The organism is Streptomyces sp. NPDC005752 (assembly GCF_040630715.1).
Taxonomy (GTDB): domain Bacteria; phylum Actinomycetota; class Actinomycetes; order Streptomycetales; family Streptomycetaceae; genus Streptomyces.
Map to the genome: position 1 here is coordinate 167,758 of NZ_JBEXYB010000002.1, position 113,860 is coordinate 281,617.

109 protein-coding genes, 1 tRNA gene and 1 pseudogene (1 of these 111 cut by a window edge) are annotated in these 113,860 nt (G+C 70.8%); 69 read left to right on the forward strand and 42 right to left on the reverse strand.

Going from position 1 to position 113,860, the window contains the following annotated elements; translation table 11 throughout:
• Nucleotides 1-307, reverse strand: partial view of a hypothetical protein gene (locus tag ABZ441_RS02450; RefSeq protein ID WP_358967196.1) — the 5' portion only. It extends 38 nt beyond the left edge of the window; the window shows 307 of its 345 coding nt (coding positions 1-307); its start codon is at nt 305-307; the stop codon falls past the left edge of the window.
• 5 nt (nt 308-312) lie between these two features.
• Nucleotides 313-528 carry a hypothetical protein gene (locus ABZ441_RS02455; protein ID WP_358967198.1) on the reverse strand — a complete coding sequence of 72 codons (216 nt, stop codon included), beginning with the start codon at nt 526-528 and terminating at the stop codon, nt 313-315.
• A gap of 197 nt (nt 529-725) precedes the next feature.
• On the opposite strand from ABZ441_RS02455, the gene ABZ441_RS02460 reads away from it, so the two are divergent.
• Nucleotides 726-1,238, forward strand: coding sequence for a hypothetical protein (locus ABZ441_RS02460; RefSeq protein ID WP_358967201.1), 513 nt, complete (start codon nt 726-728; stop codon nt 1,236-1,238).
• Nucleotides 1,239-1,335: 97 nt separating this feature from the next.
• Nucleotides 1,336-1,899 (forward strand): flavoprotein, encoded by a 564-nt coding sequence (locus ABZ441_RS02465; RefSeq protein ID WP_358967203.1) that lies wholly within the window; start codon nt 1,336-1,338, stop codon nt 1,897-1,899.
• Nucleotides 1,900-2,025: 126 nt separating this feature from the next.
• Here ABZ441_RS02465 and ABZ441_RS02470 read toward each other — a convergent pair whose 3' ends face one another.
• The 6 genes from ABZ441_RS02470 to ABZ441_RS02495 are packed head-to-tail and all read right to left on the reverse strand — an operon-like array spanning nt 2,026 to nt 7,141.
• Nucleotides 2,026-3,276 carry a cytochrome P450 gene (locus tag ABZ441_RS02470; RefSeq protein WP_205019920.1) on the reverse strand — a complete coding sequence of 417 codons (1,251 nt, stop codon included), beginning with the start codon at nt 3,274-3,276 and terminating at the stop codon, nt 2,026-2,028.
• Between the two features lie 7 nt (nt 3,277-3,283).
• Entirely contained in the window at nt 3,284-4,474 is a 1,191-nt protein-coding gene (locus tag ABZ441_RS02475; RefSeq protein WP_358967205.1) for a cytochrome P450, read from the reverse strand.
• Nucleotides 4,471-5,067, reverse strand: a complete 597-nt coding sequence (locus tag ABZ441_RS02480) for an ATP/GTP-binding protein (protein WP_307792661.1) — start codon at nt 5,065-5,067, stop codon at nt 4,471-4,473. The genes ABZ441_RS02475 and ABZ441_RS02480 overlap by 4 nt, the downstream gene beginning before the upstream one ends.
• The gene (locus ABZ441_RS02485) at nt 5,045-5,398 is read right to left on the reverse strand and encodes a DUF742 domain-containing protein (protein WP_358967209.1); all 354 of its coding nucleotides are present in this window, start codon (nt 5,396-5,398) and stop codon (nt 5,045-5,047) included. Before ABZ441_RS02485 ends, ABZ441_RS02480 begins: the two co-directional genes overlap by 23 nt.
• A complete protein-coding gene (locus tag ABZ441_RS02490) occupies nt 5,395-5,826 on the reverse strand; it encodes a roadblock/LC7 domain-containing protein (protein ID WP_358967212.1) in 432 nt (143 codons plus the stop codon). The genes ABZ441_RS02485 and ABZ441_RS02490 overlap by 4 nt, the downstream gene beginning before the upstream one ends.
• 19 nt (nt 5,827-5,845) lie before the next feature.
• Nucleotides 5,846-7,141 (reverse strand): ATP-binding protein, encoded by a 1,296-nt coding sequence (locus ABZ441_RS02495; RefSeq protein WP_358967214.1) that lies wholly within the window; start codon nt 7,139-7,141, stop codon nt 5,846-5,848.
• 676 nt (nt 7,142-7,817) lie between these two features.
• Here ABZ441_RS02495 and ABZ441_RS02500 point away from each other — a divergent pair.
• Nucleotides 7,818-8,486, forward strand: a complete 669-nt coding sequence (locus tag ABZ441_RS02500; protein ID WP_358967216.1) for a TetR/AcrR family transcriptional regulator — start codon at nt 7,818-7,820, stop codon at nt 8,484-8,486.
• A gap of 116 nt (nt 8,487-8,602) precedes the next feature.
• On the opposite strand, the gene ABZ441_RS02505 is transcribed toward ABZ441_RS02500, so the two are convergent.
• Nucleotides 8,603-9,073 (reverse strand): DUF6194 family protein, encoded by a 471-nt coding sequence (locus ABZ441_RS02505; RefSeq protein WP_358967218.1) that lies wholly within the window; start codon nt 9,071-9,073, stop codon nt 8,603-8,605.
• A 63-nt stretch (nt 9,074-9,136) separates the two neighbouring features.
• On the opposite strand from ABZ441_RS02505, the gene ABZ441_RS02510 reads away from it, so the two are divergent.
• Complete coding sequence (locus ABZ441_RS02510; RefSeq protein ID WP_358967221.1) at nt 9,137-9,853, forward strand: MerR family transcriptional regulator; 717 nt, start codon at nt 9,137-9,139, stop codon at nt 9,851-9,853.
• 161 nt (nt 9,854-10,014) lie between these two features.
• On the opposite strand, the gene ABZ441_RS02515 is transcribed toward ABZ441_RS02510, so the two are convergent.
• Nucleotides 10,015-11,298, reverse strand: a complete 1,284-nt coding sequence (locus ABZ441_RS02515) for an LPXTG cell wall anchor domain-containing protein (RefSeq protein ID WP_358967224.1) — start codon at nt 11,296-11,298, stop codon at nt 10,015-10,017.
• A gap of 367 nt (nt 11,299-11,665) precedes the next feature.
• Between ABZ441_RS02515 and ABZ441_RS02520 the strand changes: the two genes are divergently transcribed.
• Complete coding sequence (locus ABZ441_RS02520; RefSeq protein WP_358967226.1) at nt 11,666-12,346, forward strand: hypothetical protein; 681 nt, start codon at nt 11,666-11,668, stop codon at nt 12,344-12,346.
• Between the two features lie 73 nt (nt 12,347-12,419).
• Here the strand turns inward: ABZ441_RS02520 and ABZ441_RS02525 are convergent, their stop codons facing one another.
• The 4 genes from ABZ441_RS02525 to ABZ441_RS02540 all read right to left on the reverse strand — a co-directional run bounded on the left by ABZ441_RS02525 (nt 12,420) and on the right by ABZ441_RS02540 (nt 15,559).
• Entirely contained in the window at nt 12,420-13,124 is a 705-nt protein-coding gene (locus ABZ441_RS02525) for a pyridoxamine 5'-phosphate oxidase family protein (protein WP_358967229.1), read from the reverse strand.
• Nucleotides 13,121-14,305, reverse strand: a complete 1,185-nt coding sequence (locus ABZ441_RS02530; protein ID WP_358967232.1) for a globin domain-containing protein — start codon at nt 14,303-14,305, stop codon at nt 13,121-13,123. Before ABZ441_RS02530 ends, ABZ441_RS02525 begins: the two co-directional genes overlap by 4 nt.
• Nucleotides 14,306-15,024: 719 nt before the next feature.
• On the reverse strand, nt 15,025-15,243 hold the full coding sequence (locus ABZ441_RS02535; RefSeq protein WP_358967235.1) for a DUF6243 family protein: 219 nt from the start codon (nt 15,241-15,243) through the stop codon (nt 15,025-15,027).
• 241 nt (nt 15,244-15,484) lie between these two features.
• Nucleotides 15,485-15,559: transfer RNA gene (locus ABZ441_RS02540), tRNA-Val, on the reverse strand.
• 200 nt (nt 15,560-15,759) lie between these two features.
• Here ABZ441_RS02540 and ABZ441_RS02545 point away from each other — a divergent pair.
• The 4 genes from ABZ441_RS02545 to ABZ441_RS02560 all read left to right on the forward strand — a co-directional run bounded on the left by ABZ441_RS02545 (nt 15,760) and on the right by ABZ441_RS02560 (nt 18,919).
• Nucleotides 15,760-16,533, forward strand: coding sequence for a DUF4097 family beta strand repeat-containing protein (locus ABZ441_RS02545; RefSeq protein ID WP_358967238.1), 774 nt, complete (start codon nt 15,760-15,762; stop codon nt 16,531-16,533).
• A gap of 70 nt (nt 16,534-16,603) precedes the next feature.
• On the forward strand, nt 16,604-17,971 hold the full coding sequence (locus ABZ441_RS02550; RefSeq protein ID WP_358967241.1) for a hypothetical protein: 1,368 nt from the start codon (nt 16,604-16,606) through the stop codon (nt 17,969-17,971).
• Between the two features lie 135 nt (nt 17,972-18,106).
• The gene (locus ABZ441_RS02555; RefSeq protein WP_358967243.1) at nt 18,107-18,694 is read left to right on the forward strand and encodes a DUF4383 domain-containing protein; all 588 of its coding nucleotides are present in this window, start codon (nt 18,107-18,109) and stop codon (nt 18,692-18,694) included.
• A 9-nt stretch (nt 18,695-18,703) separates the two neighbouring features.
• Complete coding sequence (locus tag ABZ441_RS02560) at nt 18,704-18,919, forward strand: zinc ribbon domain-containing protein (RefSeq protein ID WP_358967245.1); 216 nt, start codon at nt 18,704-18,706, stop codon at nt 18,917-18,919.
• 47 nt (nt 18,920-18,966) lie between these two features.
• Here the strand turns inward: ABZ441_RS02560 and ABZ441_RS02565 are convergent, their stop codons facing one another.
• From ABZ441_RS02565 to ABZ441_RS02580, 4 genes are all read right to left on the reverse strand, one after another.
• Entirely contained in the window at nt 18,967-19,626 is a 660-nt protein-coding gene (locus ABZ441_RS02565; RefSeq protein WP_358967247.1) for an O-methyltransferase, read from the reverse strand.
• Between the two features lie 61 nt (nt 19,627-19,687).
• Nucleotides 19,688-20,578, reverse strand: coding sequence for an HAD family hydrolase (locus ABZ441_RS02570; RefSeq protein WP_358967249.1), 891 nt, complete (start codon nt 20,576-20,578; stop codon nt 19,688-19,690).
• Between the two features lie 20 nt (nt 20,579-20,598).
• Complete coding sequence (locus tag ABZ441_RS02575; protein ID WP_358967252.1) at nt 20,599-23,124, reverse strand: phosphoribosyltransferase; 2,526 nt, start codon at nt 23,122-23,124, stop codon at nt 20,599-20,601.
• Between the two features lie 8 nt (nt 23,125-23,132).
• Nucleotides 23,133-24,293, reverse strand: coding sequence for an HpcH/HpaI aldolase/citrate lyase family protein (locus ABZ441_RS02580; protein WP_358967254.1), 1,161 nt, complete (start codon nt 24,291-24,293; stop codon nt 23,133-23,135).
• A gap of 211 nt (nt 24,294-24,504) precedes the next feature.
• Between ABZ441_RS02580 and ABZ441_RS02585 the strand changes: the two genes are divergently transcribed.
• Nucleotides 24,505-25,389: a TerD family protein gene (locus ABZ441_RS02585; RefSeq protein ID WP_358967257.1), complete on the forward strand. Its 885-nt coding sequence runs from the start codon at nt 24,505-24,507 to the stop codon at nt 25,387-25,389.
• A 33-nt stretch (nt 25,390-25,422) separates the two neighbouring features.
• Here the strand turns inward: ABZ441_RS02585 and ABZ441_RS02590 are convergent, their stop codons facing one another.
• The 6 genes from ABZ441_RS02590 to ABZ441_RS02615 all read right to left on the reverse strand — a co-directional run bounded on the left by ABZ441_RS02590 (nt 25,423) and on the right by ABZ441_RS02615 (nt 30,156).
• A complete protein-coding gene (locus ABZ441_RS02590; protein WP_205019939.1) occupies nt 25,423-26,157 on the reverse strand; it encodes a Tellurium resistance in 735 nt (244 codons plus the stop codon).
• A gap of 151 nt (nt 26,158-26,308) precedes the next feature.
• Entirely contained in the window at nt 26,309-27,460 is a 1,152-nt protein-coding gene (locus ABZ441_RS02595) for a DUF475 domain-containing protein (RefSeq protein ID WP_358967260.1), read from the reverse strand.
• Nucleotides 27,461-27,529: 69 nt separating this feature from the next.
• Entirely contained in the window at nt 27,530-28,105 is a 576-nt protein-coding gene (locus ABZ441_RS02600; protein WP_358967263.1) for a TerD family protein, read from the reverse strand.
• 151 nt (nt 28,106-28,256) lie between these two features.
• Nucleotides 28,257-28,832: a TerD family protein gene (locus tag ABZ441_RS02605; RefSeq protein ID WP_031092601.1), complete on the reverse strand. Its 576-nt coding sequence runs from the start codon at nt 28,830-28,832 to the stop codon at nt 28,257-28,259.
• A 250-nt stretch (nt 28,833-29,082) separates the two neighbouring features.
• Nucleotides 29,083-29,550: a peroxiredoxin gene (locus ABZ441_RS02610; protein ID WP_358967267.1), complete on the reverse strand. Its 468-nt coding sequence runs from the start codon at nt 29,548-29,550 to the stop codon at nt 29,083-29,085.
• Nucleotides 29,551-29,718: 168 nt separating this feature from the next.
• Nucleotides 29,719-30,156: a DUF3052 domain-containing protein gene (locus ABZ441_RS02615; protein WP_031092598.1), complete on the reverse strand. Its 438-nt coding sequence runs from the start codon at nt 30,154-30,156 to the stop codon at nt 29,719-29,721.
• A 482-nt stretch (nt 30,157-30,638) separates the two neighbouring features.
• Here ABZ441_RS02615 and aceE point away from each other — a divergent pair, with 482 nt between their 5' ends.
• Nucleotides 30,639-33,371 (forward strand): pyruvate dehydrogenase (acetyl-transferring), homodimeric type, encoded by a 2,733-nt coding sequence (gene aceE / locus ABZ441_RS02620; RefSeq protein WP_358967271.1) that lies wholly within the window; start codon nt 30,639-30,641, stop codon nt 33,369-33,371.
• Nucleotides 33,372-33,451: 80 nt separating this feature from the next.
• Here aceE and ABZ441_RS02625 read toward each other — a convergent pair whose 3' ends face one another.
• Nucleotides 33,452-33,883, reverse strand: coding sequence for a peptidase inhibitor family I36 protein (locus tag ABZ441_RS02625; protein ID WP_358967273.1), 432 nt, complete (start codon nt 33,881-33,883; stop codon nt 33,452-33,454).
• Between the two features lie 1,033 nt (nt 33,884-34,916).
• Between ABZ441_RS02625 and ABZ441_RS02630 the strand changes: the two genes are divergently transcribed.
• The 6 genes from ABZ441_RS02630 to ABZ441_RS02655 all read left to right on the forward strand — a co-directional run bounded on the left by ABZ441_RS02630 (nt 34,917) and on the right by ABZ441_RS02655 (nt 41,726).
• A complete protein-coding gene (locus tag ABZ441_RS02630; protein WP_358967276.1) occupies nt 34,917-36,128 on the forward strand; it encodes an alpha/beta hydrolase in 1,212 nt (403 codons plus the stop codon).
• Between the two features lie 107 nt (nt 36,129-36,235).
• Nucleotides 36,236-37,150, forward strand: coding sequence for a DUF4429 domain-containing protein (locus tag ABZ441_RS02635; RefSeq protein ID WP_358967279.1), 915 nt, complete (start codon nt 36,236-36,238; stop codon nt 37,148-37,150).
• Nucleotides 37,151-37,285: 135 nt separating this feature from the next.
• On the forward strand, nt 37,286-38,635 hold the full coding sequence (locus tag ABZ441_RS02640) for a sensor histidine kinase (RefSeq protein ID WP_358967282.1): 1,350 nt from the start codon (nt 37,286-37,288) through the stop codon (nt 38,633-38,635).
• Entirely contained in the window at nt 38,632-39,312 is a 681-nt protein-coding gene (locus tag ABZ441_RS02645) for a response regulator transcription factor (protein ID WP_358967285.1), read from the forward strand. The genes ABZ441_RS02640 and ABZ441_RS02645 overlap by 4 nt, the downstream gene beginning before the upstream one ends.
• A gap of 165 nt (nt 39,313-39,477) precedes the next feature.
• Nucleotides 39,478-40,521, forward strand: a complete 1,044-nt coding sequence (locus tag ABZ441_RS02650; protein ID WP_358967286.1) for an alpha/beta hydrolase — start codon at nt 39,478-39,480, stop codon at nt 40,519-40,521.
• Nucleotides 40,522-40,523: 2 nt separating this feature from the next.
• Entirely contained in the window at nt 40,524-41,726 is a 1,203-nt protein-coding gene (locus tag ABZ441_RS02655) for an acyltransferase (RefSeq protein WP_358967538.1), read from the forward strand.
• Between the two features lie 41 nt (nt 41,727-41,767).
• Here the strand turns inward: ABZ441_RS02655 and ABZ441_RS02660 are convergent, their stop codons facing one another.
• Both ABZ441_RS02660 and ABZ441_RS02665 read right to left on the reverse strand, forming a co-directional pair.
• A complete protein-coding gene (locus tag ABZ441_RS02660; protein ID WP_358967289.1) occupies nt 41,768-42,424 on the reverse strand; it encodes a response regulator transcription factor in 657 nt (218 codons plus the stop codon).
• Nucleotides 42,421-43,638 (reverse strand): histidine kinase, encoded by a 1,218-nt coding sequence (locus ABZ441_RS02665; RefSeq protein ID WP_358967292.1) that lies wholly within the window; start codon nt 43,636-43,638, stop codon nt 42,421-42,423. Before ABZ441_RS02665 ends, ABZ441_RS02660 begins: the two co-directional genes overlap by 4 nt.
• 205 nt (nt 43,639-43,843) lie before the next feature.
• Here ABZ441_RS02665 and ABZ441_RS02670 point away from each other — a divergent pair, with 205 nt between their 5' ends.
• Nucleotides 43,844-44,830 (forward strand): ABC transporter ATP-binding protein, encoded by a 987-nt coding sequence (locus ABZ441_RS02670; RefSeq protein ID WP_358967294.1) that lies wholly within the window; start codon nt 43,844-43,846, stop codon nt 44,828-44,830.
• Nucleotides 44,827-45,849, forward strand: a complete 1,023-nt coding sequence (locus tag ABZ441_RS02675; protein WP_358967297.1) for an ABC transporter permease subunit — start codon at nt 44,827-44,829, stop codon at nt 45,847-45,849. Before ABZ441_RS02670 ends, ABZ441_RS02675 begins: the two co-directional genes overlap by 4 nt.
• A gap of 85 nt (nt 45,850-45,934) precedes the next feature.
• Here the strand turns inward: ABZ441_RS02675 and ABZ441_RS02680 are convergent, their stop codons facing one another.
• Nucleotides 45,935-46,954, reverse strand: a complete 1,020-nt coding sequence (locus ABZ441_RS02680) for an aldo/keto reductase (RefSeq protein WP_358967300.1) — start codon at nt 46,952-46,954, stop codon at nt 45,935-45,937.
• Between the two features lie 4 nt (nt 46,955-46,958).
• Complete coding sequence (locus ABZ441_RS02685; RefSeq protein WP_358967303.1) at nt 46,959-47,414, reverse strand: MerR family transcriptional regulator; 456 nt, start codon at nt 47,412-47,414, stop codon at nt 46,959-46,961.
• Nucleotides 47,415-47,501: 87 nt separating this feature from the next.
• On the opposite strand from ABZ441_RS02685, the gene ABZ441_RS02690 reads away from it, so the two are divergent.
• Nucleotides 47,502-48,323 carry a serine hydrolase domain-containing protein gene (locus ABZ441_RS02690; RefSeq protein WP_358967305.1) on the forward strand — a complete coding sequence of 274 codons (822 nt, stop codon included), beginning with the start codon at nt 47,502-47,504 and terminating at the stop codon, nt 48,321-48,323.
• On the opposite strand, the pseudogene ABZ441_RS02695 reads toward ABZ441_RS02690, so the two are convergent.
• Nucleotides 48,323-48,736 (reverse strand): annotated as a pseudogene (locus tag ABZ441_RS02695) (ATP-binding protein); the annotation flags it as partial. The gene ABZ441_RS02690 and the pseudogene ABZ441_RS02695 overlap by 1 nt on opposite strands.
• Before the next feature lie 84 nt (nt 48,737-48,820).
• Between ABZ441_RS02695 and ABZ441_RS02700 the strand changes: the two are divergent.
• From ABZ441_RS02700 to ABZ441_RS02720, 5 genes are all read left to right on the forward strand, one after another.
• Nucleotides 48,821-49,669, forward strand: coding sequence for a helix-turn-helix transcriptional regulator (locus ABZ441_RS02700; protein ID WP_033248668.1), 849 nt, complete (start codon nt 48,821-48,823; stop codon nt 49,667-49,669).
• A complete protein-coding gene (locus ABZ441_RS02705; protein WP_358967308.1) occupies nt 49,629-49,895 on the forward strand; it encodes a DUF397 domain-containing protein in 267 nt (88 codons plus the stop codon). The genes ABZ441_RS02700 and ABZ441_RS02705 overlap by 41 nt, the downstream gene beginning before the upstream one ends.
• 335 nt (nt 49,896-50,230) lie before the next feature.
• A complete protein-coding gene (locus tag ABZ441_RS02710; RefSeq protein ID WP_358967311.1) occupies nt 50,231-50,755 on the forward strand; it encodes a hypothetical protein in 525 nt (174 codons plus the stop codon).
• Nucleotides 50,756-50,805: 50 nt separating this feature from the next.
• Nucleotides 50,806-51,207 carry a hypothetical protein gene (locus ABZ441_RS02715; protein ID WP_358967314.1) on the forward strand — a complete coding sequence of 134 codons (402 nt, stop codon included), beginning with the start codon at nt 50,806-50,808 and terminating at the stop codon, nt 51,205-51,207.
• Nucleotides 51,208-51,658: 451 nt separating this feature from the next.
• A complete protein-coding gene (locus tag ABZ441_RS02720) occupies nt 51,659-52,294 on the forward strand; it encodes a DUF4232 domain-containing protein (protein WP_358967317.1) in 636 nt (211 codons plus the stop codon).
• Nucleotides 52,295-52,309: 15 nt separating this feature from the next.
• Here the strand turns inward: ABZ441_RS02720 and ABZ441_RS02725 are convergent, their stop codons facing one another.
• Nucleotides 52,310-52,981, reverse strand: a complete 672-nt coding sequence (locus tag ABZ441_RS02725) for a pirin family protein (protein ID WP_358967320.1) — start codon at nt 52,979-52,981, stop codon at nt 52,310-52,312.
• A gap of 78 nt (nt 52,982-53,059) precedes the next feature.
• Here ABZ441_RS02725 and ABZ441_RS02730 point away from each other — a divergent pair, with 78 nt between their 5' ends.
• The 9 genes from ABZ441_RS02730 to ABZ441_RS02770 all read left to right on the forward strand — a co-directional run bounded on the left by ABZ441_RS02730 (nt 53,060) and on the right by ABZ441_RS02770 (nt 61,724).
• Nucleotides 53,060-54,259, forward strand: a complete 1,200-nt coding sequence (locus tag ABZ441_RS02730) for a helix-turn-helix domain-containing protein (protein ID WP_358967323.1) — start codon at nt 53,060-53,062, stop codon at nt 54,257-54,259.
• 89 nt (nt 54,260-54,348) lie between these two features.
• Nucleotides 54,349-55,263, forward strand: a complete 915-nt coding sequence (locus ABZ441_RS02735; protein ID WP_358967325.1) for an ACP S-malonyltransferase — start codon at nt 54,349-54,351, stop codon at nt 55,261-55,263.
• A 13-nt stretch (nt 55,264-55,276) separates the two neighbouring features.
• On the forward strand, nt 55,277-56,308 hold the full coding sequence (locus tag ABZ441_RS02740) for a ketoacyl-ACP synthase III (protein ID WP_358967328.1): 1,032 nt from the start codon (nt 55,277-55,279) through the stop codon (nt 56,306-56,308).
• A gap of 63 nt (nt 56,309-56,371) precedes the next feature.
• Nucleotides 56,372-56,620 (forward strand): acyl carrier protein, encoded by a 249-nt coding sequence (locus tag ABZ441_RS02745; protein ID WP_014045780.1) that lies wholly within the window; start codon nt 56,372-56,374, stop codon nt 56,618-56,620.
• 79 nt (nt 56,621-56,699) lie between these two features.
• Nucleotides 56,700-57,962 carry a beta-ketoacyl-ACP synthase II gene (gene fabF, locus ABZ441_RS02750; protein ID WP_358967335.1) on the forward strand — a complete coding sequence of 421 codons (1,263 nt, stop codon included), beginning with the start codon at nt 56,700-56,702 and terminating at the stop codon, nt 57,960-57,962.
• 302 nt (nt 57,963-58,264) lie between these two features.
• Nucleotides 58,265-58,723, forward strand: a complete 459-nt coding sequence (locus ABZ441_RS02755) for a hypothetical protein (protein ID WP_358967338.1) — start codon at nt 58,265-58,267, stop codon at nt 58,721-58,723.
• 71 nt (nt 58,724-58,794) lie between these two features.
• Nucleotides 58,795-60,225: a hypothetical protein gene (locus ABZ441_RS02760; protein ID WP_358967341.1), complete on the forward strand. Its 1,431-nt coding sequence runs from the start codon at nt 58,795-58,797 to the stop codon at nt 60,223-60,225.
• An 11-nt stretch (nt 60,226-60,236) separates the two neighbouring features.
• Nucleotides 60,237-60,848 carry a hypothetical protein gene (locus ABZ441_RS02765; RefSeq protein WP_358967344.1) on the forward strand — a complete coding sequence of 204 codons (612 nt, stop codon included), beginning with the start codon at nt 60,237-60,239 and terminating at the stop codon, nt 60,846-60,848.
• A 21-nt stretch (nt 60,849-60,869) separates the two neighbouring features.
• Complete coding sequence (locus ABZ441_RS02770; RefSeq protein WP_358967347.1) at nt 60,870-61,724, forward strand: histidine kinase; 855 nt, start codon at nt 60,870-60,872, stop codon at nt 61,722-61,724.
• Between the two features lie 88 nt (nt 61,725-61,812).
• Here the strand turns inward: ABZ441_RS02770 and ABZ441_RS02775 are convergent, their stop codons facing one another.
• Nucleotides 61,813-62,307, reverse strand: coding sequence for a DUF3145 domain-containing protein (locus ABZ441_RS02775; protein ID WP_358967351.1), 495 nt, complete (start codon nt 62,305-62,307; stop codon nt 61,813-61,815).
• Nucleotides 62,308-62,669: 362 nt separating this feature from the next.
• Here ABZ441_RS02775 and ABZ441_RS02780 point away from each other — a divergent pair, with 362 nt between their 5' ends.
• On the forward strand, nt 62,670-63,584 hold the full coding sequence (locus tag ABZ441_RS02780) for an SGNH/GDSL hydrolase family protein (RefSeq protein WP_358967353.1): 915 nt from the start codon (nt 62,670-62,672) through the stop codon (nt 63,582-63,584).
• Nucleotides 63,585-63,595: 11 nt separating this feature from the next.
• Nucleotides 63,596-64,588: an aldose epimerase family protein gene (locus ABZ441_RS02785; RefSeq protein ID WP_358967355.1), complete on the forward strand. Its 993-nt coding sequence runs from the start codon at nt 63,596-63,598 to the stop codon at nt 64,586-64,588.
• Between the two features lie 28 nt (nt 64,589-64,616).
• Here the strand turns inward: ABZ441_RS02785 and ABZ441_RS02790 are convergent, their stop codons facing one another.
• A complete protein-coding gene (locus ABZ441_RS02790) occupies nt 64,617-65,408 on the reverse strand; it encodes an EI24 domain-containing protein (RefSeq protein ID WP_358967358.1) in 792 nt (263 codons plus the stop codon).
• Nucleotides 65,409-65,520: 112 nt separating this feature from the next.
• On the opposite strand from ABZ441_RS02790, the gene ABZ441_RS02795 reads away from it, so the two are divergent.
• The 7 genes from ABZ441_RS02795 to ABZ441_RS02825 all read left to right on the forward strand — a co-directional run bounded on the left by ABZ441_RS02795 (nt 65,521) and on the right by ABZ441_RS02825 (nt 74,045).
• Complete coding sequence (locus ABZ441_RS02795; protein WP_147963275.1) at nt 65,521-66,675, forward strand: mandelate racemase/muconate lactonizing enzyme family protein; 1,155 nt, start codon at nt 65,521-65,523, stop codon at nt 66,673-66,675.
• Entirely contained in the window at nt 66,672-67,691 is a 1,020-nt protein-coding gene (locus ABZ441_RS02800; RefSeq protein ID WP_358967361.1) for an alcohol dehydrogenase catalytic domain-containing protein, read from the forward strand. Before ABZ441_RS02795 ends, ABZ441_RS02800 begins: the two co-directional genes overlap by 4 nt.
• A 111-nt stretch (nt 67,692-67,802) precedes the next feature.
• Nucleotides 67,803-68,786, forward strand: coding sequence for a hypothetical protein (locus ABZ441_RS02805; protein ID WP_358967364.1), 984 nt, complete (start codon nt 67,803-67,805; stop codon nt 68,784-68,786).
• A gap of 130 nt (nt 68,787-68,916) precedes the next feature.
• Nucleotides 68,917-70,026, forward strand: coding sequence for a multiple monosaccharide ABC transporter substrate-binding protein (gene chvE / locus ABZ441_RS02810; RefSeq protein WP_358967366.1), 1,110 nt, complete (start codon nt 68,917-68,919; stop codon nt 70,024-70,026).
• Nucleotides 70,027-70,058: 32 nt separating this feature from the next.
• Nucleotides 70,059-71,609 carry a multiple monosaccharide ABC transporter ATP-binding protein gene (gene mmsA / locus ABZ441_RS02815; protein ID WP_358967368.1) on the forward strand — a complete coding sequence of 517 codons (1,551 nt, stop codon included), beginning with the start codon at nt 70,059-70,061 and terminating at the stop codon, nt 71,607-71,609.
• Nucleotides 71,606-72,850, forward strand: coding sequence for a multiple monosaccharide ABC transporter permease (gene mmsB, locus ABZ441_RS02820; protein ID WP_358967370.1), 1,245 nt, complete (start codon nt 71,606-71,608; stop codon nt 72,848-72,850). Before mmsA ends, mmsB begins: the two co-directional genes overlap by 4 nt.
• A 28-nt stretch (nt 72,851-72,878) precedes the next feature.
• Nucleotides 72,879-74,045 (forward strand): aldose epimerase family protein, encoded by a 1,167-nt coding sequence (locus ABZ441_RS02825; RefSeq protein WP_358967373.1) that lies wholly within the window; start codon nt 72,879-72,881, stop codon nt 74,043-74,045.
• Nucleotides 74,046-74,134: 89 nt separating this feature from the next.
• Here ABZ441_RS02825 and ABZ441_RS02830 read toward each other — a convergent pair whose 3' ends face one another.
• From ABZ441_RS02830 to ABZ441_RS02840, 3 genes are all read right to left on the reverse strand, one after another.
• Complete coding sequence (locus tag ABZ441_RS02830; protein WP_358967376.1) at nt 74,135-74,626, reverse strand: hypothetical protein; 492 nt, start codon at nt 74,624-74,626, stop codon at nt 74,135-74,137.
• Nucleotides 74,627-74,746: 120 nt separating this feature from the next.
• Complete coding sequence (locus ABZ441_RS02835) at nt 74,747-76,264, reverse strand: alpha-N-arabinofuranosidase (RefSeq protein ID WP_358967378.1); 1,518 nt, start codon at nt 76,262-76,264, stop codon at nt 74,747-74,749.
• 183 nt (nt 76,265-76,447) lie between these two features.
• Nucleotides 76,448-76,876, reverse strand: a complete 429-nt coding sequence (locus ABZ441_RS02840; RefSeq protein WP_358967380.1) for an organic hydroperoxide resistance protein — start codon at nt 76,874-76,876, stop codon at nt 76,448-76,450.
• 126 nt (nt 76,877-77,002) lie between these two features.
• On the opposite strand from ABZ441_RS02840, the gene ABZ441_RS02845 reads away from it, so the two are divergent.
• Nucleotides 77,003-77,473: an MSMEG_6728 family protein gene (locus ABZ441_RS02845; RefSeq protein WP_358967382.1), complete on the forward strand. Its 471-nt coding sequence runs from the start codon at nt 77,003-77,005 to the stop codon at nt 77,471-77,473.
• A gap of 54 nt (nt 77,474-77,527) precedes the next feature.
• Here the strand turns inward: ABZ441_RS02845 and ABZ441_RS02850 are convergent, their stop codons facing one another.
• A complete protein-coding gene (locus ABZ441_RS02850) occupies nt 77,528-78,547 on the reverse strand; it encodes an NADP-dependent oxidoreductase (protein WP_358967385.1) in 1,020 nt (339 codons plus the stop codon).
• A 115-nt stretch (nt 78,548-78,662) separates the two neighbouring features.
• On the opposite strand from ABZ441_RS02850, the gene ABZ441_RS02855 reads away from it, so the two are divergent.
• On the forward strand, nt 78,663-79,097 hold the full coding sequence (locus tag ABZ441_RS02855) for a MarR family transcriptional regulator (RefSeq protein WP_358967387.1): 435 nt from the start codon (nt 78,663-78,665) through the stop codon (nt 79,095-79,097).
• A 40-nt stretch (nt 79,098-79,137) separates the two neighbouring features.
• On the opposite strand, the gene ABZ441_RS02860 is transcribed toward ABZ441_RS02855, so the two are convergent.
• The gene (locus ABZ441_RS02860; protein WP_358967389.1) at nt 79,138-79,830 is read right to left on the reverse strand and encodes a hypothetical protein; all 693 of its coding nucleotides are present in this window, start codon (nt 79,828-79,830) and stop codon (nt 79,138-79,140) included.
• Nucleotides 79,831-79,953: 123 nt separating this feature from the next.
• Between ABZ441_RS02860 and ABZ441_RS02865 the strand changes: the two genes are divergently transcribed.
• From ABZ441_RS02865 to ABZ441_RS02875, 3 genes are all read left to right on the forward strand, one after another.
• A complete protein-coding gene (locus ABZ441_RS02865) occupies nt 79,954-80,526 on the forward strand; it encodes a hypothetical protein (protein ID WP_358967391.1) in 573 nt (190 codons plus the stop codon).
• Between the two features lie 150 nt (nt 80,527-80,676).
• Nucleotides 80,677-81,714, forward strand: a complete 1,038-nt coding sequence (locus ABZ441_RS02870; protein ID WP_358967393.1) for a rod shape-determining protein — start codon at nt 80,677-80,679, stop codon at nt 81,712-81,714.
• Between the two features lie 12 nt (nt 81,715-81,726).
• A complete protein-coding gene (locus tag ABZ441_RS02875; protein WP_358967395.1) occupies nt 81,727-83,226 on the forward strand; it encodes a GAF domain-containing protein in 1,500 nt (499 codons plus the stop codon).
• On the opposite strand, the gene ABZ441_RS02880 is transcribed toward ABZ441_RS02875, so the two are convergent.
• The gene (locus ABZ441_RS02880) at nt 83,204-83,635 is read right to left on the reverse strand and encodes an Lrp/AsnC family transcriptional regulator (protein ID WP_014156425.1); all 432 of its coding nucleotides are present in this window, start codon (nt 83,633-83,635) and stop codon (nt 83,204-83,206) included. The genes ABZ441_RS02875 and ABZ441_RS02880 overlap by 23 nt on opposite strands.
• Nucleotides 83,636-83,886: 251 nt before the next feature.
• Here ABZ441_RS02880 and ABZ441_RS02885 point away from each other — a divergent pair, with 251 nt between their 5' ends.
• The 4 genes from ABZ441_RS02885 to ABZ441_RS02900 all read left to right on the forward strand — a co-directional run bounded on the left by ABZ441_RS02885 (nt 83,887) and on the right by ABZ441_RS02900 (nt 88,876).
• On the forward strand, nt 83,887-85,026 hold the full coding sequence (locus ABZ441_RS02885; RefSeq protein WP_358967541.1) for an MFS transporter: 1,140 nt from the start codon (nt 83,887-83,889) through the stop codon (nt 85,024-85,026).
• Nucleotides 85,027-85,159: 133 nt separating this feature from the next.
• Nucleotides 85,160-86,623 (forward strand): acyl-CoA synthetase, encoded by a 1,464-nt coding sequence (locus ABZ441_RS02890; RefSeq protein ID WP_358967398.1) that lies wholly within the window; start codon nt 85,160-85,162, stop codon nt 86,621-86,623.
• A gap of 16 nt (nt 86,624-86,639) precedes the next feature.
• Entirely contained in the window at nt 86,640-87,986 is a 1,347-nt protein-coding gene (locus ABZ441_RS02895; protein ID WP_358967544.1) for a carboxyl transferase domain-containing protein, read from the forward strand.
• A gap of 92 nt (nt 87,987-88,078) precedes the next feature.
• Nucleotides 88,079-88,876, forward strand: coding sequence for a VOC family protein (locus tag ABZ441_RS02900; RefSeq protein WP_358967400.1), 798 nt, complete (start codon nt 88,079-88,081; stop codon nt 88,874-88,876).
• Between the two features lie 24 nt (nt 88,877-88,900).
• Here the strand turns inward: ABZ441_RS02900 and ABZ441_RS02905 are convergent, their stop codons facing one another.
• Nucleotides 88,901-90,169, reverse strand: coding sequence for an MFS transporter (locus tag ABZ441_RS02905; RefSeq protein WP_358967401.1), 1,269 nt, complete (start codon nt 90,167-90,169; stop codon nt 88,901-88,903).
• Nucleotides 90,170-90,432: 263 nt separating this feature from the next.
• Between ABZ441_RS02905 and ABZ441_RS02910 the strand changes: the two genes are divergently transcribed.
• From ABZ441_RS02910 to ABZ441_RS02935, 6 genes are all read left to right on the forward strand, one after another.
• Nucleotides 90,433-91,425 (forward strand): LacI family DNA-binding transcriptional regulator, encoded by a 993-nt coding sequence (locus ABZ441_RS02910; protein WP_358967402.1) that lies wholly within the window; start codon nt 90,433-90,435, stop codon nt 91,423-91,425.
• A gap of 370 nt (nt 91,426-91,795) precedes the next feature.
• Nucleotides 91,796-93,178, forward strand: coding sequence for an extracellular solute-binding protein (locus ABZ441_RS02915; protein WP_358967404.1), 1,383 nt, complete (start codon nt 91,796-91,798; stop codon nt 93,176-93,178).
• A 61-nt stretch (nt 93,179-93,239) separates the two neighbouring features.
• The gene (locus ABZ441_RS02920) at nt 93,240-94,151 is read left to right on the forward strand and encodes a sugar ABC transporter permease (protein WP_358967406.1); all 912 of its coding nucleotides are present in this window, start codon (nt 93,240-93,242) and stop codon (nt 94,149-94,151) included.
• The gene (locus tag ABZ441_RS02925; protein ID WP_358967409.1) at nt 94,148-95,038 is read left to right on the forward strand and encodes a carbohydrate ABC transporter permease; all 891 of its coding nucleotides are present in this window, start codon (nt 94,148-94,150) and stop codon (nt 95,036-95,038) included. Before ABZ441_RS02920 ends, ABZ441_RS02925 begins: the two co-directional genes overlap by 4 nt.
• A gap of 8 nt (nt 95,039-95,046) precedes the next feature.
• Nucleotides 95,047-97,092, forward strand: coding sequence for a beta-galactosidase (locus ABZ441_RS02930; RefSeq protein WP_358967546.1), 2,046 nt, complete (start codon nt 95,047-95,049; stop codon nt 97,090-97,092).
• The gene (locus tag ABZ441_RS02935; protein ID WP_358967412.1) at nt 97,092-99,236 is read left to right on the forward strand and encodes an alpha-galactosidase; all 2,145 of its coding nucleotides are present in this window, start codon (nt 97,092-97,094) and stop codon (nt 99,234-99,236) included. The genes ABZ441_RS02930 and ABZ441_RS02935 overlap by 1 nt, the downstream gene beginning before the upstream one ends.
• 99 nt (nt 99,237-99,335) lie before the next feature.
• On the opposite strand, the gene ABZ441_RS02940 is transcribed toward ABZ441_RS02935, so the two are convergent.
• On the reverse strand, nt 99,336-99,797 hold the full coding sequence (locus tag ABZ441_RS02940) for a MarR family transcriptional regulator (RefSeq protein ID WP_358967415.1): 462 nt from the start codon (nt 99,795-99,797) through the stop codon (nt 99,336-99,338).
• 142 nt (nt 99,798-99,939) lie between these two features.
• On the opposite strand from ABZ441_RS02940, the gene gap reads away from it, so the two are divergent.
• The 10 genes from gap (at nt 99,940) to ptlI (ending at nt 112,148) form a co-directional block, all read left to right on the forward strand.
• Nucleotides 99,940-100,944, forward strand: a complete 1,005-nt coding sequence (gap, locus tag ABZ441_RS02945) for a type I glyceraldehyde-3-phosphate dehydrogenase (RefSeq protein ID WP_358967417.1) — start codon at nt 99,940-99,942, stop codon at nt 100,942-100,944.
• Between the two features lie 175 nt (nt 100,945-101,119).
• Entirely contained in the window at nt 101,120-102,316 is a 1,197-nt protein-coding gene (penM, locus tag ABZ441_RS02950; protein ID WP_358967420.1) for a pentalenolactone synthase, read from the forward strand.
• A 162-nt stretch (nt 102,317-102,478) separates the two neighbouring features.
• Nucleotides 102,479-103,330: a 1-deoxypentalenic acid 11-beta-hydroxylase gene (ptlH, locus tag ABZ441_RS02955; RefSeq protein ID WP_358967423.1), complete on the forward strand. Its 852-nt coding sequence runs from the start codon at nt 102,479-102,481 to the stop codon at nt 103,328-103,330.
• Nucleotides 103,331-103,388: 58 nt separating this feature from the next.
• The gene (locus tag ABZ441_RS02960; protein ID WP_358967425.1) at nt 103,389-104,843 is read left to right on the forward strand and encodes an MFS transporter; all 1,455 of its coding nucleotides are present in this window, start codon (nt 103,389-103,391) and stop codon (nt 104,841-104,843) included.
• A 128-nt stretch (nt 104,844-104,971) separates the two neighbouring features.
• Nucleotides 104,972-105,784, forward strand: coding sequence for a 1-deoxy-11-beta-hydroxypentalenate dehydrogenase (gene ptlF / locus ABZ441_RS02965; RefSeq protein ID WP_358967428.1), 813 nt, complete (start codon nt 104,972-104,974; stop codon nt 105,782-105,784).
• Nucleotides 105,785-105,789: 5 nt separating this feature from the next.
• Nucleotides 105,790-107,544 (forward strand): neopentalenolactone/pentalenolactone D synthase, encoded by a 1,755-nt coding sequence (gene ptlE / locus ABZ441_RS02970; protein ID WP_358967549.1) that lies wholly within the window; start codon nt 105,790-105,792, stop codon nt 107,542-107,544.
• A gap of 48 nt (nt 107,545-107,592) precedes the next feature.
• On the forward strand, nt 107,593-108,492 hold the full coding sequence (gene ptlD / locus ABZ441_RS02975) for a neopentalenolactone/pentalenolactone F synthase (protein ID WP_358967431.1): 900 nt from the start codon (nt 107,593-107,595) through the stop codon (nt 108,490-108,492).
• The gene (locus ABZ441_RS02980; protein ID WP_358967434.1) at nt 108,489-109,502 is read left to right on the forward strand and encodes a polyprenyl synthetase family protein; all 1,014 of its coding nucleotides are present in this window, start codon (nt 108,489-108,491) and stop codon (nt 109,500-109,502) included. Before ptlD ends, ABZ441_RS02980 begins: the two co-directional genes overlap by 4 nt.
• A gap of 125 nt (nt 109,503-109,627) precedes the next feature.
• Nucleotides 109,628-110,641: a pentalenene synthase gene (ptlA, locus tag ABZ441_RS02985; protein WP_358967436.1), complete on the forward strand. Its 1,014-nt coding sequence runs from the start codon at nt 109,628-109,630 to the stop codon at nt 110,639-110,641.
• A gap of 112 nt (nt 110,642-110,753) precedes the next feature.
• Entirely contained in the window at nt 110,754-112,148 is a 1,395-nt protein-coding gene (gene ptlI, locus ABZ441_RS02990; protein WP_358967439.1) for a pentalenene oxygenase, read from the forward strand.
• Between the two features lie 246 nt (nt 112,149-112,394).
• Here the strand turns inward: ptlI and ABZ441_RS02995 are convergent, their stop codons facing one another.
• The gene (locus tag ABZ441_RS02995; RefSeq protein WP_358967442.1) at nt 112,395-112,784 is read right to left on the reverse strand and encodes a DUF6281 family protein; all 390 of its coding nucleotides are present in this window, start codon (nt 112,782-112,784) and stop codon (nt 112,395-112,397) included.
• Nucleotides 112,785-113,322: 538 nt separating this feature from the next.
• Between ABZ441_RS02995 and ABZ441_RS03000 the strand changes: the two genes are divergently transcribed.
• On the forward strand, nt 113,323-113,706 hold the full coding sequence (locus tag ABZ441_RS03000) for a hypothetical protein (protein WP_358967445.1): 384 nt from the start codon (nt 113,323-113,325) through the stop codon (nt 113,704-113,706).
• The last annotated feature ends 154 nt before the right edge of the window (nt 113,707-113,860 follow it).

Here is a 113,860-nt window from a genome sequence, read left to right on the forward strand (position 1 = left end):
CGACGGTGAGCACCACCCTCTCGACCTTGCCGGTCAGTGTCAGGGCCGCCCACACCACGCCCCACACGAAGCAGGAGAAGGCCGTCAGAAGGGCGTGCAGCACATGATTGACCGGCTGCCCGCGCACCAGCACGGCCTGGCTTGCGGACCGGGACTCCACCCGCCACCCCGCCGCGACGCGTCGGCCCACCACCCAGTCGAGGATGAGGCCCCGCTGCGTGGCACCGGGAGCACCGTCGTCCGCCCCGTAGTAACCGGGGGGAGGTTCGAGTGAGGCGTCAGGCCGGTGTGCTCCACGGAATCTCACGGGGCTCACCTCCAGGTGTCGAGGTCTCCGCCGCGCCACTCGATCAACTCCGGCTGCTCCAGATCGATCTCGTCGGCCCCCCGGGCGAGCCCGGCGCGCCGCAGGAACGAGGCGACTTCCCCGCGCCCGTGCGCCAGCCCGACGATCTGCCCCCGCACGGTCACCCGCCGCCCACCGGTCGACGAGGGCGGGTACACGATCACGGGGGGATGCTCGGACATGCCTCCACGGTCCCCTGCGCCTCGCCCGCTCGCATCCCGGGGGCCGCCCCGAGCGTCGCGGGCACCGGCGGACCGGCGCCGGGGCCCCGCACATCGACGCTTCCCGTGCCGGACGCGGATACCCGCCGGGCTCCCCGTCCGGCACCGGTCCCTCGACCACCGCAACGGTCCGGGGCGCGCGGGCTAGGGTCATCGGCATGAGTGCAGCCATAGCCGCCATGGTCACCGCGGTCGTCGGAGTGCTCGGCACGCTCTTCGCACCGGTGATCACGAGCTGGGTGACGAGGCGCCAGCGCGCGGCGGAGGGGCAGGTCGAGGAGCGGCGGCGGCTGCTCGACGACCGGCGTACCGCGTACACCTCGATGAACCGCGCGACCGGTCACTTCCACACGCTCCTCAAGGACGCCCTCCACCGCATGCGCGACGGTGTCTACACCGACGACGACCGAGCCCAGCTGGAGGAAGGCCGACGCGACTACCGCGACCGGTACGCCGAGGCCCAGATGATGGTTCCCGACGCCGTCCTCGCCGCCTCCCGTGAACTCAACGTGGTCCTGGCGGGGGTGGACGCCGCGCTCAAGCGCATCGACCGCGGCCTGCCCCGCGAGGGCGAGACAGCCGTACGGCTGCTCCTGGACCTCAAGGCCGCGGACCCGAAACTCGGCGCCATGCACCGCATCATGCGCGAGGACCTCGGTGTCGCCGGCTGAGTCACCGCCAGGCACCGGCGGCGACCGGCCGCCGGTGCCTGGTCCGCGTCTCTGATGTACTACCGGCCGGGTGACGGACCGGGACGGGGGAGGAACGGTGGGTGCGGACAGCCGCGGAGTGCTGGGCGTCGTGGGTACGGCGACCGACGGGCTCGAGACGCTTCGCACCGGGCTGGTGGAACCGGCCCTCGCACTCGGCTGGCAGGTGGCCGTGACCCTCACACCGACTGCCGGCCGTTGGCTGAGGGCGAACGGTGAACTGGACCGACTCGAGTCACTGACCGGCCTGCCGGTGCGGGACACGCCCCGCCTGCCGGCCGAGCCCCGTCCGCACCCCGTCGCCGACCGCTACGTCGTCGCACCGGCGAGCGCGAACTACGTCACCAAGCTCGCGACGGGCATCGCGGACAACCAGGCACTGACACAGGTGGGCGAAGCACTGGGCACCCTCGACGTACCCGTGGTGGTGTTCCCCAGGATCAACGCGGCACACGCACGGCACCCGGCGTGGGAGGGACACCTCGCTACGCTGCGCAGGGCCGGCGTGTCACTGGTGTACGGGGCGGATGTCTGGCCCCTGTACGAACCGCGTCAGGGGCCGGCCGACAGGGAGCTTCCGTGGGCGGCGATCCTGGCGAGCACGGACTTGCGGGCCGGCTGACGCGGGGGCACCTGTCGCTCGTGACGTCACGCAACATCTCCTCGAGCGGACGACCTCGCCGAACGCGTCACGGACGGGACCGCGTCGCCCGGCGAGGCACCCACTTGGGACACGAGGGGATCTCCCTCAATCCGACGGCGTCCCGGGCAGACGGAGCCGGACGGGCAGGGCGGTGTGGCCGTTGCTGATCAGGGAGCCCAGAGGTGCCAGATCGCCACGATCGGGAGCGAGGGCGATCTGGGGGAACCGCTCGAACAGGCGGCGCAGGACGGTGGCGACCTCCAGGCGAGCCAGAGGGGCCCCCAGGCAGAAGTGCATGCCGTAGCCGAAGGCGAGATGGTCGTGGTTCGCGCGCTGAACATTGAAGTCGCCTGCGGTGGGACCGTGCCAGTCGGGATGGACGTTGGCGGCGCCGATGGAGACGAGGATTGCCTCACCACGGGCGATCGTCCGCCCGTTGTCGAGGGGGACGTCGGTGACCGCGTAACGCAGGGGCACGTGGGTGACGGGCGGTTCCAGACGGAGGGTCTCCTCGACGGCGTCGGACCAGTTCGCCTGGCCCGACCGGAGGTGGTCGAGCTGCTCGGGGTGGGTCAGCAGAAGGCTGATCGCCTGGTCGATGACGTTGACGGTGGTCTCGTACCCGGCGCTGATCATCAGCAGGAGCGTGCCCTGGAGTTCGGCTTCGGTCAGGCCCTTGCCGTCGCCGTCACCGTCCCGAACGGCGATGAGGTGGGAGGTGAGGTCCTCGCCCGGCTCCGCGCGCTTGGTGTCCACGAGCTGTCCGATGATCTCGTACAGGGCCTTGGTGTTCGCGGCCGCGGCTTCGGTGGTGAGGGTGGTGTCGAACACGCCGTCGATCACGGTGCGGAATCGGGCCAGGTCACCGGCGGGGATACCGAGAAGGTTACCGATGACGGCGATCGGGACCGGATAGGCGAGGCGCTCGCGCAGGTCGACGGTCTCGCCGGCGGCGTAAGTGGAGTCGAGCTCGTCGAGGACGCCGTCGACCACGTCCTCCACGACATCGGTCAGCGCCTTGATCCGGCGGGCCGAGAAGGCCGGGGCGACCATCCGGCGCAATCTGCGGTGGTCCTGCCCGTAGGCGGTGAACATGTTCTCCACCGCGATCCACAGCGCGGCCGGCCAGGTCTGGACGACCTCCGCGAACATCGGCCAGTGCGCACGCCCGTCCTTGGATACGGCGGGGCTGGTCAACATCTCCTTGAGCAGGTCCGGATCGGAGACGGCGTGGGCCTTGACGCCGAGGATGTCGACCGGGGTGGCGGGCCCGCGGGCGTGGAGCTGCCTGTGCTCGGCGTGCCGGTCGGCGCCGGCGGGGTCGAGAACGAGGGGCTCTTCGCTGAAGGGGGTCATGGAGTCCTCAGTGGCTGGTGACGGCAGGGAAGGTCACGGGCAGGTGGGTGAGCGCACGGTGGAAGGGGCCGGGCCGCCAGGTGAGGTCCTGCGCCGGGCGGGCGAGCACCATCGTGGGCAGGGCGTCCAGGAGGTGGGTGATGGCGGTCTCGGCGATGAGGTGGGCGATCGGGCGGGCGGGGCAGGCGTGCGGTCCAGCACCCCAGGCGAGATGGGCACGGCTGCCGGAAGAAGGGGCACCCACGGCGGGGTCGTTGTTGCAGCCGGCCATGGAGATGACGACCGGCTGGTGGGCGGGAAGCAGGTATCCGTCGATCTCCACGGGATGGGGCGGATAGGAGGCGCAGTAGTTGGCCATCGGCGGGTCCCGGTACAGGACGAGGTCCAGGGCCTCACGGACGGAGGCGCCACCGGCGTGGACGTCCCCCGAGACCACCGGGTCGGTGAGCAACTGCAGAAGCGTGTTGGTGATCAGGTTGACCACGGGCTCGATCCCCGCCCCGTAGAGGGTGACGACCTGGTGGCTCATCTCCGTGTCGGTCAGCTGCGCCGGGTGTGCGAGCAGGTGGGAGGTGACGTCGTTGCCGGGCCGTAGCCGCTTGAGCGTGACGAGGTCGGCCACCGCCTGTCCGAGGATCTCGTTGCCGCGGATGGCGTTCACTCCGTCGAAGAGCTCGATGATTCCGTTGGCGATGCGGTTCCCTATGCCGTCGGGGCAGCCGAGGAGTTCGGACAGGACATCGAAGGCGACCTTCCAGGCGAACTGATTCAGCAGGTCGGCCTGACCGTGGCCCTGGAACCCGCCGATGGCCTGCTCGCAGACCTGCTCGACCAGTCCGCGCAGCCGATGCTGGTCGGCGCCATGGAGGGCGGCCCTGTTCGCCTCCCGGTACCGGGCGTGCTCGCGGCCACTGGAGCGGATCGCGTTGGGCCGCCACTCCAGCATCGGTTTGACCGGGCAGGTGTCGGGCACCGAGGTCTGCCACTGCCGCGGGTCCGCGGGGAAGCGCGGCTCGTCGTGCAGGATGCGTACGGCCTGGGCGTAGCCGATGACGAGTGTGGCGGGCACTCCGGGGGCGAGTTCGACAGGGACCAGGGGCCCGTACCTGGCTCGCATCTGCCTGTAGGCACCGTGCGGGTCCGCGGCGAACGCCTCGTCCCACAGGGGGACATGGGAGGCAGGCGTGTGAGGGGTCACGGCTGAAGCTCCAGGGGGTGGGACGCGGTCAGGTGCTCGATCAGGTCGATCAGAGCATTCAGGGAAGAGACCCGTTCACGGGCGTCGCAGACAGTGAGCAGCACGTCCTCCGCCAGCGCGAGGGCTTGGCGGACCTCGTCCGTCGGGTATCGGGACGCGCCGTCGAACGTGTTCACGGCGACTCCGTAGGGCACGCCGAGGTCCTCCACCAGATCCAGTACCTCGTGGGACTCATCCAGGCTGCGGGTGTCGACCAGGACCAGTGCACACAGCGCGCCTTCGGCGAGGCTCTTCCAGAGCCACCGCCACCGTGTCTGGCCCGGGGTGCCGAACACGTACACCACCAGGTCCTCGTTGATCGCGACGCGCCCGAAGTCCATCGCGACGGTGGTGGTGGTCTTCGCCGGGGTACGGCGCAGGTCGTCCACGCCTGTACTGGCCTCGGTGATCGGCTCGTCCATACGCAGCGGCTCCACCTGGGAGACGGAGCCCACCAACGTCGTCTTGCCCACGCCGAAGCTGCCCGCCACCACGATCTTCGCCGACCGGGTGGCCGTGGTCGGAGCGGGGTCATACCTGTGCGCGGAGACCACGCAGCACCTCCTGCAGAACACTGATGTCGGGCTGATGTGAGCGGGTACTGATCGGGGTGGCCAGGCTGCGGCAGTCGAGCAGGTCGGCCACGAGGATGCGGGCCGTGGCGATGGGCAGGTCCAGGGCGGCTGCTATGTCGGCGACCGCGAGCGCACCCCGCGCCCCGCCGACCAGGTCCATCACCCGGTGGGCGTCCGGCGGCAGCGTGCCGCACGCGGCGCCGGCGGCACGCACCAGGGTTTCCAGCCGCACCGATGCCGGCGGCCGGTCCCGCCCGCCGGCGCGGACGAAGGGACGTACGAGGTCGGGGTCCGGCCGCGGACCGGTCACTGGCGCGGGGCGTGCTCGGATGGCAGCCGGTCCGCGACCCTCATGTGCTGGCCGACGCGCCGGGCGAGCAGTTCCATCTGCCCCGCGATGACAGCGATGTCGGCGTCAGGTCCGGTCGTCTCCACCAGCAGCAGCATGTTCGTCCCGGCCTGTCCGATCAGGCACAGGCGCTCCTCCAGCTCCATCAGTACCTGACGGCACCCGCCGCCCTCGGACACGGCGCCGTACTCCCTCGCTATACCGAGCAGTCCCGAACCCATCGCCGCCCGTTTTTCCGCCGCGTCCTGCGGCAGATACGCCGTACGGGAGTGCAGCAGGCCGTCGGAACTGATCAGTACGGCGCACCGCACGGAGCTGAGGCTGCCCAGGCTCTCGTCGAGGAGCCAGCCCAATGCGTTGGCGTGGGTGTTCGCGAAGGTCATCCCCATGGTCACTTTCCCTTGTCAGTCAGTCGTCGTTGACGGAGTCCTGGCGTCCCCGGCCGATCCCGTGCGCCCAGGCCATGGCCACACTCGCCCGGCCGGGCTGAGCCGAGGCGAGGTCCTCCTGTCCGGCCGCGGCGGTCGTGCGCCGCGGTGCCGCGCGGCGGGGCCGGCGAACCGTCAGGCCGTTCTCGGTGGTGGCGGATGCCACCGGCGGCACAACATCCGGGGCGGGCAGCGACGGTACGGGCTCCGCCACCGTTGTCAGAAGTGACTTCGGCAGGAACAGCAGCGCACGGGTGCCCTGGAAGGCAAGTGCCTGCACGTCGGCCTGGAACCCATAGGCCCGGCCCAGCGCCGCGACCACTCGGAAGCCGACGCGGGGCTGCGCCTCCAGCGCGATGTCGTTCACCAGCGCCCCCGACAACACCTCCCGGGCCTCGGCGACCTGTTCGGGGCTCATGCCCATCCCCGCGTCGTCGATGGTTACCGTCACCCCGTGGTACCCCTCGGTCAGGCGGACCTCCACGTGCGCGGTGGGCGGTGAGTAGCGCAGTGCGTTGTCGAGCAGCAGCGCGAAGGCGTGGATGACAGGGCCCACGGCCCGGGCCGTCACGGCGGTCCCCGGGGTCCCTGACTCCTTGTGCTCGATCCGCTCGAAACCCTCCAGGTAACCCATGGCCGCCCGCACCACGTCGACCACCGTGCAGTCGGGCCATCTCCGCGACAACTTCCCGCCGCTGAGCACCAGGTAGTTCTGCGCCGCGAGCAGCAGCTGCTGGCCGTGCCGGTCGATCGCCATCAGTGACGCGTACGCCTGGTCGTCGGCGTGTTCGCGCGCACCCATGCTGACCTGCCGGCTCAGTCGGGACGCGATGGCGACCATGGAGGTGGCGACACCACGCACCACCGCCCAGGTCGCCTCCTCGGCCGCCCTCTGCGTCTCGGCCAGCCGGTCGGCGGCCCCCGTGGCCTCCTCGGCGCGAACCTGTTGGACGGCGTGTCCCAGTGACTGTGCGAGCGCGGTCAACCGTTCGCCGACGGCGGAGCCCTCGATCGATGTCGGCAGCAGGCCGGGAAAGCGCATGCGCGCCTCCGGGTCGGCCTGCACCATGGCCGGCACGACCTCGTAGGCCAGCCGGTCGAGCGCGACCGCGACGGCCTCGAGGTCGGCGGCTTCGGCGTTCCGTTCCCGTGCCAGCCGGGTCGCACGGTGCTCCAGCTTCCTCGCGCGGCGCCGGTAGTACATCGCTGCGCTCCCGCCCGCCAGGGCTGCGGCGAGGGGCGCTCCTGTGGCACCTGCCTGTATCAGAAAATCCATCCACGTCTCCCTCGGGCCCACGTCGTCACGTCGACCGCCCCGGACCCGGACCGGCTCGAACACGTGGAACGCGGCCCACCTGGTCCATCAAGCCGGGGCCATCGGCGAGCGAGAAGCGTTGCCATGTCCGGCAGCCCCGCTACGCATCGGAGTCCAGACCAGCAGCCTCTGCGGGTAATCCGCATACGCCCCAACTACCGCTGCGCGCAACGTTCTTGCGACATCGCCCCCAGAGGCCACCCCCCAGGAGACCACCTGGTCTGTTCTCGCGGGCCACAGTGTGCGACGTCACTCGGCGCACGGTCAAGTCAGGTAACTCACAGGCACCGTGGGCCCCATGACAGCCCGCGACACCGAGGAGGCGCGCAGCGTGAGGAGCAGGACGACGAAGGCCGTCGAGTACGCCGGTGAGGGACCACGAGGCAGCCCCCGGCCCAGGGCGCTCGCCCCCGCCTGCGTCGGGTCCTGCCCGCCGCCCTGGGCCGGCGAGGGCGAACTGTGCGTTCCGGCGCCCTGCCTGGAAGAATGCGGAAGTGATCTTGAGTGGGTCGCGCAGTGCGCGCTCCGGCTCTGATCCAGCCGTCCCCTCGGCCCTGCCGCGACGAGGGCAGCGGCAGGAGCATCGCGCACGACCGTGCCACGACACCGCGACAGACGAACGAAGGGCGGGGCGGCAATGGCAGACCGCGCAAGGCCTGGACAACCGACCAAGGGTCGCGCCGGACTGACCCGGCAAAAGATTCTCGACGCGGCCGGACAGGAATTCGAGGCCAGAGGCTACGGCGGGGCATCGGTCAACCGCATCATCGCCGCCGCCGGAGCGACCAAGGGCGCTTTCTACTACCACTTCACGTCGAAGCAGGACCTGGCGAAGAAACTGCTGCAGAGCACGCTGGAAATAGACTTGGCCCCTCAGAGCATCAAGCTCCAGGAAATCGTCGACACAGGCATGCTCATGATTTACCGCACCACCAGGGAACCCGGCCTGCGGGCCGCCCTGCGCCTGTCCATCGCTCGCGACGCGCCCACCACCTACGGCACCCCGTGGCCCGACTGGATCACACTGAGCATCCAGCAGCTGACCGAGGCGAAGGCGCAGGGCGAGCTGGGACCGGATGTGGACATCCCGATGACAGCGCATCAGTTGGCCGGAGCATGGGCCGGTCTCACCCTCATCACCCAGGTCGTCGACCAGAACCTCGACGAGATCGAGGACCGCATGTGCACCATGTACAAGAACCTGCTGACAGCTGTCGGGAACCCCCGCCACGTCATGCTCGTCGACTTCTCACGCGACCGCGGCCGTCAGGTACACGAGGCTTCCGTGACAACACCACACACGTGACTTCCGCTCCCCGCCCTGAAGGACGGGGAGCCTGCCCGGACGTCGGTTCGCCCTCCGCCGCCTCGGCTTCGGAGAGTTCCTCGAGGAAGGCTGTTCGGGAAAGCCGGCGGAGGCCGCTACCGACCCGGTCCCGTCCGTCGCTCATGCCGCGCGCGGGCGCGCTGATGGGCCGCGCGGAGCAGCCCACGAACCGCCTCGTCCGTCCGCCGGCCCGGGTTCACCACCGCGAGCCAGGCGGCGGGACCGTGGACGGGGTGGGCGATGACGGCGTCCGTGACACCGGGGTCGGCGTCGACGGCCTGCTCGCGCGGTGCGTGGCCCGTCCGGTCGATGAACTCCTTCTTGCCCGCGGCGACGTTGACGCGGAAGGTGTCGGGGCGGTCCAGGCGCGAACTCTCGTCGCCCGGGTAGTTCTTCGTCACGATCGTCGCGAACGGTTGGGTCGCTTCCGGCACGACACCGTCGGGAGCGTAGTAGAAGAAGACGTCCCCCCAGCTGATCTCCGGTGAGCCGTCGCCGGGTTCCGGCCTGAAGGCCAGGCCCCCGCCGAGCCCTTCCACGAAGTCGATGATCTCGTCGATGGTCATGTGCTCAAGCGTTTCATTAAGGTGCTTGTGGAGACTTCGAACCGGAGACCTGCGAGGTGGTGGGTGCCAACCCTCAAATCGGTCATGCGGACGGTCGATGTGGCACGTCGCGTCGGGTGCTCCGTCCAACAGGTCCGCAACCTCGAACGCGACGGTGTCCTGCCGCCCGCGACGCGCACGGCCGCGGGTTACCGGATCTACGGGGAGACCCACCTGCAGTCCGCACTGGCCTACCGCGCGCTCGCGAACTGCACGGGTCCGGTCGAGGCAAAACGGATCGTCCGTGCCGTGCACGAGCGCCCGGCCGCGGAGGCACTCGCCTTGCTGGACGCGGCACACGCCCGGCTCGACCGGGAGCGTACGGACCTGGCACTCGCCAGGGAGGCCTTGGCGGCGATCGCCTCCGAGCCGGTCGAGGACGTACGCGCATCGGACTCGATGAGCGTCTCCGAACTCGCCGCCGCGCTCGGAGTACGCCCGTCGACACTGCGGCACTGGGACGCCGAAGGCATCGCCGTGCCCGACCGGTTGCCCCCGCGAGGGACGAGACGGTACTCACCGGCGCAGGCCCGCGACGCCCGGATCGTGCACCAGCTGCGCAGCGCGGGCTACCGGATCGGCCCGCTCCGGGCGTTGATGCCGCGCTTGCGGCGCGGGCACGCGCAAGAAGACGTCGAAGCCGCGCTGACCGCCCGGGACGCCGGCATCACCGCGCGCTCCCGTGCCCTGCTCGACGCCACCGTCCCACTCGGCGCGGTCCTCGCCGCCGCCGAGAAGTGACCGCCCCTCCGGCAACGCCCGTCCGAGGCGCGCTCGGGCCCGTACTCCGCCTGCCTGTCGGGCCGGGTACGACGACGGGCCCGACACCGTGCCTGCGGTGTCGGGCCCGTCGGGCGGTCAGCGTGTGGGCCGGGGTTCCGGCCCACACCCCGCCTCACGCGTCAGGCGTGCGAACCGGACTTGCGGCGGCGTACGACGAACACCGCGCCCGCACCGATCGCCAGGGCCGCGCCGCTCGCGAGGGCGAGCTGCGACGTCGAGGACGCGCCCGTCGCGGCGAGGCTGCCACTGACGGGACTGGCGGACGTGCCGCTCTGGGGCTTGAGGTCCGAGGTGTTCGGCTTGGTCGTGCCCGGCTTGGCGTCGTCGACCTTGCCGGGCTTGCTGCCCGCGGCGGCGATCAGGAACTCGTAGCCCTCGAGGTCCGGGCTCCCGCCGCAGGTGCCGTTGTCGTTCCAGTAGTCACCGGCCACGAAGGTGACTCCGTTGCCCGCCGGGGCCGAGGCGTCGACCGTGAGGCGCATCTTGAGGTCGGCGTGGGCACCTGCCCCGAGCCGGCTGATGGGGTCCATGTAGTGCTCGTTGTCGACGTTCTTCCACGTCGAGGACGAGGCGGGCGACCACTGCAGGTGCACCAGGTCGCCGAGGTCCTTGAGCCCACTCCGGTCGGTCGCGTGGACGTAGGCGAACGGAAACACCTCGTCCATCGTCCTGTCGGTGCCGTTGGCCACCCGGAGTGTGAAGTTGGTCTTCGTGCCTGCGACCACCGTGGACGGCAGACCCGTGACGACCGTGGTGAGCTTGGCCTCGGGGACGCAGTCCTCCTCACCGTCGTCGCCCTCCTCGGCAGCCTCTTCCTTCGCCTTGGCGAGCGCCTCGTCGGCGGCGGTCTTGTCGTCGAGCGCCGCCTTGGTGGCCTTCCTGGCTTCGCCTACCGCCCGGGCTGCGGCGACCCGCGCGTCGTCCCGCGCGTCGACGGCTTCCTCAGCCTTGGCATCGGCGGCGGTCTTGACCTCACCGGCGGCCGTGGCGGCGGCCTCGGCCTCGGCGAGGGCCGTCTCCGCAGCGGTCCTCTGCTCGTCGGTGGCCGTGTCCGGAAGGTCCTTGAGCGCTGCCGCGGCTTCTACGACCGCCTGGTCGGCGTCGGTCTTCGCGGTGGCCGCGGCGGCCGCCGCGGCTGCGGCCTCCTCGGCGGCCACGGTCAGAGGATCGGTGTCGGAGCCGGCTGCCTCGAGAGCCGCGTCGGCGGCGCTCTCGGCCGCCACGGCGTCGTCGTACACAGCCTGTGCTGCGGCGGCGGCCTTCTCCAGCTCCGCAAGGGACGGCTTCTCCTGCGTCTGCGCTGTCGGCTTGCTGTCGGCGAACGCGGGGGTGACCGACAGCAGAACGGCAGGCGTGGTGACTGCGGCGGCAACAGCGGTCGCGAGAATGCGGCGAATCTTCACAAAAGCCCTTCGAGGTCCGGGTAAAGAAGAGAAGGGGTCGCAGCGGAATGGGGCACGCAGATGCGACACGGGAAGATCGTATGACCGGTACGACGATCTGCCGTCACCATTTCTTCACCCACCTCGGCCGACTTGGCGACGCCGGGACAGACAGACGAGACCAAAGGGTGCAGTTGCTTTCACCGCGCGCGATTTCACTGTGTTGAAGGTCACATGGCGACGTGCGCGGCATCCGGACCGCCCACGGACCCGACCCGTCCGGTGGGCCCCTGAACCGATCTCGCACCCCTGCGGTACGTCGCGGCCGGCGGCCCCGGACGCGTGGGTGGAACAATGCGGCGCATGGACATCGGCAAGGGGGCAGTCCATGAAGTGGTTCCAGCGGGATCGGACGGAACAGCAGGCGGGTGCGGCACCGCTCACCGGGGTCGGTAAGAGCGGAGCTCTGCCCGAACGGGCACCTCAACTGCTCACGGCAGGCGGTCCGGTACTCCAGCGGTTCGGTGGCGACGGCGACCGGGTCACCCACCTGACGACCGGTGCGGAACCGGTGATCCTGGACATCACGCACCAGGGAGCGGGGCACTTCGTCGTGGACGCCCTCGACGGGGGCCTGCATTCCCGAAGCCAACTGGTGTACACGGAAGGGCCTTTCGCCTGCCGGTCCCTGGTCAACGCGGATGACCGGCCGGTCCAGGCGCTCCGGGTCCAGGCGGACGGGCCGTGGATGATCGAGGCGACCGTGGTGTCGAGCGCGCTGACCTGGATCGGGTCCGCACAGCGTTCCGCCTCGGATGTGCTGCGCTACGAGGGCGGCCCCGGGATCGCGACGCTCCGGTACGAGGGCGACCCGCTGTCCGAAGACGGTGGCTGCTTCCTCGTCGACACCTTCAAACCGGGTGGGGACGGCTTCCTCGACGAGTTGGCCAACCACGTCGGACCATGGCGGGGTGAGGCCCCGCTGTCCGGGCCCTGCCTCATCCACGCCCGCTCCGACGGACCGTGGTCCATCAGCGTGCGGACCACGGGGTCCTCGGTGCCTTCGTGATCAGCGGGGCGGGGGTGACACCGGCTCGGCAGGACTCGGCGGTTCTGGCGGCCACGGCACCCCCGGCGTCGCCTCAGCGGTCGCGTGAGCCGCTCAGGGGGTGCGCGTTCGCATCGCCGTACGTGTGGTGCGGAACGCCAGGCCCTGTGGGGGCCATGCCCTGCACCGCGCCGTACTCCGCGGGCGCCGGTTCCGGCTCGACGAAGTAGTCGGCGTCCCTGCGCCGCGCCCGGGCCAACCCCAGGGGGCGGGGGGCGGGTTCGAGGTGCGGTATGTGCTTGGAGCAGTGGATGTACGCCTCGTGGAGGGTGACGACCGTCCACAGCACGGGGTGCCGGCCGGGGGCGGGGTCGACGGGTATCCAGGCGTGGACGGCCCGCAGATCCTGGTCGCCCACGAGTTGGGCGGAGCCGTTGACGTGCAGTCCGACGTGGTCGCGGGTGAAGTCCATGAAGAGCAGACCGATGTGCGGGTTCTCGGTGATGTTGCCGGCGCTGGCCAGGACACCGTTCCCGCGGTACTCCGGGTAGGCCAGGGTCCGGTCGTCGAGTACGGCGACGAATCCGGGAGGGCCGCCGCGGAAGGTGGCGTCGCAGTGGCCGCGGGCGTCGGCGGTGGACAGGAACACCATCGACTGGCGCTGGATGAATTCGCGCATGGCCTCAGTGAGGTGCGGGTGGACCTGCCGGTCGTAGAAGGCGTCGGCGCGTTCGCTGGTGCCCAGATGGGTCTGCAGCAGGCGCTCTCCCTGCGAGGGGGTGGCGTCGTGGCTGGTCACAACTGGTCGAACTCCTGACCGGATCGGGGCGGCGTGAGGGGCGCGGTGAGGATGGGGGTGTCGAGCGGGTCGTGGTGGATGTGAGCGTAGGGAATGCCTTGGTGCAGCAGGGTACGCACGGCGGTGGTGACCATGTCGGGCGGACCGCACAGGAAGGCTTCGTGCCGGTCCCAGGGGCCGAACTCGTGCAGCACCTGCGGGAGCGTGCCCTGCTGGCCGGGAATGTTCTCGTGGGAGACGGCCGCACGGACGGACAGCCAGTGGTGGCGCTGCGCCAGGCGCAGCATGTCGTTGAGGCCGTACAGCTCATCGGCGGTACGGGCCCCGACGAACAGACTCACGTAGCGGCGCATTCCGGAGAAGGCGGCTTCCTCGATCAGCGCGCGGATCGGCGCGAGGCCGGTCCCGCCGGCCACCAGCAACAGGTCACGGTCACCTGCCGAGGCGAGGGTCATGTCTCCCTGGGGCGGGCCGAGCCGCACCATGTGTCCCGGAACCGCGTGGTGAACCAGCGCGTTGCTGACCTGTCCCTGGCGGACCGCCCGGACGTGGAACGTCAGCGTGTGGTCCGCGCGCGGCGGGTGCGCGGGGGAATAGTGCCGCCAGGTACGCGGGTACCAGGGGGTTTCCATGCTCACGTACTGCCCGGCCACGTACGGGTAGGGCTGGTCGGGCTGCACGGTGATCTCGGCGATGCCGTGGCCGCGGTGCTCATGCCGGACGATCTGCGCCTCCCAGGAGGCGGGGCGCAGGCGGGTGTCGTCGGCGGCGGCCGCGATCATCACCTCGGCGGCGAGGGTGTAGGCGTGGGTCCAGGCCGCGGCGACCTCGGGATTCCACGCGGTTCCCGCGAACCGCTCCAGGGAGGAGACCAGGCATTGACCTACCGCCGGGTAATGCTCGTCCAGCGCCCCGAACTTACGATGGTCCCGCCCCAGCCGGGAGCAGAACCGCACGAGGTTGTCGACGTCGTCGACGAGATCGATGATCCGCAGCAGGCCGCGCAGCAGCCGGTCCCGCTGGACGTCCATGTTCTCCGGGAACAGCGCCCGCACTTCGGGGTGCCGGGCGAAGAGGATCGCGTAGAAGTAGACGGTCATCTCCGTGGCCTGCGGTGCGACCACCGAGAGGCTCGTGCGCACCAGGGAGATCTCCCGGTACGTAAGCGGGGCGGACGTCACGCTCTGCCTCCGGAGAGCGCGAGGCGGCGGCGCCTCCTCGCGCGTCGAGCGGAAACACCGTGGGGGGCAGCGGGTGTCGCACGGAGCGAGGGGATCACCAGGCGTACCAGATGTGCTGACAAGAAAGAGTTCGCAATCTTAGAAGGACGTTCCGTGTCGCTCGGGTTCAGAACAGCAAAAGTGTGATCAGCGGACGAGTCATTGTGCACATGAGGCGCCAGGGCGGAACCCACCCCTCACACCTCCACCGCGATCACGAAGCTGAGCAATTCGCCCGAAAATCAAGCATCGCGACCAGTCCGCCCCCCAGAATTCACGAGAGCCGGACATGCCGCGCCACCAGGGTCTCCGACGGTCCGGCGCCACCCACGAGGGCACCGGACAGCTTCAACCCGTCAGCGATGGGTAGGTTCGGTAAGCAAATTATCGAGATCAAGTGAACATACATGCGAAGGCCGAGTCGCGAGCGGGCGGCCCGACGACTGCCTTGTGCCCAGCCGCACCGGACATACACAGCGCCCACCCACGGAGAACACGAGGCCTGCGGGCGTCCGCGATCCCCCGGCCGCGTCCGGTGCCGGACCTTCGCCGACCGCCGCCCCGGGCGGTCGGCGAAGACCTGAGCGGGAGCGGCGGCGCCCGGTACGGCAGCAGGGCCCGGACCGCGCGTCGCGGTCCGGGCCCTGCCCCGTGCGGTGCCGCCCTGCGGCGGCGGTGCGTCAGCTCTCTGCGGGGTCGTCGTCGCCCGTCTGCCCGGCGCCCTCGGCTGCGCCTGCCTTCTCGCGCATCTTGCGCACCAGCTCCGCCTTCTGGTCGGCCGCACCCTGGCGGTCGAGGTTGCGGTGCGGACCGTTGTTCTGCCGTTCGGCGCGGGACAGCCTCTTGCGCTGGCCGCCGCCCATGCCCACGGGGTTGTTGATGTTCTTGCTCACGGTCACGGGTTCTCCCGGTAATGATGTGAAGTGATCTGCGGATTCGTCGGTAGGGGGCGGGCGGCGACGTCCAAGGACGTCAGCACGGGCCATCATGCTCTCGGGAAGGCCCTGCCGGCGGAGTCCGGCGAAGCATCCGGCACGTCACTGGCACGACGCCTCCTCCCCGCCCCCTCGGCTGCTGGACGAGCAAGGCCCAGGCTCCCGGTTCAGTACCGGTGACCTGGGCCTTCGTCATGCTTCCCGCTGGTGGGCGCGGACGGTTTCGAACCGCCGACATCTGCTTTGTAAGAGCAGCGCTCTACCCCTGAGCTACGCACCCGTGGATGAGCCAACAGATTACATGGCCCACGCCCCCCGGCGGCAATCCGGTTACCTGCCCCCGTCGCTCCCCCGGGCCCGCGGGTGTCCGGGGTGGGGATACCCCCACCCCGGAGACGGTAGCCGTCCGGATCGTGCCCGGGGCGGGTCCGTACATACGGTGAAGCCACATCGGCAGCGCTCTCAGGGGGACTTGACACCATGACCATCCGTTCACGACGCACCGACGCCCTCGTCGCCACCGCCGGGACCGCGCTTCTCGTCGCCGCGCTCAGCGGCTGCGGCGGTACGGATGCGGAGGACGCCCCCGCGGAGCACAAGTCGTTCGCCTTCGGCGGTAGGACGCTCACCGTCGAAGCCGAGAACTCGATCCTGGATCTCGTGCCCGCCGACGTGGAGCGGATCGAGGTGACCCGCCGTGTCGACGGGTGGGTGATGCTGGGCAGTGGGCCGGACCCCGTGTGGAAGCTGGAGGGGGACGAGCTGAGGCTCGAGGTGAAGTGCCGGGGGGTCGTCAGCAACTGTGAGGCGTACCACCGGGTGAAGGTGCCCCGCGGGATGGCCCTGACCGTGCGGGGGGACAACGGGAAGGTCACCGCGGCCGGCTTCGACGTCCCGCTGAAGATCTCCGCCGACAACGGCGAGATCGATGTACGTGACGTCTCCGGGCCGCTGGAACTGGACTCCGGCAACGGCTCGATCGAGGCCGCGCGGGTATCGGGCAGGTCCGTGATCGCTCGCTCCGACAACGGGTCGGTCAGGATCGGCCTCACCCGGGCCCCGGACCTCGTGGACACCGTCAGTGACAACGGGAGCATCTCCATCGCCCTGCCGGCCGGGAAGAGGGCGTACGCGGTGTCCGCGGAGGCCGACAACGGTGAGGTCTCCGTCGACGTGCCCCGTAGCGAGAGCAGCAGGCACGTGGTGAAGGCCCGCAGCGACAACGGCGAAGTCACTGTGCGAAGTGCGAACTAACCGGCCCGTGCGTTCGTCCTAACTGGTGCGAGAATGAACCGGGCAGGGCGAATCGGCACGGGAGAGGGATGTGACGGCGACACCTACGCGGCCGCAGGGGAAAGCGAGTGCTGGTTCCGCTGTCAGGGACGTCCTGGTGCTGATGCTGCTGCCGGTCCCCCTGGTCCTCGCGGCACTGCCGGGCGCCTTCGCGGGCGGCGGCACGCGGCGCTGGTTCGGGGGCCGCGGGGAGAATCAGCGGGCCGACGCACAGGCGGCGAAGGACGCGGCGGCAGCCGCCTTCTACGAGCTGGACACCGCTCAGCGCGATCTGCGGATCTCCATCGAGACGATCACCGCCGTGGACAGCTCCCCCCGCGCCCGCAAGGCCGCGGAGGACTTCGCCGCTCTGGGCCGGCGGATCGACGAGGTCAGCCATCAGTACATCACCGCCGTCGACGCCCACGACCTCGACCGGGACGACCTGGAACCCTCGGCTGCGGCCGGTGCGCGGACCCAGCTGACCCGGGCCAAGGACGAGCTCGTACGGGTGAAGGGTGAGCTCGACCGGTTCGCCCAGGGACTCGGGACGCTGCTCAGCAGCGCGGAGACCCAGCTCGCGCGGCTCGCTCCCGCCGTGGAGCGCGCCCGTCAGGCGCTGCTCGCCGCGAGTAACGCCCTGGACGCCGTACGCGCGTCCGGGCTGCGCGCGGACGATCTGGCCGCCCGGCTCGCGGCTCTCGCCCCGGAGCTGACCAAGCTCAACCAGGGCGCCGGGCAGCACGGCGTGGCCGAGACACTGCAGCGTGCCGACCAGGTGCTGCGGGACGCGGAGGCGGTCAGGTCGGAGGCGGACAGGCTTCCCGAGCGGGCCGCCGAGATCGACCGCAGACTGGTGTCGCTGCGCACCCGGGCCCAGGCGCTGACGACGCGCGCCGGGCAGGTCGAGCCGGTGCTCAGCGAGCTCCGGCGGCGCTTCTCGGCCGCCTGCTGGCAGGACCTGCAGCCGGTTCCCGAGCAGGCGGCGGTGAATGTCCGGCAGGCCGAGGCGAAGCTGACGGAGGCCGCCGGGGCACGGTCCGAGCAGCACTGGGCCGATGCGACGTCCCGGCTGGGTACGGTCCGGGCCCTGCTCAACGCGACCGACGAGGCGGTGTCCGCCGCCGGCGACCGGCTGCAGCGGCTCGACGCGGTGGCCAAGAATCCGCAGGCCGAGATCGACCGCACCCGGTTCGCGATCCGCGACGCCCAGCGCCTCGCGATGGCCGGGCGGAACACGCCCGACCCGCGCCATGCCCGCCCGCTGGACGACGCGGTGGCGCGGCTGGACCGGGCGGTCGCCGGGCTCGACGGGCGCCACCCCGACTACTGGCACTTCCTCACCGAGACGGAGGCCGTCCGGCAGACGGCGAACCGGGTGGTCTCCGCGATCCGCGAGGAGCTGGGGGGCGGCGCCTGACGCGACACCCGGTCGACAGGCGCCGGCCAGCCCGACAAGCGCTGATTTGTCCACCGCGGCCGGCGGGCCGATCCTGGTAGTACGCAGCGGCTCCCGCCGAGGCGTCATGGCCGCATTCGGCCGAAGGAGGCCGTCATGGCCGCACCCGTCCTGCATCCCGCGCACCGACGCGGCACGCCCGTCCGCCGCAAGGCCATCCGCCTCGACGAACACCTGCCCGTCGATCACAGTCTCAGCCGCTTCTACCGTGTGGGGGCTGGCCTGATGGGCCTGCTGCTCCTCGCCTTCGGCATCCTGGGCCTCATCGACCGCATCGGCTTCTTCGACACCGGCGGCGACACGGTGGGGGGCCTCAACACCAACGGCGCGCTGAGCATCCTGTCCATCTGCGTCGGGCTGCTGCTCTTCGTCGGCATGGTCATCGGCGGAAACTTCGCCTCGACCCTGAACATGGTCCTGGGCATCGCCTTCATCGTCAGCGGCTTCGTGAATCTGGCTCTGCTGGACAGCAGCATGAACTTCCTGGCCTTCCAGATGCAGAACGTCCTGTTCAGCTTCATCGCCGGGCTGCTGCTCATGACGTTCGGCATGTACGGGAGGGTCAGCGGCGGCCTGGCGCACGACAATCCCTACTGGCGGGCCCGCCACCCCGAGGAGGTCGCACGGCAGGAGCGCCGGGCTCCCGGTCCGATGCCCGAGGTCACTAAGGGCAAGAGGATCTAACCTGGGGCCATGCCCCGTTACGAGTACCGCTGCCGCCCCTGTGGCGAGACCTTCGAACTGAGCCGCCCCATGGCCGAGTCGTCCGATCCCGCCTCCTGCCCCGCCGGGCACGAGGACACCGTGAAACTGCTCTCCACCGTGGCGGTGGGTGGCTCGGCCTCCTCCGCACCGGCCTCCGCGCCCGCGGGCGGCGGCGGTTGCTGCGGTGGCGGCTGCTGCGGCTGACCCGAGGCACCCCGCCACCTCTCGCGCGGGCAGGAGCGGCGCCCCCGCTACGTCCTGCGCGAGAGCGTCAGCCCGTCCGACACGGTCAGCAGCACGCTGTCCATCCGGGCATCGGCGGCCACATGGTCGTTGAAACCCCTGATGGCAGCGGTGTCCCCGGTGGCCAGCGGATCGGTGACACCTCCGTGGAAGAGGACGTTGTCGGTGACGACGAGGCCGCCGGGGCGCATCCTGGGGACCAGTTCCTCCCAGTACGCGATGTAGTTGCCCTTGTCCGCGTCCAGGTACGCCATGTCGATGTGCGGCTCGTCCGGCATCGCGCGCAGGGTGTCCAGCGCGGGCGCGATCCGCAGGTCGATCCGGTCGGCGACACCCGCCTTCTTCCAGGCCTCCAGGCCGTACGCCGTCCACTCCTCGGAGATGTCGCAGGCGATCAGCACCCCGTCGGCGGGCAGCGCCCGGGCCATCGACAGCGCCGAGAAGCCGGTGAACGTACCGACCTCGACGATGTGCCTGGCACCGGTCAGCCTGACGAGGAAGGCGAGCAGCGGCCCCTGCTCCTGCGCCGACTGCATTTGGGCCACACCCGGCAGCTCGGCGTAGGTCGTCTCCACCAGCTCCTGCTGCACCGCGTCCAGCGGAGGGTTGTGGGCCAGCGTGTACGCGTACAGCTCGTCGGTGATCTTGGTGCTGTTGCCTTTGGTCATCGGCGTCTCCTCGGTTCGCGGTGTCCCTCACCAGCTTGCCGAGGAGCACGTCCTGCGTCGATCAGCGACCCGCCCGCCGGGGGTCTGCCGCGCGCAGGAAACGCCGCAGGATCTCCTCTCCCGCGGCGCCGCCCCGCTCCCGGAGCACCTCGGTGTTGGGTGCTCCCCAGCCGCAGTCGGCGAGCTCGCCGTGGCCCGGACGCCAGGCCCGGTCGGCGGCGAGCAGCAGGTCGGCGTCCAGGAGCGAGTCACCGGCGGCGAGCGTCAGCGTGGCACCGCACCGGCGGGCCACCTCCTGCATCGCGGCGCTCTTGGTGAGCGGCTTGGGTACGGCGTAGACCTTGCGGCCCTGGAGGGAGACGGTCCATCCCTTGGCGTCCGCCCAGGCGGACAGCTCCTTCACCCAGCCCTCGGGAAGGGCGGCACGGTCGACGACGAGGTAGGCGAAGAGGTCCTCGGCGACCCGGTCCTTGAGCAACCAGGCAGGGTCGGCAGAGGACTGGAGATGGGCCCGGACCTCGGCGAGGGAGGCGCACTCGCCGGCGATCCGGCGGAGCACGTGGTCGTGCCAGTCGGGGTCGAGGACGCCGTCGACGAGGATGTGTCCGCCGTTGGCGCAGATGGCGTAGCGGGGGGCGGGGCCGGGCAGGTGGATGCGCCCGTACTGCTCCCGGGTACGGGTGGTGGCCGGGACGAACACCGTGGTGCGGGCCAGTTCGTCGAGCAGCGCGGCGGCCGTCTCCGTCATGTAGCAGAGGGGTGCGTGGCCGTACACCTCCACGCAGAGCAGGCGCGGGGCCTGCTCGTCCGGCATCGTCAGCTGGAGGGACCCCGCCGAGTAGATGAGGGTGCGGTCGAGGTCACTGGCCACCAGCGTCACGGGGCCGCCCGGGGTGGCGTGCGCAGCGGCGCTCAGGGGCTCGGTCACGGGTCCGTCCAGAGGTGTGTTCACGGGCGTCTCCACGGTTTCGCTCACTTCCCCTTCACCGTCGTGCCGTCCGCGCCGGTGGCGCCGCGGGTGTACTTGGGGTGGATCAGCCCGACGCAGGTGTACGGGAGTTCTCCGACCTCCTCGACGGGCACGCCGCGCTGCTCGGCGAGCAGCCGTACGTGGTCGAGGTCGGCACCGGCCCCCCGCTTGGCCAGGATCTTCCAGGGGACGCGCCGCAGCAGCACCCGCGTCGTCTCGCCGACACCGGGCTTGACCAGGTTCACGTCGTGGATGCCGTACTCCTCGCTGATCCGCTCGACGGCCCCCCATCCTTCCCAGGTGGGGGCGCGGTCCGCGGCGAGCAGTTCCTTGGCCTCGGCGTCCACGGCGTCGGCGACCTCGTCGAAGCGGGCGGCGACGGTGTCGAGGAACAGGCCGGAGACGTCGGTGCCGGCGAGTTCCCGGTAGAACTTCGCGCCGTGGAAGTCGTGCGGCCCGACCAGGTCCGCGCGCAGGACCGTTCGGGAGATCAGCCCGGACACGGTCGAGTTGAGGCAGGCGGACGGGATGAGGAAGTCCTCGCGCGTCCCGTACGTCCGTACGCAGCCGCCGGGGTCGGCCAGTACGGCGATCTCCGGGTCGAAGCCCTCGAAGTCCTCCAGCGCCGCCGCGAGTTCGCGGGTGATGGCACCCTTCCCGGTCCACCCGTCGACGAAGACGACGTCCGCCGGGTCGTGGTGCGCGGCGAGCCAGCGCAGGGCGTTGGCGTCGATGCCACGGCCCCGGACGATGGAGACGGCGTAGTGCGACAGGTCGAGGCCGTGCCGGTGCCGGGCCCATCGGCGCATGAGGACGCCGACGGGGGTACCGGCCCGGGCGAGGGAGACCAGGACGGGGCGGGGACCCCGCTCGGCGAGGACCGTCTCGGTGACAATGCCGACGGCCCGCGCGATGCGGGCCGCCGAGGTGTCCAGAGCGGCCTTGAACAGTTCCTGGTACTGCGCGCTGGGCTGGTATTCGACGGGCAGTGATTCGGCGTAGTGGGCGCCCCCGCTCTGGATCGCCTCCTCACGCTCCTCGGTGGGAGCCTCCAGGCGGGTGTCCGAGAGGTCCTGGAGGAGCCAGCCGACGTCCTCCGCGGCGTAGGAGGAGAAGGCGGGACCCCGGAGGGGTTCGGGCAGCATGGCATCTTCCTGCCTGTGCGAGGTCGGCGTCCGGACCGTGTCTGCGTCCGGCGTCGGAACCCTGTCGGCGGCCGGCGTCGGAACGTACGACGGAACGACCGCGAGCAGCACCTGGTCGGTGTGGCCGGCCAGCCGTGCCAGCAGTCCGTCGGGGGCGTGCAGCGCCGGGGTGTCTGCGGTGGAGTCGACGACGGCGACGACGGCGTCGAAGCCGGCCCCCGCCACGTTGTAGGCGTACCGGTCGCCCGGCCCGTCCGCGGGGTCGTCGTGGGCGGGGAAGACGAGACGGCTGCGTATCGCGTAGCCGGGGTCGTCGACGGCGAGGACGGGTGAGCGGGTGGTGGTGGAGTAGCGGACGTCGGCCGTGCCGGCGTCCTCCAGCGCGGTGGCCAGGCGCAGCGGCGCGTACATCAGCTCCTCGAAGCCGAGGACGAGCACCCGCCGGGCATCGCCCAGGGCGTCGGCGATGCGGCCTGCCATGGCCGGGAGTGCGGCTTCCAGGGCCGCCCGGTGGGCGGGGGTGAAGCCGTGGCGCGCGCCGTCGGGCACACCGGCGGGCCAGTCGAGGGTGACGCGTGCGGGGGCGGACCGCGGCGCCGGCGGTTCGCCCACGGTGTCGCCGGCCTCGTGCGCGGCGACCAGGCTCCGGCCCTTCTCCAGGACCCCGTCCGGCAGACGCACGGTGCCACGGGCGCGGGCCACCAGGTCGACGCGGGCTCCGATCTCCTCGGCGAAGCCGGCGAGCCGTCCCCGGTCGGCCTCGGACCGCATGTCCACCAGGGCGACGATGACGTACCGGTCCCGTGGGTAGCGGGCGTGGAGGGCCCTGATGGTGTTGAGCACGGTGTTGCCGGTGGAGAACTCGTCGTCGACCAGGACCAGCGGCGAGCCCTGCGCTCCGGCGGCCAGCAGGTCGGGGTCCTCGGGCAGCAGCAGGTGGGAGGTGGCGTGCGAGTGCGCCTCCTCGAAGCCGCCCGCCTGTGCGACCCCGGTGACGGGGCGCCGCGTCGAGTGGAGGTACGGGGCCACCCCCAGTCCGTCCGCGACGGCGTGGCCGAGGCCGGTGGCCGTCTCCGCGTAGCCGAGGACGACCGCGCGGCGGGCCTCCGCCTCGCCCAGGAGGTCGCGCACCCGCTCGCCGAGCTCGAAGCCCACGCCGTGGACGACGGACGGCCGCTGCGGCACGTGCTTGCCCAGGACGTTCGACACGAGCAGATGAGCCCGCTTGGGGTTGCGGCGCAGGGCGAGGCCCAGCAGCTCCCGGATCTCCCCGCCGCCGGCGAGTTCGACCCCGAGCCGCCCCGCGACCCAGTCACCCGACCACTCCACGTCCACTGCCTCTTCCTCCCGTTGGGGCTCGTTCGCCCGCCCGCGCTCGTCCATGTCCGCGCTCAGCTCGTCACACCGGCGGCCAGGAGTTCCACGAAGCCGACGTCCTCACGCGCGACGCCGAACACTTCGGCCCGTTGCAGGGTCCGCTCGGCCCAGGCGCGGTGCGGCTTCACTTCGTTCATCTTGTTCGTGTACGCGGAGCGCAGCACTCCGCCGCCGCCCCGCTCGGGTCGCAGGATGTCCTGTGCGTCGGTGTACTCCTCGTGGCTGACGACGGACAGCGCGTGCACGGGCAGGACGTGCGACGGGTGGATGCAGGTCTTGCCGAGCAGCCCGTTGGCCCGGTCCAGCTCGATCTCGCGCAGCAGCCCGTCGAGGTCGTGCTCGATGAGTGCCGTACGCAGCTCCTCGGCCTGTCCCATGAAGGGGCTGCGGCGCAGCTGGGGCTTGAACATGCGCTCCTGGAGGCGGAAGTACTCCCAGACGGGCCCGGTGATGGTGAAGCCGGTGCCGTCCGACCTGCCCAGCACGTTGACGACGTCGCCGATGACGGCGCCGACGATCTGGACGTCGTACGCCGTCATGTCGGGGGCCCGGCGCAGACCGTAGGCGGAGCAGAAGTCGGTGACGCCGAGCCGCAGCGCGAGGATCCGCCGACGGTACTTGTCGACGGTGCGGGCGATTCCCTGGAGTGTCTCGCCCCTGGTTTCCAGGTGCAGCAGCTCGGGCGACTCGAGGACGGGCATGGCGAAGAGCCGGTGCCCGCTGTCCGCTTCGGCCGCGGTCAGAGCTTCCAGGAAGAGCTCGCCCCGCTCCTCCGTGAATTTGGGTAGTACGAATCCGGACAACAATCGGACGGAGCTTCCGAGCCGCCGCACGAGGTCGGTGATCTGCTCCGGTTCGCGGACCCTGACGAAGAGCAGCGGCACATCGGCGTTCCGCGCGTCGAGATCGGCGAACTGCCGGACCAGGTTGGCCTCGGCGCCGACCACTTCGGCGTCGTCGATGGAATCCTCCAGGCAGAGCACCATGGAGACGACGCCCTGCCCGGTCTGCTTGATCACGTCGTCCGCGAGCCTGGGCCGCGTCGCGGGGCTGTAGAGCGTGGCACCCAGAGCCACCGACAGCAGGTGGGAGGAGGAACCCGCGTCGAATTCGCACGGCTCCCTGAAGAACAGACTCTCCCGGACAGCCGGCGAGATGTGCCCGAAATGACGCATGTGATTCCCCCGTACTGCCATAGAGACGGATAAACGTATGGCCGGTAATAGTACGTTCGGGCGGGTGTCGCCGGTTCCCCGGCCATGTGAACTTCGGGTGTCCCCGGCGTATCTCACACTCCGCACGGCGCGCCTGCGTGCTCCCCTCGAACCATGACCGGCCTACTGTTCCGTACCCCCGCGTTGTCCGGACGCCCCTCCAGCAGGCAGGATGACCGCCATGACGCACGCGATGCTGAAGGGCTCGAACGTCCCTCTCGACGCCATGGCCGTACGGGCCGTGCTGCGCTGGACCCCTGGCGCCGGAGTCCCCGACGTGGACGCCTCCGCCCTGTTGATCGATCCCTCCGGCCGGGTGCGTTCCGACGAGGACTTCGTCTTCTACAACCAGCCGCGGCACCCTTCGGGCCTCGTGCGGCGTCTGCCCAAGCGCAGCGGTCCCGAGGGTCTCACGGACACGATCGAGGCTGACCTCTCCTCGCTCGACCCCTCCGTGGCCCAGGTGGTCATCGCCGCGTCCTGCGACGAGGCGGCGTTCGAGCGGGTCACGGACCTGCGGATATCGCTGTACGACGCTGCGTCCGCCGACGGTGAGCCGCTCGCGGTCTTCGACGTACGGGCCGAGACCGGCGAGGAGACCGCCGTCATCTGCGGCGAGCTGTACCGGCGCGGTGACGGCTGGAAGTTCCGGGCGGTGGGGCAGGGATACCCGACGGGCCTCGTCGGACTGGCGACCGCCTTCGGCATCTCGGTGGACGAGGCCGAGGCGGCCTCGGAGCCGGGCCCGGCGGCGGTGCCCGGCGCTCCCGACCCGTCCGAGCCCTTCCCTCCGGCACCGGACACCCCCGCACCGGACTCGCAGGCCACGGTCCAGCACCAGCAGCCCGCCTACGGCTATCCACAGCCGCCCGTGGCGCCCCAGCCCGCCTACGGGTACCCGCAGCCGCCCACGGCGGCCCCCCAGCCCGCCTACGGCTATCCCCAGCCCGCGGCCCAGCCGGCGTACGGCTACCCGCAGCCCGCGGCGGCAGCGGCACACGCCGCCGACCCGAATTTCGTGCTCCCCCCGCAGGGCCCGCAGTTCCTCCGGTCGTGAACCGGAGGCGCGGCCGCCCTTCCCGGCGGGCACTCAGGCCCGCGTCTTGTAGCCGCGTCCCCACTGCATGCCGAAGCCGTACATCCGGTCCAGTTCGGACTGGAAGCCGTACACGAACTTCACCTCGCGGCGCACGATCAGCTCGCCCTTGACGTTCTCCACCGTGAAGACCGCGCAGGAGCGGGCCTGCGGGGCCCGTTCGTCCAGCTCGATCTCGATGCGCGGGCCGTTGCCCGGGTAGAGCGTCACCTTGGCGTGCGTACGGTCGAACGCCGGGGTCTGGTCGTAGATGTACACGAAGAACAGCAGCCGCTTGATCTCGTCGCGCTTGTCGAGGTTCACATAAACGGTCTCGCCCGACGGAGCCCCGAAACGGTCGTCGCCGCTGAGCCTGATGTACGGCGCTGTGTTCAGGTCGCCGATGAGGTTGCCCAGGGGCTGCACGACGCCCTTGGTCCCGTCCGCCAGTTCGTACATGCAGCCCAGGTCGAGGTCTACGTTGACCATGCCCTGGGTGTGCGCCTGGACGACGTCGGGCTGGAAGAGCTTCAGCGGACGCAGCAGCCGGCCGCTCTGCCGCGACCTGCCGCCGATGTCCGACGTACGCATCCGCCAGGACAGGTTGACGCGCAGATTGCCCGACAGCGCGCCCTGTTTGTTCAGAGAGACCGTGGCGTTCCGCTTGGAGAGCACGATCGCGTTCGTCGCGGAGTTACCCGACTCGAACTGCGACGCCCGCCGCGGAAACAGGCCGTCCCAGAAGGCCATCCCAACCCCCACATGTATCGGTAAGTACCGCCCGCCCCTGCTGTACGGCCCACACCACTGCGGGGCGGCCACCGGGCCGGGTCCGGGTGTTCCCGGAGAACCGCCGCCGTGGGCCGCCCCGCAGAGAGAGCGTTCCTCAATCCCTACCGGGTCACACCCCGGAGGAGACTTCCGCCTTGGAATCGGTGCCGTCGCCGCCGTCGCCGCCGGCCGCCGCAAGCCGCTTGTTGCGCCGGACCGAGGACCAGAAGGACCAGCCGATCAGCACGACGCCGACGAGACCGGTGATGATCTCGTTGATCTCGTGCTGGATGGTGACGAGGAGGATGACCGACAGTGCGCCGATCGCGTAGTGCGCGCCGTGCTCCAGGTAGACGTAGTCGTCCAGGGTGCCCTGGCGGACCAGGTACACGGTGAGCGAACGGACGTACATGGCGCCGATACCGAGGCCGAGGGCCATCAGCACGATCTCGTTGGTGATGGCGAAGGCGCCGATGACGCCGTCGAACGAGAAGGACGCGTCCAGGACCTCGAGGTAGAGGAACATGAAGAACGCCGCCTTGCCGGCGAGGACCACCGCGGAGGGGGACTTGCCCGCCTTCCTGGCTTCTTCCTCCGCCTCGTGTTCGCGCTCCTCCTCCTCCTCGAGCTTGTTCTCGAAGAATCCGGAGAGACCGCCGACGACGAGGTAGGTGATCAGACCGGCGATGCCCGAGAGCATGACGGTCTCCGCCTTGTTCGCGTGGCCGCCACCGTGCTGGTGGGCCTGGGTCGCGAAGGTCATCGCCGTGATCATCAGGATGATCAGCGCGACGCAGACCGACAGCATGTCGACCTTGCCGAGCTTGGCGAGCGGGCGCTCGAGCCAGCCGAGCCACTTGATGTCACGGTCCTCGAAGATGAAGTCGAGGAAGATCATGAGCAGGAACATGCCGCCGAACGCAGCGATGGACGGGTGGGCGTCCGTCACCAGTTCCTTGTACCGGTCAGGGTCGTTGAACGAGAGGTCGATGGCCTCGATGGGACCGAGCTGGGCACTGATGGCCACGATCACGACGGGGAAGACCAGCCGCATACCGAAGACCGCGATGAGCACACCGACGGTGAGGAAGATCTTCTGCCAGAAGGCACTCATCTTCTTCAGGATTCCGGCGTTGATCACCGCGTTGTCGAAGGACAGCGAGATCTCCAGGATCGACAGGATCGCGACGATGCCGAATGCCTGCCACCCCCCGTAGAACACCGCTGCGACCAGACCGAGCGCGGTAACCGCGAACGACCAGCCGAAGGTTTTCAGAACCACTGGCTACCCCATCATGTGTGTACGGGTCTCCCCCGGTGAGTACGGGGCTCCACCGCGCAGTGCGCGGCTTTACGAAACGTTGACCCCGAAGTCTAGAGCGATGCCCCGGAGCCCCGACGCGTACCCCTGTCCGACTGCACGGAATTTCCACTCCCCGCCGTACCGGTAGAGCTCACCGAAGATCATCGCGGTCTCCGAGGACGCGTCCTCGCTGAGGTCGTACCGCGCCAGTTCCTGGCCGTCCGCCTGGTTCACCACGCGGATGAAGGCGTTGCTCACCTGACCGAAGCTCTGCCCGCGATTGTCGGCGTCATGGATCGAGACCGGGAAAAGGATCTTGTCGCAGTGCGCCGGGACCTGAGCGAGGTTCACTATGACCGACTCGTCGTCGCCCTCGCCCTCACCCGTGAGGTTGTCACCGGTGTGCTCGACGGAGCCGTCGGGGCTGGTGAGGTTGTTGTAGAAGACGAACCACTCGTCGCCGAGGACCCGGCCCGACTGGCACAGCAGTGCGCTGGCGTCGAGGTCGAAGTCGGCTCCCGTCGTGGATCGTGCGTCCCAGCCGAGCCCGACCATCACCTGAGTGAGATTGGGTGCGGCCTTGGAGAGGGAGACGTTGCCTCCCTTGGCGAGCGTGACGCCCATGGTGTGTCCTCCCCGAGTCGTTGGACGGTCTTCCGGCTCGGCACGGACGCCTGACGGACGCGGGGTGCCCTGCCGAGACGTCCGGCGCCGCACGGGGTGCGGCGCCGGACGTGATGGGTCCTGATGTGTCCGGAGGATCCTCCGGACCTGCTCAGACGTTGACGCCGAAGTCCTGCGCGATACCGCGCAGACCCGAGGCGTACCCCTGGCCGATGGCGCGGAACTTCCACTCCGCGCCGTTGCGGTAGAGCTCGCCGAAGACCATGGCGGTCTCCGTCGAGGCGTCCTCGCTGAGGTCGTAGCGGGCGAGCTCGCTGTTGTCCGCCTGGTTCACCACGCGGATGTACGCGTTGCGCACCTGGCCGAAGCTCTGCTGCCGGCTCTCGGCCTCGTAGATCGAGACCGGGAAGACGATCTTGTCGACATCGGCCGGGACACCGGCGAGGTTGACCTTGATGACCTCGTCGTCGCCCTCGCCCTCACCGGTGGTGTTGTCACCGGTGTGCTCGACCGAGCCGTCGGGGCTCTTGAGGTTGTTGAAGAAGACGAAATTCCCGTCGCTTCCGACCTTGCCCTCGGCGTTCGTCAGCAGCGCGCTGGCGTCGAGGTCGAAGTCACCGCCGGTGGTGGTCCGGGCATCCCAGCCCAGACCGACGATGACCGCCGTCAGGTTCGGCGCGGCCTTGGTCAGCGAGACGTTGCCGCCCTTGCTGAGGCTGACTCCCACGAGTCCTCCAAAAGTTTTGAGAGGGCCGGCAGACACCAGCACCCCCGTCGTGCGTTGGCATCGGATCAACGATTGGATCCTAGTGACCGGTTCCCGGCGAAAACAGGCTTTTGGCCGGTCGCCGCCAGGAGATCCCCTGATACGGCGGGCCGCAAACCCCGGATCCGCGCATCCCGGACCCCGCATCACGCGCGGGGCGGCCGGGGGCGCCCGGGAGAACGGACGCGGCCGGTCCCCCGGCCGCCTCGGATCAGATCGAGTCGAGTGCCTTGATGTAGTCGTTCAGGTCCCGCGCGTCCGGCAGGCCGTTGACGACGGTCCAGCGGACGACGCCCTGCTTGTCGATGACGAACGTGCCGCGCACCGCGCAGCCCTTCTCCTCGTCGAAGACGCCGTAGGCCCGCGAGGTCTGCCCGTGCGGCCAGAAGTCCGAGAGCAGCGGGTACTCGAGGCCCTCCTGCTCGGCGAAGACGCGCAGCGTGTGGATCGAGTCGTTGGAGACGGCGAGCAGCTGGGTGTCGGCGTTCTCGAACCTCGGCAGCTCGTCGCGGAGCGCGCACAGCTCCCCCGTGCACACGCCGGTGAAGGCGAAGGGGTAGAAGAGCAGCACCACGTTCTTGGCGCCGTCGGAACCCTGGAAGTCGGAGAGCCTCACGGTTCGTCCGTGGTTGTCCTTCAGCTCGAAATCCGGAGCCTGCGTGCCGACCTCGATCGCCATGTGAAACGCGTCCCTTCGCGAACGTCGCACTTACCCGGCCTGGGCCGTCCGGGTGAGACCCACCCTACGCAGCGTCCCCCGCGAAGCGTCGGCAGGCCCGTACGCACACGTGCAAAGGCCCCCGGCGGTGGGGTGCCGTCGGGGGCCTCGGGTGATGTAGAAGAGCTCTCAGCGCTTGGCCGGGGCCCCCTTGGGGGTGACCAGACGGCTGCCCGTCCAGTCCTTGCCCGCACTGATGCTCTTGGTCTGGGCGAGACCAGCTGTCTGGGCAGCCTCGTTGATGTCGCTCGGCTCGACGTATCCGTCTCGGCCGGTCTTGGGCGTCAGCAGCCAGACCGCCCCACCGTCCTCGATCAGACCAATGGCATCCACCAGCGCGTCCGTAAGGTCGCCGTCCTCGTCGCGGAACCAGAGCAGGACGACGTCAGCGACGTCGTCGTAGTCCTCGTCGACGAGTTCCTGGCCGATTGTGGCCTCAATGCCCTCACGGAGCTCCTGCTCGACGTCGTCGTCGTAGCCGATCTCCTGGACCACCTGTCCGGGTTCGAACCCAAGCCTTGCGGCCGTGTTGGTCCGTTCCTCCGCGTGGTCCGCGGTCGCGCTCACGGGTTGCCTCCTGATCATGTTTCGGAAAATGCTTCAGCCACGCGCGTGCGCGGGGCGTTGGCCGTAGTCCACACGGGCTCGGCGAATCGCGCAAGTACCCGGCGTCCGAGACCGCCTAAACGGTGACGTTCCCTGCCACGTCGCCGCAACTACCGGCATGTCTCCTGCGGGGCCCGAAGTGGTGTCCGGGCCCTTTACGTCCTTCCTCAGCTTATGCCGTATCGATCCGCCATTCGGATTCGAACGGGCTTTGGGAACGCTTGGCCGGGTTGGGCGTATGGTTGCGGTTTGGGCGGGACCGCCCTCGTACTGCTGATACTCGTTCCCGGACACGCCGCTCGGGAACCTTGTGTTACCCCACAGTAGAGATGACGTTTGCGGTCCTCGCGGTACACGATGGAGGCGGCGTACAGCAGCCATCCCGGGGGCACGTTTCCCGCAACCAGGCCCCGAAGAGCACCACCGAACAGCGAAGGAACAGCGTGGCTTCCGGATCCGATCGCAACCCGATCATCATTGGCGGCCTTCCGAGCCAGGTCCCGGACTTCGATCCTGAAGAGACCCAGGAATGGCTCGACTCCCTCGACGCCGCCGTCGACGAGCGCGGCCGCGAGCGGGCCCGCTATCTGATGCTCCGGCTCATCGAGCGTGCGCGCGAGAAGCGCGTGGCCGTGCCCGAGATGCGCAGCACCGACTACATCAACACGATCGCCACGAAGGACGAGCCCTTCTTCCCCGGCGACGAGGAGATCGAGCGCAAGGTCCTCAACGCGACGCGGTGGAACGCCGCGGTGATGGTCTCCCGGGCCCAGCGTCCGGGGATCGGTGTCGGCGGTCACATCGCCACCTTCGCTTCCTCCGCCTCGCTGTACGACGTGGGCTTCAACCACTTCTTCCGCGGCAAGGACGACGGCCTGGGCGGCGACCAGATCTTCTTCCAGGGGCACGCGTCCCCGGGGATCTACGCCCGCGCCTTCCTGCTCGACCGGCTGAGCGAGGCCCAGCTCGACGGCTTCCGCCAGGAGAAGTCGAAGGCCGGGCACGCGCTGTCCAGCTACCCGCACCCGCGGTCGATGCCGGACTTCTGGGAGTTCCCGACCGTCTCGATGGGTCTCGGCCCGCTCGGCGCGATCTACCAGGCGCGGATGAACCGCTACATGGAGGCGCGCGGCATCGCCGACACCTCCAAGTCGCACGTCTGGGCCTATCTGGGTGACGGCGAGATGGACGAGCCGGAGTCGCTCGGCCAGCTGTCCATCGCCGCCCGCGAGGGCCTGGACAACCTCACCTTCGTGGTGAACTGCAACCTGCAGCGCCTCGACGGCCCGGTGCGCGGCAACGGCAAGATCATCCAGGAGCTGGAGTCGCAGTTCCGCGGCGCCGGCTGGAACGTCATCAAGCTGGTCTGGGACCGCAGCTGGGACCCGCTGCTCGCGCAGGACCGCACGGGCATCCTGGTCAACAAGCTGAACACCACCCCGGACGGCCAGTTCCAGACGTACGCCACCGAGACGGGCGCGTACATCCGCGATCACTTCTTCGGTGACGACCCGCGGCTGCGCGACATGGTCAAGGACATGTCCGACCAGCAGATCCTGCACCTGGGGCGCGGCGGCCACGATCACCGGAAGGTCTACGCGGCGTACGCGGCGGCCAAGGCCCACAAGGGTCAGCCGACCGTCATCCTGGCGCAGACGGTCAAGGGCTGGACGCTCGGGCCGAACTTCGAGGGCCGCAACGCGACCCACCAGATGAAGAAGCTCACGGCGGACGACCTCAAGCGCTTCCGTGACCGCCTGCACATCCCTATCGCGGACAAGCAGCTGGAGGACGGCAACCCGCCGTACTACCACCCGGGCCGCGACTCGGAGGAGATCCAGTACATGCACGACCGCCGCCAGGGTCTGGGCGGCTACGTCCCGACGCGTGTGGTGCGGTCGAAGCCACTGCCCCTTCCCGACGAGAAGGCGTACGCGACCGCGAAGAAGGGCTCGGGCCAGCAGTCGATCGCCACGACGATGGCGTTCGTCCGTGTGCTGAAGGACCTCATGCGGGACAAGGAGATCGGCAAGCGTTTCGTGCTGATCGCCCCCGATGAGTACCGCACGTTCGGCATGGACGCGTTCTTCCCGAGTGCGAAGATCTACAACCCGCTGGGTCAGCAGTACGAGTCGGTCGACCGTGAGCTCCTGCTCGCGTACAAGGAGTCGCCGACCGGCCAGATGCTGCACGACGGCATCTCGGAGGCGGGCTGCACCGCCTCGCTGATCGCCGCGGGTTCGGCGTACGCCACGCACGGTGAGCCGCTCATCCCGGTGTACGTCTTCTACTCCATGTTCGGTTTCCAGCGGACCGGCGACCAGTTCTGGCAGATGGCCGACCAGCTGTCGCGCGGCTTCGTGCTGGGCGCGACGGCCGGCCGCACTACGCTGACCGGTGAGGGCCTCCAGCACGCGGACGGCCACTCGCAGCTGCTCGCCTCGACGAACCCGGCCTGCGTCTCCTACGACCCGGCGTTCGGGTACGAGATCGCGCACATCATGAAGGACGGCCTGCGCCGGATGTACGGCGAGGACTCCGAGGACGTCTTCTACTACCTCACCGTCTACAACGAGCCGATCCAGCACCCGGCCGAGCCCGCCGACGTGGACGTCGAGGGCATCCTCAAGGGCGTGCACCGCTACCGCAGCGGCGAGAAGGGCCAGATCCCGGCCCAGATCCTGGCGTCCGGTGTGGCGGTCCCGTGGGCGGTCGAGGCCCAGCAGATCCTCGCCGACGAGTGGAACGTGAAGGCGGACGTGTGGTCGGCGACCTCCTGGAACGAGCTGCGCCGTGAGGCAGTGGAGGTGGAGCGCCACAACCTGCTCCACCCCGAGGAGGAGCAGCGCGTCCCGTACGTGACGGAGAAGCTCTCCGGCTCCGAGGGCCCGTTCGTGGCGGTGTCGGACTGGATGCGTTCCGTGCCCGACCAGATCGCGCGCTGGGTGCCCGGCGCGTACCAGTCGCTGGGTGCGGACGGCTTCGGTTTCGCGGACACCCGGGGTGCGGCCCGCCGCTTCTTCCACATCGACGCGCAGTCGATCGTGCTCGCGGTGCTGACCGAGCTGGCGAAGGAAGGCAAGATCGACCGTTCGGCGCTGAAGACCGCGCTCGACCGCTACGAGCTGCTGGACGTGGCCGCAGCCGGCCCCGGCCCGGCCGGCGGTGACGCGTAGGGAACACACAGTTCCGGAAGAAGGGCGGCGGGCCCGAGGGGCCGCCGCCCTTCGGCGTCCCCGGATCCCTCGTCAGGCCCTCAGCTCTCCCAGATCTTGAAGGCCCTGACCGTGTACGGCGACCGGGGCACCCAGGTGCCGCCACCCGGGTACGTCTCGAACTCGCCGGTCTCCGCGCACTCGGCCGACTGGAAGGTCGTGACCGGGCGCCCGGTGCGGTTGACGAGCGCCTGGGCGCTGCGGCCGGCCGGGAGCGGGACGCAGCTCTCGATGTCGACGGTGGACAACTCGTGGGCCTGCCTGGCTCCCGAGAAGTCGGGCTTCGCCCACAGGCAGAGCTGCCCGGCGCCGCACGGCGCGAGACCGGCAGGTGCGGCCCGCGGTGCGCTGCGGGCGCTTTCCTGCGTGGTGGCCGCGCGGTGGGCGGCCGGTGCGGCGGCGCCCGAGGACAGGGCGGTGGCCGGGACGAGTGCGGTGGCCGCCAGGGTGGCGGCGAGGACGGTGGTGCGCATGGTGGATCAACCCCCGTGGTCGAGCGAGCCGGGCGGCTCGCCATGTCCGCACTCTGACCTGCGGAAGCGCGGGCCGGGAAGGGGCCGGGCAGCGGACCACCCTGATAGGCGACAGCCCCGCCGGGACGTCCGACGGGGCTTTTTGATGCGCTGTGTTGACGCGGGGGCTCGGGGCCGCCCGGGGGCGGTCCGGATGTCGCCGGCGGGCTCGCCTGAGACGTGCACCCGTCCCCGCCCGGGTGTTGGCCCCGCGCTCGGCACGCATGCGGACCGGGCGGCGACCGCCGTGCCGGTACCGGCGGCCGAGGAAGCCGGGCTCGCGCGCGACACGAACGTGTCATGGGCGACACCCGTGATCGTCGCTCCGCTCTCCGGCGGGGTGCCCCCGCTCCCTCACGGGGATGCGTCAACGTCCCATCGAAGGCGCCCCTTTCGAGGTAATGCGTCGAGCCTTCACGCGCACCTGAGCCACTCCCACGCAGAGGCATAAAAGGAACATAACGACTAACTCCGGATGCGGGGCCACCGGATGGCCGAATCGCCCCCCGGCACACGCCTCCCTACGCGGCGGCACGCATCGACCCGTAGCGGCGTGCCGCTCCGCCGGTCGCGGAGCGTGAAGGGCGCACCGAGGCGAGTCCGCGCCCCCGGACGGCCGTAGCCGCGTCGCCCGGGGGCGGCACGACCGGCCGAGGGGCCGACGGAAGAACCCGGGAGCGGACGCACGGCGGGAGTCGGCCGAACTCCACCTGAAGCGGCCCGGACCTGCGCTTCCGGGGAGCCGAGGCATTACGCGGGCGCACCTTTACACGAACCGGACGACTGTGCCGCACCCCTCACCGGCTCCGCATGGCCGAACTCACAATGCCCCCGCTCCCCGGGCCATTTCGAGTGACCGGCGGGCCTCCGGCGCACCGCAGTGTGAATCCGGCGCACACGGAGAGTAGGAGACGGGCGGTCAATTCCCCGCGGTCGAGTGATCCGCGTCACCCCTGCGACGGCGCCGTGCGCACGTCTCCTAGGGTGGGGCGCAGTGACTTCCTTCGACTCCTCACCCACGCTCACCGTATGGCGCGCTCTGCTCGCCATCGCGGTCGTGTTCGTGATGCTGGCGACCACCGGGTGGACCGCCGTGCGTCATCAGCACGCAGCCGCGCCGCGCGAGACCGCGCTCTCTTCCTGGGCGAAGGACCGGATAGCTGGTCACGCCCTTCCTGACGTCAGCGCGCCCGCGAACCGGCTGGCTCACTTCTTCTCGACGCTCACGGCGGGCCAGCAGGTCGCTCTGACCGACAAGTACCCGCTGGTGGTGGGAAATCTGAACGGCGCACCGGTCACCCTGCGCTACCGGGCGAACCGTCACGCCCTGGAGCAGGCGGAACTGGCCGAGGAACAGCGGGCTCAGGACACGAAGCTCTCGCCGGACGGACGCCATCAGGCTGTGCTCCGACTGGACCGCTTCCGTTCCCTGCTCGCCGGTGACCGGCAGATCCTCACCTTCGACCCTTCGGGGCGCGGCCGGGCCGCCGAGGTGTTCGGCGACCTCGACGGGGCCGAGCGGGTCTCCGTCGTCGTGCCCGGCGTCGACACGAGTCTTCTGACGCTGGAGCGCACGGGCACCAAGAAGAACGCCGCGCCCGTCGGCATGGCGCAGTCGCTGTACGGCGCGGAGCGCTCGGCCCGTCCCGCTTCGCGTACGGCGGTCGTCGCGTGGGCCGACTACACGGCACCCGCCGGCATCGGCATGGACGCCGCGCTGGGCGGGCTCGCGACGGAAGGCGCGCTGCGGCTGAACGCCCTCGTCGAGGCGCTGCCCGGCACCTCGGACGTCTCGCTGTTCTGCCACAGCTACGGCTCCGTGCTGTGCGGTGTGGCCGCACACGAGCTGCCGTCCAGGGTGTCCGACATCGCGGTCGCGGGCAGTCCCGGGATGCGGGCGGACAGCGCCGAAGGGCTGAGGACGCGGGCCAGGGTGTGGGCGATGCGGGACGGTGACGACTGGATCGAGGACGTGCCGAACATGGAGGTCGGCGGGCTCGGGCACGGCGCCGATCCGGTCGACCCGTCCTTCGGCGCGCGGATCGTGTCGGCGAGCGGTGCGAGCGGGCACAGCGGCTATTTCGAGCCGGGTACGGAGAGCCTCAGCAACTTCGCCGCGATCGGTGTGGGTGCCTATGACTCGGTCAGCTGCGCGAGCACCGACGATGCGTGCCACCGGGAGATTTCCGGCGAGTCGGAGACCTGACGCGCGTAGAAATACGTCTGACGCGCGTAGAGAGCGGCGAACGGCCTGCCCGATTTCGCCAGTACCGAAGGGGGACGTCCGGGCCTGTGCCACATACGATGAGGCACATGGGTGATGTGCTGGCCGGAATTCATGCCACCTGGGAGTTCGACACCGACTCCGTGCTCATCCGCTTCGAACGGGGAATCCGCACACCGAGGCTCTTCCAGAGCCTGCGCGAACGCCGCATACCGTACGCGGCGTTGTCTTCGGTGACGCTGACCCCGGGCAAGCGGGGCACGGTGGTCCTGCACGCGGTGCCGAGACCCGGTGCCGATCCGCTGTTGGAGGCCGCGGCCGGACAGCTCAAGGAGAGCAGCGACCCCTACCGTCTGGTGCTGCCCGCCGAACGTGAGACGCTCGCCGAGTACTACGCCGATGAGCTTCGCGCCGTGCTCGGCCCCGAGGCATCCCGTCCGGCCGACGGTTTCCTGGTGACGGCCCCCGAGGCGCCGATGCACTTCAAGGCGTACGACGGCCGGGCCGGCTTCGACGGGTCCCTGGTCTCGTTCCGGTGGTTCTGGACGGGTGCGTCGAGCGCCAAGTGGAAGGCGGGCGACCAGGCGTTCCCCGTAGCGGACCTGGGTGGGGTCGAGTGGCGTTCACCCGAGGCGTTCGAGGGGTATCTCCGGCTGGTGCCACGGGGCACCGACGCGGGCGCCCCCGCACCGGATGCCGCCCCGGGCGCCGCGCAGCCGTCCGTGGGCCGGGCCCAGCCGGACCAGGACCCCGCCGCCGTCGTCTTCGGCCTGGGCTACGGACCGGTGCACGAGTCGCTGCCCTTCGCGGCGGCGGTCCTGGAGTCCGTGCGCCGGACCCAGTCGGTGCCCGTCGCCACGGCACCCGTCCCGGTGGGCGGCGCGAGGCGTGACCCGGCGGACATCGCCGAGCGGATGCACCACCTGGGGGACCTGCACCAGGCGGGGCTGGTCACGGACGCGGAGTACAGCGCGAAGAAGGCGGAGCTGCTCGCCGAGCTGTAGGCGGGCCCCGGGCCGTGTGCCGTCCGCATCGCGGTACCCGCCCCGGCCCCCTACCCGGGTACGGGGCCGGGGGCCGGCGCCCGGCCCTCGGGTATGACGCCGCGCGGCGCACTTGGTGCCTAGTCTGACCCGACCATGACCACGTCCCCTGCCGGCCCCCCGCCCGCCGACGGTCTGCTGAGCGCCGCCCGCCGCAATCTGCGCGAGCTCGCCCACGGTCTGTCCCACGCGTCCCATCCGCCGACCCCGCTGTTCGCCGGGTCGCCGCGCCGCTGGCTGCGGCTGCTGCCGTACGCCGTGGTGGTCGCGCTCACCGCCGTCTTCGTCCCCGTCACGATCCAGGTGCTGACGGGCGACTACGGGGTGCCCGGCCCACTCGCCGGAGCCCTCGCCGTCGGACAGGCCGCACCCCTGCTCATGCTGGCGCACCGGCCTCTGCAGGCCTGGTGGATCGTCTTCACCGCGGACGTCGTGGGCGCGCTGGTGATGCTGGGGCGGCCGGAGTACCAGGGCGTCATCTGGCCGTGGACCCCGCCGGCCACCGTCGGCTATCTGTTCGTGCTGCTGGCACTCGGCCTGCGGGAGAGCCGTCGCACGGTGATCGGAGTGTGGCTTGCGACGGGCGCGGCCGGGCTGCTGCTGGACCTGATCGCGCCCTCGCACCGGGACGGCAGCGCGCTTCTGCTGTTCGTCCTCGGCGGGGTGGTGCTGGTGATCGGGGCGGCGGTACGGGAGCGGAGCGAGGCCCAGCGACGGCTCGTCGAGCAGGAGACGATCAGCGAGGCCGAGCGGGCGCAGCGGACGCTGCTGGAGGAGCGCACCCGGATCGCCCGTGAGCTCCACGACGTGGTCGCGCACCACATGTCGGTGATCACCGTCCAGGCGGACTCGGCTCCGTACCGGATCGGGGGGATGTCCGAGGAGGTGCGGGCGGAGTTCGCGTCGATCGCGGCGGGCGCCCGGGAGTCCCTGACCGAGATGCGCCGGCTGCTGTCGGTGCTCCGCAGTGACGGCAGCCGGGGTGAGCTGGTCCCGCAGCCCGGTCTCGACCGGGTTCAGCAGCTGGTGGAGGCGACGGTGCGGGCGGGGCTCCCGGCCGAGTTGTCGATGGCGGCGGACGTGGCGGAGGCGGTGGAGCGGGGCGGGGTACCGCAGGCGGTGGATCTGACGGCGTACCGCATCGTGCAGGAGGCGCTGGCCAACGTGGTCCGGCACGCTCCGGGGGCGCGGACCCGGGTGTCGGTCACCGCGCGCGACGGCCATCTGACCGTGCTGGTCGTCAACGACCGGGCACGGCGACCGGGTTCGCCGTTGGAGGCGTCGGGGACCGGACACGGGCTGGTCGGCATGCGGGAACGCGTACGGTTGACCGGCGGCACACTCGACACCGGCCCGCTGCCGGACGGGGGCTACCGGGTGGCCGCGCGGCTCCCGCTGCCGCCGCTTCGGCCGCCGTCGGCATCCGTGACTCCGGAGGAACTGTGACCATCCGCGTGATCATCGTCGACGACCAGGCCATGGTGCGGGCCGGGTTCGCCGCTCTGCTCGCGGCGCAGAGCGACATCGACGTGGTGGGCGAGGCCCCGGACGGGCGCAAGGGCGTCGCGGTCAGCAGGACGGTGCACCCGGACGTGGTCCTGATGGACGTCCGGATGCCGGAGATGGACGGGCTGGCCGCCGCCCGCGAGCTGCTGGACCCGCCGGTGGGTGTCGTCCACCGGCCGAAGGTCCTCATGCTCACCACGTTCGACGTCGACGACTACGTCTACGAGGCGCTGCGCGCCGGGGCGTCCGGGTTCCTCCTGAAGGACGCCCCGCCCGCGGACCTGATCTCGGCGGTACGGGTCGTGGCGGCGGGCGACGCGCTGCTCGCGCCGTCCGTGACCCGGCGGCTCATCGCCGACTTCGCACGTCAGCGGCCCGCGGCACCGTCCGGCGGACCGGCGCTGCGGCTGAACGCTCTGACACCGCGTGAGACGGAGGTCCTGGAGCTGATCGCCCGTGGCCTGTCGAACCAGGAGATCGCGGCGCGGCTGGTGCTGGCCGAGCAGACGGTGAAGACCCACATCGGCAGGGTGCTGGCCAAGCTCGGCCTGCGCGACCGGGCGCAGGCCGTGATCTTCGCGTACGAGTCGGGGCTGGTGGCCCCGGGGGGCGCGTAGCTTCCCGGTACCACCCGGCGCGGGGTGGGGCTGTCCCCCCGTACGTCCCCTACTCGGGTAGCACCGGGCAGTTGGCTCCGTGGGGTGACGCCCTGTCACGCGTCTCCTTCCTACTTTCCTCCTCCGCACACCGAACGGTGTGCGCGAGCGGCAGGGGAGGGCACGATGCGCCGGTTCACGAGGACACTGGCCGCGGTCGCGCTGGCGGTCACAGCGGTGGCGGGCACGGTCGGCTGGGCGTCCGGGGGCACCCAGCGGGCGGTGACGGGCCCCCCGCCCGGCAGCAGTTCGTGGCGTGCCGACGGGGTGCTGGGGCGGGAGCTGCCCGACCCGGCCCGCACGGACCCGGAACAAGTACGGGCGTTCTTCAGCGGTTTGAGCGCCTCGGAGCAGCAGGAACTGCTGGAGCGGCACCCGTTGGTCGTCGGCAATCTGGACGGGGTGCCCCTGGAGCTGCGCTACCACGCCAACGCCCGTGCCCTGCGGGCCTCTCACGATCCCCGCCACGCCCGTCTCGCCGCGCCCGGCCGACGGATCCTGGCGTTCGATCCGCGAGGCCGCGGCCAGGTCGCCGAGGTGTTCGGGGACCTGCGCTCCGCGCGGCACGTGTCCGTCGTCGTACCCGGGTCGGACATCGACGCCGGGACCTTCGACCGGCGCGTCGACGTGTACGGCACTCCGGCGGGCATGGCGAAGTCGCTGTACGCGGAGACGGGACCCGGCAACGCGGTGATCGCATGGGCCGGTTACACCACCCCGGTCGGAGTCGGCCTGGACGCGGCGACCGGCGGCCTGGCCGAGGCCGGTGCCGGGCGGCTGACCCGGTTCACCGAGGGGCTGGCAGCCGACGGTCTGCCCTCGCCCGTCGTGTTCTGCCACAGCTACGGCTCGGTGGTGTGCGGGCTGGCGGCGTCGGACCTCGGCGCCACGGATCTCGTCGTGCTCGGCTCCCCCGGGATGCGCGCCGACGACGTCGCCGGTCTGCGCACCGGGGCGCGTGTCTGGGCCGCCAAGGACGACACCGACTGGATCGACGACGTGCCGCATATGCGGGTGGCCGGTCTCGGGCACGGCGCCGACCCTGCCGACGAGGCGTTCGGGGCCCACCGGGTGCCCGCCCAGGACGCGAAGGGCCACACCGGCTACTTCGCTCCCGGCACGGACTCGCTCCGCGCCTTCGCGGCCATCGCCGAGGGGGACTCCCGGTGAGCGTGCGGCAGTTGGCCTCCCGGATCGACGCGTCCACCCCGGCCCACCGCGACCGGGCGGTCGACGGGCTGCGCGCCCTCGCGCTGATGGCGGTGCCCGCCGGTCACTGGCTCCTCGGAGGGTTCACCCGGGACGGCGACGGTGCCCTGCACAACGCCAGCCCGCTCTCCGCGTTCGCCGGGTTCGCCCCGGTGAGCTGGGTGCTCCAGATGCTGGGCGTCTTCTTCCTGGTCGGCGGCTACGCCTCCGTCCTCTCTCACCACCGCAGGCCGTCGACGACCGGGGCGTGGCTGCGCGGCCGGATGGTCCGGCTGGGCAGACCGGTGCTCGGTGTGACAGCCGTCTGGGCACTGCTGATCCCGGTGCTGTACGCCGCCGGCGTGCCCGAGGACACCCTGCGTACGGGCGCGAAGCTGGTGATCCAGCCGCTCTGGTTCGTCGGGGTGTACGCCGTGGTCACGGCGCTCACACCCTGCTGCGTGCGCCTGGCCCGGAGGTTCGGCGGCTGGGCGGCCGCCCCGCTGATCGGTTCGGTCGCCGTGGTCGACTTCCTGCGCTACGGGCCGTACGCGGACGCCGTGCCGTCCTGGGTGGGGGTGCTGAACATCCTTCCGGGCTGGCTCTTCGCGTATCAGCTCGGTGTGTGCTGGGGGCAGGGCCGTCTCTCCCGGCGCGGCGCCCGGCTCCTGCTCGTCGGTGGCACGGCCCTCTTCGCCGTGCTGCTGCTCGCCTTCCACTATCCGGCGTCGATGGTCGGCGTACCGGGTGAGGCGCGGACCAACTCGCATCCGCCGTCGCTGCTGGTCCTCGCGCTGGCCTCGGCGCAGTGCGGTGCGGCGGTCCTGTTGCACGGCCGGATCGGCCGGGCGCTGCGCCGTCCCGCCCTGTGGGCCCCCGTGGTGGTGATCAACCTGTCGGCGATGACGATCCTGTGCTGGCACCAGACGGCGATGCTGGCCGCGGCGGTCCCGGCGTCGTTCGCCGGTGTGGTGCCGGGGCTGACGACGAGCCCGGACTCGGTCGGCTGGATCGTGGCGCGGTCAGCGTGGATGCCGCTGTTCGCCGCTCTGCTGGTGCTGATCGCGCGGTACGCCCGCCGGTTCGAGGAACCCTGGGAGACGGGCGACCGAGCCGGGAACGTCCGCCGGGCAGCCGCGGGGCTGCTCGCGGCGGGCTTCGCGGTCTTCGCCCTGCGGCTGGCGTGAGGCACACCGTCCGGGCCGGCCCCGGACGGCAGGAAGAGGGCTTACCGTTGCCCGTCGACCAGGCCGGATTCCCAGGCCCAGGCGGCGATCTCCACGCGGTTGCGGGCGGACAGTTTGGTCTGCACGTTACCGAGGTGGGTCTTCACCGTGCCCACGGAGATGGTCAGTTCGGTGGCGATCTCGGCGTTGGTCAGCCCTCTGGCCACCAGGCGTACGAGATCGCTCTCCCGCGCGGAGAGGGCGGTGTGCGGTTCCCTGGACCGGGCCGGCGCGCTGTTGAGCTGCCGCAGCAGCCGGACCGTGATGGCGGGGCTCACCAGCGCCTCCCCCGAGGCGGCGGCCCTGATCGCTTCGACCAGCAGGGCGGGGCCGGAGTCCTTGAGCAGGAAACCGGAGGCGCCCTCGCCCAGGGCCCGCTGGACGTACTCGTCGTCGTCGAACGTCGTGACCACGACGACCTTCGGCGGGTTCACCGTGCCCGGCCGGGTCAGCCTGCGCAGGGCCTCCAGCCCGTCCATGCGGGGCATGCGGATGTCCATCAGCACCACGTCGGGCCGGTGGCGCTCGGCGAGTTCGACGGCGTACACCCCGTCGGCGGCCTCCGCGACGACGTCGATGTCGTCCTCGGCGGCGAGGATCATCGCGAACCCGGCCCGGACCATGGCCTGGTCGTCTGCGATCAGCACGCGGATCGTCATGCGGCGGCCACCGCCGCCGCGGTCACCGGGAGGGTCGCCTCGACGCCCCAGCCGCCGGCCGTCACCGGCCCGGCCTGGACGCTTCCGCCGATCAGTCCGACCCGCTCGGCCAGTCCCTTCAGCCCGAAGCCGCTGTGCGAGACGTGGCGCGGCCGTCCGTCGTCGCTGACCCGCACGGTGACCCGGTCCGCCGAGCGGTCCACGCGCACCAGCACCTCGGTGCATCCGTGGGCGTGCTTGCGTACGTTGGTGAGGGCCTCCATCACCACCCGGTGCACGGTGCTGGTCACCTCCACCGGAAGGCCGTCGAAGGTCCCTTCCAGTTCGAGCCGGGCCCGCGCGCCACCGACGGCCCCGAACTCCTCGACCAGGGAACGCACTTCACCGATCCCCGCGAGCGGCGCCAGTGCCACCTCTCCGTCGGCGCCACGCAGCATCCCCACCATGTGCCGCATGGAGGCCAGCGCCTCGGAGCCCGCCTGCTCGATCCGCTCCAGCGCGGGCGGCACCATGTCGGGCCGGCGGTCCGCGATCGCCTGAGCTCCCTGCGCCTGTACGACGATGCCGGTGACGTGGTGGGCGACGAAGTCGTGCAGGTCCCTGGCGAACTCCGTCCGCTGCTCCAGTTTCAGAGCCGCCGCCTGCCGCCGCCGGTCCACGAGGAGCAGGCGCATCCCGAGGCCGATGCCCAGCGCCGTGACCGCCACCAGGGCGAGGAACAGCGCCATGATCGTGGTGGTCTGCCTCAACGAGATCGACACCGGCCGCAGCACGATCGCCATGAGCAGCAGGGGGACGGCCACCGCGGCCCATGACGGCTTCCCCCGTCGCGCGACGAGCAGCAGGAGCCACACCAGGGCGGCCGGCTCGGCGAAGCCGAGCGCCTGCGAGCCGACCGACAGCGTGAGGTGCATCGCGGCCGAGAAGCAGAGCGACGCGGCCGCGAACACGCCGGCGATCGCCGGGAGCGCCCGGTCACCGAGCCGGGGCGAGACGACCGCGAGGATCCCGCACAGCAGGGCGCCGGCCAGCTTGGCGGAACCGAGCTCGTCCGGCCGCCCGGGGGTCCAGTAGATGCCGCCCATCCAGTCCATCACGACGAGAACGGCCAGGGACCCCGCCAGCAGCAGCTGGACCGTGACGGGCAGGAGCAGCAGACGCCGCATCCCTCGCGTGGTCGTGGGTGCCGCCGCCGCGTTCACCGTCTCCAGCATCTCCCTCTTCGCTCTCCCGCCGACCGGCCGAAAGTCGGAGTCGGCTTCGCATGATCTGTCTTTCGCCCGATCCGCCGCGGGGCGCGGCGGAGAAGAGTGGTCTCCACCGGACGGCGCTCGCGACTGTACAAGGCGGCCTCTCCCCCACGCACGAGGTGGCCCCCACGCACACGGTCGCCCCTCCCCACACGCACAGGAGCCACGCATGGACCACTCAGGAACGCACCACGCAGGCGGAACGGGGTTCGGACCTCCCCTCGGCGAGCCGGCGATCGAGGCCCACGGGCTCGGCAAGAAGTACCGGCGCGGCTGGGCGCTCCAGGACGTGTCCTTCCGGCTGCCGGCCGGGCGGGTCTGCGGGCTCGTCGGCCCGAACGGCGCCGGCAAGAGCACGCTGATGGGTCTGGCCAACAACATGATCCGGCCGACGACGGGCACCCTGCGTGTGTTCGGCACGGCACCGGGGTCGACGGAGGCGGTCCTGCGCACGGCGTTCCTGACCCAGGAGAAGCCGTTGTTCCGGCGCTTCACGGTGGCCGAGACGCTACGGCTCGGCCACGAGTTCAACCCCCGCTGGGACCAGGGGGTCGCCGAGGGCATCGTCCACGCGGGTCAGGTGCCGATGGGGGCGAAGGTCGGAACACTGTCCGGCGGTCAGCGCACCCGCGTCGCCTTCGCCCTGGCCTTCGGGAAGCGCCCGGATCTGCTCGTCCTCGACGAGCCGATGTCCGACCTGGACCCGCTGGTGCGCCGTGAGCTCATGACCACGCTCACGCAGGAGGCCGCCCAGCACGGCACGACGGTGCTGGTGTCCTCGCACATGCTCGCCGAACTCCAGTACATCTGCGACTACCTGCTCGTCATCGCGAACGGCGGGCTGCGTCTCGCGGGCGAGGTCGACGAACTCCGCGCCGCCCACGCCCTGCTCGACGTCGCGGGAAGCGGCCCGTCCCCGGTCGTCGCCCCGCACCACGTCATCGACACGCACAGCGGCGAGGGCCGGGCGGGCGTCCTGGTGCGTCTCGGCGGGCCGGTCGAGTACGGCGGGCGGGCGGAACCCCCCACTCTGGAGGAGCTTCTGCTCGCGTATCTGCGCTCACCCGACGCACCGCCGCTGATCGCCCCCGGCGCCCAGGTCGGCGACATCCAGGACATCATCGCCCGCGACCGGCAGAAGGCTGTGACCGCATGACCACCCTCACTCGTGACCCGGCCCGTACGGAGCCCGCCGGAAGCCTGCGGAGCAGCTGGGTCCCCCGGCTCGGCGGTCCGGTATGGCTCGTGTGGCGCCAGCACCGCGCGGCGCTCTGGACGCTCGTCGCCGCCATGCTCGTCGGCGTACTCGTCCTGGCCTACCTGCGCGGGCAGACGATGGACTTCCTGGCCGCCCAGGCCGCGACCTCGCGGAAGTCGGGCGGCCTGCCCCCCGAGTTCGAGACCCACGTCGACCGTCTGCACGCCATCGGGAGCTACTTCAGCTACATCCCCGTCCTCGCCGGTGTCCTGCTCGGAGCTCCGCTCGTCGCGGGCGACCTGGAGACCGGCACCGCCAAGCTGGTGACCTCACAGTCCGTCAGCCGACTGCGGTGGCTCGTCACGAAGCTCGCCGTGCCCGCCGCGACACTCACTCTGTCGACCGGAGTGCTCACCGCCGTGTTCACCTGGTGGTGGAACCCGCTCAAGGGGCTTTCCGAGGCCCTCATCTGGACCACCTTCTTCAGCGTCACGGGGGTCGTACCGGTGGCCTACGCCCTCCTCACGTTCACCGTGGGCGTGGCGGTCGGCCTGGTCCTGCGCCGCACGCTGGTGTCGATGGTGGTCACCCTCGGCATCGTCGTGGCCATCGGGTTCGTCTGGAGCGAACTCTGGCGAAGCCTGGGGCACGTCATGTCGATCAACACCCACAAGGGCGTCGGGCCCGGCCTGGTACCGCCGGACCTGCCTGACCAGGCGGAGCAGCAGGGACAGGGCACCTACTTCCTCACCAGCTCCGGTGACCGCCTGGAGTGGACCACCTGTCTCGATCAGATCGAGAACGACCGGGCGCACACCGCCTGCCTGGAGTCGAAGCACGTCATCGGCTGGTCCCTCGACTATCTCGACGTCTCCCAGATGCAGACGATGCAGTGGCTCGGGGCCGGCATCATGCTCGCCCTCAGCGCGGCCGTCGTCACCTTCGTCATCGTCTGGGGCCGCAAGCGTCTCCTGTGACGGGGGAGGTCGTGCGCCGGCCGAGGAGGGCCTGGATCGCCAGGTCCTCCTCGGCCGCCGGTCACGTGCCGGGTGTCCGTGCCGCCTACTCGCGCGCGGTGGCCGTGTTGCTCATGTCCGGGTAGCGGTCGCCCGCCACCTGGTCAGCGATGGGCTCCAGCGTCCGGAGCTCCTGCTCGGTCAGGGTCAGCCGGGTCGCTCCGGTGTTCTCCAGCAGACGGCTGCGCTTACGCGTGCCCGGGATCGGCACCACGGTCAGGCCGTGCACCTGGGCCCGCTGCTGCACCCAGGCCAGGGCGATCTGCGCGGCCGTCGCGCCGTGTGCGGCCGCGATCTTGTGCACCGGCTCCAGCAGCGCGGCGTTGGTCTTCGCGTTCTCGCCGGTGAAGCGGGGCTGGTGCTTGCGGAAGTCGTCCTGCGTCAGGTCCTTGGCGGCGTCCGCGAACGCGCCGGTCAGGAATCCTCGGCCGAGCGGCGAGTACGGGACGAGCGTCACCCCGAGCTCGACGGCGGCGGGAACGGCGCTGCGCTCCACGTCGCGACTGAAGAGGGACCACTCGGACTGGAGGGCCGCGATCGGGTGCACGGCGTGCGCCTCGCGGAGTTCGGCCCCGGTCACCTCGCTCAGTCCGAGCTGCTTGACCTTGCCCTCCTTCACCAGCTCGGCCATCGCCCCCACCGAGTCGGCGAACGGCACGAGAGGATCGCGGCGGTGCATGTAGTAGAGGTCGATGACATCGGTGCCCAGCCGGCGCAGGCTGGCCTCGACGGCCTGGCGGATGTACGCCGGGTCGTTGCGCACCCCGCGGTAGTTCGGGTCGGTGTCGCTCCGCTCGATGGCGAACTTCGTCGCCAGCGTGATCTCGTCGCGGTGTGCCCCCACGAACGGCGCGAGGAACGTCTCGTTGGCCCCGCTCCCGTAGATGTCTGCGGTGTCGAAGAGCGTCACGCCCACTTCCAGCGCGGCTTCCAGGGTGTCCCGGGCGGCCGCCTCGTCGGTGTCCCCGTAGAACTCGCTGATCCCCATGCAGCCGAGTCCCTGCACGCCGACCTGCGGGCCTCCGGTACCGAGCTCCGCTGTCGCGATCTTTCCGGTGTCACTCATGTCGTCAGACCCTTTCCGACGCCGTACGGGCGCCGCTGTAAAAGTCGATCTTGAAGTCGAGGACGGCCAGGGTCCCCTGGAGCTCCGCGATCCGTGTCCTCACGTCGCGTCGGGTCGCCTCCAGCAGCTCCTGCCGATCCGTGAAGGTGTGGTCGCCCTCGCGGAGCAGTTCGGCGTACCGGACCATGTCGGCGACCGGCATGCCGGTCAGCCTCAGCTTGCCGACGAAGGCGAGCCAGTCCAGGTCGCGGTTGCTGAAACGCCGCTGGCCGGTGTGGGAGCGGTCGACGTGCGGCATCAGCCCGATCCGCTCGTACCAGCGCAACGTGTGGGCGGTGAGCCCGCTGAAGGCCACGACCTCGCTGATGGTGTAGCGGTCCTGGCCCTCGGGCCGCGGATGCGCCTTCGGGGCCGAGGCGCAGGTGTCCGTCCGTGCGGAAGTGCTCTCCATCACCGTCATGCCTCCACGCTAGAACCTTGGAGTGCACTCCAAGCAAGCGATATGGGATGGCCGACCCGGATTCGGGCTCCCGTTAGGCTCGTACGCATGCAGAGCCTGGCGATGATCGAGAACTGGCCCGTCCCCACCGCGGCAGCCGCCGTCGTCACCTCGGACGGCACGCTCCTGGGTACCCATGGTCCCACCGCGCACCGCTTTCCGCTGGCCTCGGTGACCAAGCCGCTCGCGGCCTACGCGGCACTGGTGGCCTACGAGGAGGGCGCCGTCGAGCTGGACGAACCGGCCGGCCCCGAGGGCTCGACCGTCCGCCACCTCCTCGCGCACACCAGCGGTCTCGCCTTCGACGAGCACCGGGTCACGGCGCCTCCCGGCACCCGCAGGCTGTACTCCAACGCGGGCTTCGAGGTGCTCGGCGACCACATCGCGAAGGCCACGGAGATCCCGTTCCCCGAGTACGTGCGCCAGGCCGTCCTCGAACCCCTGGGCATGGCCTCGACGACGCTGGAGGGCTCACCCGCCAAGGACGGTGTCTCGACGGTGGACGACCTGGTGCGGTTCGCCGCCGAGGTGCAGGCCCCGCGGCTCCTCGACCCGCGTACGGTCCTGGAGGCCCAGACCGTCGTCCACCCCGGCCTCAAGGGTGTGCTCCCCGGCTACGGTCATCAGAACCCCAACGACTGGGGTCTCGGCTTCGAGATCCGCGACTCCAAGTCGCCGCACTGGACCGGCCTTTCGTCCTCCCCCGCCACCTTCGGCCACTTCGGCCAGTCCGGCACGTTCCTGTGGATCGACCCGGCGGCGGGCGCGGCCTGCGTCGCACTGACGGACCGGGCCTTCGGACCGTGGGCGGCCGAGGTCTGGACGCCGTTCACCGACGCGGTACTGGCGGAGCTCTCCGCCGCACGCTGAACGCACTCGAACCAGACCGTCTTGCCCCGGCCGTCACCGCGCGCCTCGACGCCCCAGCCGTCGGTGACGGCCTCCACCAGCAGCAGTCCCCGCCCGCCCTCGTCGAGCGCGTCGTCCTCGTCCGCACGGGGCAGGCAGGGGGACGCATCGGAGACCTCGACCCGCACACCCCGGCCCGGGAGCAGGATGATCAGCGTCTGGCAGCGGCGGCCGGGCACGTGCCGTACGACGTTGGCGACGAGCTCCGTCAGCGCCAGTTCCGCCGCGTCCGCCACGTCGAGCAGGCCCCAGCCGGTGAGGTAGTGCCGCAGGATGCGCCGCAGATGGCGGGCGGAGTGCTCCCCCAGCGCGAGGTCGGCACGGTAGGCCGCAGTCTCGGCGTCACCGGTCCGGGTATCGGATACGTGATTCATGTCACCAGAGTGCAGTGAACTGATTACTCTCGGCTACGACCTGAAACGAACGCCGCCAGGCGTTGAAGCGAGAGGCACCCCGCCGTGGCCAACGTGCAGTCACTCGACCCGAGCGCCTCTCCACTGGACTACTACGGCTGGGAACTGCGCCGCCAGCGGGAGGCCCACGGGCTGCGTCAGGGCCAGCTCGGCGAGATCATCTTCTGCACGGGCTCACTGATCGGCCAGATCGAGACGACGAAGAAGGTGCCGACCCGCGACTTCTCGGAACGCCTGGACGCGGCACTGGGCACGGACGGGGTCTTCTCACGCCTGGTCGGCCTGGTCCTGCGGAGCCAACTGCCGACCTGGTTCCAGCAGTACGCGGACATGGAGGCGAAGGCGACGTACATCTCCACCTACCAGGCGCAACTGGTGTACGGGCTGTTGCAGACGGAGGAGTACGCGCGCGCCGTACTGCTCACCGGCATGCCGGACGACCTGGAGGGGCTGCTCGCCGCCCGGCTGGAACGCCAGCGCATCCTGGAGCGGGAACAGCCGCCCCTGGCCTGGGCGATCCTGGACGAGGCGGTCCTGCACCGGCCGATCGGCGGCCGCGAAGTCATGCGGAACCAACTGGCCCGTCTGTTGGAGTTCACGAGGCACCGGTGGATGCGGATTCAGGTGCTGCCGTTCATGGCTGGTGAACACTCAAGCCTGGCCGGGTCGTTCAACGCTCTGCGCTTCGACAACGATCCGGACTTGGTTTACACGGAAGACCTCATCTCAGGTCACATGACCGCCGCCCCCGAGACCGTCCGGGAGGCCGCACGCCGTTACGCTCACTTGCAGGCGGCCGCCCTCTCCATCGAGGATTCCGCGGCACTGATCGCCCGTGTGATGGAGGAGCGTTATGGCGACCGGTCCGAACCTGACGAGCGCAGGGTGGCGTAAGTCGAGCTATAGCGGAAACACCGGCGGCGACTGCGTCGAGTGCACCGTCACCGGCGGCGCGACCTGGCGCAAGTCCTCGTACAGCGGAAACACCGGCGGCGAATGCCTGGAGGTCGCCGACGGCTGCCCCGCCTCCGTGCCCGTGCGGGACAGCAAGAACCCGGCCGGCCCGGTCCTGATCGTGGGCACGGCCGCCTGGCAGGCCTTCGTGGACGGGCTCCGCTGACCGCCAGGCCCCACCAGGACGGAAGCAGACCTGCATGCGGGGCGGAGTTCCGCATCGGGGACCACCGGCACGAACTGGGCCTGGTCGACAGCGCCTTCGTCCAGAGCCTGGGGAAGAACGGCGGGTCCGGGGTGGAGCGGGCACCTGGCCTCGGCGCCGAGATCAGCGCAACGGTAAGGGAGTTCGGCGAAGGTTTTGCGGCGCCTCGGTCCTGGATCCCTTCGGGAACGTCCTCGGGCCCATGCAGAACCAGCCCTACCCGGAGGCCCTCACCACGCGGACGGGCGAAACCTTTCCACACGACGCACGGGGCTGAGCAGCGTTACCGTGCAGGCGTGACCGGTTCCCCTCCGCCCCTTCTCTTCCTCGACGTCGACGGCCCGCTCATCCCCTTCGGCGCGACCCGGGAGCAGCTCCCGGACGGCTATCCGGTCTTCGACGCGGGGCGCGGGCCCGGGGGCGCCGAAGCGAATCCGCTGGTCAACAGGGCCGACCCGGCCCACGGGCCCCGGCTGCTGGCGTTGCCGTGCGAGCTCGTGTGGGCCACGACGTGGATGTCGGATGCGAACGCCTACCTGACACCATGGCTCGGGCTGCCGGAACTGCCGGTGGTGAACTGGCCGGATCCGCCCCTCGTCGAGGGGCCGCGCGGGCTGCACTGGAAGACCCCCGGAATCGTCGGGTGGGCCTGCGGGCGCCCCTTCGTCTGGGTCGACGACGAGATCACGGACATCGACCGGTACTGGGTGGAGGCGCACCACCCTGGGCCGGCGCTTCTCCATCGCGTCGAGGCGTGGCGGGGCCTCTCCGGCGCGGACTTCGCCGTCCTGGACGCGTGGCTGCGGTGTCGCACGGCCTGATCCCGCCCGGCGGACCCCACTCAGATGGGGCTCCTATAGATTCGGCCGCTATGCGCTCACGAGAGTTCGAACTCGACTTCCGCGACAAGGCCAGGAAGACCCGCAGCTGGGGCGTCGTACTCCTGTCCCTGGCCGCCGTCCTCTGGGTCTGGTGCGCCGTGCTGCTGACATGGCCGTACCAGGCGGACAGCGAGCCGGACGACAAGTATCCCGACGACTGCGAGTCCCGGCTGTTCACGGACCGCGGCACCGCCAACGAGGGTGAGCTGCACGGGGATTACTGCGCACAGGAACGGGACTGGCCGGAGGCCCTGGCCGTGCTCGGGATGTCGGTGCCCGTCTCGGTGGCCGGCGGGACACTGTTCGCCATCGGCACCGTGTCGCGCCGGATCAGTTCGTACGGTCAGGCGATACGCGAACTGGACAAGCTGGCGGACCGGCCGAAGGCCTGAGGCCCCGGGCGCCGTCAGAGATCCAGGCCGGGAGGGACGCGCACGACACCGGAGCGCTGGACGAGACGGGGGCGAGGTGTGGCGCGGGCGAAGAGGTTGTGCCGGCGATGATCTTCAAGGTGCTGCGGGTCACGGCTTTGTCATAGCCGTCATGCTCCCCGGCATCCACGACATGGGCCGCAGGTACCGAAGGCGCGGCGTGCGGCCCGCGCCACCGCACGGGCGGCGCGGGCCGATTTCGCGGGCCGGGAGCGGTACGGGCCCACGTCACGACCGCCGCTCCCAGGGTCTGCCCGCACGGGTCGTCACGCACCCGGGGCCACAAGCGCATGTAACAGGCATGTACGAGCGGGAGGCCGGGCGGAACGTCCGACCGGCCGGGACGGGTCTTGAGGATCAGCAAGGCCCACTCGTGCCGGGCAGACGGCACCGACCGCAAAGGAAGCACACGATGCGCGCCACGAAGCTCACGCTGACCGCCCTGGTCCTCACCGCCGGTCTCTCGCTCACCGCCTGCCAGGGGGACGGCGACTCCGCCGCGAGTACGGCCGACGACTCCGGAGCCGCCTCCTCGTCCTCCTCCGCCGCCGGAAGCTCCGACAGCTCCGACAACAACGGCGACGACGCCACGGGCTCGGGCGACGGGTCGAACACCACGGCATCCGCCCAGGGCAGCGACAACGGCCGGATCAACACGGGCCCCTGCAAGACGTCGAACCTCGAGTTCGGCACCGCTCACGGCATGGGCGAGGGCGATCTCCTCGTCAGCCTCAAGAACACCGGCGACGCCTGCACCCTGAAGGGCTTCCCCGGGGTCGACCTCAGGTCCCAGGACGCCTCCGGCCCCCTCAGTGCCAAGCGCAGCGAACTCGACACCCCGCTCGTCAACCTCGGAAACGGCGAGACCACCCGCTTCACGCTGCACTACCCGCCGGCCGAGGGCACGGGCGCGTACGTCAGCGCCATCGAGGTCACCCCGCCCGACGAGACCCACTCCAAGGCCCTGTCGGTCTCCCTCCGCCTCCAGATCTCCGACGGCGCCGACCAGGAGGTCGTGGTGGACCCGGTCGGCACCGGCAAGCAGTGACGACCGCCCCGCCCCTCACACCGAGGCGAGCTCCCAGAGCAAAACCTCGGCCGGCTCCAGGGCCACCAGCTCCAGCCCCCGCGCCTCGGTGATCCGGGCGGCGTCGCCCGGTTCCAGCTCCTCGCCCGCGAGCCGCACACGGCCCCGCACGACGTGGACGTAGACGCCCGCCGCGTCCGGCACGGCGGTCCGCTCGCCCTCGGCCTGCCGGCGCACGTGGAGCATCGCGCCCGCCTCGGGAACGGCGTACGGGGTGGAGTCGGCTATCCCGGCGACGTGGGTGTAGGAGGGCTCCCCACCGGGTTCCAGCGGCGCCAGCCACATCTGAATGAACGTCAGCGGGTTTTCCCCGTCGTTGCGCTCCACGTGCCGTACCCCGGCGGCCGAGCTGAGGTGCTGGACGTCCCCGGCCCGTACGACGGTGGCGTGCGAGGCCGAGTCGCGGTGGGTGAGCTCGCCCTCCACCACCCAGGTGACGATCTCGGTGTGGCTGTGCGGATGCTCGTCGAAGCCGGCGCCCGGGGCGAGACGCTCCTCGTTGCAGGCAAGGATCGGCCCGAAGCGCAGGTTGTCCGGGTCGTAGAAGCGGCCGAAGGAGAAGGCGTGCAGCGTCTCGATGCCCGCGGAGTGACCCGTGGCCGGGTCTCCGCCGCGGAAGCGGTCCCCGGAGCGGCGTACGTCCATCACACCCCCAAGGTATCCCCGCCGGCCGACCTCCCGCCCCGCCCCTCCGGGCACCTGTCCCGATAAGGCAGTCTTGTGTGCGTGCCCCGACCCGATCCTGAGCAGCCCGCAGCGCATGACGCCCATCTGCACGCCGCGACCCTGAAACGGCTGGAGCAGTCCTCCGGCCGGCTGGCCGCCAACGCCATCGCCCGGATGGACGAGTCGCTGTCGTGGTACCGGGCGATGCCACCGGAGAACCGGTCCTGGATCGGCCTGGTCGCCCAGGCCGGTATCGCCGCGTTCACCGAGTGGTTCCGCCACCCGGAGACGCCGCAGGCGATCTCCACCGATGTGTTCGGCACCGCCCCCCGCGAACTGACCAGGGCCATCACCCTGCGGCAGACCGTCGAGATGGTGCGTACGACGATCGAGGTCATGGAGGCCGCGATCGACGAGGTCGCGGCGCCCGGTGACGAATCGGTGCTCCGCGAGGCGCTGCTCGTCTACGCGCGCGAGATCGCCTTCGCGACCGCCCAGGTGTACGCCCAGGCCGCCGAGGCCCGCGGCGCGTGGGACGCCAGGCTGGAGTCGCTGGTGGTCAACGCGGTGCTGTCCGGCGAGGTGGACGAGGGTGCCGTGTCCCGGGCCGCCGCCCTCGGCTGGAACTCCCCCGAGCATGTGTGCGTCGTCCTCGGCACCGCCCCCGAAGGTGACAGCGAGCTCACCGTGGAGGCGATCCGGAGGGCGGCCAGGCACGCCAAGCTCCAGGTCCTGACCGGGGTGCTCGGACACCGCCTGGTCGTGATCGCCGGCGGCAGCGACAACCCCCTGAACGTGGCGAAGTCGCTGATCGGACCGTACGCGGCAGGCCCCGTCGTCGCCGGTCCCGTGGTGCCCGACCTCCTCGCGGCCACCCGGTCCGCACAGGCCGCGGCTGCCGGTCTCAAGGCCTCCTCGGCGTGGCAGGACGCTCCGAGGCCCGTCCTGTCGGACGATCTCCTTCCTGAGCGTGCGATGGCCGGCGACCCTGCCGCGCGCGATCAGTTGGTGGAGGAGATCTACAGACCGCTCGAAGAAGCGGGTTCAGCACTTCTGGAGACGCTGAGTGTTTATCTGGAGCAGGCGAGCAGTCTTGAGGGCGCGGCACGAATGCTGTTCGTGCACCCCAATACCGTGCGCTACCGGCTGCGACGTGTGACCGACGTCACCGGCTGGTCGCCCTCCGACGTCCGTTCCGCGTTCACTCTGCGGATCGCCCTCATCCTGGGGCGCTTGGCCGCCGGAGACGCCCAGCTCTAGACTTTTGTCGAACTCCAACAATTCCCCTGACGGTTCTTCGTCCCTGTCCCCACGGGCGTCCGGGGCCGTCCGCAAGAGAGAGTGTGAGGGTGCTCGTACTCGTCGCTCCCGGCCAAGGCGCTCAGACGCCCGGCTTCCTGACTCCATGGCTCGAACTCCCCGGTGCCGCCGACCGCATCGCGGGGTGGTCCGACGCCATCGGGCTCGACCTCGCCCACTACGGCACGAAGGCCGACGCCGACGAGATCCGCGACACGGCGGTGGCTCAGCCGCTGCTGGTCGCCGCGGGGCTCCTGTCCGCCGCGGCCCTGGACGCCTCGCCCGGCATCGTCGCGGGGCACAGCGTCGGTGAGATCACCGCCGCGGTGCTCGCCGGCGTCATCGACGACGATGCCGCGCTCCGCTTCGTACGCGCCCGGGGGCTCGGCATGGCCGAGGCCGCCGCGGTCACCGAGACCGGCATGGCCGCGCTGCTCGGCGGGGACCCGGACGTCACCGTCCCGCATCTGGAGAAGCTGGGGCTCACCCCGGCCAACGTCAACGGCGCCGGGCAGGTCGTCGCCGCCGGCACCGCGGCCCAGATCGCCGCGCTGACCGAGGACAAGCCCGAAGGCGTACGCCGCGTGGTTCCGCTCAAGGTCGCCGGCGCGTTCCACACGCACCACATGGCCCCGGCCGTGGAGAAGCTGCGCACGGCCGCCGCCGCCCTGACGGTCACCGACCCGAAGGTGACGTACGTGTCGAACGCCGACGGGAGGACGGTCGCCACCGGCGACGAGGTCGTCTCGCGGCTCGTCGGCCAGGTCGCCAACCCGGTCCGCTGGGACCTGTGCATGGAGACCTTCGCCGAGCTCGGTGTCACCGCCCTCATCGAGGCCGCCCCCGGTGGGACCCTGGTCGGGCTCGCCAAGCGTGCGATGCCCGGCGTGCGGACCCTCGCGCTCAAGACCCCCGACGACCTCGACGCGGCCCGCGCGCTCATCACCGAGCACGCGGGCGCCTAAGGAGCCCGAGAGCATGTCGAAGATCAAGCCCAGCAAGGGCGCCCCGTACGCGCGGATCATGGGTGTCGGCGGATACCGCCCGACCCGTGTCGTGCCCAACGAGGTGATCCTCGAGACGATCGACTCGTCCGACGAGTGGATCCGCTCCCGCTCCGGTATCGCCACCCGCCACTGGGCCTCCGACGAGGAGACCGTGGCCATGATGTCGGTGGAGGCGTCCGGCAAGGCGATCGCGGACGCCGGGATCACTCCCGGGCAGATCGGCGGAGTCATCGTCTCCACCGTCTCGCACTTCAAGCAGACCCCGGCCGTCGCGACCGACATCGCGCACCGGATCGGCGCGGGCAAGCCCGCCGCCTTCGACATCTCGGCCGGCTGCGCGGGCTTCGGCTACGGCCTCACCCTCGCCAAGGGCATGATCGTCGAGGGCTCGGCGGAATACGTTCTCGTCATCGGCGTCGAGCGGCTCAGCGACCTCACCGACCTGGAGGACCGCGCGACGGCCTTCCTCTTCGGCGACGGCGCGGGCGCGGTCGTCGTCGGCCCGTCCGAGGAGCCGGCCATCGGCCCCTCGGTCTGGGGTTCCGAGGGCGACAAGTCCGAGACGATCAAGCAGACCGTGGCGTGGAACGACTTCCACATCGGCGACGTCTCGAACCTGCCGCTCAACGAACGCGGCGAGGTCAAGTTCCCGGCCATCACGCAGGAGGGCCAGGCAGTCTTCCGTTGGGCCGTCTTCGAGATGGCGAAGGTCGCCCAGCAGGCGCTGGAAGCGGCCGGGATCTCCCCTGAGGACCTGGATGTCTTCATTCCGCACCAGGCGAACATGCGGATCATCGACTCGATGGTGAAGACGCTCAAGCTGCCGGAGCACGTCACGGTCGCCCGTGACGTGGAAACCACCGGTAACACGTCGGCCGCCTCGATTCCGCTCGCAATGGAGCGGCTTCTGGCGACCGGTCAGGCCAAGAGCGGCGACACGGCGCTCATCATCGGCTTCGGGGCGGGTCTCGTCTACGCCGCGACGGTCGTTACCCTCCCCTAGACACACCGGACCTTTCGGTCCGCACACCCGAACCCCGCAGAAACACACAGAAGGAGCGCCAACATGGCCGCCACTCAGGAAGAGATCGTCACCGGTCTCGCCGAGATCGTCAACGAGATCGCCGGTATCCCGGTCGAGGACGTCCAGCTGGACAAGTCCTTCACCGACGACCTGGACGTCGACTCGCTGTCCATGGTCGAGGTCGTCGTCGCCGCCGAAGAGCGCTTCGACGTCAAGATCCCCGACGAGGACGTCAAGAACCTCAAGACGGTCGGCGACGCCGCCGACTACATCCTGAAGCACCAGGGCTGATCCCAGCCCGTCCCGTGTGTCGCCACCCGGCGGTGGCGCCGCTGATTCACGACCCTCTACACGTGGAGAAGATTTTCCAGTGAGCCCGACCAATCGCACCGTGGTCGTCACCGGTATCGGCGCAACCACTCCGCTGGGTGGCGACTCCGCATCGACCTGGGAAGGTCTGATGGCCGGCCGTTCCGGCGTCAAGCCTCTCGAGGGCGAACGTTTCGCCGAACTGCCCGTCCGGATCGCAGCCCTCGCGGCCGTCGACCCCGGCGAGGTACTCCCCCGACCCCTCGCCCGCAAGCTGGACCGCTCGGCGCAGTTCGCGCTGATCGCGGCCCGCGAGGCGTGGGCGGACGCCGGCTTCACCGGCAAGGCCGGCGAGGACGAGAAGATCCAGCCCGAGCGTCTGGGATCGGTCATCGCCTCCGGCATCGGCGGCGTGATCACCCTGCTCGACCAGTACGACGTGCTGAAGGAGAAGGGCGTACGCCGCGTCTCCCCGCACACCGTTCCCATGCTCATGCCCAACGGCCCGGCCGCCAACGTCGGCCTGGAAGTCAACGCCCAGGCCGGTGTCCACACGCCGGTCTCAGCCTGTGCGTCGGGCGCCGAGGCGATCGGCTACGCCGTCGAGATGATCCGCACCGGCCGGGCCGACGTGGTCGTCGCCGGTGGCACCGAGGCGGCCATCCACCCGCTGCCGATCGCGGCCTTCGCCAACATGATGGCCATGTCCAAGAGCAACGACGAGCCCGAGAAGGCCTCGCGCCCCTACGACACGGGACGTGACGGCTTCGTCCTCGGCGAGGGCGCGGGCGTCGTGATCCTGGAGTCCTCGGAGCACGCGGCCGCGCGGGGCGCCAGGGTCTACTGCGAGGTGCTGGGCCAGGGCCTGTCCGCGGACGCCCACCACATCGCGCAGCCCGAGCCCACCGGGCGCGGCATCGCCGCGGCGATGCAGAACCTGCTGGACTCAACGGACCTCAAGCCGTCGGAGGTCGTACACCTCAACGCACACGCCACGTCCACGCCGCAGGGCGACGTCGCCGAGATCAAGGCGCTGCGTGCGGTGCTGGGCGACGACCTGGACCACGTCGCGATCTCCGCCACCAAGTCCATGACGGGTCACCTGCTGGGCGGCGCGGGCGGTATCGAGACCGTGGCGACGGTCCTCGCGCTGCACCACCGGCTGGCGCCTCCCACCATCAACATCGACGACCTCGACGAGGCGGTCGACGCCGACGTCGTCCGCGGTGAGCCGCGCCCGCTGCCGGAAGGGCCGATCTCCGCCATCAACAACTCGTTCGGCTTCGGGGGCCACAACGTGGTCCTGGCGTTCCGTTCGGTCTGACCACGCGCACGTCGCAACGAGGCCCGCTTCCCGATCCGGGAGGCGGGCCTGCTGCGTTGCGTGAGCCGTTCCACGGACTCCGGCTCCGCCCGCCCGGACCGGCGGCCGCTCTCCGCAAGACCCCATTTTCTGTCCGGTCCACGCAAATCCGCATTCCTCCCGAATACCGGTCGATTCACTTCGGCGGGAACCGAAGTCGGCCTCCCTGCGTGATCAGTTCCAATGACTCAAGGGCTACGAGTGGCACCCCAGTGGTGTCGTATATTGATGCGACCAAAATTCGCAATCATCAGCATGGGGGGTTGACGATCATGGGATTCGACGAGGAATGGGCCGAGTTGCGCGCCGCGGCGGCCGAACGCGACTCCACGTCCATGCAATTGAACCGCCTCCCCGAGGACGGCCCCCTGCTGGGCTCCGGACCCGGCGGCGGGCCTTTGCTCGCGTCGACCGCGTCAGAGAAGAACGCCGCCGCCGGCGTCATAGAGAACGAACTGCTCACGAGCACCAAGAAGGCGGGCGGGCACGCGGACGAGTCGAACGCCGGCGCTGCCGGCGCGTTCGACGGATGGGCGACCGCGACCGCGCTGAAGAAGGTGCAGACCACCTGGGACGGGCAGGTCAAGACGCTCCTCGGCCGGCTGGGCAGGGAGCGCGACGGCCTCAGGAACACAGCCGTCACCCTGACGGGGGTCGACGTGGACCGTCATGACGGCATCAGCGCCATCAGGACGCCGTCGGCGATGGACGACTACCGGTAGGAAAGCCACAGTCCACCGCACGACTTCAAAGCGTTCCAGGGGAATTGAGTATGCTGACATATCGCGAAGTCATGACGACGGACTTCGGCAAGCTCTCCACCGCAGCCGACAAGTGGAAGTCGATGGCGGATGAATTCGCGAAGGTCGAGAAGCGTTACCGGGACAGTGTTCAGAAGATCACGCTCGGCGACACCTGGCTGGGTGTGAGCGCGGATGCCGCCGCCCTGAACTTCGCGGCCACCCGGTACGAGTACCAGGCAGCCCAGACCCAGGCGAAGGCGACGGCAACGCTGCTGCTCAACGCGCACGCCCAGTTCGTCGAACTGAAGGAGCGGCTGAACACCGCACGTGCCGACGCCGTCAAGGCGGGCATGAAGGTCTCGGAGCAGGGCAACGTCGCCTTCGACTACGAACTGGCCACCGAGGGCGAGCGCAACGCCCTCCGCCACGACCCGGACTACGCCAGCAGCGTCCGGGACAGCGAGCAGTCCTGGGCCGCGTTCATCAAGTCGTGCGTGAAGGCCGTCGACGACGCCGACAAGGATTTCCAGAAGGACCTCGAAGCCGTGGTCAAGGACAACGGCGGCGGTAAGAACGACGGCACGACGAACGGCTTCAACGGCAACGCCTCCAAGGTCGCGGCGGCGGACGACCACCAGAAGCAGGAGCGCATGCAGCTCTCCTCGCTGGCCATGCGCGACGGCGAGACGCTGGACGACTACCTGCAGCGCCTCCAGAAGGACGGCGTGGAGAAGGTGACGGGCAGCAAGAGGCTCGCGGAGCTCTTCGCCTCCGTCCAGAAGGGCACGATCACGGCCTCCGCGTTCGCCGCCGCGCTGGGCGGGTCCGCGGGTGGCGCCTTCAAACTCTTCAAGTACCTCAAGCAGGGCAAGGACGTCACCGCGCCCGGCACCTTCCTCTCCACCTTCATCAACAACCGCATGGCCGGCGCCGTGCCCGGAAGCCTGTTGAGCAAGGTTCCGCCCGGCATGGTCACCGCCCTCACCGGCTCCGACGAGGCCGCCATGTTCGGCGGGTTCATGCGGAACGGCTCCTTCTTCATGCCTTCGGCGGCCGAGGCCAACCTCGCCAAGGTCGCACAGAACGGTGGTCTCGCGAACGCGGCGAAGGCCGCAGGCTGGATCAGGGGCGCGGGTGTGGTCGGCGGGGTCGCGGCGACCGCCTACGGTGTGGCGAACCTGGCCACCTACGACGCGGACATGATCAAGGCCGATCCCGCGAAGTTCGCCTCCGACCTCAGCGGAACGGCGTTCAGCGCGTCGATGACCGCGCTGACCGTGGCCCCCAACCCGGTCACGGCCGGTCTGGCGGTCGGCACGGGCCTGGTGTACGCGGGCTGCCTGGTCTGGGACAACCACGAAGCCATCGGCGAGGGCATCGAGAATGCCGGGGAATGGGTGGGCGACACGGCCTCGGACATCGGGGACGGCATCGCCGACGGTGCGAAGAAGCTGGGTAGCGCCCTCAACCCGTTCGACTAGCGAGGGAAGACATGCACACGACCATCAGCCCGTTCACGCTCGCGTACTGGAAGGAGAGACAACCGGTCGGGCTCAAGAAGTTCGGCTGGCAGGGTACGTCCGCGGAGTTCGGCGACATCCGAGTCGTGTGTCCGGCGGGCCGTGACATGCCGAACGTCGTCGTCACGGAGGTACGCGGCGGCCTGATCCCCACCTCCACGTTCGAGACGCGCGGCGCGCACACGGACGTGGCGTCGATGCCGACCCTCAACCGCTCGACGCTCCGAGTGGGCGACGCGCCGGTGCGGATGCACCGCAACCGTTGGGCGCCCACGCACCGGGGTCGCTCTCTGCACATGACGTGTCTGGGCGACTCGTACCGGCTCACGGCGATCAACCGCCGGGCGTACGAGCTGTCCCGGCAGCCCGACTCCGAGGACCCCGGCGCGGTCCTCAGGGTGCGGCAGTCGGGCGTCGGCAGCGGCAGGAAGGTGACCGTGCAGGCGACGGGCCGGGTGCTGCCCGCCGACGTCTCCCTGGCGGCTCTCTTCACCGGAGTCGACCGGTCCGTGCTGACGCGGCGCGGAGCCGTACGGGCCGGGTTCTCGAGGATCTTCAACTTCTGGGCCGAGTCCCAGGCCTGAGCGACTACCAAGTGGGTGTGTATGCCTTCGTTCGACATTTCCCGGTCCCGCTTCCGGCTGGCCGACGAGCACCTGATCGTGCTCTCCGAGCTGGCTTCGGGCAACGCGGCGCCCGACGAGTTCGTGGCGGCCCGGAGGGAGCTGCTGGACTGCGGCCTCATCAATGAGGAGGGCAAGCTGTCCCCCTTGCTGCTGCCGCTGATGAAGACGGTCCTCACGCCGGGCGTGATCATCTCGCTGGAGGCCGCGGGCCGCCAGGGCAAGCTGCACCACGGCATGTTCGTCGGCGAGGAACACGTCGTCGCGCACGAGTCGTGGCCGGGCACCGCCGAAGCCGAGTACTCCTGTGTCGAGCCCAAGATGCTGGTGTGGAAGCTCGCCGACATGGTGAACCTCCAGCAGTCGTCCAACGGCCGCGAGACGGCGGCCTCCGTCGTCGGGACGACCATCGGCACCGTCGAGGCGGGGCTCGCGGTGCTGGAGGGCGAGCGCGTCGTCCGGTCCGCCGACGAGGAGCGCGAGGCGATCCGCCGAGCCCTGGAGACGGACGGGAGTCTCGGCGAGCCGGCGCTGACCCTCCTCACCGACCTGATCTCCGAGCTGCGGTCGACCTGGCGCCTCACCTCGGCGTGGCGGGCTCACTCCGGGGGCCGGGACGGTGCGGCGACGCGCGGCCTCGCCGTCTGGGACTGCGGCCCCCTCGGCTACTGGCTGCGCGAGCTGCCCGCCGAACCCGTGCCCGAGGCGCGGGTCACCCCGACCGCCCCGTTCAGGCTCGTCCGCGTGGACTCCAGGACGGTCTGGGCGCGGATCACCGAGCTCCTGCCCGACGCGAGTGAGCTCCGGCAGGCCGCCGGACGGCCGGACGCCGCCTGAGGCGGGGGTGAGCGCGACCCCGTGCCGGGCCCGGGGCCGGGTCGGACTCCGGGGCCGGGTCCGGGTCCGGGTCCGAGGCAGGCTCCGGTCACACCACCTGGTGCAACCACCGCACGGGCGCGCCCTCGCCCGCGTGGCGGAAGGACTCCAGCTCGTCGTCCCACGGCTTGCCCAGGAGCCCCGCGACCTCGGCCTCCAGGTCCGTCTCACCGCGCAGGGAACGCGCCAGCGCGGCCCGCAGCCGGTCCTCCGGGACCAGGATGTCGCCGTGCATACCGGTGACGGCGTGGAAGATGCCGAGACCGGGTGTCGAGCTGTAGCGCTCGCCCTCCGCCGTCGGGCAGGGCTCCGCGGTCACCTCGAAGCGCAGCAGGTCCCAGCCACGGAGGGCCGAGGCCAGCTCCGAAGCGGTACCCGCACGGCCCTTCCAGGAGAATTCGGACCGCCAGGTGCCGGGCGCGGCCGGCTGCCTGATCCAGTCGAGCTGGACCCGCACACCGAGTACGCCCGCCACCGCCCATTCGACGTGCGGGCACAGCGCGCGCGGTACGGAGTGGACGTAAAGGACTCCACGTGTCGTCACCGGGACCTCCAGTCTGGGACGAGGTTCGCCTTCCCCAGCGGCCTCGCGCCCGTACCGCCTCTTCCTGGCCGGCTCCCGAGGTTGTCATCAGTAAACAGCATCGGGAGTGAATCTCCTGAAAAGGGACAGTATGTGACGTGAGTCAACTTACCGGAGCCGCAGCTTCTCAGGCGGGCCGGACGGGCGCCACTGGTTCTGACGGGGAAAAGCTACCGTGCGCCGGGGGCCGGTGTGTGACGTACCGTCGGTCCCGGGCCCATGATTTCCCCAGCATTCACCCGCGAGGGCGCGAGGGCCGCCACCTGGGGCTGTCGGGGTGTGCCGGAGGCACAATCACCCGTGTGGCCGGAGAGGGAGCAGGGATGCCTGAGCATGCGTCACGTCGTCGCGCCCGGAGTGCCGCGGCCACTCTGGCGGCGGTCGCGGTCGTCGGTGGCGCCGTGCTGACGGGCTGCACCTCCGACGGGGGTTCGGGCGCACGGGACTCCGAGGGGGCCCGGAGCCCCTCCCCCGCACCGACGCCGGTGTGGGACGCGAGCCCCGCCTCCGTCGCGGCCGTCGGGGACTCCATCACGCGTGGCTTCGACGCCTGTTCGGTGCTGGCCGACTGCCCCGAGGTGTCCTGGGCGACCGGGACCGACGACGGGGTGCGGAGCCTCGCCGTGCGTCTCCTGGGGGCCTCGAAGGCTGCCTCGCACAGCTGGAACCACGCCGTGTCGGGCGCCCGGATGGCGCAGTTGCCGGAACAGATGGCGCTGGCCGCGAAGGACGAGCCGGAGCTGGTCACCGTGATGATCGGCGCGAACGACGCCTGCCGGGACTCGGTGCGGCTCATGACGCCGGAGGCCGACTTCCGGGCCTCCTTCGAGGCCTCGATGCGGCAGTTGCGCGCCGGTGCCCCGAAGGCGCAGGTGTACGTGTCGAGCGTGCCGGACCTCAAGCGGCTCTGGTCGACCGGGCGTGAGAACCCGCTGGGCAAGCAGATCTGGAAGCTGGGGATCTGCCAGTCGATGCTGGGTGACGCCGACGACATGGGGCCCGCGGCCGTCTCACGGCGCGAAGCGGTGCTGGAGCGGGTGGTCGCGTACAACGAGGTACTGCGGGACGTCTGCGCGCGCGACGAGCGCTGCCGCTACGACGGCGGGGCGGTCTTCGCATACCGGTTCACCGGTGAGCAGCTCAGCGAGTGGGACTGGTTCCATCCGGGCCGAAACGGCCAGGCCAGGCTGGCAGAAATCGCTTACCGCAATGTGACGGCGTCCGGGCCTCCCGCGTAAAGTTCTTGATCATGAAGACGGGTGCAGCGGTACAGAGCGAAGACTTCTCCACACTCATCGACGGCACGCCGGTCCGGCGCTGGACCCTGGAACGCGGGGGCACGCGGGTGCGGGTGCTGACGTACGGCGCCGTGGTGCAGTCCGTCGTGGTACCGGGCAGGGACGGCACCCGGGCCGAGGTGGCCCTGGGGCTGCCGGACGTCAAGGCGTACGAGACGCACACGGGCCCCTACTTCGGTGCGGTGGTCGGCCGGTACGCGAACAGGATCGCGGGCGGGTCCTTCGTCCTCGACGGGCGTACGCACCGGGTGACGCGGAACGAGGGCCGCAACACCCTGCACGGCGGTGGGCGTGGCTTCGACAAGCGGGTGTGGGACGCCGAGGAGGTGCCGGACGGTGTGCGGCTCTCCCTGGTCGCCGAGGACGGCGAGGAGGGCTTCCCGGGGCGGCTGGCGGTGTCGGTGACGTACACCCTGGACGAGGACGGCGCGCTGCGGATCGCCTACCGGGCGACGACGGACGCGCCGACGGTGGTGAACCTGACGAACCACACGTACTGGAACCCGGCCGGGGCGGACAGCGGGAGCGCGCTCGGGCACGAACTGCGGCTCGCGGCCGGGCGGATCACTCCGGGGGACGGGGAGTCGATCCCCACGGGCGAGTTCCTGCCGGTGGAGGGGACCAGGTTCGACTTCCGGGAGCCGAAGCCGGTGGGCCCGGGCTACGACACCAACTACGTGCTGGAGGAGACCGGCGGGGAGCCGGTCGCCGAGCTGTACGAACCCGCGTCGGGACGTCTGCTGACGGTCCGCACGACGGAACCGGGGCTGCAGCTGTACACCGCCGACCACCTCGGCGGGGGCCCGTTCGTGCCGTGCGCCGGGATCGCGCTGGAGACGCAGCACTTCCCCGACTCGCCGAACCGCCCGGAGTTCCCGAGCACGGTGCTGCGGCCGGGCGAGGAGTTCGCCTCCACGACGGTGTACGGCTTCTCGGTGCGCTGAGCCCGTCCTCCTGGGGCACCGGGGCCTCTCAGCGCTTGTGCAGGGTGTACGGCGACGAAGGGGCGGGCTCCGGCTCCGCCGTGGGCGGCGCGGTGAGCTCGCGGGCCAGCAGCGTGGCCCCGGCGACGGCGCCCGGCATCAGGAACACGGCGACGAAGGGGACGACGAAGGCGAGTGCGAGCGGGACCCCGAAGCCCAGGACCATCATCCGGCGGCCGCGCAGCAGTGCGAGGCGGTCCTTCAGCACCATGCCGCGGCGCTGGAGGGCGACGGCGGTGAGCTCCTCGGAGAGGAAGTAGCCGGAGACGCAGAAGCCGAGGACGGGGATCACGGTCTGGCCGATGACGGGGATGAACCCGAGGGCGAAGAGCAGCACCCCGTACAGGGCCACGCGCAGAAGGATGCGGACGGAGTCGCGGGCGGAGATCCACAGCTCGCGCCAGAGCGGCAGGCCCGATTCGGGCACCTCACCGCCCTCGCTGCGGTCGACCTCCTCGGAGAGGGACTCGTAGAAGGGCTGGCCCACCAGCAGGGTCACCGCGGTGAAGGTGATGACCGCGAGGAATATCCCGAGGACGAAGACCAGGACGACCAGGGTGTTGCGCAGGAGCCCCAGCCAGGGCGAGGACCAGTCGTCGGCGAACGGGGTGGCCCAGCCGACGAAGTCGTCGGCGCCGTAGCCCAGTCCGACCAGCGCGCCGGCGTAGACGACCAGGGTGACGAGCGCGGGCAGCAGACCGAAGCCGAACCACCGGCCGTGCCCGAAGGCCCAGCGCTGGCCCTTGATCAAGTAACCGAAACCCGCCCCGAGATCGCTCATGGGCGTCAGCGTACTTGCGCGAACCATTGACACGTCCCCTGGCCCGTCATTAACGTCACGCCAGCATTTCGAACGAGTGACGAAATACCGAACACGTTGAGAGGCAACACCCGTGCGCATCACCGGAATCAGTACGCACGTCGTCGGCACGCCGTGGCGCAACCTCACCTACGTCCAGGTTCACACCGACGAGGGCCTCACCGGGGTCGGCGAGACCCGGATGCTGGGGCGCACGGACGCACTGCTCGGATATCTGCGGGAGGCGTCCGCCAACCACATCAACGGCTCCGACCCGTTCGCGGTCGAGGACCTCGTCAAGCGCATGAAGTACGGCGACTACGGGCGGGCCGGGGAGATCGTGATGTCCGGCATCGCGGTCATCGAGATGGCCTGCTGGGACATCAAGGGCAAGGCGCTCGGCGTCCCTGTCTGGCAGCTGCTCGGCGGGAAGGTGACCGACCGGGTCAAGGCGTACGCCAACGGCTGGTACACCACCGAGCGCACCCCGGAGGCCTACCACAAGGCGGCGCAGGGGGTCGTCGAGCGGGGATACCGGGCGCTGAAGATCGACCCCTTCGGTACGGGGCACTTCGAGCTGGGCCAGGAGGAGACCCGTTACGCGGTGTCCCTCATCGAGGCCGTGCGGGACGCCATCGGCCCCGACACCGAGCTGATGCTGGAGATGCACGGGCGGTTCAGCCCGTCGACGGCGGTGCGGATCGCCCGCGAGATGGCGCCCTTCAAGCCGGCCTGGCTGGAGGAGCCGGTGCCGCCGGAGAACCTCAAGGCGCTGAGCAAGGTCGCCGAGAAGGTCGATCTGCCGATCGCGACCGGGGAGCGCATCCACGACCGGATCGAGTTCCGCGAGCTCTTCGAGTCGCAGGCCGTCGACATCATCCAGCCGGACGTCGGCCACATCGGCGGCATCCTGGAGACCCGGAAGCTCGCGGCGACCGCGGAGACCCACTACACGCTGATCGCGCCGCACAACGTGGGCGGCTCGGTGCTGACGGCCGCCAGCCTCCAGGTCGCCGGCTGCACCCCCAACTTCAAGATCCTGGAACACTTCAACGACTTCGCGGACGCCGACATCAAGAAGGTCGTCAAGGGCGCCCCCTACGTCGACCCCGAGACCGGCTGCTTCGAGCTCTCCGACGCCCCCGGGCTCGGCGTCGAGCTGGACGTGGACGCGGCGGCGGAGTTCCCGCAGCAGCAGGCACGGTTCGACCTGTGGGCGGACGGCTGGGAGAAGAGGCAGCCCAAGTGAGCACCCTCTCGCGTGCGTTGACCATCGAGCGGCCCGGCAGCCACACACTGGCCGAGGGACCGCTCCCGGAGCCGGGCCCCGGCGAGGTCAGGGTGCGGGTCGCCGCGGCCGGGATCTGCATGAGCGACCGCGAGGTGTACGACGGCCACCGCGACCCCGCCTACGTGCGCTACCCCGTGGTGCCGGGTCACGAGTGGGCGGGGACCGTGGACGCGGTGGGCGAGGGCGTCGACCCCGCGTTGCTCGGGCGGCGTACGGTCGCCGAGGGCTTCCGGGCCTGCGGACGCTGCGAGCGGTGCCGGTACGGGGAGACCTCCCTGTGCACGGCGGGCTACGACGAGACGGGGTTCACCCGGCCCGGCGCGTTCGCCGACCACCTGGTGGTCCCGGCACGGCTGCTGCACCCGCTGGCCGACGACGCCGACCTGCGGGCCGCGGCCCTGCTGGAGCCGGCCGCGGTGGTCGCGGCGGCGGTGCGGGCCGGGGCACCCGAGCCCGGCGAGCGCATCGCCGTGCTGGGGGCGGGGACACTCGGGCTGCTCGCGGTGCAGTTGCTGGCGGCGGTCTCGCCCGCGGAGCTCACCGTGATCGACCCGAGGGGGCAACGGGCCGCCCGGGCACTGGACTTCGGGGCGAGCGAGGCCCGGACGCCCGGGGAGGCCGAAGAGGTGCGGGGCCGCTACGACCTGGTCGTGGAGACGGCCGGCGCGCCGTCCACCGCGGCCGACGCGTGCCTGCTGGCGCGTCGCGGCGGGCGGGTGGTGCTGACCGGGATGTTCACCCCGGGGGCCGCGGGCATCGACCCGGTCCATCTGTCGCTGAGCCAGCTCACCGTGCGCAGCGTCTTCGGCGCACCCTCGGCGGCCTGGTCCTACGCGGTACGGGCGTTCACGGCCGGGCTGCTCGACCCGGCGCCGCTGATCACCCACGAGTTCCCGCTGGAGCGGTTCGCCGAAGCCGTGGCGCTGGTGGGATCCGGGGATCCGGAGACCGGGAAGGTGCTGCTGCGGCCGTGAGGGCCACTCCCTGATCCGAACGCCGGCACGGCGGCGTCCTGACCGCCTCCGGACCGGCGCACTCCCAAAGATCCGAACTTCGTCCGAAATACCGAACGTGAAGGACCAGTCGTGAACGACACCCCTGCCTCCTCCCCCGGTGCCGCCGGCGCCCGCCGCCCCGGCGACGCCGCGCTCACCGCGCTCGGCCTCGGCCCGGCACCCCTGTCGCCGGCGGACGCCTCGCCGCACTCCTTCCCCGACGGCGGGAGCTGGCGCACCGAGGTGCCGTCCGTGGAAGGTCCGGAGGCCCTCGGTGTCGTACTCGAGGAGTCCGCGCGGCTCGACGTCCCGGTCCACCGGGTCAGCCAGGGCAGCGGTGTCTGGATGCTGACGGACGCGGAGATCACCGAGATGGTGAAGGGCTGCGCCGAACGGGACATCGAGCTCTGCCTGTTCACGGGTCCGCGCGGCACCTGGGACACCGGCGCGTCGGTGCGTACGGACTCCGGCGGCGCCGGACTGCGCTCCCGTGGCCACGACGCCCTGGCCGGCTGCGTCGAGGACGCCCTGCGCGCCACCGGGCTGGGTGTGAAGTGCCTGCTGGTGGCCGACGAGGGCGTGCTGTGGACCCTCCACCGGCTGCGTGGGCAGGGCGCCCTGCCCGCGGACACGACCTTCAAGGTGTCGGCACTCATCGGGCCGGTGAACCCGGCCTCGTACGCCGTGTTCGAGCAGCTCGGTGCCGACTCGATCAACATCCCGTCCGACCTCACACTCGCCCAGTTCACCGAGATCCGCCGGGTGTCGAGGGCTCCGATGGACCTCTACATCGAGGCCCCGGACGACCTCGGCGGCTATGTGCGGATGTACGAGGTCGCCGAACTGATCCGGCGCGGCGCGCCTCTGTACCTGAAGTTCGGCCTCGCCAAGTCGCCGGGGATCTACCCGTACGGCCGGCACCTGCGGGAGCTGGCGCTGTCCACCGCCAAGGAGCGGGTGCGGCGCGGCCGGCTCGCGCTGGACCTGCTCGCGCGGCACGGGGCGGACGGCGGCATGGCTCCGCTCGGCAGCCGGCTGCCGGGCCCGCTCAACCGCTTCGAGATCTCGTCATAACGTTCCGGAAACCTTCTCCCCAAAAGAAGACAGAGCCGCGCACAATCCCACACACCTGTTCTCGGTCGATCCGCCCTCGGCTTTCCGGCACCACCGGACCGAGCCCTGACTCACATCAAGGATGATGACAATGCGCAACCGCAGAGCCTCACTTGCCGCCGTGGCCTCCGCAGCCTCCCTCGCCCTCACTCTGACCGCCTGCGGCCAGAACAGCGAAGGCGGCGGCGAGGAGAAGAAGGGGGGCGCCGACGGCGCCACCATCGGCGTCGCGATGCCGACCAAGTCCTCGGAACGCTGGATCTCCGACGGCGCCAACGTCGTGAAAGAACTGAAGGGCAAGGGCTACGAGACCAAGCTCGTCTACGGCGAGGACGACCCGGACCAGCAGGTCTCGCAGATCGAGAACATGATCACGCAGGGCGTGGACGCCCTGATCGTCGCCGCGATCGACAACAAGTCCCTCAACAACGTGCTGCAGCAGGCCAAGGACGCCGACATCCCGGTGATCTCCTACGACCGGCTGATCCTGGGCACGGAGAACGTCGACTACTACGCCTCGTTCGACAACGAGAAGGTCGGCGAGCTGCAGGGCTCGTACATCGTGGACAAGCTGGGTCTGGAGGACGGCAAGAAGGGGCCCTTCAGCATCGAGCTGTTCGCGGGCTCCAACGACGACAACAACACCAAGTACTTCTTCCAGGGCGCGATGAACGTCCTCAAGCCCCACATCGACAAGGGCGAGCTGGTCGTCCGGTCCAAGCAGACCGCCCTCAACCAGGTCACCACGCTGCGCTGGGACGGCGGCACGGCACAGAAGCGCATGGACGACCTGCTGACGTCCAGCTACCGCAGCGCCAAGGTCGACGCCGTGCTCTCCCCCTACGACGGCATCTCCATCGGCATCCTCTCCGCCCTGAAGTCGGACGGCTACGGCTCGAAGGCCAAGCCGATGCCGGTCGTCACCGGCCAGGACGCCGAGCTCGCGTCGGTGAAGTCGATCATCGCGGGTGACCAGACGCAGACCGTCTACAAGGACCTGCGCAAGCTCGCCAAGGTCGCCTCGAACATGGTGGACGCCGCCCTGAACGACAAGAAGCCGGAGCTCAACGACACCAAGTCCTACGACAACGGTGTCAAGGTCGTCCCCGCCTATCTGCTGCAGCCGGTCAGCGTCGACAAGGCCAACTACAAGAAGGCCCTCGTCGACGACGGCTACTACACCGCGAACGACCTCAAGTAACCGGGCCACCTCAAGGATTGGAAGGCAAGACCATGGCGGGACCCGTCCTGGAAATGCGCTCGATCGTCAAGACCTTTCCCGGTGTCAAAGCGCTTTCGGACGTCACACTGACCGTCCGGCAGGGCGAGGTCCACGCCATCTGCGGTGAGAACGGCGCCGGCAAGTCGACCCTGATGAAGGTGCTTTCCGGCGTCCATCCGCACGGCAGCTACGAAGGGGACGTCCTCTTCGAGGGCGAGACCTGCCGGTTCAAGGACATCCGGGCGAGCGAGCAGCACGGCATCGTGATCATCCACCAGGAGCTCGCGCTGGTGCCGTACCTCTCCATCGCGGAGAACATCTTCCTCGGCAACGAGCACGCCAGGCGCGGGCTCATCAACTGGAACGACACTCTCAGGCACGCCGGTGAACTGCTGCGCCGGGTCGGCCTCGACGAGCACCCGGAGACCCGCGTCGCCGACATCGGCGTGGGCAAGCAGCAGCTGGTGGAGATCGCCAAGGCCCTGTCGAAGAAGGTGAAGCTGCTCATCCTCGACGAGCCGACGGCGGCGCTCAACGACGAGGACAGCGGCAAACTCCTCGACCTGATCCTCTCGTTGAAGGAACAGGGCATGACCTCGATCATCATTTCCCACAAGCTGAACGAGATCCGCCGGGTCGCCGACTCGGTCACGATCATCCGCGACGGGCGCTCCATCGAGACGCTCGACGTGAAGGCGGAGGGGACGACCGAGGACCGGATCATCAGCGGAATGGTCGGCCGGGACCTGGAGAACCGCTTCCCGGACCGGACCCCGCACCATCCGGAGGAGGGCACCGCGCCCGCCCTGGAGATCCGCAACTGGACCGTGCACCACCCCATCGACCAGCAGCGCAAGGTGGTCGACGACGTCTCGATCGAGGTGCGGCGCGGCGAGATCGTCGGTCTCGCCGGGCTCATGGGCGCCGGCCGCACCGAGCTGGCGATGAGCGTCTTCGGCCGCTCCTACGGCCGTTACGCGAACGGCACCGTCCTGAAGGACGGCGCCGAGATACGTACGAAGTCCGTCCCCGAGGCGGTCGCGCACGGCATCGCGTACGCCACCGAGGACCGCAAGCACTACGGCCTCAACCTCATCGACACCATCAACCGGAACATCTCGCTGACCGCGCTGGGCAAGGTCGCCAAGCGGGGTGTGGTCGACGAGCACGGGGAGCGGCAGGTCGCCGAGGGCTTCCGGAAGTCCATGAACATCAAGGCCCCGACCGTCTTCGAGCCGGTGGGCAAGCTGTCCGGCGGCAACCAGCAGAAGGTCGTCCTCAGCAAGTGGATCTTCGCCGGTCCCGAGGTGCTGATCCTGGACGAGCCCACGCGCGGCATCGACGTGGGTGCCAAGTACGAGATCTACACGGTCATCGACCAGCTGGCCGCCCAGGGCAAGGCGGTCGTCTTCATATCCTCCGAACTGCCGGAGCTGCTCGGCATGTGCGACCGCATCTACACCATGGCCGCGGGACGGCTGACAGGTGAGTTCTCGCGGGCCGAGGCATCGCAGGAAGCGCTGATGCGTCAGATGACGAAGGACAAAGAGGTAACCCGATGAGCACGGACGTGACCGACAGGACCCCGGCCCCCGCGCCGCCCGGCAAGAGTGGACCGGCGTCCGGCGGCGGGCTGCTGCAGCTGGTGCTGGACGGCATGCGCCGCAACATGCGCCAGTACGGCATGCTGATGGCCCTCGGCCTGATCGTGGTGCTGTTCGCGGTGTGGTCGGACGGCGACCTGCTGCTTCCGCGCAACGTCTCCAACCTGGTGCTGCAGAACAGCTACATCCTGATCCTCGCGATCGGCATGATGCTCGTCATCATCGCGGGCCACATCGACCTCTCGGTCGGCTCGCTGACGGCGTTCATCGGCGCCATGGCCGCCGTGCTGATGGTCGAACACGATCTCCCCTGGCCGCTCGCGGTGGTGCTGTGCCTGGCCATCGGCGCCGTCGCGGGCTCCGTGCAGGGCTTCTTCATCGCCTACCTCGGCATACCGTCGTTCATCGTGACCCTCGCGGGCATGCTGCTTTTCCGCGGTCTGACGGAGATCTTCCTGAAGGGCCAGACCCTCGGCCCCTTCCCGAAGGACCTGCAGAAGATAGCCAACGGCTTCCTGCCCGAGGTCGGCCCCACCACGAACTACCACAACCTCACCCTGCTGCTGGGCTTCGCACTGATCGCCTTCGTGGTGATCCAGGAGGTCCGTGACCGCAAGCGGCAGCAGGAGTTCGCCCTCGACGTGCCGCCGTTCAAGTTGTTCGTGCTGAAGCTGGTCGCCCTGGTCTCGGCCGTCCTCGTGGTCACCCTGCTGCTCGCCAGCTACAAGGGCGCCCCGGTCGTGCTGCTCATCCTCGGTGTGCTGGTCGTCGGGTTCGGCTACCTGATGCGCAACGCGATCATCGGCCGCCACATCTACGCCATCGGCGGCAACCTGCCCGCGGCCAAGCTGTCGGGTGTGAAGGACAAGAAGGTCACCTTCCTGGTCTTCCTGAACATGGGCATGCTCGCGGCCCTGGCGGGTCTGGTCTTCGCCGCCCGCTTCAACGCGGCCTCGCCCAAGGCGGGCCTCAACTTCGAGCTGGAGGCCATCGCGGCCTCGTTCATCGGCGGCGCGTCGATGAGCGGCGGCGTGGGAACGGTCCTCGGCGCGATCATCGGTGGTCTCGTCCTGGGCGTGCTGAACAACGGTATGAACCTCGTGGGTATCGGAACCGACTACCAGCAGGTCATCAAGGGCCTCGTCCTGCTGGCCGCGGTCGGCTTCGACGTCTGGAACAAGCGCAAGGTCGGCTCGTAACGCCCCTTCATCCGACAGGAGTTGTTTCATGACCTTCACCACCGGAACCAGCAGACGTACGGTCCTGGCGGCCACGGCCGCCGCGGGGCTGGCCGTGACGGCGGGCGCCCCCGCCGCGCACGCCTCGGCCCCCGGACGCACCCCCTCCAGGGAGCTCTTCGGCACCCTCGCCGACGGGACGAAAGTGCACCGCTGGACCCTCGCCAACGGCGGGACCCGGCTGAAGGTCCTCTCCTGGGGCGGGGTCGTCCAGTCCCTGGAGACCCCCGACCGCAGGGGCCGGACGGCGAACCTCTCGCTCGGTTTCGACAGCCTCCCGGACTACGTCGCGAAGTCCCCGTACTTCGGCGGGCTGATCGGGCGGTACGGCAACCGCGTCGCCAAAGGGCGCTTCACCCTCGACGGCACCACGCACCAACTGCCCCTGAACGACGGCCCCAACAGCCTGCACGGCGGCGACCGGGGCTTCGACAAGCGGGTCTGGGACGTGAAGCCGTTCACCGAGCGCGGCGACGTCGGGCTGGTCCTCACCCGGACCAGCCCGGACGGCGAGGCCGGCTACCCGGGCGCGCTCGCCGTCCGTGTGGTCTACACCCTCACCCCCCGGGGTGAGTGGCGCATCGACTACACGGCGACCACCGACCGCGCCACGGTCCTCAACCTGACCAGCCACACCTATTTCAACCTGGCGGGAGAGGGCAGCGGCAGCGTCGACGGGCACCTGCTCGAGCTTGCGGCGGCGCGCTACACCCCGGTGGGCGCGACGCTCATCCCGACGGGCGAACTCGCCCCGGTGGCACGTACGCCGTTCGACTTCCGGCGCTCCCGTGCCATCGGGGAGGCCGTCCGCACCCCGCACGAACAGATCGGGTACGGGCAGGGGATCGACCACAACTACGTGCTGGACAAGGGGATCACGGCCCGCCCCGAATACGCGCTGACCGTGACCGATCCCGGCTCCGGCCGGGTGATGAAGATGTACACGACGGAACCCGGCATGCAGGTCTACACGGGGAACTTCCTCGACGGCACGCTGACCGGCACCTCAGGCCGGGTCTACCGCCAGGGCGACGCGTTCTGCCTGGAGTCCCAGCACTTCCCGGACTCCCCGAACCAGCCGTCGTTCCCGTCGACGGTACTGCGCCCCGGTGACACCTACCACTCGACGACGGTGCACGCCTTCTCGGCGCGCTGACGGCGCCTCCCCGGCACGCGTACGGCGCCCTCCCCCAGGCCGGGGAGGGCGCCGTACGCCGTCGTTTGCACGGCGTCGGGGACCGGGCGTCAGCCCTGCCGCGGCGGTCGGGCGACGTGGCCCTCCACCTGCGCCCGGGCCCGCTGCCGCTCGTACCGGTGCTCATCGTCGGCGTCACGGAACTCGAGCCTGCACCAGCGGGATTCCTGGTAGCCGGGCGCGGACCGCCAGTGTCCCGCAAGGGCACAGAGGCGGTTCCAGTCCTCCCGAAGGCGATCCAGCCGTACCTCCGCCCGTACCCGGCGTTCCTCCTCGGAAGGCGGCCGGGGCGACGGAGTCCCTTCGCGCACCCGGCCGCGGCCGGGTGTCCGGCCGGTGACGGCCGCCTCCAGGGTGAGGACCAGGGTGGCCACCGCCTCGGCGAGCGCCGCGGCGGTGATGCCCTCCTCGCTGTCCGAAGGGTGAGCACGTGCCGCCCGCTCCAGTCGGGGAACCAGGAAGTCGCCGACCTCCCACACGACGTCGGCGGTCAGCTCGTCGGCGTACCGCATACCGCCTTCCAGCAGGCCGCCATCGCCCATCAGGTCACCCTCCGATGCGGGCCGCCCCGGAAGCGGGGCGCCACGTCCGGCCTCCGGGGCGGCCTGGAATCGCTGTACGGCCTGAGAACAGCCCCGGCGGCCCATGTCGCGAACCGGTACTCAGACCAGCCGGATCATATTCCAGGACAGCGGCTCCAGCACGGCCTTCAGTGTTCCGCCGGACAACTCCGTGCCCTCGGCGGCGTGCGGCACGACCCGCTCGGGCTCGGCGAGGGTGTTGCGCGCCTCCGGGTCGGCGTCGGCCACCACCTGGTGCTCGACGACCCGGTCCAGGTCCAGTCCCGTCAGGGCGACTTCGAGCGGCAGCACGGCGTCCTGGCCGCGGTTGACGGCGAAGACCGTGACGGCGCCGGTCTCGGGGTCCCGTACGGCGGTGGCGTGCAGCAGGTCGGTCTCGCCGTACTTCGCCGTCCCGTACGTCGGCGAGTCGACCCGTACGTCCAGTACCTGGCCCTGCCCGTACCGCGCGGCCTGGGCGAAGGGGAAGAAGGTGGTCTGCCGCCAGGCGGGCCCGCCCGGCTCGGTCATGATCGGCGCGATCACGTTGACCAGCTGGGCGAGACAGGCGACGGTCACCCGGTCCGCGTGGCGCAGCAGGGCGATGAGCAGGCTGCCGAAGACGACGGCGTCGGTGACGCTGTAGTTGTCCTCCAGCAGCCGCGGCGCCTCGGGCCAGTCGAGCGGGTTCTCCTCCGCGTCCTTCTGGAAGCGGCTCAGGTACCAGACGTTCCACTCGTCGAAGGAGAGGTTGATCTTCTTCGACGACTTGAGGCGGGCCCCGACGTGGTCGCAGGTGGCGACGACGCTCTCGATGAAGGACTCCATGTCCACGGCCGAGGCGAGGAAGGAGTCCCGGTCGCCGTCGGTCTCCTCGTAGTAGGCGTGCAGCGAGACGTAGTCGACGAGGTCGTAGGTCTCGGCGAGGACCGTCGCCTCCCAGGCGGCGAAGGTCGGCATCGCGCGGCTGGACGACCCGCAGGCGACGAGCTGTACGGACGGGTCGATCTGCCGCATCGCGCGCGCCGTCTCGGCCGCGAGCCGCCCGTACTCCTCGGCGGTCTTGTGACCGGTCTGCCAGGGGCCGTCCATCTCGTTGCCCAGGCACCAGAGCCTGATGCCGAACGGGTCCTTGTCACCGTGCGCGACGCGGCGGTCGGAGAGTTCGGTGCCGGAGGGGTGGTTGGCGTACTCCTGGAGCTGGATGGCCTCCTGGACGCCGCGGGTGCCGAGGTTGACCGCGAGCACCGGTTCGGCCTGCGGGCCGATCTTCCTGAGGAAGCCGATGTACTCGGAGAGGCCGAAACGATTCGTCTCGGTGGAGCGCCAGGCGAGGTCGAGGCGGCGGGGGCGCTCGTCGGCGGGGCCGACGCCGTCCTCCCAGCGGTAGCCGGAGACGAAGTTGCCACCGGGATAGCGGATGGCGGTGACACCGAGCTCGCGGACGAGGTCCAGGACGTCGGTGCGCAGTCCGGCCTCGTCCGCCGACGGATGGCCGGGCTCGAAGATGCCGTCGTAGACACAGCGGCCGAGGTGCTCGACGAAGGAGCCGTAAAGCCGGGGGTCCACGTCGCCGACGGTGAAGGCGGGATCGAGGGTGAAGCGCGCGGTGCGGGTCATGGCTTCCTTACTCGTTCGATATTTCGAATGCTGCTCGTAACATCGAACGGACCGTAGGGTTCGGCATCCCCGGCCGTCAATGCCCCTGCACGCGCTCGTGCGGTACGGCTGGGCGCACACGACCGAGGGCCGCACCCCTGTGTGGCGGGGTGCGGCCCTCGGACACGCGCGAGGAGCCGGGGATCAGCCGGCCGAGAGCTCGACCTTGATGTTGCCCCGGGTGGCGTTCGAGTAGGGGCACACCTGGTGGGCCTTCTCGATGAGCGCCTGGGCGGTGGCCGTGTCGACGTTCGGGATCGAGGCGCTGATCGCGACCTCCAGGCCGAAGCCGCCCGCCTCGGTCTTGCCGATGGAGACCGAAGCGGTCACCGTCGAGCCGGAGATGTCGGCCTTCTCCTGCCGGGCGACCACGCCGAGCGCGCCCTGGAAGCAGGCGGCGTAGCCGGCCGCGAAGAGCTGCTCGGGGTTGGTCCCCGCGCCGCTGCCGCCCATCTCCTTCGGCGGGTTGACGACGACGTCGAGCTTGCCGTCGTCGGTGGAGACGCGGCCGTCACGGCCGTTCTCCGCGGTGGCGACGGCGGTGTAGGCCACGTCTATGTGCTGGATCGTCATACCGGTGATTCCTCCTGCTGATACGCCGCGACTCGCGCCCACGACCGCGGCGGCCTGGGCCGAGCCTAACGGGTGACGGTGCGGGGGCGGGACCGCCGCCGGACCCACATGGGATAGGGATGGGTGATGCAGACATTCCTGCCGTACGCCGACTTCAGCCGGAGCGCCCTCGCGCTGGACCCGCGGCGGCTGGGCAAGCAGCGGGTCGAGGCGATCCAGGTACTGCGGGGACTCACCGTCCCCGGCTACGGCTGGCGCCACCACCCCGCGGTGCGCATGTGGGCCGGCTACGAGGAGGCACTGGTGCGCTACGGACTGGACGTGTGCGCCGCGTGGACCGCCGGGGGCAGGGCCGACACCTGTGCGGCGACCCTGCGCGAGGACCTCGCCGCATCGCTCCGGCGCACCACCGTCCGGTCGGCCACGGAGCTCGCTGCGGCGGGTGAACTGCCCCCGTGGCTGGGTGACGAGGCGCTGCACGAGAGCCATCGCTCCGCGCTGGTGCGCAAGGACCCGGAGTACTACCGGCCGCTGTTTCCCGAAGTGCCGCCCGATCTGCCGTACGTGTGGCCTCCGTCGGACCGCGAAAGGCGGTGACGGACGGCTCCACCGACGGCTTCCCGGGCGGCTCCACGGGGCGGCCGGGGCCGGTCAGGCGTCCAGCGAGACGATCATCTTGCCGGTGTTCTCGCCACGCAGCAGACCGACGAACGCGTCGTAGGCGTTCTCGATGCCCTGGACCTTCGTCTCGTTGTACTTCAGCTCGCCGGAGGCCAGCCAGCCGGCCACCTCCTGGACGAACTGCGGCTGCAGATCGGCGTGGTCGCCGACGAGCATGCCCTGCAGGCGCAGGCGCTTGCCGATGACGAGCGCCAGGTTGCGCGGGCCGGGGGTGGGCTCCGTGGCGTTGTACTGGGCGATCATCCCGCAGATGGTGGCGCGGCCGTGGAGGTTCATCGAGGAGATCGCGGCTTCCAGGTGGTCACCGCCGACGTTGTCGAAGTAGACGTCGATGCCGTCGGGGGCTGCCTCGGCGAGCTGCTCGCGGACGGGGCCGTTCTTGTAGTTGAAGGCCGCGTCGAAGCCGTACTCCTCGGTGAGGAGCTTGACCTTCTCGTCGGAGCCGGCCGAGCCGATGACCCGGGAGGCGCCCTTGAGCTTCGCCATCTGGCCGACCTGGCTGCCGACCGCACCGGCCGCGCCGGAGACGAAGACCGCGTCGCCCTCCTTGAAGGAGGCGACGTCGAACAGGCCGGCGTAGGCGGTGAGCCCGGTCATGCCGAGCACGCCGAGGTAGGCGGACAGCGGGGCCAGCGAGGCGTCGACCTTGACCGCGTGCTTGGCCGGGACGTCCGCGTACTCGCGCCAGCCGAGGCCGTGCAGGACGTGGTCGCCCACGGCGAAGCCCTCGGCGTTCGACGCGATGATCTCGCCGACCGCGCCACCCTCCATGGGGTGGTCGAGCTTGAAGGGCGGGGTGTACGACTTCACGTCGTTCATCCGGCCGCGCATGTAGGGGTCGACCGAGAAGTGGAGGTTGCGGACGAGGACGCGGCCCTCACCGGGAGCGGCCACCGGCGCCTCGCGCAGCGCGAAATCCGTGGGCTCGGGCCAGCCCTGCGGGCGGGCGACGAGGTGCCATTCACGGCTGGAGGTGGGAAGTGCAGACATGGGCTCGGGTTCTCCTCGTTGTCGTGCGGGGCGGGAAGCCGAAAAGCTTCAGGACGTGAAACAACCATGCGTCCAGATATTTCACCTTGTCAAGTAATTCGGTACGCTGGGTGTCATGACCTCCTCGCGCACGGACCCGCTCACCCTCGACGTCATCCAGCTCATCGGCGGAGTCGTGGCGCGCTACCACGAGGAGTACGACCGGGCCGCGGCCACACACGCGCTGACCGGCGCGCAGGCCAGGGTGCTCGGGCTCCTGTCCCTGGAGCCGATGCCCATGCGCAAGGTCGCCCGGAAGCTGAAGTGCGAACCGTCCAACATCACGGGCATAGTCGACCGGCTCGAGCTCCGTGGCCTGGTCGAACGCCGCCCGGACCCGGCCGACCGACGGGTGAAGCTCGCCGCACCGACCGACGAGGGCATCCGGACGGCGGAGCAGTTGCGGGACGCGCTGGACTTCGCCCGGGAGCCGCTCGCCGAGCTGTCGGAGGGGGAGCGCACGGTGCTGCGCGACCTGCTGCGCCGGATGCTCGGCGAGGACGCCGCCTAGAGGCGCCTGGAAGGTGTCCGCCCGGAGCCTCGGCGCCGCCTCAGCAGAAGATCCACCAATTGCAGGTATCGGTGGGCGACGGGGTGGGCGTGGGGTCGTCCGGGGGCTCCGGCTGCGTGGGGTCCGCCGGTGGCGTGACCGGGTCCGACGGCTCGGCGGGGGGCCCGGTCACGTCAGGATCCGGGGAGGCCGGCGCCGACGCGGAGACCGAGGGCTCCGCGGGGGCGGGGGCCGACGGGGCCGCGACGGTCGACTCGTCGTCGGCGGGCCCTTCCGTGGCCGTCGCGGAGTGGGAATCGGTGACCGGCACGACGGTGGGGACCTCCACCGGACCGGGGTCGCCGGGCTCCGTGCTCGACGGAGCGGACGGCGCGGGCCCGGTGGCGGAGCTCTTGGCCTCGCTCACGTACTCCGAGGCGCCGCTGTCGCCCCCGGGCTCCATCGCCAGCTCGGCCAGGCTGAGAGCCCCCAGCGCCAGCACCACGCCGGCCACCGTCAGCAGCAGCGCACGGCCGCGCCTGCGGTGGCCCCGGCGCCGGCGTCCCGCCACGCCCCGCGCACGCCGGCGGTGACCGGCGGCCCCGGAGGCGTCCGGGGCCCCGGCGGCGGGCTCCGTGTCACGGCGGGAGAGGTCCGCGACGGCATAGGGGACCAGCGCGTCGGCGGGGGTGCCGCAACCGGCGCAGGCCAGCGCCCCGTTGAGGTGCCGTTGGCACGGGTGGCAGTAATCCATGGCGCCCGCAGACTAGACGGGCGGAGAAGGACACAGGAAGCCGCGCAGGTGAAAATCCTGTGTGGAATCGAGGACTCCGGCGTACGCCGTCCCCCGCGCGTGGCGCGCGGCAGGATGGATTCCATGAACGCTCCCGCCCCGTTCGGGCCGCTCCAGTTCCAGCTCGTCCTGCTGCGCCGGATGGCCGACCACCAGCCGGACCTCGTCGAGGAGGCCCGGCACGAACTGAGCGCCTCCCTCGCCGACATGCGGGAGGCGAACCGTCGCTGGCAGGCGATGCTGCGCGCCCCGCGCGGCCGGGGCGCCCTGCGCCGCTACCGCTCGGTCCTGGGCGAGCCCGAGTCGTCCGTACGCCGCAGGATCGGCGATCTGGAGTGCGACGCGCTGCTGTGGCCGCTGCCGCTCTGGCCGGATCTGCGGTTCGAGGTGACGGCGGGTCCGGGTGGAGCCGTGTGGAACGAATGGCTGGTCCGCGCCCCGGGTTCGGCCGGCCCCGAGCTGGGCGATGCCGCCGGTCTGCGCCCGTGGTCCTGCACCGTGGACGAGGTGGCCAGGGCGTTCGCCCCGGCGCGCCCCATGGAGGGCAGCGCCCCGACCCGCTGGGCACTGGCCTTCACCGATCCTGCCGGCGGCCGGCCCTGTGTCGCCGAGTTCACCTGGGGGCTGTTCCAGCGGCTGCTGCCCGGCGGCCCCTGAGATCCGCCGCCGCCCTCCGCCTGTCGCACCGTCAGCTCCCCGGTCCCCCCTACGGCGCACCCAGCGCGCGCCGCCCCCGCCCCGGCGGGACGATGCCAGGAGGGCCGGCCGCCGCCGGTACCCACCGCCAGCGCTCTCGGGAGACCTGCCGTGACCGTCAGCCTCGATCAGTTGCGCCGCTGCCACATCGCCGTAGACCTCGGGGCCGCGAGGACCCGGGTGTACGTCAAGGGGGTGGGGCTCGTCGTGGACGAGCCGAGCGTCGCCGCCGTGAACACGCGCACCGGCTGCCTCATCGCCGTCGGCGCGCTCGCCGAGCAGATGACCGGCCGCACGCCCGCCTACATCCGCGTGGCGCGCCCGGTCTCCGGCGGAACCGTCGTCGACATCGACATGGCCCAGCGCATGCTGCGGCACCTGCTCGGCGAGAAGCTCCGCCGCCAGTTGCGCCGCAAGCCACGGCTCCGGGCCGCCGCCTGCACCCCGCACGAGGCGGATCCGCTGGCCCAGCGGGCGACCGTCGAGACCCTCGTGGGCCTCGGTGCGCGACGCGTGGAGCTGGTCGACACCATGATCGCCGCGGCCATCGGCTGCGGGCTCCCGGTCGAGCAGCCGACCGCCACCATGATCATGGTGTGCGGGGCCGCCACCACCCAGATCGCCGTGCTCTCGCTCGGCTCGATCGTGACCGCCGTACGCATCCCGATCGGTGGGGAGGCCATCGACGAGGCGATCATCCAGCATCTGCGCCAGCACCACGAACTGATGCTGCCCAGCCAGTCCGTGCGTCCCCTGCAGCTCGCGCTCCGGGGCAACGGCCTCACGCTCAACGGCCCGGCGGTGACGGAGATCCACGGCCGTGACGTGGCCACCGGCCTGGCCCGTTCGGTGCAGGTCGACACCGCCGCCGTGCGGCAGGCCATCCAGGCCCCGCTCACCGCGGTGCTCGACGGGCTGGGGAAGGTGCTGCGCGACTGCCCGCCCGACCTGGTGGCCGACATCGCGGAGTCCGGGATCATGATGGTCGGCGGCAGCGCCCTGCTGCCGGGGCTCGACCAGATGCTGCGCGACGCCACGGGCGTGCCGGTGGCCATCGCCGAGCGGCCCGACGTGTGCTCGGTGCTGGGGCTCGGCGCGATGCTGGACGGCACGGTCCAGCCGCTGGCCCTCGCCCCGCTCGCCGGCTGAGAGCCGTCCCCTGTGGCCGGGACGCACCTGGACCTGCGGACCACCCTCCAGCACATCGTGGACACCGCGACGGCGCTGGCCGGGGCGCGCTACGGCGCCCTCGCACTCCTCCACGGGGAGGACCGCCATGTCACCGGTCTGTTCACCTGCGGCATGAGCGACGAGGAACGCCGCGTCGCGGGCAGGCTCCTGGACGGCCGTACGGGAGTCCTCGGTGCCCTCGTGGACGACACACAGGCCGTGCGTGTGGCTGATCTGACGGCCGGCCCGCGCCCTCACGGCACACAGCGGCTCCCGATGCGCTCCTTCCTCGGGGCGCCCGTCCGGGTGCACACCGAGGTGCTCGGCAGCCTCTGTGTCACCTCCGAGGAGCCGGGGCGCTTCACCGACACCGAACCGGCGCTGCTGCGGCTGCTCGCCTCCCAGGCGGCCGCGGCGATCGGCGGCGCCCACCTGTACGACGCGGCGCGGCAACGGGAGCACTGGATCGAGGGCGCCGCCGCCGTCACCCGGGCACTGCTGAGCGGGGCGGGCCCGGAGGACGCCCTGACGATCGTCGCCGAACGGGCCCGGATGCTGGCCCGCGCCTCGGCCGGGGTGATCCTCCAGCCGACGCCGGACGGCGGGATGGAGATCGTCGCCGCGTCCACCCTCGACGACCCGGCCGGCCTCGTCGGCACGTCCATCGAGCCGGGCTCGCCCGTCCTAGTCCAGCTGCTGGGCGGCGAGGAGGTACTCATCGAGGACTCCGCGACGGACGACCGGATGACGACCCCGGTACGGACCCGGTTCGGCCCCAGCATGATGCTGCCGCTGCAGAGCGGGGGCAGGCTCATCGGCACGCTCGCCCTTCCCCGGAAACGCGGGGGCGACCCGTACACGGCGACGGACCGGCTGCTCGCCTCCCAGTTCGCCTCCCAGGCCGCGCTGGCCCTGGTGATGGCCGACGCGCAGCACTACCGGGAGCAGCTGGCGGTCTACGAGGACCGTGACCGCATCGCCCGCGACCTGCACGACCTCGTCGTACAGCGGCTGTTCGCGACGGAGATGATGCTGGAGTCGACCCGCCGCAAGGACCTGGCCGGCGACGAGGAGACGGCCGAGCTGCTGGCGAAGGCGGTCGACGAGCTGGACTCCACCATCCAGGAGGTCAGGACCGCGATCTTCGCCCTCCAGCAGCCGCCCGCCGAGGCCCCCACGACCTTCCGCGGCCGGGTCCTGCGCGAGACGGGCGGGGCAGCGGCGGTGCTGGGCTTCCAGCCGTCGGTGCAGTTCACCGGCGCGGTGGACGCCCTGGTGACGGAGCCGGTGGACGGCGAGCTGCTCGACGTGCTGCGCGGCGCCCTGGCCTCCGCGCACCGGCGGACCGGCGTGTCGGCCGTCGAGGTGGAGGTGGACGCGACGGTGCGGCTGCCCGACGGGCGTGCGGCGGTACGGCTCGCGGTCGCGGACGACGGGCGCGCCGAGGACGGCGCCCGGTCGCCGACGGTCATCTGGCAGGCGCCGCTCTGAGCGCGATCCGGGTGTTGGAGTGCGCGACGCCCGCGTCCTTCTTGAGCCGTCGCAGCAGCGTGTCCAGGGAGCCGGGGTCGGCCGCCGTGGCGCGCACGAGGTAGTCGTGGCCGCCCGTCACGTGCACCACCTCGGTGATGCCGGGCAGCGTGAGCACCGAGCGTTCGAACTCCTCGTTCGTCGTGTCGAGACGCAGTGACACGTCGATGAAGACGACGAGGCCCGAACGGGTGTCGGCGGCGGGGTCGACGATGACCGTGAAGCCGCGGATCACCCCGTCACGGCGCATACGGCGCACACGGTCGCCCGCGGCGTTGGCGCTGAGCCCCACGCGCACGCCCAGATCGCGGTACGAGATCCGGGCGTCCTCCTGGAGGATGCCGAGGATCTCTCTGTCCAGCCGGTCCATAACGGCGATTGTGGCAGCCCCTGGCCGGAAACGGCGGTCGAGCGGTCCGCGCCGGGGCCGCGGAGGGGGCCTGGAGGAGCCCCTCGCCCATGGGGCGTCTGCCCGGCGGCGGACTTCACCCGTCCGGCCCGTATGGCTCAGCCCACCGTGCCCGCCCCGCCCCTCCCCCCTTGACTTGCGGTGTGGACACAACCGCCGAGCAGGACGCCGGCCCGAACCGGAGCGGGTCCGCCGCCTACCGGAACCTGATCATGGCCACCATCGGCTTCACGCTCACCTTCTGGGCGTGGAACCTGATCTCCCCGCTGTCGGGGGACTTCAAGGAGCGGCTCGGGCTGAGCTCGTTCCAGCAGTCGCTTCTGGTGGCGGTCCCCGTGCTCGTGGGTTCGCTCGGGCGGATCGCGGCGGGCGCGCTGACCGACAAGTACGGCGCCAGGCTGATGTTCCCCACCGTCTCCGCCCTGACGATCGTCCCCGTACTGCTGCTCATCCCGGCGAAGGACTCCTACGGGGCGATGCTGGCGGTCGGCTTCCTGCTCGGACTCGGCGGCACGACGTTCGCGATCGGTATCCCCCTGGTCAACTCGTGGTTCCCGCCCGAGAAGCGCGGTCTCGCGCTGGGGGTGTTCGGGATGGGCATGGGCGGCGTCGCACTGTCCGGCTACTTCACGCCGCGGATCGCCGGGCACGACGAGAACCTGCCGTTCTGGATCGTCGCCGGTGCGCTCCTGGTGTACTCCCTCCTCGCCGCGGTGCTGATCACCGACCACCCCGGCCGAAAGGTGCCGGCCGACTCGCTGGCCCACCGTCTGGGGAAGGCCGGCCGGCTGCGGGTGACCTGGGAGCTCTCCGCGCTGTACGCGATCGGCTTCGGCGGCATCGTCGCGTTCGGGGTGTATCTGCCGACGTACCTGAAGACCTGGTACGAGATGTCGCCGACCGAGGCGGGCACCAAGGCGGCGGGGTTCGCGCTGGTCACGGTCGTCTTCCGGCCGGTCGGCGGCTGGCTGTCGGACCGCGTCCACCCCGCGCTGGTCACGGCCGGGGCACTGTTGCCGGCAGCGCTGACGGCCATCGTCCAGGCCTTCGACCCGCCCCTGTACCCGCTGGGCACGATCGCCCTGCTCTGCATGGCGGCCGGGCTCGGCACCGCGAGCGGAAGCGTCTTCGCCCTGGTCTCGCAGGTGACGCCGCAGGCCAAGGTGGGCAGTGTGACCGGCATCGTCGGTGCGATGGGCGGTCTCGGCGGATTCGTGCCGCCGCTGGTCATGGGCGCGATCTTCAGCGCGAAGGACTCGTACTCGATCGGCTTCATGCTGCTCTCCGACCTGGCCCTGGCGGGCGCCGTCTACGCCTACGGCCGGATGCGGACCCTGCGGCGCGACGGCTGACCGGCTGTCGTCGTCCCACGGGGCCGGCGGCGGTCGGGACGGGCCGTACGCACCGCTCGCTCACGTACGGCGGTCCCGGCCCGTCCTTGCCCGGCCACCCCCGCGGCCGCGTCGGTCTTCTAGGCTGCGGGGTGTGACCTCTCTTCTGCCCGCGCTGCGCGGAGCGTCCGGCCGGACCGGCTCCCCCGAAGCTGTCCGGTTCGGCGAACACGTCCTTGACTACGCACAGTTGGCCGATGCGTCCGCCGCACTCGCCGCCCGGATCACGGGAGCGGGACGCGTCGCCGTCTGGGCCACGTCCACCCCGGAGACAGTGGTCGCCGTCGTGGCGGCGCTCCGGGCGGGGGTGCCCGCCGTACCGCTGAATCCGAAGACCGGCGAGCGGGAACTCGCGCACATCGTCGCCGACAGCACGCCCTCGGTGGTGCTGGCCGGCGCGGCCGACGAGCTGCCGTCCGCGCTGGGCGGCCTGGAGCGGCTGGACGTCAGCACCACCGCGGCCGCCCCCTCCACGGAGGCCGATCCGCCCGAGCCCTCCGCGGACTCCCCCGCCCTGGTCGTCTACACCTCGGGCACGACGGGCCCGCCCAAGGGTGCCGTCCTGCCCCGCCGGGCGATCGCCGCGTCGCTGGACGCGCTGGAGGACGCCTGGGCGTGGACCGGCGAGGACGTCCTCGTCCACGCCCTGCCCCTGTTCCATGTGCACGGGCTGATCCTGGGAGTTCTCGGCCCGCTGCGCCGGGGCGGCTCGGTGCGGCACCTCGGGCGTTTCTCGGCCGAGGGAGTGGCCAGGGAGCTGCTCTCCGGGGGGACGATGCTGTTCGGGGTGCCCACGATGTACCACCGGCTGGCCGGCGCGCTGACCGGCCCGGACGGCGCCGGGGACCTCGCGAAGGCGCTTTCGGGCGCCCGGCTGCTGGTCTCCGGTTCGGCGGCGATGCCGGTCCACGACCACGAACGGATCGCGGCGGCCACGGGCCGCCGGGTCATCGAGCGGTACGGGATGACGGAGACCCTGATGAACACGGGCGTACGGGCCGACGGCGCACCGCGCGCCGGGACGGTCGGCCCGCCGCTGTCGGGCGTGGAGCTCAGGCTCGTCGAGGAGGACGGCACCGTCCTCCAGGACACCGCGTCGATCGGCGAGATCCAGGTCCGCGGCCCGAACCTCTTCACCGGCTATCTGAACCGGCCGGACGCCACGGCGGCCGCCTTCACCGCGGACGGCTTCTTCCGTACGGGCGACATGGCCACGATCGACCCCGACGGCTACGTGAGGATCGTCGGGCGCAAGGCCACCGACCTCATCAAGAGCGGTGGCTACAAGATCGGCGCGGGCGAGATCGAGAACGCCCTGCTGGACCATCCCGGTGTGCGCGAGGCGGCCGTCACCGGCGAGCCCGACGCGGACCTCGGCGAGCGGATCGTCGCCTGGGTGGTGCCGGAGGACCCCGCGTCTCCGCCCGCCGAGAGGGAGTTGGCGGACCACGTGGCGGACCTGCTGGCACCGCACAAGCGCCCGCGTGTCGTGCGCTACCTGGACGCGCTGCCCCGCAACGAACTGGGCAAGATCATGAAGAGGTCGCTCGTTGTCTGACATCCGGTGCGACCGCATGTCGGCCCGGGACGCGATCGCCGGCGTCACCGCGCGCTTCACCGAGCACCGTCCGGCCGCGCGCCCCGTCCTTCCGGACGGTCCGCTCGGCTGGAGCGGTTACGCGGAGTCCAGGGCGCGCGCCGCGGAGCGGACCGGCGAGGAGGAGTCCGTCGTGTACGGGAGGGCCGTCGTCGGCGACCGTGAGTGCGTCCTGGCCGCCTTCGAGTTCGGCTTCCTGGGCGGTTCGCTGGGCGGGCACACCGGGGACCGGCTGGAAGCCGCGTACGCGCTGGCGGGAGAGCTGCGGCTGCCGCTCGTCTCGCTGGTCGCCACGGGGGGCAGCCGGATGCAGGAGGGCATGATCGCGCTGATACAGCTCCAGCGGGTGGCCCGTGCGTCAGCACGGCTGAGGGCCGCGGGGCAGGCGCAGATCTCGGTCCTGCGGGATCCGGCGACCGGGGGCGGCTGGGCCACCGTGGGGGCGGGCGCCGACGTGGTGCTGGCGCTGCCCGGGGCCCAGATCGGCTTCGCGGGCTCCCGGGTGCGGCCCGTCGGCGCGGACCCGTACGCGTACACCGCGGAAGGGCAGCTGGCGGCAGGCCAGATCGACGCGGTCGTCGCGCCGGACGACCTGCCCGGGGTGCTGAGCCGCTGGCTGACGGCACTGACCGGCACCAGCCCTGCCCAGGCCGCCCCGGTGCCGGGCGCGCTGTCGGACACGGGACTGCCGGCGACGGGCTGGGACGCCGTGGAGCAGGCCCGGGCGACGGCACGGCCACGCGCCGAGGCCTACCTGGACGCCTACTTCGAGTACCGGATGCCGCTGAACGGCGACCGCTGCGGCGGCAGGGACCCGGGGCTGCTCTGCGGAGTGGGTCTGCACGCCGGGCAGCCGGTGGCGTACGCCGCCCAGTGCGGCACCGCGACCCGCCCGGCGGGCTACCGCACGGCGGCCCGGGTGATCCGGCTCGCGGACCGGCTCGGCCTCCCCGTGCTCACCCTCGTCGACACCCCCGGCGCGGCCAACGACGCGGAGGCGGAGCGGGCGGGCGCGGGCGCCGCCATCGCGGACGCCTTCGCCGCGGTCGCCGCCGCCCGGGTGCCGGTGACGACGCTAGTGATCGGCGAGGGCGGCTCCGGCGGTGCGCTGGCGCTGGCCGCGCCGGACAACACCCATGTCACCCAGGACAGTTACTTCTCGGTGATCGCACCCGAACTGGCGGCGGCCATCCTGAAGCGCGGCCCGGACGAGGTGCGGTCCACGGCCGACCAGCTCCGGCTGCGCCCCCAGGACCTGGTGGAGCTGGGGGTGGCCCGCTCGGTCGTCGGCCACGCCGGGCCACAGGCGCCGACGACGCGCTGAGACGCGCTCGGCGCGCCGCCCGGGCGACGGTTGGCTAGCGTGGCAGGAAGGACATCCGCCGAGTACGCAGTCGAGCGAAGAAGGGTCCGACCATGGCCGCTGAATCCGAGGGCACTCCGTGCTGGGCCGACGGTACGTTCGGTGATCTCGAGGGGGCGAAGCGCTTCTACGGTGAGCTCCTGGGCTGGACGTACGGCGAATCGATGCCGGAGTACGGCGACTACACCCAGGCCCATGTGGACGGCAAGGCGGTCGCCGCGCTGTCACCGCCCATGCCCGGCCAGGAGACGCCCCCCGCCTGGTGCCTGTACCTGGCGTCGCCGGACGCCGCCGCCACCACCGCGAAGATCCGCGAGCACGGGGGCGACGTGCTGGTGGAGCCGATGCGGGTCGGCGACTTCGGGACGATGGTGCTGGCCGCCGACCCCGGCGGGGCACCGTTCGGGGTCTGGCAGGCGGGCAGTCACGAGGGCTTCCAGGCGACTGCGGTGCCCGGCGCCTACACCTGGGCCGAGGTCTACACCCGGGACCCGGCGAAGGCGGACGCCTTCTTCGCGGCCGTCTTCGGGTACGGGGTGAAGCACCTGGACGACGACGCGATCGACTTCTCGCTCTACGACCTGGGCGCGGACCCGGTGCTGGGCAGGATGAAGATGGGGGAGGAGTTCCCGCCCGGGGTACCGGCCCATCTGAACGTGTACTTCACCGTCTCCGACTGCGACGCGGCGGTGGAGAAGGCCAAGGCGCTCGGGGCGGAGCTCCGGTTCGGTCCGATGACCATCCCGTTCGGCCGTTTCGCCTCCCTGACGGACCCGCAGGGCGCGGTGTTCTCGCTGATCGACCCCACGACGACCGGGGGCGAGATGCCGAGCGTCACCGACGTCTCCTGACGGGGCCCGGCCCCGGACAGGCCCTCAGGGCTGCGGATCACGCGCGTCGTACCGCGCGAAGCCGCGCCGGCTCAGCCCCAGCAGGCAGACCACCAGGACACACGCGAGGCCGCCGCCGGTCACCGCCACGGCCGGGGACGTCAGGTCGGCGGCGGAGCCTGCCACCAGATCGCCGAGACGCGGGCCTCCCGCCACGACGACGATGAAGACGCCCTGCAGCCGGCCGCGCATGGCGTCCGGCACGGCCGCCTGGAGCATGGTGTTGCGGAAGACCATCGATATCGAGTCCGCGCACCCGGCGAGCGCGAGCAGGACCAGCCCGGGCCAGAGCGCACGGGTGAGCCCGAACACAGCGATGGCGGCGCCCCAGCAGGCCACGGCGACGAGGACCGCGAGCCCGTGCCGCCTGATACGGCCCAGCCATCCGGAGAACACACTTCCCAGCAGTGCTCCCAGGGCGGGTGCGGCGACCAGGAGGCCGGTCGTCCTCGCATCACCGCCGAACCAGAGGACGGCGATCACCGGGAAGAGAGCACGGGGCTGGGCCAGCACCATGGCGCTCAGGTCGGTGAAGAAGGTCATCCGCAGATTGGGCCGGGTGGCGAGGAAGCGCAGTCCGTCGGCGACCGAAGCCCGCTCGGTGCCCTTCTCCCCCGCCGCGCGGTCGGGAAGCATCGAGGGCAGCCGCCACATCGCGTACAACGAGGCGGTGAAGGTGACGGCGTCCACGGTGTACGCGGCCCGGTATCCCCACCAGCCGACGATGAGGCCGCCGAGCATCGGCCCGGCCAGGCCGCCCGTGGTGGACGTCATGGCGTTGAGCGCGTTGGCCGCGGGCAGTTGTTCCGCCGGGAGCAGTCGCGCGATCATCGAGCTCCGGGCCGGGGAGTTGAGCGCGAAGCAGACGGCCTGGAGCGTGACGACGGCGTAGAGGAACCCGACGTGCTCGATCCCGGCGAACGCGACGGCGGCCAGGGCGATGGCCAGCACGAACGACCCGGCCGCGCTGAGGAGCCCCAGCCTGCGCCGGTCCACTGTGTCGGCGATCGCGCCGCTGTACAGGCCGAGGAGCACCAGGGGGACGAACGAGCAGAGACCGATCAGCCCGACGGAGAACGCCGACCCGGTGATGTCGTAGACCTGGAGCGAGACGGCCAGCGCCGTCATGCCCTGCCCGATCCAGGAGATGGTGTTCCCGAACCAGAGCCGCCGGTAGTCGGGGGAGGAGCGCAGCGGCGTCAGGTCGGCGAGTATGCGCGTGCGGGGTACACCTTGTTTGGCGGTTTCGGTCACACGGGATGGTAACGACCCCGCCCGAGGACGCGGGAGACGCCCTCACGACCCGGCAGTCCACGGCCGTAAAAGCCTCGCGTGACGACCGGTAGGCGTCGGGGGCCCCGCCGGTCCGGCCGCGCAGGAGGGGCCGAGGAGGTACGTGCTCACCCGAAGGCCGCCCACCTTCGGCCACCACGGCCCGGGCCGGCCCCGGACGGGGCGTGACCTGCGGTGTCGCGGTGTGAAGTAGGGTGACGAGCCGTACGGAGGGGGCGTCCACGTTGGCAGTTCGGGTCACCATGGCCGATGTCGCCCGGGCGGCGGGGGTGTCGACGGCGACCGTGTCCTACGTCCTCTCCGGCAAGCGGGCCGTCGCGGAGGAGACCCGGCGAGTGGTCGAGGCGGCCATCGCCCAGCTGGGATTCTCCGTCAACACGGTGGCGCGGAGCCTGCGGACCGGCCGTTCGAGCATCGTGGCGCTGATCGTGCCCGACCTGTCCAACCCCTTCTACGCCCAGCTCGCGGCCTCCCTCCAGGAAGAGCTGCGGACGCTGGGCCTCCACGTGATGGTCTGCGACACGAAGGCGGACCGGGACGAGGAGCGGGCGTACCTGCGGGAGGCGGTCCAGCAGCGGTTCGCGGGGGTCGTGATCACTCCGTTCCGGCTGGTGGCGAAGGACTTCCTCACCCTGTCGGAGGCGGGCATCCCGGTGGTCGTCAGTGCCGACCTGCCCTTCGGGGAGACGGACCTGGTGACACCGGACGCGCGGGCCGCCATGCGCGCGGCGCTGACCGCTGTGACCGAGGCGGGGCGCCGGCGCATCGCAATGATCGCGGGCCCCCGGGACGCCACCGGCGGCGACCCCCGGCTGGAACTGCTGCGAGCGCTGGCCGTCCAGTTCGGCATCACGCTCCCGGGTCGGCTGGTCGTCCGCGGCGAGCACACCCGGGAGGCGGGAGCGGCGGGCTTCGAGCACCTGATGGGGATGAAGCACCGGCCGGACGCGGTTTTTTGTGCGAACGACGCCGTCGCGATCGGCGCGATGGACAAGGCGGAAGAACTGGGCGTCGGCATCCCCGGCGACGTGGCGCTGATCGGCCATGACGACGCGTCGTTCGCCTCGCTGGTGCGTCCGCGTCTGACCACGGTCAGATACCCGGCCGTCGACGTGGGAAGGGCCGCGGCGCGGCTTCTCATCCAGCGGCTCGACGGACGCGTTCCGCGTAGGACCGTGCGTGTCAAGGCGGAGTTCGTCTCGCGCGGGACCGTCTGAGGTCACTCCCCCGGCCCACCGGTCTTCCGCCCCCTCCACCCGTCCATGCCCCGTCCGCCCGCTCGTGAGCCGCACAGGTGGGCAGCGCTCCCCCACTCCTTTCGACGGAGGGTTCAGGGTCGCGACGAGCCCATCACGTAATCGATTACGTCACTCTCCTCGATCGAGCCAACCCAGAGGAAGCCAGCAGCATATGCGCAGGTCAACGGACTTCTCTGGCCGGTGATCCCCTGCTTCACCGCATCACGAAACGGCCGCAGTACGCCTTGGACTTCACCAGAACTGTTGACTTTCGTTGATCTCCGTTGTGAAGGTAGCCGCCGTCGCCCTACTCGGACGTGACGCCCCCGGCTCGAAGGAGAGCAACCTCATGGCAGTTCGCAAGCGGGATTCGGTCACCCGGCGCGGTTCCGTCGTCCGGCGCGGCTTGGCCGGGAGCGTGGTTCTCACCCTCACGGCGCTGACCGCGTGCGGTGGCGGCGCGGACGACACGGACGACTCGGCCGCGAGCTCCGCCTGCGAGCCGGCCTCGGGCAAGGTCACCCTCGACTACTGGTCGTGGGTACCCGGCATGCAGAAGGCCGTCGACGTCTGGAACAGCGAGAACCCCGACGTCCAGGTCAAGCTCAAGACGACGCCGTCCGGGAACGCAGGTACGTACCAGAACCTGTCCAACGCACTGAAGGCGGACAAGGCACCCGACCTCGGGCAGATCGAGTACGACTCACTCGCCAGCTTCCGGCTCAAGGGCGGACTCACCGACATCGCGAAGTGCGACGGGGTCGAGGAGGCAGGCTCGAAGTTCGTCGACTGGACCTGGTCGCAGGTGGACTTCGGCGCCGGGGGCGAGGACGGCGTGTGGGCCGTGCCCCAGGACACCGGCCCGATGGCGCTCTTCTACCGCAAGGACGTCTTCGACAAGCTCGGCCTGGCCGCGCCGACGACCTGGGAGGAGTACGAGGCCGCCGCCCGGAAGATCAAGGCCGCCAAGAAGGGGCAGTACATCACCCACTTCTCGCAGACCGACCCGAACTGGTTCACCGGGCTGCTGTGGCAGAACAAGGCCCCCATGTTCGAGCGCGACGCCGACAAGTGGAAGGTCACCGTCGACCGGCCCGAGAGCCGCCAGGTGGCCGACTACTGGCAGAAGCTCATCGACGACGAACTCGTCGCCACCGACCTCCAGGGCTTCTCTCCCGCCCTGTACAAGTCGTGGAACGACGGCGAGGTCGTCACCTGGATCAGTGCGGCCTGGGGTTACAGCACCATCCGCGACAACGCCAAGGCCACCGCCGGCAAGTGGGCCGTCGCCCCCATGCCGCAGTGGGAGAAGGGCCGGCAGCAGGCGGGCAACTGGGGCGGTTCGACCACCGCCGTCCTCAAGGGCAGCGAGCACCCGGCGGAGGCCGCGAAGTTCGCGCTGTGGCTGAACACCGACGCGAAGGCGCTGGAGATCCTCAACAAGGAGGGCGGCCTCTACCCCGCGGCCGAGGCCGGTCTGGAACTGCCCGCCCTCAAGCAGCCGGTCGACTTCTACGGCAAGCAGCCGATCTTCGACGTGTTCGCGGAGGCGTCGAGAGGCGTGGACACCGACTTCACCTGGGGTCCGACCATGACCGACACCTACCGCTACCTCAGCGACGGCACCGCCAGGGCCACCGGCGGCGGCAGCACGCTGGGCAACGTGCTGAAGGACACCGACGCGCAGAGCGCCGAGTCGCTGCGCAAGCAGTCGCTGGACGTGACGGACTGACGCCCACGGCCGGTCTTCCCCCGCCCCGCCCCGTCGGCAGGACCCAACCCGAAAGCCACCCGTGACGACCACCCGCACCCCGGTGGCGGCGGCCTCCCGCCGCCACCGCACCCTCGCACCGTTCGCGTTCCTCGCCCCCTTCCTGATCCCCTTCGTCCTGTTCACCCTCGTGCCGGTCGGCTACGCGTTCTGGCAGAGCCTGCACAAGACCGAGCGCAAGGGCGGCACCTTCGGCCGCACGGAGACGGTCTTCGCCGGATTCCAGCAGTACGCCGACGTCATGTCCGAGCCGTTCTTCGCGAGCAGCCTGCTGCGCGTAGCGCTCTTCGCCCTGGTGCAGATACCCGTGATGCTGGCCCTCGCGCTGGCCCTGGCGCTGCTGCTCGACTCCGCGGTGGCCCGCCTCAAGCGGTTCTTCCGCCTGGTCTACTTCGTGCCGTACGGCATCCCGGGCGTCGTGGCCGCCCTCATGTGGGCGTTCCTGTACGACCCGCGGCTGTCCCCCGTCGTCGAACTGCTCCGCTCGGTGGACGTCGACGTCGACCTCCTCGGCCCCGACGCCATCCTGTGGTCGATCGGCAACGTCGTCACCTGGACGTACACCGGTTACAACATGCTGATCATGTACGCGGCGCTGCAGGCCGTACCCGCGGACCTCGGTGAGGCCGCCCGGGTCGACGGGGCGGGAGCGTGGACGATCGCCCTGCGCATCAAGGTGCCCGTCATCCGTCCGGCGCTCGTGCTGACCGGTGTCTTCTCCCTGATCGGCACCTTCCAGCTGTTCACCGAGCCACAGGTGTTCCGTGCCATCTCCACCAGCGTGACCAGCACGTACACCCCCAACCTCGCCGCCTACTCACTCGCGGCGGGTGATCACTACAACGAGGCCGCCGCCCTGTCGGTACTCCTCGCGGTGGCCACCTTCCTGCTGTCCTTCCTGTTCCTCCGCTTCACTGCCAGGAGGCAGGGATGACCCTCCTCACCCGCACCGAGGGCGCACACGCGCCCACGCACCCGCGTCGCGGCCCCGCCCTGTCGAGCGTGCCCGTGCTCCTGTTCATGGCTCTGGTCGCCGCCTACATGCTGCTGCCCGTCTACTGGCTGCTGATCTCGGCGACCAAGAGCCAGAGCGACCTGGTCACCACGCCCGGTCTGCTTCCCGCCGACTGGCACCTGGGCGAGAACCTCACCGCGCTCCTCACCCAGCAGGACGGTGTCTACCTGCGCTGGCTCGGCAACAGCCTCGCCTACGCCGGGGCCGGCGCGGCGGTCGGCACGCTGCTCGCCGCGATGGCCGGATACGCCCTGGCCGTCTACCGGTTCAAGGGCAGGGAGGCGGTCTTCTCGGTCATCCTGGGAGGCGTCCTGGTGCCCGCCACCGCCCTCGCGCTGCCCCTGTTCCTGCTCTTCGCCGAGATGGACGCCACCAACACCTTCTGGTCGGTGTTCCTGCCCAGCGTCGTCAGCCCGTTCGGTGTCTACCTGTCCCGGATCTTCGCCGCGGCGTCCATCCCCGACGAGGTCATCGAGGCGGCCCGCATCGACGGGGCCGGCGAGTGGACGATCTTCCGCACCATCGCGCTGCGCCTGATGTCCCCGGCCCTGGTCACCGTCTTCCTCTTCCAGTTCGTCGCCATCTGGAACAACTTCCTGCTCCCCCTGATCATGCTTCAGGACGAGCGGCTCTACCCGGTCACCCTCGGCCTGTTCACCTGGCAGTCCCAGACCAGCCGGGCACCGGAGCTGCAGACACTGACGCTGGTCGGCGCGCTCGTCTCGGTCGTCCCCATCGTGATCACCTTCCTCCTCCTGCAGCGCTACTGGCGCGCGGGCCTGGCCGCGGGGGCGGTGAAGTCGTGAAGGACCCGATGCTCGCCCTCACGGGACGGCTCGGGGGAATCGCCTACGGGGGCGACTACAACCCCGAGCAGTGGCCCGAGGACGTCTGGCACGAGGACGTACGCCTCATGGGCGAGGCGGGGGTCAACCTCGTCACCGTCGGGGTGTTCTCCTGGTCCCGCCTCGAACCCCGCCCGGGCGTGTACGACTGGTCACTGCTCGACACCGTCCTCGACCTGCTGCACACCGCCGGCATCGCCGTCGACCTGGCCACCCCCACCGCCGCCCCGCCACCCTGGTTCAGCAAGGCCCACCCCGACTCGCTGCCGCTCACCGCGTCGGGCACCCGGCTGACACACGGCAGCAGGCAGGCGTTCTGCCCCAGCAGTCCGGACTACGCCCGGGCGGCCGACGCAGTGGTGCGGGAACTGGCGAGAAGGTACGCCGACCACCCTGCCGTCGTCATGTGGCACGTGCACAACGAATGGGGCAACCACAACGCCCTCTGCTACTGCGGCACGAGCGGCGCGGCCTTCCGCACCTGGCTGCGCGACCGGTACACGACGCCGGACCGGGTCAACGACGTCTGGGGAACCGACTTCTGGGGGCAGCGCTACGGCGACTGGGAGGAGATCGACCCACCCGGCGACACCACCGCCTTCCGCAACCCCGGCCAGGATCTCGACTACCGCCGCTTCTCCTCCGACGCCCTACTCGCCCGGCACCGGGCGGAGAGCGCGCTGCTGCGTGAGGCCGCCCCCGGCATCCCGATCACGACGAACCTGCTCGGCACCCTGGAGAAGAAGGTCGACGGACACGCCTTCGCCCGGCACTCCGACATCGTCTCCGTGGACCACTATCTGGTGGCGGCCGACCCGGGCAACCACGTCGACCTCGCCCTCAACGCCGACCTCGCCCGCGGTATGGCCGGTGGCCGCCCCTGGCTGCTCATGGAACACTCCACGTCCGCGGTCAACTGGCAGCCCGTCAACGTGCCCAAGGCGCCACGCGAGATGCGCCGCAACAGCCTGACCCACCTGGCCCGCGGCGCCGACGGCATCCTCTTCTTCCAGTGGCGCCAGTCCCGGGCGGGCGCGGAGAAGTGGCACTCCGCGATGCTTCCGCACGGCGGCACCGACACCCGCACCTGGAACGAGGTCACCTCACTCGGCGCAGAACTCGCCGGCCTGTCCGAGGTACGCGGCACCCGCGTGCGGGCCGAGGTGGCACTGCTCTTCGACTGGCACGCCTGGTGGGCCCTGGAGCTGGAGGCCCGCCCCTCCGAACGGCTGCGGTACCTAAACACGGTCAGGGACTGGTACGGGGCCCTGTGGGACCTCGGCGTCACCTGTGACCTGGTCGCGCCCGACGCCGACCTGACCACGTACCGGGCCGTCGTCGCGCCCAGCCTGTACCTGGTGTCCGACGCGGACGCCGACGCCCTGCACGCCTACGTGCGGGGCGGAGGCCACGCCGTCCTCGGTCCCTTCAGCGGAGCCGTGGACGCCCACGACCGGGTGCGGGCCGGAGGGCATCCGGGTGCGTTCCGCGATCTCCTCGGCCTGGTCGTGGACGAGTACCTCCCCCTGCGCGAGGGCGAATCGGCTCTGCTGTCGGACGGCTCCCACGCGCACCTGTGGACCGAGCGGGTCGAGGCGCGCGGCTGCTCCGCCTGGCTGCGGTTCGCGGACGGACCCGACGGCGGCCCGGCCCGTGGCGGCCCGGCCGTGACCCGGCACCCCTACGGCGACGGCACCGGCTGGTACGCCGCCGCGACTCTGCCCGCGCGGTCCCTGCGCGGTCTCCTCGACGCCGTGTGCCGGGAGGCCGGGGCCGCCCCGGCGGCGGCCGTACCCTCCGGGGTCGAGGCCGTACGCCGCAGCGCCGGCGACCGGTCCTACCTCTTCCTCGTCAACCACACGGACAGCGAGGTCAGCGTCCCCACCGACGGACATACGCGGCTGGACGGCTCGGCGCTGCCGGGACACGCGAGCGTGCCGGCGGGGGATGTCGTGGTCCTGCGGGAGCAGCCTGTACCTCGACGGGCACGACAGCACAGGGAAGAGGACCGCTGATGCACCTAGCCGAGATCAACCGCCCCTCGGGGACCGTACTCCTGCACGCGGGCGGCACCGGCTACGCGCTGCGGATCGACACGGCCGCCGGAACCGTACGCCTGCTGCACTGGGGGGCGTCCCTCACGCTGGAGGACGCCCTCGCAGCGGGGGAACCGGATCCGGAGGGGAGCAGCTTCCACAGTCCGCTCGACGGGACGGAAGAGCTGGCCACCGACGGCCAGGTCCGGTTCGCCCCGCCCGCCCTGGACGTACGTTACGCGGACGGCACCAGCGCGACCGAGCCCGTCGTGGACGGCTACGACGTCCGGGAGGACGGCGCCGGCGCCGAGCTGTCCGTGAGCCTCCACGACGCCGGCCGCGCGCTCGCCTGGCACCTGCACTACCGGGTGCGCAAGGACTGCCCGGTGATCGAACGCTGGACCGTGCTGCGGCACACAGGGGCACGCGAGGACGCGCCGATGTCGCTGCTCCGGCACTCGGCCGCGCAGTGGAACCTGCCCGTCCTCCCCGCATACCGGATGAGCTCCGTCCACGGGCAGTGGTCGGGCGAGTTCCAGCTGCGGCGGACGCCGCTCGCCGTCGGCGAGACGACCCTCACCAGCAGGCGGGGCCACACCGGCCACCAGAGCAACCCCTGGCTCGCCCTCGACGCCGGCGACGCGACCGAGGAGAGCGGCGAGGTGTGGACCCTCGCCCTCGCCACCGCGGGAAGTTGGCGCATGACGGCCGTCCGGTCCGCCGAGGGCAGGTGCAGCGTGCTGGGCGGCAGCGGGCACGAGGGGGTGGAGATCGCCCTCGCACCGGGCGAGACCTGGGTCACCCCCGTCAGCACCGGGCAGTACACGCCCGGCGGATTCGGTGCGGCCTCCAGGGCCTCCCATTCCTACATCCGGGAGCACGTCCTGCCCGCGCCGGGGGAACCACGGCCGGTGCTCTACAACTCCTGGGAGGCGACGGCCTTCGACGTCACCTTCGACGGGCAGCGGGACCTGGCCGACCTCGCCGCGCGCGCCGGAGCCGAACTCTTCGTCGTCGACGACGGCTGGTTCGGAGCCCGCGACAGCGATCGGGCGGGCCTCGGCGACTGGGTCCCCCGGCCGGCCGCCTTCCCCGAGGGGCTCCGCCCGCTCTCCGACCACGTCCACCGGCTCGGCATGCGGTTCGGCCTGTGGGTCGAACCGGAGATGGTCAACCCGGACAGCGACCTGTTCCGCGAACGTCCGCACTGGGTCCTGCACCTGCCCGACCGCACGGCGCACCCTCTGCGGAACCAGCTGGTCCTCGACTTCTCGCGGCCCGAGGTGACCGACTGGGCCCTCGGCTGGCTGCTCCGCACGGTCGACGCATACGGTGTGGACTTCCTCAAGTGGGACTTCAACCGGTCCTTCACGGAGGCGGGTTCCACCGGCCTCCGCCCCGACGGGCGCAGGGTCTTCGTCGAGCACGCCCTCGGCACCCACCGCGTTCTCGACCGGCTGCGCGCCGCACGGCCCGCCCTGCGCATCGAAACCTGCTCGGGCGGCGGCGGAAGGGTGGACCTGTCGAGCCTGGCCCGTACCGACCAGGCGTGGACCTCGGACAACACGGACGCGGTCGACCGGCTGGACATCCAGCACGGTTTCTCCCAGCTCTACCCCGCCCAGGTGATGGGCGCCTGGGTCACCGACAGCCCGAACCCGTACACCCGGCGGGCCGTTCCCCTACGGTTCCGCCTGCACAGCGCGATGGCCGGGGCACTCGGCATCGGCGGAGACCTGACGCGCTGGCCGGAGTCGGAACTGCACGAGACGGCCGCCTACGTCGCCCGCTACAAGGATGTGCGGTCCACGATCCAGAGCGGCGACCTGTACCGCCTGGGCTCCCCCGAGAACGGCTCCCACGCCGTGCAGTACGTGGCGCGCGACGGCGGCGAGTGCGTGGTCCTGCAGTGGCGGGCGGGGCCGGCGGAACGCGCGGCGGTACCCCGGCTGCGGCTGCGCGGCCTCGATCCGGAGGCGGTGTACGACATCGACGACGACAGCGGGATCCTGGTTGCCGGGACCGCACGCAGTGGCGCCGCGCTGGCCGCGTACGGAGTACCGGCGGCGCTGCCGCCCGGGGCCTACGCGAGCCGGATGCTGACGCTGCGCCGGGTGGGGTGACGGCGGGCGGCGCTGCGGTTCACGGCTGTCCAGGCAGGGGACTCCGGCCGCGGCCCGGCCGCCCTGCGCGCCGCACGGCGAAAAAGCGGACGGGCCCCACTACCGTCCCGCTTCGGCCCCGAGTTCCGCCAGACGGGTCAGGGCGGGCAGAGCCGCGGCGATCGCCTGTCGGTCCGCGGGCGCCAGCCGGTCGATCAGCGGGATCAGATAGCGGCCCCGGTCCTCGTGCCGGGCCTGGCCGATCCTTCGGCCGCTGTCGGTGATGTGAACGAGGACGGCGCGCCCGTCCGCCGGGTCGGGGCGGCGCTCCACGAGACCGTCGCGCTCGAGCCGGGTGACCAGCTGAGTGAGTCCTGGCTGGCTGATCTGCTCGGTGCCGACGAGTGCGGTCAGCCGCTTCGGACCGCTGTAGGCCAGTGTGTCCAGCACGGACAGTGTGGTGAACGACAGCTTCTTCACCGTGGGAAGCCGGATGTAGTAGCGGTTGAAGTTCTCGATCGCCCTGGTGAGGTCGCCGACATCCAAGTCGGTGTTGCTGTCGCCACGCTGAGTAGAAGTCACCCTGGAAATCTATCGCAGACTTATATAAGCTCCTGATCGATCGCGTGCCGGCGCCTTGTCCAGGCGCACGGTCTGCATCGCACCTCGGCGCAACGGCGCGTCAACGGACTTGTTCGCAGAGCGCTAGGTGAGGAGCACACCAATGACTGTGCGCATCGGCATCAACGGCTTCGGACGCATCGGCCGCAACGTCTTCCGTGCGGCGGCCGCGCGGGGCTCGGAGCTGGAGATCGTCGCCGTCAACGACCTGGGCGACGTACCCACGATGGCCCACCTGCTCGCCTACGACTCGATCCTGGGACGCTTCCCCGAGGAGATCACCGCCGAGCCGGGCGCGATCCGCGTGGGTGACCGGACGATCAAGGTTCTCGCCGAGCGCGACCCCGCCGCCCTGCCCTGGGGCGATCTGGGAGTGGACATCGTGATCGAGTCCACCGGCATCTTCACCGACGCCGCGAGGGCGCGCTCACACGTCGCGGGCGGAGCCAAGAAGGTCGTCATCGCCGCTCCTGCCAGCGGCGAGGACATCACGGTGGTGATGGGCGTCAACGACGGTGACTACGACCCCGAGCGCCACACCATCATCTCCAACGCCTCCTGCACCACCAACTGCCTCGCCGTACTGGCCAAGGTGCTGCACGACGCCGTAGGCATCGACACCGGCATGATGACCACGGTCCACGCCTACACCCAGGACCAGAACCTCCAGGACGCCCCGCACAAGGACCTGCGCCGGGCCCGGGCCGCGGGCCTGAACATCGTGCCCACCTCCAGCGGCGCCGCCAAGGCCATCGGCCTCGTCCTGCCGGAACTCGACGGCCGGATGGACGCGTTCGCCCTGCGGGTTCCCGTCCCCACCGGTTCGGTCACCGACCTCACGGTCACCACCCGCCGCGGCACCACCGTGGACGAGGTGAACGAGGCGTTCGCAGCGGCGGCCTCGGGGCCGTACAAGGGACTGCTGTCCTACGTGGACGCTCCGTTGGTCAGCACCGACATCGTGGGCGACCCGGCCTCCTGCGTCTTCGACGCCGGGCTCACCCGGATGTCCGGCTCGCAGGTCAAGGTCGTCGGCTGGTACGACAACGAGTGGGGCTACTCCAACCGCCTCATCGACCTCTCACTGCTCATCGGGTCGTCTCTGTAGTCCTTCGCCGACCCGGCGTCCGCACCACCCGCACGTCAGCAACGGCCGCCCGCGGAAGCGGCGGCCGCCGCTTCGGCGCGCCCGTGAACCGGCGCGCAGCGCACCGACGCAACCGATGCCGTCGGCGCGCCCGGCTGCCCGACGAATCCCACGCGACGCCATGAGGACACACCAGATGAAAGAACTTCCGAGGTTACCGTTCGACAACCCAGACATACTCGGCATCGCACCCCGGATGCGCGCACTGCAGCGGGAGGGGCCGATCACCAGGGTGCGAACCGCCGGTGAGGACGCGTGGCTGGTCACCCGTTACGACGAGGTGAGGACACTGCTCGCCGACCGCCGGCTCGGTCTCAGCAATCCCCACCCGCAGCGGTCGGCCAGGAGCGCGGCCAGAGGCTTCATGATGGCTCTGATGGCCGGGGACGACTACGACACCGAGGCCACCGGCCATCCGCTCATGCGCGAGCTGCTCGTGCCACGGTTCTCCACGCGCCGGATGCGCCTGATGAAGACCCGGATCGAGCACCATGTGGACGACCTGCTCGACCAGTTGGCAGGCAGTACCGCGCCGGTCGACCTGCACCACGCGCTCTCGTTCCCGTTGCCGACCATGGTCGTGTGCGATCTGCTCGGCGTTCCGTTGGCCGACCGGGAGCGGTTCGGGCAGTGGGCCAGAGGCACGTTCGACCAGAGCGACAACCAGCACTCGGCGAACACCTTTCAGCAGGTTGTCGACTACATGACGGAACTGGTGGCGCGCAAGCGCATCGAGCCGGGCGACGACATCCTGTCCGAGCTGATCGCCGAGAAGGGCGGCGCACTGTCCGACGCGGACATCGCCCAACTGGGAAACGCCGTCCTGTTGTTCGGCTACGAGACCACCATCGTGCGCATCGACATGGGCGTCCTGCTGCTGCTGCGCAATCCGGTCCAGCGTGCCCTGCTGGCCGAGAATCCCGGACTCGCCCCGGCCGCCGTCGAGGAGATCCTGCGCCTGAGCGTCGGCGGCAAGGGATCCAACGCACTGATACCCCGCTACGCGCACAGCGACGTCACCGTGGGCGAAACCGTGATCCGGACCGGCGACGCGGTGATGCTGGCCATCGGCGCGGCCAACATCGACGGCCTGGCGTTCCCCGACAGTGACCTGTTCGACCTGGCCCGGGTCAGGCCCAGGCCGCACCTGGCGTTCGGGCACGGCACCCGACACTGCATCGGCCGCGTGCTGGCCCGGATCGAGCTGACCGCGGTGTTCGAGCGTCTGTTCCGAAGACTGCCCGACCTGCGGCTCGCGGTACCCGAGGAGTCGCTGCGCTGGCAGGAGCACCGGATCACCGGCGGGTTCGATGAGCTCCCCGTGACCTTCTGAACGGCAGTGCACGAGCGAGGTGACAGCCGCCCGGCGTTGATGGAGTCGGGCGGCACGTACGCAAGGTGAAGGGCGGCACGTACGCGAGAACGAAGACCGTCGGCCCGCCTGGATGTTTGACGCTCCTTCCCCCACGCACAGACGCCACGAGGACAAGGAACCATGACGGAAACTTTCAGCGACTACGTCGACTGCACGCCTCTTCTCGACGACCGTGAAGCCCTCGACCGGTTCTACGACGAGCACGGTTACCTCTGCCTGCGCGGCGCCCTGGACCGCGATCTGGTCCGGGCAGCCGCCGAGCAGATGCTCGAAGGCCTGATCGGGCTCGGCCACGCCGCCCCCGGCACCACACTCGACACCCTCACCATCGACTCCTTCGAGGCGGTCGACGAGGTGGCGATGCACGACTACGTCAAGTACGACGAGCTGTGGAACCATCCCTCGACCCTCAAGGTCTGGGAGAAGGTCTTCGGGGAGCCCGTCTTCGTCTTCAGGTCGACGACGATCCGCTACTACCCCTCCGCCGCGGGCACCGAGGAGCCGAGCTTCCTGACACCGCTGCACCAGGACGGCTTCTACATAGGACCGAACAAGGACTTCCGCACCGCCTGGATACCGCTGCTCGCGACGACCCGCGGCACGGGCGGCGTCGCCGTCGCCGACGGCAGCCACAAAAAGGGCCCGCGCGAGCACGTGGTCACCGAGAACTTCCGCCGCTTCGGCCACGCCGTACGCGGAATCCCGGCGGAGGAGTTCGGCGCCGAGGAGCAGCTGCTCTTCTCGCCCATGGAGCCGGGTGACGTGATCATCTTCCACGCCTTCATGTGCCACAAGTCCATCCCCAACGTATCGGTGGATCCGGCCGGCATGCGGATGTCGATGGACACGCGCATCCAGCCCGCCTCCTCGCACCGCGGGTTCAACTCCATGACCCCCTGGCCGGAGTCCGCGAAGGATGCCTCCAAGGGAATCCTGTCGAAGATCACCGGCACCCCCACCACCACCGAGTGACGTCGTCACCTCGTATCCGCCTCAGACATCCCCCCACACACGCCCGGGCAGGCAGCGCATGACGAAGAGCGAGGGCCTCCCCCCTCTGAAGGAAACCGACGCGGCACCGGAGCCCTCGGCCGGCCCGTCACCGGCCGTCGCCGGGCTCAGCGGCATCGCCCTCATGGTGGTGCTCACCGGATACGTCCTGTCCATCGTGGACGCCTCCATCGTCAACGTGGCGCTGAGCTCGATCAGTGACGACCTCCACGGCGGCCCCGCCGCACTGGAGCTGGTGGTGTCCGGTTACGGCCTCACCTACGCCCTCGGCCTGGTGCTGGGCGGGCGGCTGGGTGACGCCTTCGGCAGACGGCGCCTGTACGCCTACGGGCTCGCGGCGTTCACCGTCACCTCGGCGCTGTGCGCACTCGCCCCGAGCATCGAGTTCCTCGTCGCGGCCCGGCTGCTGCAGGGCGCCGCCGCATCGATGCTCGTACCGCAGGTGCTGGCGACGATCCAGGCGGTCACCGAGGGCCAGGCGCGCGCCCGTGCGATCGGCATGTACGGGGCGACCGCGGGCGTCGGCATGGTCATCGGGCAGATCGTGGGCGGGCTGCTGGTCTCGCTGGACGTCGCCGGGATCGGCTGGCGGATGGTGTTCGTGATCAACGTGCCGATCGGCGTGGCCGCGCTGCTGGCCGTCCGGCGCGTCCCCGCGACCAAGGCCGACACGAAGCCGGGTTTCGACCCGCTGGGCACCCTGCTGTTCGGCGTCACCATGGTCTGCGTCCTGGCCGTGGTCGTGGCGGGCCCCGACCTGGGCTGGCCGCTGTGGCTCTGGTCGTTGCTCGCGGTCGCCGCGGTTGCGGCGCTTGCGCTGACGCGGGTCGAACGCGGGCTGGAGGCACGGGGCGGCTCACCGCTGCTGTCCCCGTCGGTGCTGTCCCGTACGGGGATGCGCAGAGGGCTGGCCGCGATGGTGCCGTTCTCGGCCGGCTTCGGCGCCTTCCTGTTCGTCTACGCGCTGATCGCGCAGGGTCACTTCGGATTCGGCGGGCTCGCCTCCGGTGGGGGGATGGCGCCGTTCGCCGTGGCGTTCTTCGTGGTGGCGCAGTTCACCCCGAGGATCGCGGCGGCCCTGGGCGGCCGGATCGTCACCCTGGGTACCGTCGTCCAGGCCGCGAGCCTGCTGCTGCTGGCGCTGGTGCTCTGGGTGGGCTGGCCGCATCCCTCCCTGGCGCTCGTGCTCGTCGGGATCGGTTTCTTCGGGGCGGGCGCGGCGCTGATCGGCCCGACGCTGTTCCGGATGATCCTCGCGGACGTACCCCGCGGGCAGGCCGGCATGGGCAGCGGTGTGCTGGTGACCAGCCAGCAGATGGCGACCGCGCTGGGCGCGACCGTCGGCGGAACCCTCTATGTCTCCCTCGCCGGTTCGCTGTCGACGGTCTCGGCGGCCGTGCTCGTCCTGGCCATGCTGGTGTGCTCCTCGGTGATCGTTCTCGTGATCAGCCTGAAGCTCCCCGACCCCAGCTGACACCCGCGCCCCTCGAAGGACGCGGTCCGATCCAGACCTTCCCGTCGGCAACGGCGCGCCGTCCTCTCGGCGTACCCGCGCACAGAATCGGAGACAGCCAAGTGCACTTACGGACAAGGACAGCCGTGGTGACCGGCGCGGCCAGCGGCATCGGCCTCGCCCTCAGCGCCCGCTTCGCACGGGCCGGCGCCGACGTGGTCATGGCGGACGTCGACGGCGAGGCACTGCACCGCCGGGCCGCCGAACTCACCGAGCCCGGCGCTCGGGTCACCGCCGTGACCGCCGACCTGACCGACCCGGACGCCGTCGAACGGCTCGCGGAAACGACGTTCGAACTGCTCGGCGACGTCGATGTGGTGTGCAACAACGCGGGGGTCCTCGGCCCGGTGGGGCAGCCCCTGTGGGAGGTGCCGCTGGAGCGGATGCGGCAGGTCTTCGAGGTGAACCACTGGGCGCACGTCCTGGTGGCCCGCGCCTTCGTCCCCCGGCTGCTGGAGCGCGGCCGGCCGGCCCATCTGATCCACACCGCCTCGATGTCCGCCTTCGTCGTCGGGGCCAAAAGCGCCGCCTACGCCGCCTCCAAGCATGCCGACCTCGCGGTCGCCCGCAGTCTGCGCGCAGATCTGCGGGGCACCGGCGTCCGGGTGTCGGTGCTGTGCCCCGGCCGGGTCGACACCCCCATGGTCCAGGGCCTGACGGCCCCGCGCGGTGCGGGAGGCGACACGTCGGTGAGCGCCGAGGACGTCGCCGGACTCGTGTGGGACGCCCTCGGCTCCGACCGCTTCTACCTCTTCAGCAACTCCGACGCGCCGCTGCGGCTGCGCGATCAGTTCGACGACGTATGGCGTCATGTATCCCTTCCGCCCCCTTCCCCCGAGGAGGAGCTGTGGCCCGCGCCGAAAGCGACGACCGTAGCGATGGAACACCGACCGTCGACCTGAAAGCCGTGAGGGAGAAATACCGGCAGGAACGCGACAAACGCAGCACCGGTCGCACCTACCGGTTCGCGCGCGGTGACTTCGGCCGCTACGCGCGAGATCCCTACACCGAGCGGCAGGAGCGCGAACCGCTAACCGACGAGGTGGACGTCGCCGTCGTGGGCGCCGGCATCGGCGGCCTGCTGACCGGCGCCCATCTGCGCAAGGAGACCGGCCTGGAGCGCATCCGGCTGATCGACGAGGCCGGCGACGTCGGCGGCACCTGGTACTGGAACCGCTTCCCCGGCGTCCGGTGCGACGTCGAGAGCTACATCTACATGCCGTTGCTCGAGGAGACCGGCACGATACCCACCGAGAAGTACTCCACCGGGCCCGAGATATTCGCCCACCTCCAGCAGATAGCCCACAGGTACGACCTCTACCGCGACGCCCTCTTCCAGACCGCCGTCACCGAGCTGCGCTGGGACGAGGCCGCCGGGAGGTGGCTGGTGAGCACCGACCGCGGCGATCTGATCCGGGCCCGGTACGTCGCCATGTCGATCGGCCTGATGCACCGCCCAAAACTCCCCGCGCTGCCGGGCCTGGAGACGTTCGCCGGGCACTCCTTCCACGCCAGCCGCTGGGACTTCGACTACACCGGAGGCGACAGCACCGGCGGGCTGACCGGGCTGCGGGACAAGAGGGTCGGCGTCATCGGCACCGGTTCGACGACCGTCCAGCTCGCCCCCCACCTCGCCGAGTGGGCCGAACAGCTCGTCCTCTTCCAGCGCACCCCGGCCGCGGTCGACATCCGCGGCAACCGGCCCACCCCGTCCGACTGGGCCGGCAGTCTCGAGCCGGGCTGGCAGCAGCACCGGATGGAGAACTTCCACGCGCTGACCTCCGGCGTGCCGCAGGACGAGGACCTGGTCCAGGACCGCTGGACCCAGACCACGGCCGAACTGGCCGCCGCGATCCTGCCCACCGGCGACACCGGGGGCGACCCGAAGGAGCGGGCGCTCGCGGCAGAGCGTGCGGACTTCCTCAAGATGGAGGAACTACGCGCCCGCGTCGACAGCGTTGTCACCGACCCCGCGACCGCCGCCGCCCTCAAGCCGTACTACCGCGTCTACTGCAAGCGGCCCTGCTTCCACGACGGCTACCTGCAGACCTTCAACCGGCCCAATGTGACCCTGGTCGACACCCAGGGGCAGGGCGTGGAGCGGCTCACTCCGGGCGGGGTGGTCGCGAACGGCCGGGAGTACCCGGTCGACTGTCTGGTCTTCGCCACCGGCTACGAGCACGAGTTCGCCGTCCCGTACACCGACCGCGCCGGCTACGACATCGTCGGACGCGACGGCGTGAAGCTGTCGGAGAAGTGGGCGGACGGGGCGCGCACCCTGCACGGACTGCAGGTGAACGGTTTCCCCAACTGCTTCATCCTGTCCAAGGCCCAGGCCGGCCGGCACGTCAACATCGCCTACATGCTGGGCGAGCAGACCCGGCACCTCGCACACGTCGTCAAGTGCGTCGAGGAGCGAGGCCACGAGGTCGTGGAGGCTTCCGAGGCCGCCGAGAAGGAATGGGTCGAGGAGATCCTCCGGCTCGCCGCCGGCGACAGCGACTTCCTGGAGAACTGCACGCCCGGCCTCTACAACAACGAGGGCGACCCGAGCGGACTGCCCCTGCTCAACTCCAGCTACGGGGGCGGCTCGGTGGCGTTCGTGAACATCCTCAGACGCTGGCGCGAGGCGGGCGACCTCGCCGGTCTCGAACTGCGCTGACCGCACCGTCTCCTCTCCGCATCTCCTCTCCGAAAGGTGGCAACGCCCATGGACGTAACGCCGATACCCGGCGCCGCTCTCGGCGCCGTCGTGCACGGAGCCCATGTCACCGGCGACATGGACAAGACACGGTTCGAGGAGATCTGGGCGGCGCTCGACGCGCATCTCGTCCTCGTCCTCCGCGGCCATGAGACCCCCTCCTACGAGGAGTTCCTGGCCTTCGGCCGTCGCTTCGGGTACATCCCGAAGACCGGCCTGACCAGCGGCGCCCACCCCGACCACAACGAGATCCTGATCGTCTCCAACCTGGTGCGGGACGGCCGCAGGATCGGCGTCGGCGACGCCGGGTGGATGGGCTGGCACACCGACTACTCCTTCCGCCCCCGTGTCTCCCAGGTCGGCTTCCTGGAGGCCGTGGAAGTGCCGTCCTCCGGAGGCGGGGAAACCCTCTTCACCGACATGTACGCCCTGTACGAGTCCCTGTCGCCCGAGACGCGCGGGCGTCTGCACTCCTACCGGGTCCGCCACGCCCTGCGCACCGGGTACGAGGAGACCATCGCGGAGGAGCTCCAGGGCGAGGTGTCCCTCGGCGAGAGCACCGAACGGATCCAGCCCGAGGACGGCACCTCCACCGTCCACCCGCTGATCGCCCGCAATCCGCGCACCGGCCGCCGGTCGGTCTACATCAGCACCCTGAACACCGAGCGGATCGTGGACCTCGCCCCCGACGACAGCCGCAAGCTGCTCGACGAACTGCTGGCGCACGCTGGCGAGCCCTCGCACACCTACGCCCACACCTGGCAGCCCGGGGACATCGTCATGTGGGACCAGCTCGGCACCGTCCACGCCAAGCAGCCCTTCGACCCGGCCGAACGGCGCGTCATGCGCCAGGTCGTCAGCATCTTCGACGACCCGGCCGACCCCTGGCACGCGGAGGTCGCCGCATGAGCACCGCTCCCGCCTGCCTCAGCCACAGCCGCGTCACGATCACCCCGGCGCTGCAAGCCGCCGTCGGCCGGCTCGACAACCGCTCACGTCACCAGGCGGCCTACCATTTCGGCTGGATCACCGCCGGTGGGGCGCCCACCAGCGCCGACGCCGGCAAGGCCGTACGGCCGGCGCTCGCGCTGCTGTCGGCCGAGGCGGTCGGCGCTCCGCCGGAGGTCGCCCTGCCCGGCGCCGTCGCCGTGGAGCTCGTGCACAACTTCTCCCTGGTGCACGACGACCTGATGGACGGAGACGAGGAGCGCCGCCACCGGCGCACGGTGTGGAAGCTGTGGGGCCCCTCCAGCGCCATCCTGACCGGTGACGCGATGCTGGCGCTCGCCCAGGAGGTGCTGCTGGACACCGGGCTGCCGACAGCTGCGCCCGCCGCCCGGCTGCTGGCGCGCACCACCCGGCATCTGATCCGTGGTCAGGTCCAGGACCTGGCCTTCGAACAGCGCTCGCACGTGACGGTCGAGGAGTGCGTCGACATGGCCGCCGGCAAGACCGGCGCGCTGCTGTCGGCGAGCGCCGCGATCGGGGCCGTCCTCGCCGGAGCACCGGAGTCGACGGTGGACGCGCTGGCGCTCTACGGCGACCAGGTCGGCATCGCCTTCCAGGTCGTCGACGACGTTCTCGGCATCTGGGGCGACCCGGCCGTCACCGGCAAGCCGGTCCACTCCGATCTGCGCTCCCGCAAGAAGTCCCTGCCGGTGAGCCACGCGCTGAACCAGGCCGGCCCGCCCAGCGACGAGCTGGCCGCCTGGCTCACCGCCCCCGGCGAACCCGACGAGGAGGAACTGCGGCACGTGGCCGCCCTGATCGAGAGCGCCGGCGGCCGGGACTGGGCGACTGCCGAGGCCGCGCGGCGGATGGCGCTGGCCGAGGACGCGCTGCGCGGTGTCGAGCTGGACGCCGGCGCGCGGGACGAACTCCTCGCGCTCGGCAGGTTCGTCGTCCGCCGTGAGGCCTGAGGCCGGGCCGGCCCCCGTACACGTATGCCCCCTACCGACTTCCGTCTCTCCGATCGGCGCAGCCCCTCCAGGCCACCAGCACCATGCCCGCCGCCCCTCCGCAACCCACTCCCAAGGATTCCCTCATGCCCCAGGACGTCGACTTCCACATACCCCTGCCGGGCCGGCAGAGCCCGGACCACGCACGGGCCGACGCCGAGCAGCTCGCCTGGCCGCGGTCGCTCGGTCTGATCAGGTCCGAGGAGGCGGCGGCGCGTCATCTGCGCGGCAGCTACGCCGACCTGGCCTCCCGCTTCTACCCCCACGCCGCCGGCGCCGACCTGGACCTGGGCGTCGACCTGATGTCGTGGTTCTTCCTCTTCGACGACCTCTTCGACGGGCCGCGCGGCGAGGATCCGGAGGAGACCGCACAGCTCACCGGAGCGGTCTCAGCGGCCCTCGACGGCCCCCTCCCCGGCTCCGCACCCCCCATCGCCCACGGCTTCGCCGACATCTGGCGGCGCACCAGCGAGGGCATGACACCCGCTTGGTGCGCGCGCAGCGCCCGGCACTGGCGCAGTTACTTCGACGGCTACGTCGACGAGGCGGAGAGCCGCTTCCGGGACACGCCGTACGACTCCGCGGCCCAGTACCTGGCCGTACGCCGGCAGACCATCGGGGTTCAGCCGACGGTCGACCTCGCCGAGCGCGCGGGCCGCTTCGAGGTGCCGCACCGGGTCTTCGACAGCGCCGTGCTCTCGGCGATGCTCCAGATCGCCGTCGACGCCAATCTGCTGCTGAACGACATCGCGTCGCTGGAGAAGGAAGAGGCCCGCGGCGAGCAGAACAACATGGTCATGATCCTGCGCCGGGAGCACGGCTGGTCCACGGACCGCAGCGTCGCCCACATCCAGAGCGAGGTCCGCGCCCGCCTGGAGCAGTACCTCCTGCTGGAGTCCTGCCTGCCCCGGGTCTGCGACATCTACCGGCTCGACGAGGCCGAGCGTGAGGCCCTGGACCGCTACCGCAACGACGCCGTGCGCACCGTGATCCGTGGTTCCTACGACTGGCACCGCTCCTCGGGCCGTTACGACGCCGAGTTCGCACGGGCCGCAGGCGCCCAGGGCTATCTGGAGGAGCTCGGCAGGACCGCCCGCTAGCCGCACCGCTCACCAGCACCACGCACCGGCGCCCGGCCGTCGCGGAGGCACAGCTGCCGGCCGACCGGAAAAGCAGTCATCAGTGCAGCGAAGAAGGGAAGTTGAGAATCCAATGACCGAGCAGACCACCTTCTCGGCGGGGGCGGCGCCCGGGGCGCTCCCTGTCATGGGGCACGCGCTCCAGATGATGCGCCACCCCGTGAACTTCATGACGTCGCTGTCGGCCCACGGCGACCTGGTCGAGATCAGGATCGGCCCCACCACGGCCTACGTCCCGACCCACCCCGAACTGCTGCGGCACGTCCTGACCAACGACCGCATCTTCGACAAGGGCGGCGTCTTCTACGACCGTGCCCGTGACATCGCCGGCAACGGCCTGGTCACCTGCCCGTTCACCGACCACCGCCGCCAGCGCCGGCTGATGCAGTCGGCGTTCACCCGCGGTCAGCTCAAGCGGTACGCCGAGGCCATGCACGCCGAGATCGACGACACGGCGTCGCGGTGGCAGGACGGCATGGTCGTCGACGCCTTCCAGGAGATGTACGGCATGGCCCTGCGCACGGTCGGCCGCACCCTGTACTCCACACCCGTCAGCCCCGAGCTGGCGGCGAAGGTGGAACGTTCCTTCGACGTCGTGCTCAACGGCCTGTTCCGGCAGATGTTCCTGCCGGCCTCGATCCGCCGGCTGCCCCTGCCGTCCCAGCGCCGTTACAAGAGCAACCTGGACTTTCTGCACGAGACCACACAGCAGCTCATCGAGGACTACCGCGGTTCCGACATCGAGCGGGACGACCTGCTCGCCGCCCTGATCGCCTCCCGCGACGACGACGGCGGCCGGCTCGGTGACAAGGAGATCCACGACCAGGTCATCACCGTCATGGCGGCCGGCACCGAGACCGTCGCCGGCACCCTCACCTGGGTCTTCTACCTCCTCTCCCAGCACCCGGAGATCGAAGCCGCGCTCTACGACGAGATCGACACCGTCCTCGACGGCCGTGCCCCGCAGTGGGACGACCTGCCGAACCTCTCCCTGGCCGACCGGATCATCTCCGAGACGCTGCGACTGCACCCGCCCGCCTGGCTGTTCACCCGCCTCACCACCTCCCCGACCGAACTCGCGGGCCGTCAGCTGCCCGCCGGCTCCACCGTCGTCTTCAGCCCGGCCGCGGTCGCCCAGTACGAGGACGCCTTCGACGACCCCAGGAAATTCGACCCCGACCGCTGGCTCCCGGACCGTATCGCGCCGGCCTCCCGCCACGCCTACGTGCCGTTCGGCACCGGCGCCCGCAAGTGCATCGGCGATCTCTACGCACGCACCGAGGCCCTACTGGGGCTCGCCACCATCCTCGGCCGCTGGCGGGTCACCTGCGAGCCCGGCATGGACATCCGCCCGGTCCCGCTGGCCACCATCTACCACCCCCGCCGGCTGCGCCTGAGGCTGGACGCGCGCACGCCGCGCCGTACGACCTCCGCAGCCTCCGCACCGGCCGGGGGTGACGCGACGTGAGCGAACCAGCGGCCCCCGCCGCACGTGACCGCCCGGGGGACCGACGAAGCGGATGACGGTCGGCACGACATCGGCTGCCCGCAGCCGCATACCGCGGACCGGCGGTCTGCGGCGCGGGCCGGCGTGACTACGACCGGCACCGTGCCCGGCCACGTTCCCCGGTCCTTGCCGCGTCACGTGGCCCGGTCAGTGGGCGGGGTCCGGTGCGGCGCCGGCCTCGGAACCACACCGCACCCGCAGGCGAGATCAGGAACCGTCGATCAGTTTCCGTACCTCGGGTGGGAACTCCGAGTCGGACGAAACGGCGAAGAACCTGACTGTCTCCGGCCTGTCCCCGACGGCGATGGCGACCTTGGGAGAGATGCCGTCCACTTCGTAGGCGGTAGCCGTCGAACCGGGCTGCTCCTCGCTCTCGCCACGGCCACCGGTGTCTTCGCAGGGGGATTCGGTGGCGACTCCGAGCTTCTCCCCGAGGGTGATTTCCACGTCCCCCGCGTCTTGGTACGTAACGTCCTGGTAGGCGTACCGAGCGACGCAGGAGGCTTCAGCGCCACCGCTGCCGGCCGTGCACGCGGCTACCGACGTCACCATGGCCGCCGCCGCCAGCAAGCCGGCGGATCGCCTGGTCCAGCTCATGTGTCTCCCCCTCAGTAGATGCCGCAAGGAGGGAGTGCCTCCTCCTTGCCGAGTGAGTCGTCACCGTTCGGCGCGGGAGTGAGACGTGCCCGTGGTGAGGCTCCTCGTGTTCCGACCTTCGACGCCGGTGCGTCGGATCAGGTTCCCCCGCCACCCGTGTGGGACCGGTACAACTGGGACTCCGGCAGATCCGACTATGTTCCCCGGTGGTGCCGCCATTCCCAACGATGACATGGGACGGCTGCACAAAGAGGGCTTCGCCCAGGATTCCGACGTGCGCGGTAGCAGCGGCACCTACAGCCAGGATCTGAACAGTGGCTCGTTCCAGCCCCCCGGGTGACGCCGGCGGACCCTGGGCGCGAAGGGTCCCGCGGGGACGTCCCGCGCGGCGACGAGGAGAACCGGTGAACGACCGATCTGTCCTGCGGCCACGGCTGCTCGCGGTCCTCGGGGCCGCCCTGCTCCTCACCTCCTGTACGAGTGCCGACGGGGATGATCACCGGACGACGGGCAGGCGTGCCTCGCACGGGGAAAAGGCATGGGCGCCCCGGAGGCATCGGCGTTGATGAAGGTGGCGGTGCCCGAGCGCGCGACGGAGGTGAAGGGCGCCGTACAGACCGATCCGCAGGAGGACGTCTACCTGCTCTCCTTCGTGACCGACGAGAAGACCGCGGCGGGGGTGGCGGAGGACCTGCGTCCTGAGAAGCCCCTGCGCACCAGGAACCAGGACCTCCCGGCCCCCGCCGTGCTCTTCGGACAGCTCGGCCTCGCCGAGCCCCGGAGCGAGCAGGGTGTCCGCTGGGCCGGGGTCTGCCCGCCCTGCGTGGGGGACAGCCGCCGGAGCGAGGTCCAGTGGATCGAGATCCACGTACTCGAACTGGACGCCGCCGGCAGAACCCGGGTGTACCTGCAGGCGTTCTGACCGGCCGGAAGGCGCTTGCCCCGCCTCGGAGCCCGGGACCTGGCGGCCGGCTCGCGTGGGCCTTCCTGGTCTTCGCAGGCGAGGACGAGCGAGTCCGGTCGAGGACGGGTTCGGGTGATGCCGCCGGACGCCCCACTCTGCCGTTCCGGCTGAT

Coding starts and splice junctions, on each gene's coding strand:
- ABZ441_RS02455 (WP_358967198.1), bottom strand. CDS start 528: ATGTCCGAGCATCCCCCCGTGATCGTGTACCCGCCCTCGTCGACCGGT.
- ABZ441_RS02460 (WP_358967201.1), top strand. CDS start 726: ATGAGTGCAGCCATAGCCGCCATGGTCACCGCGGTCGTCGGAGTGCTC.
- ABZ441_RS02470 (WP_205019920.1), bottom strand. CDS start 3,276: ATGACCCCCTTCAGCGAAGAGCCCCTCGTTCTCGACCCCGCCGGCGCC.
- ABZ441_RS02490 (WP_358967212.1), bottom strand. CDS start 5,826: ATGGGGATGACCTTCGCGAACACCCACGCCAACGCATTGGGCTGGCTC.
- ABZ441_RS02495 (WP_358967214.1), bottom strand. CDS start 7,141: ATGGATTTTCTGATACAGGCAGGTGCCACAGGAGCGCCCCTCGCCGCA.
- ABZ441_RS02500 (WP_358967216.1), top strand. CDS start 7,818: ATGGCAGACCGCGCAAGGCCTGGACAACCGACCAAGGGTCGCGCCGGA.
- ABZ441_RS02505 (WP_358967218.1), bottom strand. CDS start 9,073: ATGACCATCGACGAGATCATCGACTTCGTGGAAGGGCTCGGCGGGGGC.
- ABZ441_RS02520 (WP_358967226.1), top strand. CDS start 11,666: ATGAAGTGGTTCCAGCGGGATCGGACGGAACAGCAGGCGGGTGCGGCA.
- ABZ441_RS02545 (WP_358967238.1), top strand. CDS start 15,760: ATGACCATCCGTTCACGACGCACCGACGCCCTCGTCGCCACCGCCGGG.
- ABZ441_RS02555 (WP_358967243.1), top strand. CDS start 18,107: ATGGCCGCACCCGTCCTGCATCCCGCGCACCGACGCGGCACGCCCGTC.
- ABZ441_RS02560 (WP_358967245.1), top strand. CDS start 18,704: ATGCCCCGTTACGAGTACCGCTGCCGCCCCTGTGGCGAGACCTTCGAA.
- ABZ441_RS02565 (WP_358967247.1), bottom strand. CDS start 19,626: ATGACCAAAGGCAACAGCACCAAGATCACCGACGAGCTGTACGCGTAC.
- ABZ441_RS02575 (WP_358967252.1), bottom strand. CDS start 23,124: ATGGACGAGCGCGGGCGGGCGAACGAGCCCCAACGGGAGGAAGAGGCA.
- ABZ441_RS02580 (WP_358967254.1), bottom strand. CDS start 24,293: ATGCGTCATTTCGGGCACATCTCGCCGGCTGTCCGGGAGAGTCTGTTC.
- ABZ441_RS02585 (WP_358967257.1), top strand. CDS start 24,505: ATGACCGCCATGACGCACGCGATGCTGAAGGGCTCGAACGTCCCTCTC.
- ABZ441_RS02590 (WP_205019939.1), bottom strand. CDS start 26,157: ATGGCCTTCTGGGACGGCCTGTTTCCGCGGCGGGCGTCGCAGTTCGAG.
- ABZ441_RS02600 (WP_358967263.1), bottom strand. CDS start 28,105: ATGGGCGTCACGCTCGCCAAGGGAGGCAACGTCTCCCTCTCCAAGGCC.
- ABZ441_RS02610 (WP_358967267.1), bottom strand. CDS start 29,550: ATGGCGATCGAGGTCGGCACGCAGGCTCCGGATTTCGAGCTGAAGGAC.
- ABZ441_RS02625 (WP_358967273.1), bottom strand. CDS start 33,883: ATGCGCACCACCGTCCTCGCCGCCACCCTGGCGGCCACCGCACTCGTC.
- ABZ441_RS02635 (WP_358967279.1), top strand. CDS start 36,236: ATGGGTGATGTGCTGGCCGGAATTCATGCCACCTGGGAGTTCGACACC.
- ABZ441_RS02640 (WP_358967282.1), top strand. CDS start 37,286: ATGACCACGTCCCCTGCCGGCCCCCCGCCCGCCGACGGTCTGCTGAGC.
- ABZ441_RS02650 (WP_358967286.1), top strand. CDS start 39,478: ATGCGCCGGTTCACGAGGACACTGGCCGCGGTCGCGCTGGCGGTCACA.
- ABZ441_RS02660 (WP_358967289.1), bottom strand. CDS start 42,424: ATGACGATCCGCGTGCTGATCGCAGACGACCAGGCCATGGTCCGGGCC.
- ABZ441_RS02665 (WP_358967292.1), bottom strand. CDS start 43,638: ATGCTGGAGACGGTGAACGCGGCGGCGGCACCCACGACCACGCGAGGG.
- ABZ441_RS02670 (WP_358967294.1), top strand. CDS start 43,844: ATGGACCACTCAGGAACGCACCACGCAGGCGGAACGGGGTTCGGACCT.
- ABZ441_RS02675 (WP_358967297.1), top strand. CDS start 44,827: ATGACCACCCTCACTCGTGACCCGGCCCGTACGGAGCCCGCCGGAAGC.
- ABZ441_RS02680 (WP_358967300.1), bottom strand. CDS start 46,954: ATGAGTGACACCGGAAAGATCGCGACAGCGGAGCTCGGTACCGGAGGC.
- ABZ441_RS02685 (WP_358967303.1), bottom strand. CDS start 47,414: ATGACGGTGATGGAGAGCACTTCCGCACGGACGGACACCTGCGCCTCG.
- ABZ441_RS02690 (WP_358967305.1), top strand. CDS start 47,502: ATGCAGAGCCTGGCGATGATCGAGAACTGGCCCGTCCCCACCGCGGCA.
- ABZ441_RS02705 (WP_358967308.1), top strand. CDS start 49,629: ATGGCGACCGGTCCGAACCTGACGAGCGCAGGGTGGCGTAAGTCGAGC.
- ABZ441_RS02715 (WP_358967314.1), top strand. CDS start 50,806: ATGCGCTCACGAGAGTTCGAACTCGACTTCCGCGACAAGGCCAGGAAG.
- ABZ441_RS02720 (WP_358967317.1), top strand. CDS start 51,659: ATGCGCGCCACGAAGCTCACGCTGACCGCCCTGGTCCTCACCGCCGGT.
- ABZ441_RS02740 (WP_358967328.1), top strand. CDS start 55,277: ATGTCGAAGATCAAGCCCAGCAAGGGCGCCCCGTACGCGCGGATCATG.
- ABZ441_RS02745 (WP_014045780.1), top strand. CDS start 56,372: ATGGCCGCCACTCAGGAAGAGATCGTCACCGGTCTCGCCGAGATCGTC.
- ABZ441_RS02760 (WP_358967341.1), top strand. CDS start 58,795: ATGACGACGGACTTCGGCAAGCTCTCCACCGCAGCCGACAAGTGGAAG.
- ABZ441_RS02765 (WP_358967344.1), top strand. CDS start 60,237: ATGCACACGACCATCAGCCCGTTCACGCTCGCGTACTGGAAGGAGAGA.
- ABZ441_RS02770 (WP_358967347.1), top strand. CDS start 60,870: ATGCCTTCGTTCGACATTTCCCGGTCCCGCTTCCGGCTGGCCGACGAG.
- ABZ441_RS02780 (WP_358967353.1), top strand. CDS start 62,670: ATGCCTGAGCATGCGTCACGTCGTCGCGCCCGGAGTGCCGCGGCCACT.
- ABZ441_RS02785 (WP_358967355.1), top strand. CDS start 63,596: ATGAAGACGGGTGCAGCGGTACAGAGCGAAGACTTCTCCACACTCATC.
- ABZ441_RS02790 (WP_358967358.1), bottom strand. CDS start 65,408: ATGAGCGATCTCGGGGCGGGTTTCGGTTACTTGATCAAGGGCCAGCGC.
- chvE (WP_358967366.1), top strand. CDS start 68,917: ATGCGCAACCGCAGAGCCTCACTTGCCGCCGTGGCCTCCGCAGCCTCC.
- mmsA (WP_358967368.1), top strand. CDS start 70,059: ATGGCGGGACCCGTCCTGGAAATGCGCTCGATCGTCAAGACCTTTCCC.
- mmsB (WP_358967370.1), top strand. CDS start 71,606: ATGAGCACGGACGTGACCGACAGGACCCCGGCCCCCGCGCCGCCCGGC.
- ABZ441_RS02825 (WP_358967373.1), top strand. CDS start 72,879: ATGACCTTCACCACCGGAACCAGCAGACGTACGGTCCTGGCGGCCACG.
- ABZ441_RS02830 (WP_358967376.1), bottom strand. CDS start 74,626: ATGGGCGATGGCGGCCTGCTGGAAGGCGGTATGCGGTACGCCGACGAG.
- ABZ441_RS02835 (WP_358967378.1), bottom strand. CDS start 76,264: ATGACCCGCACCGCGCGCTTCACCCTCGATCCCGCCTTCACCGTCGGC.
- ABZ441_RS02840 (WP_358967380.1), bottom strand. CDS start 76,876: ATGACGATCCAGCACATAGACGTGGCCTACACCGCCGTCGCCACCGCG.
- ABZ441_RS02845 (WP_358967382.1), top strand. CDS start 77,003: ATGCAGACATTCCTGCCGTACGCCGACTTCAGCCGGAGCGCCCTCGCG.
- ABZ441_RS02850 (WP_358967385.1), bottom strand. CDS start 78,547: ATGTCTGCACTTCCCACCTCCAGCCGTGAATGGCACCTCGTCGCCCGC.
- ABZ441_RS02855 (WP_358967387.1), top strand. CDS start 78,663: ATGACCTCCTCGCGCACGGACCCGCTCACCCTCGACGTCATCCAGCTC.
- ABZ441_RS02860 (WP_358967389.1), bottom strand. CDS start 79,830: ATGGATTACTGCCACCCGTGCCAACGGCACCTCAACGGGGCGCTGGCC.
- ABZ441_RS02865 (WP_358967391.1), top strand. CDS start 79,954: ATGAACGCTCCCGCCCCGTTCGGGCCGCTCCAGTTCCAGCTCGTCCTG.
- ABZ441_RS02880 (WP_014156425.1), bottom strand. CDS start 83,635: ATGGACCGGCTGGACAGAGAGATCCTCGGCATCCTCCAGGAGGACGCC.
- ABZ441_RS02885 (WP_358967541.1), top strand. CDS start 83,887: ATGGCCACCATCGGCTTCACGCTCACCTTCTGGGCGTGGAACCTGATC.
- ABZ441_RS02895 (WP_358967544.1), top strand. CDS start 86,640: ATGTCGGCCCGGGACGCGATCGCCGGCGTCACCGCGCGCTTCACCGAG.
- ABZ441_RS02900 (WP_358967400.1), top strand. CDS start 88,079: ATGGCCGCTGAATCCGAGGGCACTCCGTGCTGGGCCGACGGTACGTTC.
- ABZ441_RS02915 (WP_358967404.1), top strand. CDS start 91,796: ATGGCAGTTCGCAAGCGGGATTCGGTCACCCGGCGCGGTTCCGTCGTC.
- ABZ441_RS02925 (WP_358967409.1), top strand. CDS start 94,148: ATGACCCTCCTCACCCGCACCGAGGGCGCACACGCGCCCACGCACCCG.
- ABZ441_RS02930 (WP_358967546.1), top strand. CDS start 95,047: ATGCTCGCCCTCACGGGACGGCTCGGGGGAATCGCCTACGGGGGCGAC.
- ABZ441_RS02935 (WP_358967412.1), top strand. CDS start 97,092: ATGCACCTAGCCGAGATCAACCGCCCCTCGGGGACCGTACTCCTGCAC.
- gap (WP_358967417.1), top strand. CDS start 99,940: ATGACTGTGCGCATCGGCATCAACGGCTTCGGACGCATCGGCCGCAAC.
- penM (WP_358967420.1), top strand. CDS start 101,120: ATGAAAGAACTTCCGAGGTTACCGTTCGACAACCCAGACATACTCGGC.
- ptlH (WP_358967423.1), top strand. CDS start 102,479: ATGACGGAAACTTTCAGCGACTACGTCGACTGCACGCCTCTTCTCGAC.
- ABZ441_RS02960 (WP_358967425.1), top strand. CDS start 103,389: ATGACGAAGAGCGAGGGCCTCCCCCCTCTGAAGGAAACCGACGCGGCA.
- ptlD (WP_358967431.1), top strand. CDS start 107,593: ATGGACGTAACGCCGATACCCGGCGCCGCTCTCGGCGCCGTCGTGCAC.
- ABZ441_RS02980 (WP_358967434.1), top strand. CDS start 108,489: ATGAGCACCGCTCCCGCCTGCCTCAGCCACAGCCGCGTCACGATCACC.
- ptlA (WP_358967436.1), top strand. CDS start 109,628: ATGCCCCAGGACGTCGACTTCCACATACCCCTGCCGGGCCGGCAGAGC.
- ptlI (WP_358967439.1), top strand. CDS start 110,754: ATGACCGAGCAGACCACCTTCTCGGCGGGGGCGGCGCCCGGGGCGCTC.
- ABZ441_RS02995 (WP_358967442.1), bottom strand. CDS start 112,784: ATGAGCTGGACCAGGCGATCCGCCGGCTTGCTGGCGGCGGCGGCCATG.
- ABZ441_RS03000 (WP_358967445.1), top strand. CDS start 113,323: ATGGGCGCCCCGGAGGCATCGGCGTTGATGAAGGTGGCGGTGCCCGAG.